The sequence below is a fragment of the Vibrio profundi genome, from assembly GCF_005281835.1.
GTDB lineage: Bacteria > Pseudomonadota > Gammaproteobacteria > Enterobacterales > Vibrionaceae > Vibrio > Vibrio profundi.
This window is the reverse complement of the sequence record NZ_RZIS01000010.1, coordinates 1-115,343: the sequence shown is the minus strand read 5'-3', so window position 1 is coordinate 115,343 and position 115,343 is coordinate 1. Positions and strand designations below refer to the sequence as shown.

At 42.7% G+C, this 115,343-nt stretch carries 99 protein-coding genes, 2 tRNA genes, 1 rRNA gene, 1 other RNA gene and 1 pseudogene; 35 read left to right on the top strand and 69 right to left on the bottom strand.

Annotation, left to right across the window (positions count from 1 at the left end; translation table 11 throughout):
• Positions 1-86 precede the first annotated feature (86 nt).
• The 6 genes from ELZ11_RS20100 to ELZ11_RS20075 all read right to left on the bottom strand — a co-directional run bounded on the left by ELZ11_RS20100 (position 87) and on the right by ELZ11_RS20075 (position 6,689).
• Positions 87-1,643, bottom strand: coding sequence for an AbgT family transporter (locus tag ELZ11_RS20100; RefSeq protein WP_137359170.1), 1,557 nt, complete (start codon positions 1,641-1,643; stop codon positions 87-89).
• 334 nt (positions 1,644-1,977) lie between these two features.
• Positions 1,978-3,540, bottom strand: a complete 1,563-nt coding sequence (locus tag ELZ11_RS20095) for an AbgT family transporter (protein WP_137359169.1) — start codon at positions 3,538-3,540, stop codon at positions 1,978-1,980.
• Positions 3,541-3,814: 274 nt separating this feature from the next.
• A complete protein-coding gene (locus tag ELZ11_RS20090; RefSeq protein WP_137359168.1) occupies positions 3,815-4,264 on the bottom strand; it encodes a prepilin-type N-terminal cleavage/methylation domain-containing protein in 450 nt (149 codons plus the stop codon).
• Positions 4,254-5,585 (bottom strand): hypothetical protein, encoded by a 1,332-nt coding sequence (locus tag ELZ11_RS20085; RefSeq protein ID WP_137359167.1) that lies wholly within the window; start codon positions 5,583-5,585, stop codon positions 4,254-4,256. Before ELZ11_RS20085 ends, ELZ11_RS20090 begins: the two co-directional genes overlap by 11 nt.
• The gene (locus ELZ11_RS20080; protein WP_137359166.1) at positions 5,585-6,211 is read right to left on the bottom strand and encodes a PilW family protein; all 627 of its coding nucleotides are present in this window, start codon (positions 6,209-6,211) and stop codon (positions 5,585-5,587) included. Before ELZ11_RS20080 ends, ELZ11_RS20085 begins: the two co-directional genes overlap by 1 nt.
• Positions 6,192-6,689, bottom strand: coding sequence for a GspH/FimT family pseudopilin (locus ELZ11_RS20075; RefSeq protein ID WP_137359165.1), 498 nt, complete (start codon positions 6,687-6,689; stop codon positions 6,192-6,194). The genes ELZ11_RS20080 and ELZ11_RS20075 overlap by 20 nt, the downstream gene beginning before the upstream one ends.
• 102 nt (positions 6,690-6,791) lie before the next feature.
• Between ELZ11_RS20075 and ELZ11_RS20070 the strand changes: the two genes are divergently transcribed.
• Positions 6,792-7,223 carry a type IV pilin protein gene (locus ELZ11_RS20070; protein ID WP_137359164.1) on the top strand — a complete coding sequence of 144 codons (432 nt, stop codon included), beginning with the start codon at positions 6,792-6,794 and terminating at the stop codon, positions 7,221-7,223.
• Positions 7,224-7,302: 79 nt separating this feature from the next.
• On the opposite strand, the gene dnaJ is transcribed toward ELZ11_RS20070, so the two are convergent.
• The 4 genes from dnaJ to grpE all read right to left on the bottom strand — a co-directional run bounded on the left by dnaJ (position 7,303) and on the right by grpE (position 13,018).
• Positions 7,303-8,448: a molecular chaperone DnaJ gene (gene dnaJ / locus ELZ11_RS20065; protein ID WP_137359163.1), complete on the bottom strand. Its 1,146-nt coding sequence runs from the start codon at positions 8,446-8,448 to the stop codon at positions 7,303-7,305.
• A 216-nt stretch (positions 8,449-8,664) separates the two neighbouring features.
• Entirely contained in the window at positions 8,665-10,581 is a 1,917-nt protein-coding gene (gene dnaK, locus ELZ11_RS20060; RefSeq protein WP_137359162.1) for a molecular chaperone DnaK, read from the bottom strand.
• 253 nt (positions 10,582-10,834) lie between these two features.
• Positions 10,835-12,109, bottom strand: coding sequence for a dicarboxylate/amino acid:cation symporter (locus ELZ11_RS20055; protein WP_137359161.1), 1,275 nt, complete (start codon positions 12,107-12,109; stop codon positions 10,835-10,837).
• Positions 12,110-12,433: 324 nt separating this feature from the next.
• A complete protein-coding gene (gene grpE / locus ELZ11_RS20050) occupies positions 12,434-13,018 on the bottom strand; it encodes a nucleotide exchange factor GrpE (protein ID WP_137359160.1) in 585 nt (194 codons plus the stop codon).
• A gap of 144 nt (positions 13,019-13,162) precedes the next feature.
• Here grpE and nadK point away from each other — a divergent pair, with 144 nt between their 5' ends.
• From nadK to bamE, 3 genes are all read left to right on the top strand, one after another.
• A complete protein-coding gene (gene nadK / locus ELZ11_RS20045) occupies positions 13,163-14,047 on the top strand; it encodes an NAD(+) kinase (protein ID WP_137359159.1) in 885 nt (294 codons plus the stop codon).
• A 212-nt stretch (positions 14,048-14,259) separates the two neighbouring features.
• Complete coding sequence (gene recN, locus ELZ11_RS20040) at positions 14,260-15,924, top strand: DNA repair protein RecN (protein WP_137359158.1); 1,665 nt, start codon at positions 14,260-14,262, stop codon at positions 15,922-15,924.
• Between the two features lie 164 nt (positions 15,925-16,088).
• On the top strand, positions 16,089-16,448 hold the full coding sequence (bamE, locus tag ELZ11_RS20035; protein WP_137359157.1) for an outer membrane protein assembly factor BamE: 360 nt from the start codon (positions 16,089-16,091) through the stop codon (positions 16,446-16,448).
• 67 nt (positions 16,449-16,515) lie between these two features.
• Here bamE and ELZ11_RS20030 read toward each other — a convergent pair whose 3' ends face one another.
• Entirely contained in the window at positions 16,516-16,830 is a 315-nt protein-coding gene (locus ELZ11_RS20030) for an RnfH family protein (protein ID WP_137359156.1), read from the bottom strand.
• Positions 16,831-16,833: 3 nt separating this feature from the next.
• Positions 16,834-17,262 carry an SRPBCC family protein gene (locus ELZ11_RS20025; RefSeq protein WP_137359155.1) on the bottom strand — a complete coding sequence of 143 codons (429 nt, stop codon included), beginning with the start codon at positions 17,260-17,262 and terminating at the stop codon, positions 16,834-16,836.
• 118 nt (positions 17,263-17,380) lie between these two features.
• Here ELZ11_RS20025 and smpB point away from each other — a divergent pair, with 118 nt between their 5' ends.
• The 4 genes from smpB to ELZ11_RS20005 all read left to right on the top strand — a co-directional run bounded on the left by smpB (position 17,381) and on the right by ELZ11_RS20005 (position 20,291).
• Positions 17,381-17,866: an SsrA-binding protein SmpB gene (smpB, locus tag ELZ11_RS20020; protein ID WP_137359154.1), complete on the top strand. Its 486-nt coding sequence runs from the start codon at positions 17,381-17,383 to the stop codon at positions 17,864-17,866.
• A gap of 66 nt (positions 17,867-17,932) precedes the next feature.
• Positions 17,933-18,299: a transfer-messenger RNA gene (ssrA, locus tag ELZ11_RS20015) on the top strand.
• A gap of 182 nt (positions 18,300-18,481) precedes the next feature.
• The gene (locus ELZ11_RS20010; RefSeq protein WP_167494729.1) at positions 18,482-19,801 is read left to right on the top strand and encodes a tyrosine-type recombinase/integrase; all 1,320 of its coding nucleotides are present in this window, start codon (positions 18,482-18,484) and stop codon (positions 19,799-19,801) included.
• A gap of 229 nt (positions 19,802-20,030) precedes the next feature.
• A complete protein-coding gene (locus tag ELZ11_RS20005; protein WP_137359152.1) occupies positions 20,031-20,291 on the top strand; it encodes a helix-turn-helix transcriptional regulator in 261 nt (86 codons plus the stop codon).
• A gap of 266 nt (positions 20,292-20,557) precedes the next feature.
• Here ELZ11_RS20005 and ELZ11_RS20000 read toward each other — a convergent pair whose 3' ends face one another.
• Entirely contained in the window at positions 20,558-21,814 is a 1,257-nt protein-coding gene (locus tag ELZ11_RS20000; protein ID WP_137359151.1) for a replication endonuclease, read from the bottom strand.
• Positions 21,815-21,988: 174 nt separating this feature from the next.
• Here ELZ11_RS20000 and ELZ11_RS19995 point away from each other — a divergent pair, with 174 nt between their 5' ends.
• From ELZ11_RS19995 to ELZ11_RS19985, 3 genes are all read left to right on the top strand, one after another.
• Positions 21,989-23,110: a plasmid recombination protein gene (locus tag ELZ11_RS19995; protein ID WP_137359150.1), complete on the top strand. Its 1,122-nt coding sequence runs from the start codon at positions 21,989-21,991 to the stop codon at positions 23,108-23,110.
• Entirely contained in the window at positions 23,100-23,369 is a 270-nt protein-coding gene (locus ELZ11_RS19990; RefSeq protein ID WP_137359149.1) for a hypothetical protein, read from the top strand. The genes ELZ11_RS19995 and ELZ11_RS19990 overlap by 11 nt, the downstream gene beginning before the upstream one ends.
• A gap of 160 nt (positions 23,370-23,529) precedes the next feature.
• Positions 23,530-24,087, top strand: a complete 558-nt coding sequence (locus ELZ11_RS19985) for a recombinase family protein (RefSeq protein WP_137359148.1) — start codon at positions 23,530-23,532, stop codon at positions 24,085-24,087.
• A gap of 118 nt (positions 24,088-24,205) precedes the next feature.
• Here the strand turns inward: ELZ11_RS19985 and ELZ11_RS19980 are convergent, their stop codons facing one another.
• From ELZ11_RS19980 to ELZ11_RS19965, 4 genes are read right to left on the bottom strand one after another with little or no spacing between them, the layout of a single operon-like run.
• Positions 24,206-24,664, bottom strand: coding sequence for a phosphatase domain-containing protein (locus ELZ11_RS19980; RefSeq protein WP_137359147.1), 459 nt, complete (start codon positions 24,662-24,664; stop codon positions 24,206-24,208).
• 12 nt (positions 24,665-24,676) lie between these two features.
• Complete coding sequence (locus ELZ11_RS19975) at positions 24,677-25,615, bottom strand: response regulator (protein WP_137359146.1); 939 nt, start codon at positions 25,613-25,615, stop codon at positions 24,677-24,679.
• Positions 25,616-28,030, bottom strand: a complete 2,415-nt coding sequence (locus tag ELZ11_RS19970; RefSeq protein WP_137359145.1) for an ATP-binding protein — start codon at positions 28,028-28,030, stop codon at positions 25,616-25,618.
• A 1-nt stretch (position 28,031) separates the two neighbouring features.
• Positions 28,032-29,264: a DNA cytosine methyltransferase gene (locus ELZ11_RS19965; protein ID WP_374939844.1), complete on the bottom strand. Its 1,233-nt coding sequence runs from the start codon at positions 29,262-29,264 to the stop codon at positions 28,032-28,034.
• A gap of 497 nt (positions 29,265-29,761) precedes the next feature.
• On the opposite strand from ELZ11_RS19965, the gene ELZ11_RS19960 reads away from it, so the two are divergent.
• The 3 genes from ELZ11_RS19960 (at position 29,762) to ELZ11_RS19950 (ending at position 33,638) form a co-directional block, all read left to right on the top strand.
• Positions 29,762-31,267 (top strand): site-specific integrase, encoded by a 1,506-nt coding sequence (locus tag ELZ11_RS19960; RefSeq protein ID WP_137359143.1) that lies wholly within the window; start codon positions 29,762-29,764, stop codon positions 31,265-31,267.
• Between the two features lie 150 nt (positions 31,268-31,417).
• Positions 31,418-32,254, top strand: coding sequence for a ParB N-terminal domain-containing protein (locus ELZ11_RS19955; RefSeq protein WP_137359142.1), 837 nt, complete (start codon positions 31,418-31,420; stop codon positions 32,252-32,254).
• Between the two features lie 163 nt (positions 32,255-32,417).
• Complete coding sequence (locus tag ELZ11_RS19950; RefSeq protein ID WP_137359141.1) at positions 32,418-33,638, top strand: hypothetical protein; 1,221 nt, start codon at positions 32,418-32,420, stop codon at positions 33,636-33,638.
• A gap of 246 nt (positions 33,639-33,884) precedes the next feature.
• Here ELZ11_RS19950 and ELZ11_RS19945 read toward each other — a convergent pair whose 3' ends face one another.
• The 4 genes and pseudogenes from ELZ11_RS19945 to ELZ11_RS24125 form a co-directional block, all read right to left on the bottom strand.
• Positions 33,885-34,742 (bottom strand): exonuclease domain-containing protein, encoded by an 858-nt coding sequence (locus ELZ11_RS19945; protein WP_137359140.1) that lies wholly within the window; start codon positions 34,740-34,742, stop codon positions 33,885-33,887.
• A gap of 655 nt (positions 34,743-35,397) precedes the next feature.
• Positions 35,398-37,278 carry an ATP-dependent zinc protease family protein gene (locus tag ELZ11_RS19940; RefSeq protein ID WP_137359139.1) on the bottom strand — a complete coding sequence of 627 codons (1,881 nt, stop codon included), beginning with the start codon at positions 37,276-37,278 and terminating at the stop codon, positions 35,398-35,400.
• A gap of 292 nt (positions 37,279-37,570) precedes the next feature.
• Positions 37,571-38,380 (bottom strand): M15 family metallopeptidase, encoded by an 810-nt coding sequence (locus ELZ11_RS19935; RefSeq protein WP_137359138.1) that lies wholly within the window; start codon positions 38,378-38,380, stop codon positions 37,571-37,573.
• A gap of 19 nt (positions 38,381-38,399) precedes the next feature.
• A pseudogene (locus tag ELZ11_RS24125) lies at positions 38,400-38,483 on the bottom strand (class I SAM-dependent methyltransferase); the annotation flags it as partial.
• Positions 38,484-38,752: 269 nt separating this feature from the next.
• Here ELZ11_RS24125 and ELZ11_RS19930 point away from each other — a divergent pair.
• Together ELZ11_RS19930 and ELZ11_RS19925 are read left to right on the top strand one after the other, a co-directional pair.
• Positions 38,753-39,697 (top strand): hypothetical protein, encoded by a 945-nt coding sequence (locus tag ELZ11_RS19930; RefSeq protein WP_137359137.1) that lies wholly within the window; start codon positions 38,753-38,755, stop codon positions 39,695-39,697.
• Between the two features lie 191 nt (positions 39,698-39,888).
• Positions 39,889-40,656, top strand: coding sequence for a 1-acylglycerol-3-phosphate O-acyltransferase (locus ELZ11_RS19925; RefSeq protein ID WP_137359136.1), 768 nt, complete (start codon positions 39,889-39,891; stop codon positions 40,654-40,656).
• A gap of 128 nt (positions 40,657-40,784) precedes the next feature.
• On the opposite strand, the gene ELZ11_RS23860 is transcribed toward ELZ11_RS19925, so the two are convergent.
• From ELZ11_RS23860 to ELZ11_RS19915, 3 genes are all read right to left on the bottom strand, one after another.
• Positions 40,785-40,928, bottom strand: coding sequence for a hypothetical protein (locus ELZ11_RS23860; protein ID WP_167494728.1), 144 nt, complete (start codon positions 40,926-40,928; stop codon positions 40,785-40,787).
• A 180-nt stretch (positions 40,929-41,108) separates the two neighbouring features.
• Positions 41,109-42,080 carry an ion channel gene (locus tag ELZ11_RS19920; protein WP_137359135.1) on the bottom strand — a complete coding sequence of 324 codons (972 nt, stop codon included), beginning with the start codon at positions 42,078-42,080 and terminating at the stop codon, positions 41,109-41,111.
• Between the two features lie 72 nt (positions 42,081-42,152).
• Positions 42,153-43,073, bottom strand: a complete 921-nt coding sequence (locus tag ELZ11_RS19915; protein ID WP_137359134.1) for a LysR substrate-binding domain-containing protein — start codon at positions 43,071-43,073, stop codon at positions 42,153-42,155.
• 101 nt (positions 43,074-43,174) lie between these two features.
• Here ELZ11_RS19915 and ELZ11_RS19910 point away from each other — a divergent pair, with 101 nt between their 5' ends.
• Positions 43,175-44,431 (top strand): D-amino acid dehydrogenase, encoded by a 1,257-nt coding sequence (locus ELZ11_RS19910; protein WP_137359133.1) that lies wholly within the window; start codon positions 43,175-43,177, stop codon positions 44,429-44,431.
• A gap of 293 nt (positions 44,432-44,724) precedes the next feature.
• Positions 44,725-46,272 (top strand): alanine/glycine:cation symporter family protein, encoded by a 1,548-nt coding sequence (locus ELZ11_RS19905; protein WP_137359132.1) that lies wholly within the window; start codon positions 44,725-44,727, stop codon positions 46,270-46,272.
• Positions 46,273-46,368: 96 nt separating this feature from the next.
• Here ELZ11_RS19905 and ELZ11_RS19900 read toward each other — a convergent pair whose 3' ends face one another.
• Both ELZ11_RS19900 and ELZ11_RS19895 read right to left on the bottom strand, forming a co-directional pair.
• Complete coding sequence (locus ELZ11_RS19900; protein ID WP_137359131.1) at positions 46,369-46,965, bottom strand: acetate uptake transporter; 597 nt, start codon at positions 46,963-46,965, stop codon at positions 46,369-46,371.
• A 185-nt stretch (positions 46,966-47,150) separates the two neighbouring features.
• Entirely contained in the window at positions 47,151-48,680 is a 1,530-nt protein-coding gene (locus ELZ11_RS19895; protein WP_137359130.1) for a Na+/H+ antiporter NhaC family protein, read from the bottom strand.
• A 215-nt stretch (positions 48,681-48,895) separates the two neighbouring features.
• Here ELZ11_RS19895 and ELZ11_RS19890 point away from each other — a divergent pair, with 215 nt between their 5' ends.
• Positions 48,896-50,440, top strand: a complete 1,545-nt coding sequence (locus ELZ11_RS19890; protein ID WP_137359129.1) for a DUF3369 domain-containing protein — start codon at positions 48,896-48,898, stop codon at positions 50,438-50,440.
• Positions 50,441-50,570: 130 nt separating this feature from the next.
• On the opposite strand, the gene ELZ11_RS19885 is transcribed toward ELZ11_RS19890, so the two are convergent.
• Entirely contained in the window at positions 50,571-52,505 is a 1,935-nt protein-coding gene (locus ELZ11_RS19885; protein WP_137359128.1) for a PAS domain-containing sensor histidine kinase, read from the bottom strand.
• A gap of 101 nt (positions 52,506-52,606) precedes the next feature.
• Between ELZ11_RS19885 and ELZ11_RS19880 the strand changes: the two genes are divergently transcribed.
• On the top strand, positions 52,607-53,587 hold the full coding sequence (locus ELZ11_RS19880) for an ABC transporter substrate-binding protein (RefSeq protein WP_137359127.1): 981 nt from the start codon (positions 52,607-52,609) through the stop codon (positions 53,585-53,587).
• 61 nt (positions 53,588-53,648) lie between these two features.
• On the opposite strand, the gene ELZ11_RS19875 is transcribed toward ELZ11_RS19880, so the two are convergent.
• From ELZ11_RS19875 to guaB, 3 genes are all read right to left on the bottom strand, one after another.
• Entirely contained in the window at positions 53,649-55,373 is a 1,725-nt protein-coding gene (locus ELZ11_RS19875) for a chitinase (protein ID WP_137359126.1), read from the bottom strand.
• A 245-nt stretch (positions 55,374-55,618) separates the two neighbouring features.
• Positions 55,619-57,172, bottom strand: a complete 1,554-nt coding sequence (gene guaA / locus ELZ11_RS19870; RefSeq protein ID WP_128161861.1) for a glutamine-hydrolyzing GMP synthase — start codon at positions 57,170-57,172, stop codon at positions 55,619-55,621.
• A 202-nt stretch (positions 57,173-57,374) separates the two neighbouring features.
• Complete coding sequence (guaB, locus tag ELZ11_RS19865) at positions 57,375-58,838, bottom strand: IMP dehydrogenase (protein WP_061033280.1); 1,464 nt, start codon at positions 58,836-58,838, stop codon at positions 57,375-57,377.
• Positions 58,839-59,080: 242 nt separating this feature from the next.
• Here guaB and xseA point away from each other — a divergent pair, with 242 nt between their 5' ends.
• The gene (gene xseA, locus ELZ11_RS19860) at positions 59,081-60,421 is read left to right on the top strand and encodes an exodeoxyribonuclease VII large subunit (protein WP_137359125.1); all 1,341 of its coding nucleotides are present in this window, start codon (positions 59,081-59,083) and stop codon (positions 60,419-60,421) included.
• 90 nt (positions 60,422-60,511) lie between these two features.
• Here xseA and ELZ11_RS19855 read toward each other — a convergent pair whose 3' ends face one another.
• The 20 genes from ELZ11_RS19855 to trmJ form a co-directional block, all read right to left on the bottom strand.
• Complete coding sequence (locus ELZ11_RS19855; RefSeq protein WP_137359124.1) at positions 60,512-60,739, bottom strand: zinc ribbon domain-containing protein; 228 nt, start codon at positions 60,737-60,739, stop codon at positions 60,512-60,514.
• A gap of 395 nt (positions 60,740-61,134) precedes the next feature.
• A complete protein-coding gene (locus tag ELZ11_RS19850; protein WP_137359123.1) occupies positions 61,135-62,010 on the bottom strand; it encodes an alanine--tRNA ligase in 876 nt (291 codons plus the stop codon).
• A 99-nt stretch (positions 62,011-62,109) separates the two neighbouring features.
• Positions 62,110-63,591 (bottom strand): ribosome biogenesis GTPase Der, encoded by a 1,482-nt coding sequence (gene der / locus ELZ11_RS19845; protein ID WP_137359122.1) that lies wholly within the window; start codon positions 63,589-63,591, stop codon positions 62,110-62,112.
• Between the two features lie 158 nt (positions 63,592-63,749).
• On the bottom strand, positions 63,750-64,916 hold the full coding sequence (gene bamB, locus ELZ11_RS19840) for an outer membrane protein assembly factor BamB (protein ID WP_137359231.1): 1,167 nt from the start codon (positions 64,914-64,916) through the stop codon (positions 63,750-63,752).
• A 22-nt stretch (positions 64,917-64,938) separates the two neighbouring features.
• Positions 64,939-65,553: a YfgM family protein gene (locus tag ELZ11_RS19835; RefSeq protein ID WP_137359121.1), complete on the bottom strand. Its 615-nt coding sequence runs from the start codon at positions 65,551-65,553 to the stop codon at positions 64,939-64,941.
• Positions 65,554-65,623: 70 nt separating this feature from the next.
• Positions 65,624-66,892 (bottom strand): histidine--tRNA ligase, encoded by a 1,269-nt coding sequence (hisS, locus tag ELZ11_RS19830; protein WP_137359120.1) that lies wholly within the window; start codon positions 66,890-66,892, stop codon positions 65,624-65,626.
• Between the two features lie 68 nt (positions 66,893-66,960).
• Positions 66,961-68,082 carry a flavodoxin-dependent (E)-4-hydroxy-3-methylbut-2-enyl-diphosphate synthase gene (gene ispG, locus ELZ11_RS19825; RefSeq protein WP_137359119.1) on the bottom strand — a complete coding sequence of 374 codons (1,122 nt, stop codon included), beginning with the start codon at positions 68,080-68,082 and terminating at the stop codon, positions 66,961-66,963.
• A 7-nt stretch (positions 68,083-68,089) separates the two neighbouring features.
• The gene (gene rodZ / locus ELZ11_RS19820) at positions 68,090-69,031 is read right to left on the bottom strand and encodes a cytoskeleton protein RodZ (protein WP_137359118.1); all 942 of its coding nucleotides are present in this window, start codon (positions 69,029-69,031) and stop codon (positions 68,090-68,092) included.
• Positions 69,032-69,444: 413 nt separating this feature from the next.
• A complete protein-coding gene (rlmN, locus tag ELZ11_RS19815) occupies positions 69,445-70,563 on the bottom strand; it encodes a dual-specificity RNA methyltransferase RlmN (protein WP_137359117.1) in 1,119 nt (372 codons plus the stop codon).
• Positions 70,564-70,786: 223 nt separating this feature from the next.
• Entirely contained in the window at positions 70,787-71,218 is a 432-nt protein-coding gene (gene ndk, locus ELZ11_RS19810; RefSeq protein WP_137359116.1) for a nucleoside-diphosphate kinase, read from the bottom strand.
• A 62-nt stretch (positions 71,219-71,280) separates the two neighbouring features.
• Complete coding sequence (gene pepB, locus ELZ11_RS19805; protein WP_137359115.1) at positions 71,281-72,576, bottom strand: aminopeptidase PepB; 1,296 nt, start codon at positions 72,574-72,576, stop codon at positions 71,281-71,283.
• Positions 72,577-72,777: 201 nt separating this feature from the next.
• Positions 72,778-72,978: a Fe-S cluster assembly protein IscX gene (gene iscX, locus ELZ11_RS19800; RefSeq protein ID WP_137359114.1), complete on the bottom strand. Its 201-nt coding sequence runs from the start codon at positions 72,976-72,978 to the stop codon at positions 72,778-72,780.
• 21 nt (positions 72,979-72,999) lie between these two features.
• Positions 73,000-73,338 (bottom strand): ISC system 2Fe-2S type ferredoxin, encoded by a 339-nt coding sequence (gene fdx, locus ELZ11_RS19795; protein ID WP_137359113.1) that lies wholly within the window; start codon positions 73,336-73,338, stop codon positions 73,000-73,002.
• Between the two features lie 19 nt (positions 73,339-73,357).
• Positions 73,358-75,208: a Fe-S protein assembly chaperone HscA gene (hscA, locus tag ELZ11_RS19790; RefSeq protein WP_137359112.1), complete on the bottom strand. Its 1,851-nt coding sequence runs from the start codon at positions 75,206-75,208 to the stop codon at positions 73,358-73,360.
• 23 nt (positions 75,209-75,231) lie between these two features.
• Positions 75,232-75,747: a co-chaperone HscB gene (hscB, locus tag ELZ11_RS19785; RefSeq protein ID WP_137359111.1), complete on the bottom strand. Its 516-nt coding sequence runs from the start codon at positions 75,745-75,747 to the stop codon at positions 75,232-75,234.
• Between the two features lie 70 nt (positions 75,748-75,817).
• A complete protein-coding gene (gene iscA / locus ELZ11_RS19780; RefSeq protein WP_137359110.1) occupies positions 75,818-76,141 on the bottom strand; it encodes an iron-sulfur cluster assembly protein IscA in 324 nt (107 codons plus the stop codon).
• A gap of 87 nt (positions 76,142-76,228) precedes the next feature.
• Complete coding sequence (gene iscU / locus ELZ11_RS19775) at positions 76,229-76,606, bottom strand: Fe-S cluster assembly scaffold IscU (RefSeq protein WP_004740340.1); 378 nt, start codon at positions 76,604-76,606, stop codon at positions 76,229-76,231.
• Positions 76,607-76,639: 33 nt separating this feature from the next.
• Positions 76,640-77,854 carry an IscS subfamily cysteine desulfurase gene (locus ELZ11_RS19770; RefSeq protein WP_137359109.1) on the bottom strand — a complete coding sequence of 405 codons (1,215 nt, stop codon included), beginning with the start codon at positions 77,852-77,854 and terminating at the stop codon, positions 76,640-76,642.
• 28 nt (positions 77,855-77,882) lie between these two features.
• Positions 77,883-78,404, bottom strand: coding sequence for a Fe-S cluster assembly transcriptional regulator IscR (iscR, locus tag ELZ11_RS19765; RefSeq protein WP_137359108.1), 522 nt, complete (start codon positions 78,402-78,404; stop codon positions 77,883-77,885).
• 116 nt (positions 78,405-78,520) lie between these two features.
• On the bottom strand, positions 78,521-79,249 hold the full coding sequence (gene trmJ / locus ELZ11_RS19760) for a tRNA (cytosine(32)/uridine(32)-2'-O)-methyltransferase TrmJ (protein ID WP_137359107.1): 729 nt from the start codon (positions 79,247-79,249) through the stop codon (positions 78,521-78,523).
• 181 nt (positions 79,250-79,430) lie between these two features.
• Here trmJ and suhB point away from each other — a divergent pair, with 181 nt between their 5' ends.
• The gene (gene suhB / locus ELZ11_RS19755; protein WP_137359106.1) at positions 79,431-80,234 is read left to right on the top strand and encodes an inositol-1-monophosphatase; all 804 of its coding nucleotides are present in this window, start codon (positions 79,431-79,433) and stop codon (positions 80,232-80,234) included.
• A gap of 183 nt (positions 80,235-80,417) precedes the next feature.
• On the opposite strand, the gene secF is transcribed toward suhB, so the two are convergent.
• The 5 genes from secF to queA all read right to left on the bottom strand — a co-directional run bounded on the left by secF (position 80,418) and on the right by queA (position 86,075).
• Entirely contained in the window at positions 80,418-81,365 is a 948-nt protein-coding gene (secF, locus tag ELZ11_RS19750; RefSeq protein WP_137359105.1) for a protein translocase subunit SecF, read from the bottom strand.
• Positions 81,366-81,379: 14 nt separating this feature from the next.
• Positions 81,380-83,236 carry a protein translocase subunit SecD gene (gene secD, locus ELZ11_RS19745; RefSeq protein WP_137359104.1) on the bottom strand — a complete coding sequence of 619 codons (1,857 nt, stop codon included), beginning with the start codon at positions 83,234-83,236 and terminating at the stop codon, positions 81,380-81,382.
• A gap of 20 nt (positions 83,237-83,256) precedes the next feature.
• Positions 83,257-83,586, bottom strand: coding sequence for a preprotein translocase subunit YajC (gene yajC / locus ELZ11_RS19740; protein WP_137359103.1), 330 nt, complete (start codon positions 83,584-83,586; stop codon positions 83,257-83,259).
• Positions 83,587-83,701: 115 nt separating this feature from the next.
• Positions 83,702-84,832: a tRNA guanosine(34) transglycosylase Tgt gene (gene tgt / locus ELZ11_RS19735; RefSeq protein ID WP_137359102.1), complete on the bottom strand. Its 1,131-nt coding sequence runs from the start codon at positions 84,830-84,832 to the stop codon at positions 83,702-83,704.
• A 190-nt stretch (positions 84,833-85,022) separates the two neighbouring features.
• Positions 85,023-86,075 (bottom strand): tRNA preQ1(34) S-adenosylmethionine ribosyltransferase-isomerase QueA, encoded by a 1,053-nt coding sequence (queA, locus tag ELZ11_RS19730; RefSeq protein WP_137359101.1) that lies wholly within the window; start codon positions 86,073-86,075, stop codon positions 85,023-85,025.
• A gap of 259 nt (positions 86,076-86,334) precedes the next feature.
• Between queA and ELZ11_RS19725 the strand changes: the two genes are divergently transcribed.
• On the top strand, positions 86,335-86,778 hold the full coding sequence (locus ELZ11_RS19725) for a CBS domain-containing protein (protein WP_137359100.1): 444 nt from the start codon (positions 86,335-86,337) through the stop codon (positions 86,776-86,778).
• Between the two features lie 187 nt (positions 86,779-86,965).
• On the opposite strand, the gene aceA is transcribed toward ELZ11_RS19725, so the two are convergent.
• The 3 genes from aceA to ELZ11_RS19710 all read right to left on the bottom strand — a co-directional run bounded on the left by aceA (position 86,966) and on the right by ELZ11_RS19710 (position 91,566).
• Positions 86,966-88,279: an isocitrate lyase gene (gene aceA, locus ELZ11_RS19720; RefSeq protein ID WP_137359099.1), complete on the bottom strand. Its 1,314-nt coding sequence runs from the start codon at positions 88,277-88,279 to the stop codon at positions 86,966-86,968.
• Positions 88,280-88,438: 159 nt separating this feature from the next.
• A complete protein-coding gene (aceB, locus tag ELZ11_RS19715; protein ID WP_137359098.1) occupies positions 88,439-90,088 on the bottom strand; it encodes a malate synthase A in 1,650 nt (549 codons plus the stop codon).
• A 572-nt stretch (positions 90,089-90,660) separates the two neighbouring features.
• Positions 90,661-91,566 (bottom strand): hydrogen peroxide-inducible genes activator, encoded by a 906-nt coding sequence (locus ELZ11_RS19710; RefSeq protein WP_137359097.1) that lies wholly within the window; start codon positions 91,564-91,566, stop codon positions 90,661-90,663.
• Between the two features lie 186 nt (positions 91,567-91,752).
• On the opposite strand from ELZ11_RS19710, the gene ELZ11_RS19705 reads away from it, so the two are divergent.
• From ELZ11_RS19705 to ELZ11_RS19680, 6 genes are all read left to right on the top strand, one after another.
• Positions 91,753-92,361 (top strand): peroxiredoxin C, encoded by a 609-nt coding sequence (locus tag ELZ11_RS19705; RefSeq protein WP_017053745.1) that lies wholly within the window; start codon positions 91,753-91,755, stop codon positions 92,359-92,361.
• 334 nt (positions 92,362-92,695) lie between these two features.
• Positions 92,696-93,454 (top strand): copper homeostasis protein CutC, encoded by a 759-nt coding sequence (locus ELZ11_RS19700; RefSeq protein ID WP_137359230.1) that lies wholly within the window; start codon positions 92,696-92,698, stop codon positions 93,452-93,454.
• Positions 93,455-93,554: 100 nt separating this feature from the next.
• Positions 93,555-94,484, top strand: coding sequence for a LysR family transcriptional regulator (locus ELZ11_RS19695; RefSeq protein ID WP_137359096.1), 930 nt, complete (start codon positions 93,555-93,557; stop codon positions 94,482-94,484).
• Between the two features lie 142 nt (positions 94,485-94,626).
• Entirely contained in the window at positions 94,627-95,469 is an 843-nt protein-coding gene (locus ELZ11_RS19690) for a YadA C-terminal domain-containing protein (protein WP_137359095.1), read from the top strand.
• A 98-nt stretch (positions 95,470-95,567) separates the two neighbouring features.
• The gene (locus tag ELZ11_RS19685) at positions 95,568-96,125 is read left to right on the top strand and encodes a porin family protein (protein ID WP_137359094.1); all 558 of its coding nucleotides are present in this window, start codon (positions 95,568-95,570) and stop codon (positions 96,123-96,125) included.
• 216 nt (positions 96,126-96,341) lie between these two features.
• Positions 96,342-96,833, top strand: a complete 492-nt coding sequence (locus tag ELZ11_RS19680; protein ID WP_137359093.1) for a hypothetical protein — start codon at positions 96,342-96,344, stop codon at positions 96,831-96,833.
• 26 nt (positions 96,834-96,859) lie between these two features.
• On the opposite strand, the gene phoU is transcribed toward ELZ11_RS19680, so the two are convergent.
• Genes phoU through ELZ11_RS19660 form a run of 4 tightly spaced genes read right to left on the bottom strand, consistent with a single transcriptional unit; the run spans position 96,860 to position 102,347 of the window.
• Positions 96,860-97,558, bottom strand: a complete 699-nt coding sequence (gene phoU / locus ELZ11_RS19675; protein WP_137359092.1) for a phosphate signaling complex protein PhoU — start codon at positions 97,556-97,558, stop codon at positions 96,860-96,862.
• 27 nt (positions 97,559-97,585) lie between these two features.
• Positions 97,586-98,404, bottom strand: a complete 819-nt coding sequence (pstB, locus tag ELZ11_RS19670) for a phosphate ABC transporter ATP-binding protein PstB (RefSeq protein ID WP_137359091.1) — start codon at positions 98,402-98,404, stop codon at positions 97,586-97,588.
• Positions 98,405-98,406: 2 nt separating this feature from the next.
• Entirely contained in the window at positions 98,407-100,092 is a 1,686-nt protein-coding gene (gene pstA, locus ELZ11_RS19665) for a phosphate ABC transporter permease PstA (RefSeq protein ID WP_137359090.1), read from the bottom strand.
• Between the two features lie 41 nt (positions 100,093-100,133).
• Positions 100,134-102,347, bottom strand: coding sequence for an ABC transporter permease subunit (locus ELZ11_RS19660; RefSeq protein ID WP_137359089.1), 2,214 nt, complete (start codon positions 102,345-102,347; stop codon positions 100,134-100,136).
• Between the two features lie 204 nt (positions 102,348-102,551).
• Here ELZ11_RS19660 and ppk1 point away from each other — a divergent pair, with 204 nt between their 5' ends.
• Together ppk1 and ppx are read left to right on the top strand one after the other, a co-directional pair.
• On the top strand, positions 102,552-104,660 hold the full coding sequence (gene ppk1 / locus ELZ11_RS19655) for a polyphosphate kinase 1 (RefSeq protein WP_137359088.1): 2,109 nt from the start codon (positions 102,552-102,554) through the stop codon (positions 104,658-104,660).
• The gene (ppx, locus tag ELZ11_RS19650) at positions 104,638-106,179 is read left to right on the top strand and encodes an exopolyphosphatase (RefSeq protein ID WP_137359087.1); all 1,542 of its coding nucleotides are present in this window, start codon (positions 104,638-104,640) and stop codon (positions 106,177-106,179) included. Before ppk1 ends, ppx begins: the two co-directional genes overlap by 23 nt.
• 56 nt (positions 106,180-106,235) lie before the next feature.
• Here ppx and ELZ11_RS19645 read toward each other — a convergent pair whose 3' ends face one another.
• Genes ELZ11_RS19645 through phoB form a run of 3 tightly spaced genes read right to left on the bottom strand, consistent with a single transcriptional unit; the run spans position 106,236 to position 109,204 of the window.
• Positions 106,236-107,186 carry a PstS family phosphate ABC transporter substrate-binding protein gene (locus ELZ11_RS19645; protein WP_137359086.1) on the bottom strand — a complete coding sequence of 317 codons (951 nt, stop codon included), beginning with the start codon at positions 107,184-107,186 and terminating at the stop codon, positions 106,236-106,238.
• Positions 107,183-108,478, bottom strand: a complete 1,296-nt coding sequence (gene phoR / locus ELZ11_RS19640) for a phosphate regulon sensor histidine kinase PhoR (protein ID WP_137359085.1) — start codon at positions 108,476-108,478, stop codon at positions 107,183-107,185. Before phoR ends, ELZ11_RS19645 begins: the two co-directional genes overlap by 4 nt.
• Positions 108,479-108,514: 36 nt before the next feature.
• A complete protein-coding gene (gene phoB, locus ELZ11_RS19635) occupies positions 108,515-109,204 on the bottom strand; it encodes a phosphate regulon transcriptional regulator PhoB (protein ID WP_137359084.1) in 690 nt (229 codons plus the stop codon).
• 191 nt (positions 109,205-109,395) lie between these two features.
• Here phoB and rdgC point away from each other — a divergent pair, with 191 nt between their 5' ends.
• The 3 genes from rdgC to ELZ11_RS19620 all read left to right on the top strand — a co-directional run bounded on the left by rdgC (position 109,396) and on the right by ELZ11_RS19620 (position 112,175).
• A complete protein-coding gene (gene rdgC, locus ELZ11_RS19630) occupies positions 109,396-110,310 on the top strand; it encodes a recombination-associated protein RdgC (protein WP_137359083.1) in 915 nt (304 codons plus the stop codon).
• Between the two features lie 204 nt (positions 110,311-110,514).
• Entirely contained in the window at positions 110,515-111,918 is a 1,404-nt protein-coding gene (trhP, locus tag ELZ11_RS19625) for a prephenate-dependent tRNA uridine(34) hydroxylase TrhP (protein ID WP_137359082.1), read from the top strand.
• 2 nt (positions 111,919-111,920) lie between these two features.
• Complete coding sequence (locus ELZ11_RS19620; RefSeq protein ID WP_137359081.1) at positions 111,921-112,175, top strand: YfhL family 4Fe-4S dicluster ferredoxin; 255 nt, start codon at positions 111,921-111,923, stop codon at positions 112,173-112,175.
• Between the two features lie 14 nt (positions 112,176-112,189).
• Here the strand turns inward: ELZ11_RS19620 and mepA are convergent, their stop codons facing one another.
• A complete protein-coding gene (gene mepA / locus ELZ11_RS19615) occupies positions 112,190-113,020 on the bottom strand; it encodes a penicillin-insensitive murein endopeptidase (RefSeq protein WP_137359080.1) in 831 nt (276 codons plus the stop codon).
• 193 nt (positions 113,021-113,213) lie between these two features.
• Between mepA and ELZ11_RS19610 the strand changes: the two genes are divergently transcribed.
• Entirely contained in the window at positions 113,214-114,485 is a 1,272-nt protein-coding gene (locus ELZ11_RS19610; protein ID WP_137359079.1) for an erythromycin esterase family protein, read from the top strand.
• A gap of 518 nt (positions 114,486-115,003) precedes the next feature.
• Here the strand turns inward: ELZ11_RS19610 and ELZ11_RS19605 are convergent.
• The 3 genes from ELZ11_RS19605 to rrf form a co-directional block, all read right to left on the bottom strand.
• Positions 115,004-115,080: transfer RNA gene (locus tag ELZ11_RS19605), tRNA-Trp, on the bottom strand.
• A gap of 34 nt (positions 115,081-115,114) precedes the next feature.
• Positions 115,115-115,191: transfer RNA gene (locus ELZ11_RS19600), tRNA-Asp, on the bottom strand.
• Between the two features lie 45 nt (positions 115,192-115,236).
• Positions 115,237-115,343: ribosomal RNA gene (gene rrf, locus ELZ11_RS19595) — 5S ribosomal RNA — on the bottom strand; the annotation flags it as partial.

Here is a 115,343-nt window from a genome sequence, read left to right as displayed (position 1 = left end):
ATGAAGACGAATTATAGCCTCATCTCGCCTATAACAAAACGCCCAGCAATATAGCTGGGCGTTATTCACTCGTTAGTGCACTAAGATTAGAAACCTAGTGGTAGCCCAAAAGTGAAGAAACCAATCAGTACTGCCGACCACAATGTCAAAAATGCCACTGAGTATGGAACCATAATGGCAATCACATCACCGAAAGTCAGCTCCGGTTTGTACTTACGCATAAACGCTAGAACAACACCCGCATAGCTCATCATCGGCGTAATAATGTTCGTTGAAGAGTCTGCAACGCGATAAGCCGCCGTTACCAAGTCTGGAGTCATGTTCGGGTTTACTTGGTACAACATAGGAACAAAGATAGGCCCAAGCAGCATCCACTTAGACGTCAGTCCACCTACGAATAAGTTAATCACAGCAGTTGTTAAGATAAAGCCTAGTAACATCAGAGCCGGGAATTGCTGTAAACCTAGAGACTGTAAGAAAGTCGCCCCAAGGTAAGTGACGTATGTACCTAGACCAGAGTAGCTAAGTAGCGCTAAGAAGTTGTAACAGAAGAAGGTCAGTACCAATACGTAACCCATGGTGTTCATCTGCTTCACCATGGCGCTCACAACATCTTGTAGCTTTTTGAACTTACCCGTTGCCACACCAAAGCACAGCCCAACCATCGCAAAAACTAAAGAGATAAGCAGGATGATGTTATCAAGATAAGGCGTTACTTCTTTGCCAGCTTCATTAGTGTACGGCGCTAGTGGGCCAACCGCTAAACCATATATACCAGCCAAAGTTACAAGCAAACCAAGCCCAGCCCAACGAAGTCCTTTTTGCTCTTTTTGGGTCAGTTCAAATTCGTCAAAATTCACTTCTTCAGGTAACTGATAAGACATTTTTTCTAAGCGAGGAGTAATAAAGCGCGTGGTTACCCAAGCTCCCACAATCGCCAATAGGAATGTCGATACCAAAACAAAGAAGTAGTGCATGGTTGCTGGATTAAGCGCTTCACCATTACGTCCAACGAATGGCACATTTTGCGACTCTGCAAAAATCTTAGCGTTAACGCCTAACACCACATCAACCGGTGTCGCTGGTAGCAAGTTAGCACTAAAGCCCGCGGAAACACCGGCAAATGCCGCTGCCATACCAATCAGAGGGTTTTTTCCAAGGCCCGCATACAAAAGACCAGCCAATGGGATTAGAACTAAGTAGCCTGCATCAGCAGCAATCGAACTCATGATACCCAGAAACACGACTAGCAGAGGTAGCAGGCGATCACTAATTTTAAGGCCAACCTTTTTGATGACAGCCGTCAGTAGACCTGAGTTCTCCGCAATCCCCACCCCAAGCATCACAATCAAAATGACACCAAGTACACCGTGACCAAACGCTAACCAGTTTTGCAATAACGCATTCTCAAACATCCAACGGAAGTTCTCGGTGGCTAACATGTTTTTAATAGAGAACTCTACCGCTTCTCCACCCTTACCCATCGTTTCGAAGCTCACGCCATCCATTAGGCTAGTCAGCACTAAAGACATCGCAAACAAGAACATGAAAATGATCACCGGATCAGGGATTTTTTTACCTGCTCGTTCAATGAATCCGATTACGCCAGAAGGCTTATCCTCTGCCGCTGCAAGCTCACTCATAAATTACATCCTAAACTTTAACTAAGTCACACTTATAAAATGGGCCGGAACAATAACAAACAGAAAATATGCTGTAAAACCTACATATCACTCAGCTGAAACATATAAATCTACCCAATCGAGGTTTATTGGTCGATAACTTCAAAAGCACATACCACCACACATCGTTAATGTTTATCATAGTTATATTTATAGAATTTAAAACCATTAATGCTTATTTAACACAATTAAACGAACCATAAACAACCCATTAGCCAGCATTATCTTTCACTCAAAAAACAAAAAGCCTCGCTAATAAGCGAGGCTTTTTCTAGAAGTATAAAACGTCCGTAGATTACATAGTGTAAGTGTACGGAGCGTTGATACCTAGTGGAATACCTAGTGCCCAGTAAGCCAGTAGGAACACTGTCCAACCAATTAGCATTGCGATTGAGAATGGCATCATTAGTGACGCTAACGTACCAATGCCTGTCGACTTAACGTAACGCTGACAGTAAACCACGACTAGTGGGAAGAACACCATGAGTGGAGAAATGATATTCGATACTGAATCACCAACACGGTAAGCCGCTTGAGAAAGCTCAGGTGAAATACCTACCGCCATCAACATTGGAACGAGGATAGGACCAATCAATGCCCATTTCGCAGATGCAGAACCAACCAATAGGTTAACGAATGCAGTAAGTAGAATCATACCAACGATGGTCGCTTGACCCGGAAGGTTCATCGCTTTCAAACCTTCAGCACCGTATAGCGCAAGCATAGTACCAATGTTTGATTGACCGAATGCTGACAAGAACTGTGCACAGAAGAACGACATTACAATGTAAGCGCCCATTGTGGACATTGTCTCAGACATTGATTTAATTACATCGTTGCTGTTTTGGAACTTGCCAGAAACACGACCGTAAACAATGCCAGGGATGATGAACAATACAAAAATCAGAGGAACAATAGATTGCATCAGTGGCGCTGAGAATGCAGTGATCTCACCTTCAGGAGAACGAAGTGCAGAGTCTTCAGGCATCACAGCAAAAATAAGCGCAGCGATACCAGCAACCATAGCCCAACCAGCGTAACGGAATGCTTTCGATTCAATAGCAGTGAATGAACCTAGATCCGGAGCTTCTTCAGCATCTTCATCGATAGGCGTATTTGCTAGACGCGGCTCGATGATTTTCTCAGTTACGTACCAACCAATTGCTACAACAACAACTGAAGATAGACCCGTAAATAGAAGGTTAGCTAGAGGGTTTACAACATATTCAGGATCAAGAACGTTTGCTGCTGTTTGCGTGAAACCAGCTAACAGAGGATCGATACCAGAAGGGATGAAGTTTGCAGAGAAACCACCAGATACACCAGCAAATGCTGCTGCGATACCCGCTAGAGGGTGACGACCCGCCGCGTGGAAAATAATACCGCCCAGTGGGATAACCAGTACGTAACCAGCATCAGCTGCCGTGTGCGACACGATAGCCACCAAGATTAACATTGGTGTAAGAAGCTTAGCTGGCGTGAAGTTAAGCATTTTCTTAAGGCCTGTTTGAATAAAGCCTGAAGAATCTGCAACACCAACACCTAGCATCGCCACAAGTACAATACCTAGTGGTGCAAAGCCAGTGAAAGTGGTTACCATGTTCGCTAGGAAACTTGCTAGCGCTTCACCAGTTAGAAGGTTGTTTACTTGTAGAGCATCACCCGTTCGAGGGTTGATTAGATCGAATGAAACATTCGACAAAAGTGCAGATGATACCCATACAATAACTAACGCCCAGAAGAACAAAATCGCCGGATCTGGGATCTTGTTACCTGCACGCTCAATGAAGTTTAGAAAGCGATCCATACCACTGGTTTTGCCAGTATCTGGGGCTTGTTTTACAGCTTGGTTACTCATCGTAACTCCATATGTGATGTTGTTTATTTAGGTCTAATAAAAGTAATGACCATGACCTATTGGTACAGCACATATTCTATTAAAAGAACCAATAAAAAGCACAAGATCCCACCAACTTTTCCATAAATGGAGACATATTTTGCAAAAAAGCCATAGTTGCACAACAACCTAAAAACAATAAAAACACCATTTCATATACAGTTATTTAACCAGCACGCAAACAATGTCTGAGGGATGCAAACTATCATCACATTGAGATTATTATCAGTATGAATCAATCAAACTCACTGTATTTGGACAACATGGTTTCGAGGGTTAAACTCTGAGTGATGTTCAATCGATCTGTCCAAGTGACCGTCACGTTTACACTCTTTAATGCGCCAGATAACACCCCGCTAACATCAACAACCGAACAAGAGTAGTCATAACCAGAACCCGCTAGCCCACTAAGCGAGTTAGTATGACTTACATTCAAGCAATGCTCCGCCAAACCCAACTCACTAAAAGCAATCAAGCCTACAGCGCCACTTACATTCTCTGCACGTGTCCTGTAATACTCCATTTGCCGCTCTGCAAAATGCAACGCTTCAATACTTTGAATGGCGTAGTCGGCTTTTTGTTCAACATAGACTTGCAACTTCACTAAACCAAGAGCGGACACTCCAATTAACAAAAATGAAATAAGCACCTCTATTAAGCTGAATCCTTTTTGTTTACAGATCATTCCAAGAACCTTTTTGCCACGCATATGTTGGAGGTGGATCGATTGGGTTAGCTGCAGAACGAAAATCTAAATCCATATCCCCAACAATCGTGGAAACACCTGATGGAGCATCAAAGATAAGGCCTCCGGCAGGTAGCCCTGACGCGAATTGAATACCAACGCTTTTATTCGGCACACTAGAATCGTGAATAGGCTTAATGAAAGGAGCAAACACATTAGGAGTCGCCAGCCCTTCCCAAAAGTCATCGATGCGATTCTTCACATCGGTATTTTGATAATCAACTAAGTGGTAAATAACGCCGTTGTAGGCCATTGCGCCATTGAGTGCGAACACACCATCTTGAACAACAAGTAGCTGAGACATATTACTGATGGCTGCCACTGCGCTGTTAATATGGCAGTTGCCTTTTATCCAAAGTCCTTTCGTTTGGCCGGCGGTAAAGTGATTAGTAATCTCAGTGCCACAATTTGTCGCATTAGAGAGCACAACACGAGTGAACCTATCGGTGTCTTGAGATAAATCTTCGATGTTTTGTGCTGTTTTAGGTAAACCGAAGAAAGTGGGAAACGGGTTCAAATTTGGATCAGGATTAAAATCCTTTTCAAACGGAGCTGGATTTGTGCCATGAAGATCAGGGGCATACATTGAATACACACTTCCCGTCGCTTTCGGTATTATCGTTTTATAGTCTTCATGGCATACGCCATTGAATCCGCTAAATGGTCCATCCGCACTTGGATCTAGCACCTCTAACCCTTGTGCTTGTCCAGAGTCTCCATGAGTAGCGTCATATCGATAGGTGAACTCATCGGCAAACGCAACACTGACACATTCGTATTCATTGCCCGATAAAGGCGCAGCTTTCGCGGTAGGTTTAATACTAACAGTGCCGACCAGTTCTATTGGCCCTGTTGATTGAATCGCACCAGCCCCTGTTAAAGACAGTTCAAGAACCGTTTTATGCAAAGCATAATTATTAACGGAGGCACTCACGGTATAAGCATTGGCCGAACTTGTATCGACTATATCTAGGTTGGGTGATGTGGAATAAGGTGAACAGAAAGTGAGATAGTCAGCCGCATTCGTCGCTGACGTTTTAAGGTCAGAGATGGTTTTGCCCGTCGTGCGTAAATAGGAATAGGTACATTCAATCCCCGCTTCGGCTTTCCAATGTGCTTTTCTTCCGCTTACTTCGTTCTGAGCGACTTTGATTTGATGAAAAACAGTACGATAGTGGCCTAACGTTATGATCAGGACTCCAACAAGAAGAACGGATGTCATTAACAACGTGATGAAGCCACGCTCAACTTCAGCTCGCATTACTGCCAATTCCTCTGCTTAACTTTAATGGTAACTGTCTGAGATAAGTTCGCAGAAGGGATAGATGCTTGAATCGAAATATCTGTAACAGTTGAACTTATCCCTCCGAAAGATAGCTGAGAGGACTGTGTCAAAAACTCATCTACTTGGATAATCTTCTCATCCAACAAAGAATGGCAAGTAGTAACATCACTGAGCGTAAGCAAGCTAGCAGCTGAAACCGTTCCTTTCTCGCAAATTTGGAGTCGCGAGCCATTTTTTCGATAAACGATATTTCGAAAGTCTTTATTATTGTTTGAGCCTTCCAAGTAATAAACAAAGCCTATTGCAGAGCTCCCACTAAGCTGAATCGTGTCCACCGAGCCCGACAGTTTGAGGGACTGTCCATTTAAGCCATCGTAACCCGCTCGTTGAATGTCCTCTTTCATCACTTGCATAGTGCTGGTTAAATTCTGCAATAGCAGCAGTTCTAAACCTTTGTCTTTCGCTACGTTTTGTCCGGTAACAAAAATACTCCCTATTGTTCCAATCGCGAAAATACCGAGTGCCGAAGAAACCAACAACTCAACTAATGTCGCCCCGCGTTGGCTCGACAATGCACTCACGTTAGCATTTTGGGTAGTCATACACTTCACTACTTGAACCACAAAGCTTGATCCGTCCGGGAGGGTTAGATAGCACCAACTTTAAGGCGTTGTTTGAAATAGAGTCAGAAGTCAGCGTAATGTTTCCTGCACTTGGTCGCCCACGTATGCCCTCAAATTTTATCTTTTGAGAAGAATAACTATGGCTAATATTAATATCGCTAAACGGTGTACCATCAAGCTGAAATAACACTTCATTAGCTGAGTTAATCATATCCAAATACCATGTGCCCGCGGCCTGTGGATCATCTTTACTAAAAGAAAACTTCACCCACAAATCTTCATTTCGATTCACCGCTTCTGATTTAGCCTGCACCAGAAAACCATTTAATTCAGACGCCAGCCGCTGAACCTTCACTGTTTTAATAACCGAACTAAAGCTTGGGGCTGCAGAAGCAAGCAAGATCATCATGAGCGAAATAGTGATTAACAGCTCTAAAAGAGTAAACCCGCGAGTCATTTCCCAAAATCCTATGTAATTGAAATTACGATTGAAATAAGCCTTGAAGTGATGCTAGCAGCTATAAAAAATAGGTAGAACAAATTGGAAGGACTACTAGAAATGATTCGAAAAAATGGCTGCAACACCAACAAAGGGGAAGTGAAAGGAATGACATTGCTCGAATTATTGATAGTCGTAGCGATTCTCGCCACCTTGGCAGCCATTGCCTATCCGAATTACACCGACCATATGCTCAAGTCTCAGCGTACGGTAGCACTTGCTGATTTAGCAAAAATTCAACTACAAGTAGAAAGCAATTATCGAACGAACTATATTTCTGCCGCTGAAGGGATCATTTCAGGCAGTACCTGCGCATTTTGTGAGATTGATACGTCTCGATTTACACTGACTATCTCTACTGCGTTAACCGCCTATACCGTGATTGCAGATCCGCTTGGGCCCCAAGAACAAGATCCATGCTTAGAGGTTGGTACAGATAAGATCACCTTATCCCACACAGGGGTACAAACACCAAGTGATTGTTGGAAATAACATAACAGTCGAATTTACGCTCTTTAAAAACAAAAAAGCCCGCATAATGCGGGCTTTTGAAACTGAACTAAACCAATAATTACTTGGTTAGATCATCAAAGAAGTTTTTCACGCCATTGAAAAAGCCTTCAGACTTCGGCTTATGCTTGTTCGCCGCTTCACCACCACACGTCTCTTCAAACTCTTTTAAAAGTTCTTTCTGACGTGAGCTTAGCTTCACAGGAGTTTCAATAACTAACTTAACGATCAAGTCACCGACACCGCCGCCACGAACGCCTTTCACGCCTTTGCCACGCATACGGAACATACGGCCTGTTTGTGTCTCTTCTGGCACTTTAAGGTTAACGCGACCATCTAAGGTAGGTACTTCAACCTCACCACCTAATGCAGCCATCGCAAAACTTACCGGTACTTCACAGTACAAGTTGTTACCATCGCGTTCAAAGATGTGGTGCTCTTTTACATGAACCTGAACGTATAGGTCACCCGCTGGTGCGCCCATTTCTCCCGCTTCGCCTTCGCCAGACAAACGAATGCGATCGCCAGTATCCACACCTGATGGGATTTTAACGTTAAGTGTTTTCGTTTTCTGTTTACGACCTTGACCGTGACAAGAATTACATGGGTCTTTAATGATCTTGCCTTTGCCGCTACATGTAGGACATGTTTGCTGTACAGCGAAGAAGCCTTGACGCATTTGAACCTGGCCATGACCATGACAAGTGCCACAAGTTGTCGCAGAAGAACCTTTTTTCGCGCCACTACCGTCACACGTATCACATTCAACTAATGTCGGTACTTCAATTTCTTTAGAACAACCACGAACAGCTTCTTCAAGAGATAGCTCCATGTTGTAACGTAAATCTGCGCCACGTTGAGCACGTTGTTGACCACCGCCACGACGGCCGCCACCAAAGATATCGCCAAACACGTCACCAAAGATGTCACCGAAATCGCCTTGACCACCGCCGAAGCCGCCGCCACCGCCCATTCCACCTTGTTCAAAGGCTGCATGGCCGTATTGGTCGTAAGCTGCTTTCTTCTGAGAGTCAGTTAAAATTTCGTACGCTAATTTTACTTCTTTAAACTTTTCTGCAGCGCTCTCATCACCCTGGTTACGATCTGGGTGGAATTTCATTGCTAAGCGCTTGTACGCTTTCTTAATATCGCGCTCTGATGCATCGCGGCTAACGCCTAATACTTCGTAAAAATCACGTTTTGACATGTTCTAAGTCACCAAATAATTGCCACTACCGAATCATCTATTTCAGTAGTCTGTGTATCAATCTAGATAAAAGTTCTGTCGGCTCCGACACCGAATAAAGCTATTATCTAGATCGACAGCCTAATTACAAATTTACGGGCGTGAGAGTTACCTCTGACGCCCGCAATCTATTTCATGAAGAAAGGAAGCTTTATGCAAGCTTCCTAGCAAGGAGAATTACTTCTTCTCGTCTTTAACTTCTTCGAATTCAGCGTCAACAACATCGTCGTCTTGCTTAGGTTGCTCGCCCGCTTCCGCGCCAGCTGCTTGCTGTGCTTGAGCTTGCTGTTGAGCAATTTCCATTAGCTTTTGAGCAGCTTGCATAAGTTCTTGAACTTTTGCATCGATAGCTTCTTTGTCATCACCAGATTTAACTTCTTCTAGTGCTGCGATAGCCGCTTCGATCTTCTCTTTCTCGTCTGCAGGTAGAGCTTCACCAGCTTCTTCTACTTGCTTCTTAGTGCCGTGGATCATTTGGTCAGCTTGGTTACGTGCAGTTACTAACTCTTCGAACTTCTTGTCCGCTTCTTTGTTAGCTTCTGCTTCTTGTACCATTGCTTCGATCTCTTCCTCAGACAGACCGCCTGATGCTTGGATAGTGATCTTCTGCTCTTTACCCGTCGCTTTATCTTTCGCAGATACGTTTAGGATACCGTCAGCATCTAGGTCGAAAGTTACTTCGATTTGTGGCATGCCACGTGGTGCTGGTTGGATACCTTCTAGGTTGAACTGACCAAGAGACTTGTTGTAAGTCGCTTGCTTACGCTCACCTTGTAGTACGTGGATAGTTACCGCGCTTTGGTTGTCTTCAGCTGTAGAGAACACTTGATCCGCTTTTGTAGGGATAGTTGTGTTTTTCTCGATTAGCTTAGTCATTACGCCACCCATCGTTTCGATACCGAAAGATAGAGGAGTAACGTCTAGAAGTAGTACGTCTTTAACGTCACCAGCTAGTACACCACCTTGAACTGCAGCACCCATTGCTACTGCTTCGTCAGGGTTTACGTCTTTACGAGCTTCTTTACCGAAGAACTCAGCAACTTTAGCTTGAACCATAGGCATACGAGTTTGACCACCAACTAGGATAACGTCAGTGATTTCGCCTACAGATAAATCAGCATCCGCTAGAGCAACTTTTAGAGGCTCAAGAGAACGTTGTACTAGGTCTTCAACTAGAGACTCAAGCTTCGCACGAGTCACTTTGATGTTCATGTGCTTAGGACCAGTCGCATCAGCAGTAACGTAAGGTAGGTTTACGTCAGTTTGAGTAGTAGAAGAAAGCTCGATTTTCGCTTTTTCCGCTGCTTCTTTAACACGCTGCATTGCTAGTGGATCAGTTTTAAGATCGATGCCTTGCTCTTTCTTGAACTCATCTACTAGGTAGTTGATCATACGGTTATCGAAATCTTCACCACCTAGGTGAGTGTCACCGTTAGTAGAAAGAACTTCGAAAGTCTTCTCGCCTTCAACTTCGTCAATCTCGATGATAGAGATATCGAAAGTACCACCACCAAGGTCGTAAACAGCGATAGTGCGGTCGCCGCCTTTTTTGTCTAGACCGTAAGCTAGTGCAGCTGCAGTTGGTTCGTTGATGATACGTTTAACATCAAGACCAGCAATACGACCAGCATCTTTAGTTGCTTGACGTTGAGCATCGTTGAAGTAAGCAGGAACAGTAACAACTGCGCCAGTTACTTCTTCGCCTAAGAAGTCTTCAGCTGTTTTCTTCATTTTCTTAAGAACTTCAGCAGATACTTGAGGAGCAGCCATTTTTTGGCCTTGCGCTTCTACCCATGCATCACCGTTGTCAGCCTTAACAATGTTGAAAGGCATGATTTCGATATCACGCTGAACTTCTTCATCTTCAAAACGACGACCGATTAGACGCTTGATAGCGAATAGTGTGTTTTGAGGGTTAGTTACCGCTTGACGTTTCGCAGGTTGACCAACTAGCGTTTCGCCGTCTGTATATGCGATTACAGATGCTGTTGTACGTTCGCCTTCAGCATTTTCAATTACGCGTGGTGCGTCGCCGTCAAGAACAGCAACACAAGAGTTAGTAGTACCTAAATCAATACCAATGATTCGACCCATCAGGCTATCTCCGAATAAATTCTATTTAGTTTTTGCTATACCCACTATGTGGGGGTGGTAATCAGGGATTCAACCCTAATACACAAAATTAAAATGCAATGTTTTGCTTTCGTATGCCCAATAGATAAGGGCGTGCGAAGCCATTTCAAGGGCACTTTTTGAATTTTTTTAAATTATTTCTAAATGCCTCAATGCACATAAAAACGAAAAACGGAGCCGAGTGGCTCCGTTTCATATTAAGTAGGTTACTTAATTAAGCATTAGCTTGAACTGGTTCAGCTGATTCTTCTTTATCTACACCGATTTCGTTCTCAGATTTCGCAACGATAGTGTTTACCGCAGTATCACCAACAACGTTAGAAGAAGTACAGAACATATCATTAATACGGTCAACAGCAGCGATGATAGCTAGACCTTCTGGTGGTAAACCTAGTTGGTGTAATAGAACACCTACCATTACAACACCACCACCAGGAACACCACCAGCACCGATAGACAGTAGCAAGATAGTTAGACCTAGAGTGAAGATATCAGCAGTGTTGATTGGCTGACCAAATGCGTTTGCTACGAACATAGTTGCCAATGCGATGTAAATAGATACACCAGACATGTTCATTGTTGCGCCAAGTGGAACACCGAAGCCCGCTACTGACTTAGAAACGCTTAGTTTCTCAGTCAAAGTACGCATTGTTACAGGAATTGTTGCGTTCGAGCTTGCAGTCGATAGAGAGAAAAGGATCTGCTCACGAGTTGCACGTAGGAACTGCTTAGGAGAAATACCTGTAAATGCACCTACCATCATTGGATAGAAGAAGAAAATCCAGAATACTAGCATTGCGACTACTAGCGCTACGTAACCCGCAACAGACATTAGCGTGTTTGCATCTAGCGTTGCACCAAGCTGAATCATCAACGCGAATACACCGAATGGCGCTAGGCTCATCACAAGGCCGATAAGCTTCATCATGATTTCGTTAGCCATTTTGAAAGTCTTGATAGCTGGGCCACCACGAGAATCAAGAGCTTGGATAGCAAGACCAGTCAAAATTGCCATGAAGATGATTTGTAGCATGTCGCCGCTTGCAAACGCTTGAACAGGGTTGCTTGGAACGATGTTCACTACTAGAGAGAAGATGTCTGGCGTTTCAGTTGTCGTTAACTGAACCGTTTCAGAAATCGTACCCGCAAGGTCTGCGCCAGCACCTGGCTGGAAGATAAGACCAACAGTTAATGCAGCAGAGATCGCGATGATGGTGTTAATAATGTAAAGAGCAAAAGTTTTACCACCTAGACGACCGAATGAGCGAATGTCTTTCAGCTCAACAATTCCACATACGATAGAAACGTAAACCAGTGGAACAACCAGTAGTTTGATTAATGAAACAAACATACCGCCGACACCTTCTGCTAGACCTAGCAGATAAGTATCAAATACTGCAATACCGTTAAAAAGATACTGAATAGCAGTACCAATAAGTAGGCCGGCGAACAAGCCTACAAAAATCTTACTTGAGAGCGATTTATCCATCGTTCTTCTCCAGTTTGTTGTGTTTATAAATTGTACTTTTGTAGTTATATATGCGAGCAATATCGCGATATTGCAGAGGATTTTACACACAGAAGTAACAATTAAAAGCATTTTTTTACAAAAAAATTACAGATGTGACATCAGAGCATTAACTTAAAAACAACTAGTTTCATAACATTTAACACTAAATGACTGAAATATAGATAATAAACAGAATGATGCTTGATAACTGGTGAAGTGGTTATTTTTTGGGGAGCGGCGTTCAATCGGCATAAAAAAAGAGAGGCTAGAGCCTCTCTTTAAGAATTTTAGTTAGGTAGTGATTTATTTTGCAACCATTACCATCGCAGGGCGAACTACACGGCCGTTTAGCTCATAGCCTTTTTGCATCACGAACATAACTGTGTTTGATTCGTGATCAGGGCTTTCTTGGATAGACATTGCTTGGTGGAATTCAGGGTTGAACGCTTCACCTTCAGGGTTGATCTCTTTAAGACCGAACTTAGCTACTGTGTCTACGAACGTTTTATGCGTTAGCTCAACACCTTCAAGTAGAGGCTTCACCGCTTCGCTTTCAGTATCAGCAGCTTGAATTGCACGCTCTAGGTTATCAATAACTGGAAGAAGCTCTTCAGCAAATTTGTTCAATGCGTATTTACGAGCTTTATCTACTTCTTGCTCGCTACGACGACGCATGTTTTCTACTTCAGCTTTAGCACGAAGAACAGAGTCTTGCTGCTCTTTTACTTTTGATTCGCTAGATAACAAAGCCGCTTCCAATTGAGCGATCTTTGCTTCTTGTTCATCAACCGCTTCTTCTTCATTCAGTTCCGCATCTTCAACTTTCTCAGCTTCCGCAATGATCTGATCTAGCTCTTCTTCAGTGACTTTGTTTTCTTCGTTGTTCATGATCTCTCCAGAATTCAGTTTTCGATACAAGTGACAGGCTCATTTCAGCCCGAAATTGATATAAAACACTCGCATAGACATTCAACTTGCCTTTATTATGGGGATGAAGAATTCTGATTCAAGCCTAATTCGGTTGGAAAACCTATGAAAAAGCCATTTGAAGTCATTGCCATTATTGGTAAACCTCGAGATCAACAAGCTATTCAGACTCATAGAGAGCTCTATCAATGGCTAACATCTGAAGGTTATCAAGTATTTATTGATGATAGGCTCGCCAATATTTTGGACGAAATTCCTAAGCAGCACTTTTCGAGTTTGGTGGAGCTGGGTAAGCTCGCAGATCTTGCAATTGTGGTCGGTGGCGATGGGAACATGCTAGGCGCAGCTCGAATTCTGTCACGATTCGATATTTCGGTGATCGGTGTAAACAGAGGCAATTTGGGCTTCCTTACTGACCTCAACCCTGAGAACTTCCAATCAGCGCTGACCGATGTATTAAACGGTGAGTACATGGAAGAAGAGCGCTTCCTATTAGAGGCTGAGATTCACCGTCACGGACAAATCAAAAGTCATAACGCTGCACTAAACGAAGCAGTGCTTCACCCTGGTCAAGTTGCCCATATGATTGAGTTCGAAGTGTATATTGATGAAAGCTTTGCTTTCTCACAACGCTCTGACGGGTTAATTATCTCTACACCGACAGGCTCTACAGCCTATTCACTCTCTGGTGGCGGCCCTATCCTCTCATCGAGCTTAAATGCAATCTCTCTGGTGCCAATGTTCCCGCATACATTATCAAGTAGACCACTCGTCGTAGATGGGAAACGCCGGATAAAGCTCGTGGTCTCGCCTGATAATCGAGGCACTCAAGAAGTCAGTTGCGATGGTCAAATCTCATTACCAGTCTCACCTGGAGATGAAATTCATATTTACCAAAGCCCTAATGTTTTAAAGCTAATCCACCCGAAAGACTACAGCTATTACCATGTTCTGCGTAATAAGCTAGGTTGGTCAAGCAAACTATTTTAGCCCACACATAAACTTAAATAGCCAAACAAGCCAATTACTTACGTAGTTGGCTTGTTTGTTTTTGTTGTTCATATTCTCTTTTCTCGCATCAGTATTGATATTCAACAAATAGAACTTTCTTCACAAAATTTACCACCACCAACTTTACTGTATAAAGAAACAGTATATACTGTTTTCTTATACAGTAATGTTCAGTTATACAGGTAAATAAAATGCTGGCTCATTTAAGTGTTAATAATTTCGCTATTGTTAAGTCTTTACAGCTAGAACTTGCAAAAGGCATGACAACAATCACTGGTGAAACTGGTGCGGGTAAATCCATTGCTATTGACGCGTTAGGCTTATGTCTTGGAGGCAGAGCAGACGCAGGTATGGTTAGGCAAGGGGAAGAAAAAACCGAAGTCAGTGCAGCTTTTTTACTGGATAACAACCTTCATGCTACTCGCTGGCTTGAAGATAATGAACTACTTGATGGTGGCGAATGCATCTTACGCCGCACCATTTCCAAAGAAGGTCGATCAAGAGCCTTTATTAATGGCAGCCCAGTTCCTCTTTCTCAACTCAAATCTTTAGGACAGCTATTGATCAATATCCATGGCCAGCATGCACATCATCAATTGATGAAAAGTGAATACCAAATGGCAATGCTCGATCAGTATGCGGGACACCTGAACTTACTCAAATCGACAAGAAACGCATACCAAACATGGCGCCAAGCGGATAACCACCTCAAACAGCTCAAAGAGAATAGCCAGCAGAACCAAGCCCAAAAACAACTTCTTGAGTATCAGATCAAAGAGCTCAATGAATTATCACTTGGAGAGGAAGAGTATGAAGAGCTCGAACAAGAACACAAACGATTGTCCAATAGTGGTGAACTTGCCTCAACCTGCCAGCAAGCTATCGAGCTTATTTACGAAGGTGAAGAAGTTAATGCGCTTAGTATTTTGCAATCGGCCAATCACTCCTTAATCGAGTTAGCAGAGCTAGACGAACGCCTAGCTGAGTTACCGAACATGCTTTCTGAAGCCATCATTCAGATCGAAGAAACCAATAGTGAACTCAGAACTTACTTAGACGGTATCGATGTCGATCCAGCAAGAATGGCTTATGTAGAAGAGCGTTTTTCAAAAGTCATGTCGATGTCTCGTAAACACCATGTATTACCAGACGAGCTTTACCAACATCACCAAGAGCTTCTTCAGCAAATTGAAGCTCTGGACTGCTCTGATGAAAAGCTGGATGAGCTGGCTCAAGAAGTAGAGACTCAATACCAAAACTTCGTTGCTAAAGCCGATAAGTTGCACAAATCACGCAGCCGCTATGCCAAAGAGCTCAATAAACTGATCACTCAAAGCATGCATGAATTGAGCATGGAAAAGGCGCAATTTTCCATTGAAGTCACTAATGCCAATGGGCACCCTTCCCCACTAGGAATGGACAGCGTGACTTTCGTCGTTTCGACGAACCCAGGGCAACCAATGCAACCTATTTCCAAAGTGGCGTCAGGTGGTGAGCTTTCACGTATCTCATTAGCTATCCAAGTTATCACCGCTCAAAAAGTGGATACTCCAAGCCTGATTTTCGATGAAGTTGATGTCGGTATCAGTGGCCCTACCGCTGCAGTAGTCGGAAAAATGTTACGCAAGTTGGGGGAGTCGACTCAAGTCATGTGTGTGACCCACTTACCTCAAGTCGCTGGTTGTGGCCATCAGCAATTGTTCGTTGCAAAAAGCACTAAGTCAGGAAAAACTGAAACCCAAATGCGTAACTTAGACGAACAGCAACGAATCTCTGAGCTAGCAAGATTACTTGGTGGCAGCCAGATCACCGAATCAACGCTCGCGAACGCAAAAGAATTGCTGATTGCCGCTTAAAGAAAAAAGCATAAAGTCATAAACCGAGAATCTTTTGGTTAATTTTGCAACTTAATTCAAAATTGGTAGTCTGAAATAGTTCAAAGTGCAAGGAGCTTTTTACTTCTTGCCTGAGCTTGTTTATTATCAAGCAGAATTTAAGCGAATTACTAAGATCTGAGACTATGCAAATTAAGAAGTGGTTAGTTGCAGTCCCACTTGCACTAACAATGTTGACCGGTTGCTCTTTATTAGAAAAGATAGTTTATCGAATCGATATCAACCAAGGTAACTATGTTGAACAAGAAGCCGTCGACCAACTTAAGTTTGGTATGACCAAAGCTCAGGTTCGTTACGTGATGGGCTCCCCGATGCTGATCGAAAATGGCTACCCAGATACGTGGTACTACATTTATCACCATACAAAAGGCCATGAAGATTCAATTCAGAAGAACCTAGTCGTTAATTTTGACGCTACAGGCACATTGGTTACGATTGCTGGTGACTTTGATGCAAGCGATGAGTTTTTCGAAAGCTTACGCTAAGCCGGCACCAATTTAAGACAAACAAAAAGGCTCGCAACTGCGAGCCTTTTTATTATCATCTATTCACTTAAGCTTTTTTCTTAGCTTCCGCTTTAGCTTGTTCAGCACGTTTACGACGAATTTCTTTTGGATCCGCCAATAACGGACGATAAATTTCGATTCTGTCTTTATCTCGGACTGTAGCGTCTAGCTTCACATTGCGGCTAAAGACACCGACTTTATTTTTCGCTAAATCAATTTCAGGGTAGAGCTCTAAGATCCCAGACTGATTAATGATAGCCTCTACTTGCGTATTCTTATTAACCACAAGCGTAAACACGCGTTGTTCTTGAGGTAAGGCATACACCACTTCTACGTGGATCATATCGGATTCAATACTCATGGCTTAATAAACCTGCTTCGCTCTTTGAGTAAAAGCATTCACCATATTACCGGTGAGTTCGTTAAAGATCTTACCAAACGCCATTTCAATCATGCGGCTAGAGAATTCAAATTCTAGTTTTAATTCCACCTTACATGCCTGTTCATCAAGAGGAGTAAAGTGCCAACCGCCTTGCAGCTTTTTAAATGGCCCATCCACCAGCTCCATCATAATCTTTGCGCCTTGGGTAAGATTATTTGAGGTCGTAAATGTTTTACTTATGCCTGCTTTTGAAACATCAACCGAAGCCACCATTGAAGTGTCGGTTGATTCGATAACACGTGAACCTGAACAACCAGGTAAAAATTCTGGGTAGCGAGCAACATCATTGACCAAATCAAACATTTGATCAGCACTAAATGATACCAATGCTGAACGAGTAACCTTTGGCATATAGACTCCTGTGAAAGACAGCGTTACATTAAAGCAGTCAACAATTCTAATTCTATTGAGCTAAAGCGCAAACAAAAGGATTCCCCAATAGCGGCGCAATCCGTATAATGAGGCCATTATGGCAAAGAATAAATCAAAATCCAAAGCTGGTAGCAATACCATTGCGCAGAATAAGAAAGCTCGCCACGAATATTTTATCGATGATGAAATTGAAGCAGGGCTTGAGCTTCAAGGCTGGGAAGTAAAATCCTTACGTGAAGGCAAAACAAATATCGCTGAAAGCTACGTTTACGTCCGTGACGGTGAAGCATTCATCAGTGGTATGACGATTACTCCGCTAACTCAAGCGTGTACTCACACCGTTGCTAACCCGACACGTATCCGCAAACTTCTCTTAAAACGAAAAGAACTCGATAACCTCATCGGCCGTATTAACCGTGAAGGTATGACGCTTGTAGCAACCACAATGTACTGGTCTCGCTCATGGGCAAAAATTAAGATCGGTGTCGCTAAGGGTAAGAAATTGCACGATAAACGTACTGATATGAAAGAAAAAGATTGGGCTCGCGATAAAGCACGAATTATGAAGAGTAATTTGCGTTAATATTGAGCACTTAAACGCACAATGCTAGACAGGGTAAGCTTTTCTGGTACTATGCGAAGAACACTTGGGGCTGATTTAGGATTCGACAGGAATTTTGAAGTCTGAGGTGCATGCCGTGGGGCGGTTGGCCACGTAAAAAGCCGCAAAAAAATAGTCGCAAACGACGAAAACTACGCACTAGCAGCTTAATAACCTGCTCAGAGCTCTCTTGCCCTAGCTTCCGCTCGTAAGACGGGGACCAACAAGAGATCAAACCCAAACAAGCTAGCGTGGCTTCTCCCACCTGAGAGGAAAAGCGCGAATTATAATTCAGGTTAGCCTTTAACTAGCGTGTCGGTTCGCAGGTTGCTGGTGAATTTAAAGATCGACTAAGCATGTAGTACCAATGATGGATAGTTTCTGGACGCGGGTTCAACTCCCGCCAGCTCCACCAAACGTTTGGAAAGGGACACCTCAGGGTGTCCCTTTTTTGTATCTAAAGCATTGTTTTACATACTGTTACAATCCTAATTCGACTCATCCAATCCCACCCTGTCCCACTCCCTTTGTTCCCCGTTGCGTTCCCCTCTGCTCATTGCTAGTTTCATGGGGAACAATAAAACCAAGGAGCAAAAAATGAGTGGAATTCATCGCTTAAATCAGAAAAAAATCACATCAGCGAAATTACCAAATGGTAAAAAAGAGCAACTTTTGGCTGATGGTGGAAACCTGTATCTAAGATTAAGACTAGATGGTTCAAAAAGTTGGGTCTTTAAGTACACTTCCCCAAACTCTAGCAAGCGTCCAAAACTTGCCTTAGGTAAATTTCCAGCAATCTCACTTGCTGAAGCGAGAAGCCAAGCAGAACAATACAGAGCACTTTTAGCAAAAAATATCGACCCAAAAGACAGGCTTTCAAAATCTTTAGAAGTACAGCCGACGTTTCGTACTATTGCTGAGCAATGGTTAAATAGAGAAATAACACAAAAAGCTCTACAAACTGAAAAAGATCTCAAAAAGGCAAAAACTGAAGCTAGAAAAAAAGGCTACGAGCTTGATGAAGAGGACATTCAAGTAATCAGAAATAGACCAAAGACTACTCGTGAAGCAAAACTACGCTTAGATAAGTACCTCTATCCAGAGCTTTCCGACATTGCTATTACCGAAATCACAGCAAAGCAAGTTATCAAAATTCTAAGACCAATTGAAAAAAAAGGCGCATATGAAACTGTCAAACGTGTACTTAGCATTGCGAAAAGAGTCTTGGATTTCGCAATTGATAATGACTACATGAAAGATAACCCTTTAACACGAACAGGTAGAACATTCATTCAACCAGTTCCGACAAGTATGCCGACAGTTCAGCCTTCAGAACTAAACCGTGTAATGGCTAAAATGGGTGACGCTAACATGAAGCTAATAACTCGTTGCGCATTTGAGATGCAACTTCATTGCTTAAGCCGCCCTAAAGAAGTAGCCGAAATGATGTGGCGTGAAATCGACTTTAAGGATAGTGTTTGGATTGTTGACGCCTATAAAATGAAGAATAGAAAAGAGCATATAGTTCCACTGTCTCACTATTCGCTTTCAATACTAAAGTTTCTAAAACCGATTACAGGTAGTGGGAAGTACGTATTTCCCGCAGATACAGACCGCTCAAAAACAAGCCATATATGCTCACAATCCGTTAACTATGTACTATCTAGGTCAGGGCTAAAAGGAACGCTCGTGAGTCACGGGCTTAGATCAATTGGAAGTACTCAATTAAATGAGCAAAAATTCAACGCTGATGCTATTGAAATCTGTTTATCACACCTAGATGATGACAGAGTTAGAAGAGCATACAACAAAGCTGTACATTACGAAGAGCGATGTAAGATAATGGAGTACTGGAGTGACTTCATCGTTGAATCTACAAGATCAAGCTACAGTATCGCTACACGATTCAAAAAATGAACAAACGAAGACATGAAAAAATTGACATTCCACATAGCAAGCAATACTGTGAATATATTACTAACATAGCAACAACGAATAATATTTTATCAGCTTTACAATAATAATAAATTGATAATATACGTGTCTCTAATAATAATAAATGAAATTAATAATAATAATACCGTGCAATCTAGACACTGATCGCTGAGTATTGATTTTGTTTGTTGTCTTTTTATAAGAGACTAAAATGAAAAACATAAAAATAGAAAAGAAAACTGACGTACTAAAGAGAGTTTCAATTTCAAAAAGTACGTTACACCGAAAGATAAACTCAGGCGAATTCCCTCCTCCGATCAGCCTTGGCGCAAACAGCGTAGGCTTTCTATCGCATGAAATCGATGCTTATATCATCGACCTATCAATGAACAAAGATGCTAAAGAATCCGTAACGAAAATTATGCAGTATAGAGAGAAACTTTCGGGTGAGCATTGTATCTTATCCACCTAGCCCAATTTGATAATTATAACTCTTACATATATGGAATAATGCTTTCGAGCATTATTTCACTTAAAGAAAGTTATATATAAATGAATTTAAAGAAAAACAACAATCACGTATAAGCTCTTTAAAAATCAATAAATGAAAAATATAAATTAAATTATCCAATTTACCCAAATCAATAAAAATGTATAATGTACGGTCGAATTTCAAACAAAACCAATAAAACAACGCAAAAAGACCACAAGAAGTGGCATTTATTAAATTCCCATTACTTACGTGGGTCGTGAATACGAAAAATACTCACTTCCACATATCGTAGGGATAGCATCAACATCAATCAGCAAATACATTTTGAAACTTAGATTCGGTACGAATCTACCTATATCTAATTTTTCATAAAATTCAGAATCAGGATAAACTCTCTCTTTGTACCTTTTCTTGTACTCTGAGAATTTTCCTTTGATTCCTGATACCGAAAATGCACGAATTCTATTGTATTTACGCCAATATATCACTCTCTTGCATTTTTCTGGATTTGGCGTTGACTCAAGCAAAAAGCAGTCTTTAACTAAATAGTTGATTACGTATGATAGGTTATGTTCTATTTTTCGTTCCAGTTTACTCGCACTAAAACGTTTGAATTTAAAATTTGAAAATTCATTTTTAAAGTACTTTCTATACGAGTCAATGTACAAGCTCGTCAGAGATTTATGGCAAAAAACAGCAATATGATAATGAGGACACCCAGATTTTGTAGGTTCAACACTTTTTACATTGAAAGCCTTATCAATATTGAAGCTCATATTGCGTCTATAAAGATAGTTTCTATGCAGTTTAAACTGATGACTGAATTTATCATGTACATCTCTTACACTACTACCGTTCCAAGTATGATGCATCACGCCATCATAGGTGTTGCTGTGGTGCTCTACAGAAGCTACAACAGTGATAAAGACAACATCATAGTCACGCTCTATAGAAATATCTTCAAGAGCTTTCAGCTGCTGATAAAAGGCGTTATTTTTAGCTTTCTCTTGCTTGCTCAAGAAAGAATCTACACTCATTGACTCGGGAAGCATGTTAGAGAGGAACTTTCTATTGGAGTCTTCTTGTTCTTGAACTCGATTAACTGCTCTATGGGACAAATAAGGCGCATACTTACCACCAACCAGACGGTTTTTCATATCATATAGCTGCTCAACTTCTTGCACATAATGAAGAAATTTATTCGATAAATATTTTCTTGAGCATAGCTTTTTAAAAGCTGCCAATTTGATTTTTTCAGAACGAAACAAATCACTCAAACACAATTGATTGAGTAATTTCTCAGGTAGTATTACAGTGAGATCTTCAATTAATAAATTTACATTAACACTATTTGATAATATTCTGCTTTCAAATATATCATTTCTCTCTAAAATCCTTTTGACTACAGAATAGAAATACGTATAACCAAATTTTTTTATTGAAGAATTAGAAGAACGTACAAATCTCACAGCTCTTAATTTGTTATCAATTATATTTTTCATTTTATTTTTAATATATCACTACAGAAAAACAAATATCAAGAAATATATTGACTTTAATTTCAATCTGATGATAAATTAAATATATACACTTAGTGACCGACTAAGCATATCAATTTTGGTTCCCAAAATTTAATATGCATCGGATTTAAATAAATTTAAATGGTAAGAAAGAATATGTATCAGTTCATTCATTATGAACCATACAGCCTTCTTCCTAGTCAAAACAGAAAGTCTTATATTTCTATTGCTAAAGAGTTTATGCGACAAGAACACGCATGTTCTCATGTCACAACACCTAAAATACCAACAATTATTTTTGGTGTAGATGCAATAAAGGCAAATGTAATAATAGAAAATAGAGTACATAAGGCGAGAGATAAACTTGGAAGGAAATTGAGGAAAGACGCTATAGTCGCTCTTGCTGGAGTTTGCTCCTTACCCCCAGATATATACACATCTGATTTGAATAACAAAACAAATGTATTATCAGTATGGGTAGAAAGAAATATAGAGTATTTGCTTGCGAAGTATGGGGAAAATTTACTTTCGGTGGTCTTGCACCTTGATGAAGGTGAGCCTATCCATCCTCACTTACACTTTGTTATTACCATTCCTGACACCACAGAGTATGGAAAAGCAAACTTGATGTATGTGCATGAGCCTTTTTTAGCAAGGCAAACTACTTCAGGGGGAAAGAAAGCAAAATTTGATGCGTACAAAAAAGCTTATAGAAAGCTTCAGGATGAATACCATAAAGAAGTTTCAGAAAAATTTGGGTTACTTAGATTAGGTGCAAAACGTCAACGACTAACAAGATCTGAGTATAACGCAAGAAAAGCAGAAGCAACTCGTGTTAGAGATTCATTGAATGATTTTGAACAACAAAAGTCAGCTATTGAAGGTACTAAACAAGATTTAGCAACAGAGCAAGCAGCTATCAATAAAGTCAAAAAGCATTTGAGTGTTAAAATTAAACAATTATTAAAACGAGAAGCCATCGCTGAAAGCGCTATAAAGGCGAGATTCGGAAATAAAGCAACTATAAAGTTCTACTCTGAGAAGATAGCTAGATTAAAAGAAAAAAATAGAATCATAAAATCTACTGTCCTTGGGCAAGAAAAGAACAAATCCGAACTTAGAAATGCGAACATTCTCAATCAAAGAAAGCTACTTGAACAAGATAATGAAATAAAACTTTTGAAAAATGAAATTAGTAGCAAAGATAAACTTATAGATAGAATCAGAAAAAGCAAAATAATAACTAAAAATAAAAGAGAATATAATTATGAAGTCTAATAATAGAGAAGAAAACTTGAAAAAAATTATGGCACTGACTCTAAAACTTAAGAGGGAGTACTATGCAAAGCATAGAACAAGTGACCCATACCTAGAGCATATAGCTTTCATGATAAAAGCATTTGATAAAGAAGTGCTTTCCGAAGATAACGAAGCAAAGTTTGTATCTCATATGAACAATACTATTTATGAATTCTTCCGCTCTACAGAAAAGAAGAATAAGAAAACTGATAAGAACGATCATACTAATGAGCATTAGTAATTATTGAAATCACTAAGCTGTGCTTAGTGTTATTTAAGCACAGCCTAGTAATACCACTTTTGAATCATATCTACATAGTCTTATAAAGAACACTAAAAGGCTCAAACGATACCAGTATTGGAAGGATTAGATTCAAAGCATACTAAAGGAAATAAAGATGCAATTTATCTATTCACGAGTATCGACTGTTGAGCAAAATGTTCAGCAGCAGACTGTTTTTTTGAAAAGCTCTTATTGCTATGATGCAATCTATGAGGACAAATTCTCAGGAAAAGACTTAGAACGCCCTGAGTTTTCAAAGATGCTAAGTAAGTTAAGAAGAGGAGACTCCGTTGTCTTCTACGATATCAGCAGATTAGGAAGAAACACTCAAGATGTCTTGGCATTTTGTGACAAGATGAATCAACAAAAAATTAAACTTATAATCCATACACTAGGCGGTATCGACGTAACATCTAGTACAGGGAAGCTTGTGCTAACAACACTAGCCGCTGTAGCTGAGATGCAGAGAACTGAGATGCTAGAAAAACAGCGGATAGGAATCGAACGAGCAAAAAAAGAAGGACTGTATAAGGGAAAACAAATATCTGACTCATCGTGGCAGGAGTACAAAAAAGTACAATCATTAATAGAGTTAGGCATGAGCCAAACTAAAGCTATCAGTCTTGTAGGTATGAATCAATCAAAATTCTATAGATTAAAAAGCCATACTTAACCTTACGTTATGACTAAGTATGGCTTTTTAGTAGAGAGGCGTAGACAGACTCCAAGTACACTATGACATCCATCGAGAAACCAAGCACGCTTGTTTTTCATCTATTAGCCGTAAATGATTAAAAATCACCTTCTGCGACCTGGAAGCAAACTAACCCAGTTTCACGCCACATACTGACTACTTTATTTCTATCGTCAAAAACACATAATATGTCTTGCTTATAGTTCGGATATAAATCAAGTAACCAAAACCGTTTTAAAACCTCATCTGGAGTAAATGTATCCATCTCTCTCATAGTTAGATGATCATATTGAACATTATTAGCTGTAAGCCAATCAACGGTTTTATTTCTAGCAATATCACCTCTTGCCGAAAATATGTGTATATTAAACCCTTGTTTTTTTAAAGCATTTACAGATTCAATCACGGGTTGATTGGGTTCATCCTTATCGCACGCTAGAAAGTAAGAACTCCAATCAACTTTATCGACTTTATTTTTGTCAATGTAATGTGCTCTATGCTTGTTTAAAGCTAAAGTTCCGTCTAAATCAACAATTACTGTCTTTTGACTGCTCACTTACTACTCCGCTTAAGATATTGATTCTGAAAGATTTTCCTTGTGGCGTTTAGATTCAGATTTAATACGCAAGCAATTCTCTGGCGTATGAATATCTGAAAGCTCAACTTCTGTCTGATGAGCATAACGATTTCTAAAGCAGTTAAGACTAAGGTTTCCATCTTTTACATTATAAAAATCTGAAAGAATGTTACCATGCTGTTTTTTGTTATCAATATTATCAAGAACCTTTCTTAACAGCTCAGATCTAAAGTGACTATCTGTAATTCTTGGATTTTCAACTATATAATTAATCATATCAGGGTAATTCATTACACTTACATCCTGAACTACTCTTCCTGCTGATCTTTCTCTCCTCGATAGTTTTTCATTAATAAAAGTAGATAGCTTATTATGCTTACTTTCATCAACATCCAATGACAACTTTTTTAATACCTCAAATACTAATACGTCAATATCACTGACCTTCTCCATTAGCATTCCTCTAACAGCACTTATTTTACCTTCTCGCTTCAATTGAGAGTCAATCAGATTGGTCATTTTTCTAGTGATATAATCTCGATGGCAGAAAAACACACCATCGAGATACTCATCAAATGCCACACCTTTATTCTCATTATTAATAAGATCTGTTAAGTCTATGTTTTCCTCATTAGAATAGAAAACAATCGGTGTATGATAATCATTTAGGACTTTTCTTACATGCGCAATGACTTCAACACCATCTAGTTCAGGCATATTATAATCAACCAGAATAAAATCCAATTCATACTGCTCAAAGCTAGAAATAAATTTAGGCTCTTCGGTTATTTTAGTTCCAGCCTCTGGATTAAAATCAATAACATTTAGAGATATCTCTTCTTTTTTCAGGTGTGTTGTTAGATTTCTAACATCTCCTCTTACGAGTCTGAAGTTGTCATCGATCCACAAAATATTATATTCTGTTTTCATTTAGTTAAACCTCAATGTAATTCTAGAACCATTTGAATCATTATTACTAATCTCTAGTTTTGATTTTATTTTCTTTGCAATTATTGCACAATGATACAAACCTAACCCTGACCCTTCCACAGTAGTAGTTATACCTTTTTTCATATAATCTTGAGGCTCCAATCGTTCAAAATCGAATCCTACACCATCATCGATAAAGCTTAGTAATTTATTATTACACATAACAACAAACTCTTTTGCTCCCGCTTTTCTTGCATTATCTATCAAATTAACAAATAACACACTCGCTTCTGCGGGATTAAATACAGCTTCATGCGTAAAGCCACCTTCATTAATAAACTTAATATTAATACCCCAGCGACCATCTTTTGAAGCAACCTTATTAATATAGTCTTCCATATAGGCAAACAGGTCTTGTTTCACAGATGAAACCTTAATATTGAAAGCAGCTTTGGAGGCAATACTAGCTGTTTCCTTTATTGTTGATATATCGACAACCGCATGTTCCAAAACCTCAATCAAATCTTCTTTTGTAACAAATGAGGGGTCTTCATAATAAGCTTTCAGTACAGATCTAGCATCCTTTTCAATTCCGCCTGAGATTTGCTGAATAACGTGAGTAATTAAGCCATCAAGTGTTTTAGCAGGATCGACCATACCCTCCAGTAAACTACTACGCTTATTCTCTAGACTTAATTTATCTTTTGCAATAATTACTTCTTTTGTTACTTCATCAACTAGTCTTTCTGCCTGCTGTGTTTCTAACTTAGCAATATCTCTTTGATGCTGAAGATGTTTTATTACTTCTTTAACTTTAGGTTTTTCTTTATTAGGAAGATCTGCCACCGTTTCTTCAGAAAGTAATTCTATAAAGTTATCAATATAGGAGTTAAACTTATTATCGTTAACCTTTTTTATATCCTTAATTAATTCATCATTGATATAAAAATTATCTTTTTCTATTTTATAACTATTGGGAGCTATTTTATTTATTGCCTGTTCTATTTTCTTACTTGACAACTCTTTTATTACAAATCGTTCAGGCTCTCTATCCGTGTCAATATATGAGACTGTTTTTTTCTCACCTAACCTATCAACAAGTCTATTCCAATCTAGGCCATCAACCACAAAGCTCTCTAACTGCCTAACTATTGATGAAACGTAACCATATTCCTTTATTCCATTCTTTAGTGTTGTCTTTTCTTCGTGATCATAAGCAACTAGATCTAAGAAAGCCGCATCAAAAGCTAACCCTTCACGACTAGTAATTACATTGAACCGATCTTCACTATCAGTAACATTTATTTTACCAAACAAATCACGAGTACCTAAATGCCTTGATACACCTTGTGACTTTCTCTGATCTAAGTTCAACCAATCATTTTTTTCATTACCATAAGGTGAAATCCTAAACCCATTATAATATAAAAATATTGAACCATATGCGTTAGGGTTAAAACCAATTTTCTTAGTAAAAAATCCTTTCGATATAGTATCTAAATAATGTATTTCAACATCTACCTTAACTAATTCTACATATGGATTTTCAACTTCATAACTATAAATCAACTGACCTTGATAATATAACGATGTCTCGAGTAATCCATTTTCAATTTTTGATTTTATATATGTCGTCTTAAACTCTAATTTATCTAATATTCCATTATTAACTTTCTTTTTAACCCCTAAAGAATCGAATTTTTCATTTGATGACGTGAATATCTCAAAACCATGCTCTAAAGATGGTGAAAACTTTTCTAACTCACTAATTAAGTTATTAAGTTTCTTTTCATTCCATTCACTTCTAAGTTCTTTTATTTTTAATATAGTTCCTGTTTTTATACCAGCATCAACAGCATGTTCTAAGAACTCATCTTCATTTATTTTATTTATAACCAAAGGAACACTAGATATTTCATCATTTTTACCCTTATTTTCAAATCTAGTCCAATCAATGATTAAACTATAATAAGTGTCTTCTGATGACTTTGTATACAGCTCAAGCCTCTTTCCTAATCTGTCGCAACTAAATCTACCAACACCTTTATTTCCTGCATATGCTTTTTTAAATTTATTTTTCTTTTCTGAATAAGCAATATTTAACCACTTATCTTTTATGTCATCCAAAGACATTCCTTTTCCTGAGTCTTTGATAATAATTTCAGATAAAGGCGAGTCTATATTATTTGTGGTTATTTCTACTGGTAGACTAGAGTCGTTATTATCTTTTGGTTTAGGTTTGATATTATTAAATTCAATATGTACAGATGGTGATCCTGCATCTTTTGAGTTCTTCACTAATTCAATAATTGCCACATTATCATTATATATTAATCCACGGCCAACTATATCCTTTACACCAGCGTTCGCCTTGAAATGAGACTTTATAACATTTGGGTTTTCTTTTTCGCTCATTTTATATCCTTTTGATCAACAGTCCTAAAGCCTCAGCTAGCAAAGGAGGCACTGCATTTCCTATTTGTGTATATCTTGGACACTCTTGGGTTCGTCGCTCTCCACCTGTTGTATATTTTCCAAGTATATCAAAGTGATCTGGGAACGATTGTATTCTAGCCATTTCTCTAACTGTCAATATTCTTGGTTCTGAATAATGCAGTAAATCATCAGGTAATGTTGTTAATGTTTTTGATGGTTCATTTGCATTTAAAACGGTAATAGCCTGTTTTTTTGTACCTATTTCACTACGCATAGAGTCATTCAAGCTAACCCCTGGAGTACAAATTTCTTGAATCCGCTGAAATTTTTCAATGGTTGATGGTTTATGTCTAGCTACACGCAAACTGTTGGGTTTTTTCTGCCCCATAGTTTTCCTTATCAACCTTAAGTACTTTGATTGCTTCTGAGGTACTTTATAGTCTATTTGCTTAAAACCATTAACTTCACTTCCAGAGTGATGCCTTAGATTATTCTTCGATATTAGTAAATCGCCTATAGCATCCTTTACTTTGACAGGCTTCAATGGCAATTTCTTGTTAAGCAAAAACTCTCGTCTACTTCCAGTGAGAACTTCAAAAGGATTTTCAAAATTATCTGTTACGAAATCTGCTTTTACTCCAATCATGATGAACCGTGTTCGCTTTTGAGGAACACCATAATCAGCACTGCACACATAGTCATAGAAAACTTTATAACCTAACTTTTCTAATTTTGCTTTGACTACCATAGAGTATGGGACTTTGGATTTCTGTCCCTTTGCGTTCTTAAATGATGAATTAAAGCCTCTCACATTTTCAAGAAGTAGATATCGTGGTGAGACTAGTTCTACCATTTTTATATATTCTTCAGACAGTTTATTTCTAGGATCTTTGGCATTCCTTTGACCAGCTAGAGAAAAACCTTGGCAAGGAGGACCTCCTGCAATGAGATCTACAGACCCTTTTAATGATACTAATTGTTTAGGGAAATTGGATAATAGATTTTGAATGGTCGTGGCTTTTTGAGGTAGCCACTCAGGCCAGTTAAAATGCGAATGTTTCCCATCAATTAAGTTGTGTTTGAATGTTGAAAATGCCATTTCATCTTTCTCAACCGCAAACAGGCCCTTCCAACCAGCGCTCCCTAGCCCCAGAGAAAATCCACCGCATCCAGAAAAAAGATCGATATATGTCATCTTTTCTTTATTGTTCAAAACCTTACACATCGATCATTTTCTCTTATTTTTTAGTAACATAGGCTTCTATGTATTATACCTAAGAACGGCTAAAACGCCAGGTATATGCACTTCAGTTGAGTATTTTATCTTCTAATCACAAATAGTCTATTCTAAACAGTTAGATTTGCGGTGTTATGAGCACTGTGTGCTGATAAGAACATTGGAAATAGGAACGAATCATCCATTAGTAAAAGGCAGGTGAAAGATACCTTTTCGTTAATCTCACCAAGCTTTTTGATTCGAACTACGTCACATTTTTATCAATTATAATCAATAACTTACTGTTCCCCGTTCAGTTCCCCCACAACCTAACCTTTTTTAATTAAACCAAAAAAATCAAAAAGTTAAATGACAAATTCAACTCCCGCCAGCTCCACCAAACGTTTGGAAAAGGCTTGTAGCTCAATGAGTTACAAGCCTTTTTTGTATCTAAAAGGCGTTGTTCCACATTTTGATACACAAAGTGCTACACAATGACCAACTCCACCTACGTTACTCAGCGCCGCAATTCCTACTATTTTCGCTACCGAACTCCTTCGGATCTAAAGCACTTACTTGTTCGAAACGAGTTTCTTGTGTCTCTCAAGACGAAAAAATACTCAACTGCTATCTTAATGGCAGAAAAACTATTCGAATCTATCAGTGAACTATTGAGAAACATTCGTCAGGCTTTAATTAGTAATAGAGAGGAACTATTAACTGAAGCACTCAATAAGCGAATAATCATCATGAACCCTGATAACGGTCAGCACATCCCCTTAGAGCTCATCAAGCAAACTATCACGCTACCTAATGGCGTAACCACTACAATTGAAGTTGACCATAACGGTGACATTCAAGCCGAAGTGGAATCAATGATTAGAGTTATTGAGGCCACCAGCAAAGCTCAAATTTCATCTCAGAGTGTTCCCACAAATGAAAACATACCTCTACAAAAGGTTATTGATGAATATTTGCAGTCAAAGAGAGATGAAGGTTCACTGCAACAAAAAGGACTCGAAGACTTAGAACGCCGTCTAACATTACTAGCTCGGTATTTCGGAGAATCATTTGATGTTGCCAAGCTCGATCTTAAATCCGCTGAAGGCTTTCGAAACCTGCTAATGAAACTACCTATCAACATGAACAATCGAAGCGAGTGTAAAGGAAAGTCACTACAAGAAATTGCAACCCTTGACCTACCTAAACAAAGCCCTAGAACCGTCAAAGGCATTATTGAAAAGTGCAGCACTTTCTTCAATTGGGCTGTCAAAAGTGACTACGCCTCCAAAAACTACTTCTATAAGATGAAGGTTGTAACAAGTAGCAAGCGAAAGGATTCTGAGGGACGTGAACGTTGGTCAAATGCAGATTTAGCCACCCTGTTTTCTAGCGAGATATTCACTCATTTTGAAAGACTTAACGGGACACGACACGACTATTATTATTGGCTTCCACTGTTAGGCCTTTACACTGGAGCACGCCTTAACGAGCTGGCACAACTGCAACCGCAGAACGTAGCTCGAATAGAGTCTCGCTGGTGTATTGAAATTACAGACGAGGCTGATGGTCAAAAGATCAAAAATGCCAATTCAGCTCGCTATATCCCTATACATCAAGACCTCATAGACTTTGGTTTTATTGAGTATGCGACTAATACTCGTAAAGATGCTCGTTGGCTATTTGACGGCTTACTAACTAAAGATGGAAGAGTCCCAAGAGATGGAATGGGCTTCAATGCGAGTAAATGGTTTTCAAGATTAAGAGGCAAGCTAAGTATTACTTCACCTGATTTCCATAGCTTTCGCCATACGGTTGCCGATGAGCTGAAACAAAACCGAATTCAAGAACTGCAAGCTAGTGCTCTATTAGGCCACAAAGATCAAACGATTACATACGCTAGATATGGTAAAGATTTGAACATCACCCTACTAGCTGAAACAGTCGATGCATTGTCATTCAGAGACGTTTTGTCTGAGGTAACTAAATTCAAAGTATAATCGAAACAAATAATTTTAGTGATTATGCAACGCCGTCAAAAATATATGTTATAAGCCAATTAGCCCCTCTTAGAGAGAGGTAATCATCACCAAAAACCCGCTGTGGACTCACGTCTATAGCGGGTTTTTTATTACTCGAAGGGAAATGCTTTGGATATAAAAATAACAGAAATTCACGTTGGTAAACGCCTACGCCCAGTCAATCCTGACACCGTGTCAATATTAGTTAGTTCAATCAAAGACAACGGGTTGCTTGAAGCAATCAAAGTACGCTCCACTGACAACGGATATATGCTGGTGGATGGTAATCATCGACTGCAAGCTCATCAAGCCCTAGAGCATGAGTACATCAAAGTACAAATCATCGACTTTCAAGGCACTCCTGAAGAAGTTGAACAAAACAGCCGCCTAGCCGAACTGGATACCAACCTTGCTACCGAAACACTTAGCGAGCCTCAGCGCCATGCTCATATATATGAACGCCTAAACCTTATGGTCGCTAGAAAACTAGCCAAGTTAAGTGCACTAGATGACAACTTCGAAAAAGAACGCAAAAGTCACATGAATGAAGCAAAAGCTCTACTCGTTAGCTGTAAGTGGGCAAAAGATACTACATACATCAACAGTGCTGTCAGTGCTTGTAAAGCGCTCAGTGAATATAACTTAAACACAGCTGCTCAAGGGTTAGATTCTCGTGTATATCGAAGAGTCGTGTCTGCTGCAAAGAAAGCAACAAGACTGGCCAAGAATAAACAACGCAATTCTGAAGAAGATGTGGAACTGACAAGGCTAAAAAGTGATTTGGCAAAACACAACAAATTAGCAGAGGTCTTCAACATCAAGCCCGTGTCAGTCGTTAAGCCCACTAAGTCGAAGTTTGAAAGCATTCTCACTTCAATCGCCAACCTTACAGAAGAAGAAAAAAAGCAGCTTTTCGAGCAACTAGAGCGCTCCCTCAACACCTCTAGCAGTGTTACTAGACGTTAGTCATACCTCCAAAAAGTCCACACCTATTATGGTGTATCAGTCCATGGGGCAAGGTGTTCTGTTGTCAATAAAAGCAATAGTTAGCCTTGCACTAACAAACTTTCTATAAAACAACGAGCAGCGATAGCAAAGCGCTCGCGAGTGTGATTATAAGGATAATAAAATGTCACCACTTCAGATACTTACTGAGTTAATTTCTAGCTCAGGCATCACAGACTTCTCGTCAAACAAAGCAACCGAAAACAAAGCATTCACAAATAAATTTAAGCCAGAAATAGATAAGTTGATTGCTAGCTGCTTACTCGGTCATAGACCTCATAAATTGAATAGCTCGTATTTTGATTTAGGTAAAGCGTCAGAGAGAAGAAAAACCTTCAAGCAATTTGGCAAGAATGACTGCTTTGATTACTTCAATTCTAAAATCGGAATTTTCATCGAAGCCATGGGGCATAAACAAAATAGCCATAACAAGGCTTGGGCTTTAAATGGAGAGTTCAAGCGAGCAATTGATACGTTACTTCCAATAGCAGGAAGTATGAAACTCAGTAACTTCCATCAAATGGCAGTAACTAAGCCTAAACATGACACCGTGTCGTACATTACTCCTGACTATTCAGCTATGCAGGCGTACTTCCAAAGCTCAATGAACACCACCGCTGATAGACTAGTGATGTGGGCATATATGGTGAGCTTTCAGCTTCATGGAGGACAAATCCCTCAATATTATCGAAAAGGTAAAAACAACGGCCTTTACTATCCTGTGGGGGCGTTAAGCATCACTAACAAAAAACGAGAACTGCGTAACACGATTATGAGCAAGTACATTCAATATGATTTAGGCGCTGCGGCATTCTCTATTCTGTACAACTTGAGCAATAATAAACTCAACTACCCTACGCTCAAGCTGTTTATCGACGATCCCAAAGGTTTCCGCCAAACTGTAGCAGCAAAATCAAACCTTACTTATCAAGAGGTGAAACTATGCTTCATTTCAGTCGCATTCGGTGGTGTTCTTTCGGCATATGGCAAAATTGCACAAGAAGTGGATACCACAAAACTTAAACGCTTTGTGGCTGAAGCTGATTATAAGTCATTCAAAAAAGAACTGACTAAGCTACGCCGTGAAATTTGTGACCAAAAACCTTTCATTACTGAGCAAGTGAAGAAAGAGCACCCTAGAAGATATCGTACGAAGGCTAGTGCTCGGATCTATCAATCACATTTAAATGACATTGTCGATTCCATTGCAGAGCTATCAGCTACCCCTAACGATAGTTTATACGTCTATGATGCAATCTTTCTAAAAGACGACTTAAAGGAATCGGACATTGAGTCCAATATTACCAATCAAACAGGGTTCGTCATCAAAGTATCGAAAGAATAAGCGGGGGGATAACCTTTTAGACGTAGGTATATAAATTTGGGGTACAAAGGGCAGTGACGAGACCAGTAAAGATGTTTCTCATGCCCCCCTACCTACTCTTCAATACATCTACGTACCATGGGGGGCTTTGTGACTATCATAACCACGCTACAAAGACCTCCTTGTTCCTTCATTCAAATGAACTGAGAGGAAAAATATAAAAAACCCCACGAGTTTTTTGGCAGCATCCATTCAAGAGGAAACCCATTAATCAACAAGTAATCTCATAAAGTCCTTTTCTAACAAAATCTTAATTTGTTGACCTTCCGAAATTAGCTTTTCTGCCTTTAAGTGCTTGGAGCTTTTCTTCTTCCCTTCAGCTAGCCTATTAAGATCTTGATCACCAACAACAAGCATCGTTGTTTTCTTTGTGACACTATCTTTTACACTGCAACCTAATCGTGCGGCGTATTCGGCTGCCTCTTTTCTTGGAAACTGTAACGTACCCGTAAAAGCTAATAGCTCTCCAAATAATTCACCATCAGGATCACCGCTTTTACTAATATCTACTTTGTAGGTCGATTTAGGTTTTTTTTGTACAAAGGTGAAAGCCTCTAAGACATTTAAACCTTGTTTTTCACTAGCGGCTAAAAAAATTTGACCACATGCCTTAGCATCTTCCAACGCATCATGGTGATTAAATTCAAAACCTAATAAGTTTGATGCCACATTTTTTAGACCATAGCCTCGTTTCGATACTTCTTCCCAGGTGCGCCTAGCTAAACGAGCGGTATCCAACCACTTTGTTTCGGTTTGTTCTAACCCATAAGCATCTAGCGCACGATTTATCGAGACTCGGTCAAAGTGAGTGTGATGAACAACAACTTGACCATCGATATATTCTTTCAGTCGATCATATATTATCGGTAATGTTGGGGCGTCTTGGACATCATCTTCAGTAATGCCATGAACATCGATATTTGCAAAAAAGAAATAGTCTTCAGGGTTGATCAATGTGACCCACTCATCGACTACTTTACCATCTCTGTACTTAACTAGACCAATTTGGCAAATTGACGACATATCTGGATTTGCAGTTTCAACATCTAGTGCTATGAATTCCATCTTTGATACCATACTAACAGATTAAAAACATAGTATACTGTAAGGTAATTAAGTATTTAACCCCTACCCTAAAGAGTGTGATTGCAATGGATCCCAAATTTCAAGAATTTTCAGTTCAAAATGAACCTGGCTCTATACCATTAATGCAAAAATATATCGATAATAAGTGCACTTGGTTCAATGATGAAAGCTCAATTGCCGAGGTCGCTAATTACTTAGTTGGCATGCTTCATGGAGAGAATATCGTCTACAACCTTGATGGTTCGATCAAATATTATGATTGGTATGAATTTGGTAAATTAGTCGTTAGGAAGACATACTAACTCATTTAAGGGAAGACTTGAGTTAGTAATACACTGTGTTACTCAACCCGCGTCCAATAAAAAAGTGTATACACAAAAAGCATTGTTTTTTGATACACGAACAATATAATAAGGGATAAAGAGCCTTTAAGTTCAAACACTTAACATTGTAGCTGCGTAAATCCCGCCAGCTCCACCAAACGTTTGGAAAGGGCCAACTCGAAAGAGTTGGCCCTTTTTGTTTGTCTTAAGCTCATCGACAATAAAGACACCTACAAGTAAAAAGCCACACACTTTTGCAAATGTATGGCTTTTAACAACTCTATATCTGTGATTATCGCTAAACTACCTAATTACTCTGGCTTCCCTAATACATAATCTTCATCGCTGCTGACTACCGCGCCATGCTTTAGGAAATTCTTACCTAAAATCATGCTGTACTCAAAGCGAGAACGATCCTGAAGGTTAACTCTTACTCTCTTTTCTAGATCGCCCAGCTTCACAGTCATTTCTACCACGGGACGAATATTCACCTTCTCACCCTTTTTGGCTTTAATGCGCATCACATCAATCACTGGCTTAGTGAACTCTTGCTTATCTCCTTGATTGTTTTGATAAGTAAAAGTCACCATGTCCTGGCCGTCTTTCTTAAATCGTTTGATGTTCACTGCGTTCATTGAGCTTACATCCGCTCCTGTATCTAACTTGGCTGGGAATGTCATGCCATTCACTTCAACCACTTCAATGTGTCCAACTTTAAACAAAGGCTCTGCTTTTAGTAGGTAGTCAGAACGCGTGTTAACGTAAACGCCTTCTTTCGCCATCTTTTTACCTAAGATGAAATACGCCTCTTTTTCATTTACATCTAAAACATCGAGTGCAAAGTCTTGATGACGAGTTCTTCCTGAAGCAGAAAACTCGCCGCTGATCACCGGGCGAACCTCTTCCCCAACTTTCAGCTTTTTAATGACTTTCTTCGTTACCTGCTGCTGCTCACCATGTTCGTCGACTAAGAAGAAAGTGACGCTCGTATTCTTTCCTTTTCCCGTCATTTCATAGCTTTCGACTTTTAGTACTGGTGTGTTAACAGTGAATGAAGCGACAGCCTTAAGAGGAAAACTATCTAACGTAATGTCTTCTTCTGGTGAAATGATCAACGGTTCACTCGATTCAGCAATATCACTGAAGCTTTCAGAGCCTTCAGAAAGAATATTTTCAGCATTAGTGTCGATCATAAAAAGTTCACTCGTGGTGTTGGTGCCAAGCCTTAACTGTGAACTACTGTCAGAGCGATCTCGTAAATATACTAAAACGTCACGTGTGGTCTTTTCATCAAGTTGAACGGGAACAGACACCAACGGTCTCTTCTTGCCACTTACACTCAACATGCGAACTAATGGCAGGGTTACTTCCTTCTGCTTGCCATCATGACTGAACATGTCAAATGTCACTTCGTTGCGCTCTTTATCAACATCAATGTTCTTTGCATGCAACATGCTATAACGGTTCTTTAGTGAGAAAGTAGCGTTCATTGGCAGGCCGGAAATCGACACCACTTCTTTTCTACCGACAACTTTTGCATTTTCTTGCTCTTGCAGGTAGTCGTAACCCGCGAACACCAATGCGTTATCAGCTAAAAACGTTTTACCAATCAAAACGGGAGCAGAAAAGTGACTTCTATCGGTAAGGTTAACGTCGGTTTTTAGTGCTTTTCCAGCAATGGTGATGGACATTTTAACGGTCGGGCGCAGTAAAGGCGTGCTACTTGTACGGCTACGGATCATGCTGACACGCTCTAATGGCTCTTCAATTATCAACATATCACCAGTGCGAGGGTTCTGAACTTTGAACGATACGACAGCCTCAAATTCGGCAAAGGTACTGCCATCCCAATCGTCGTAACCCACCTTTTTGTTATTTAACACTTCTTGAGTTAGCGCCGCCATCAGCTCTTTATCTTTAAGGTGTTGGTAGCTAGGGTGTACGCTTGTCACATGGATATCTTCAGCGTGCATTGAAGTGGTTTCCGCACCTGTATCAATTTTGCCAATGAAAGGGATATCCTCTAAGCCTTTCACTTCCGATAGGTAAATATTTTCTGTACGGCCCAATACCGTTTTACCATCGAGTTCATAGGTTGGATTTTGCGTTGTCGGTGGAGTATCTGTTGCCAATGAATATTGTGAAAAAAGTAGAGTGCTTAATAGAGTTAGAGCCAAGGGTATTTTTTTCATTAGTTGGTCCGTTGTTAACTGTTCACTACTAATACCTGCGTTAAAGTAAAGAGTTCCCGCATCATCGATGGTTCTCACATAACGTTAACGCTGCTACTTTTTCAATGACAATACGATGACTTTGCGAGGAATTACCCGATCAAAAACTAACAAACGAGCACTGTTGACTCTTTACGGAAGGCGGCTCTGTGGAATGGAGCTAAAGAAAGTCAAAACTAATCGTACTAGCCGACTCTCTCTGAAAGTTAGTCGTCCATTACCTTAAATATGAGCAGCCCCAATAAGCGTAGTACTAAAACGAGCTAACGGTTTGTTTCGCGCATATTGCTCGCGCTTTTTCTGCGCCCTCACCTTTATTTCTATTAAAACATTGGCGATAAGATTCGACGTATCGCTCAAATAACACTTTGGCTTCTGGTTTGGGTTTAGAGAGCAGTTGATTAACGAACTTTCTCGAACCGACCTCGAAATGCTGAGTATCGATTGGAGAATTCCAGTCCCCTCCCCAGATCATGAAGCCATGATGTGCAAACAGCTCGACCACATCTTCCGCCATGCCTCGGCGTTCAATGTCATTACGAGCACGAAAGCGTGTTCTATTCACGTAACTGGTTGCCGACTGCGATGGCTTTACCGTGATGGTTCCGTTGCTATCAAACGCTAAGAAAGGGTTTTGAACTGGGTTGATGTCGATTGCCACACCGTATGCATGCTTCGACCAACCTCCTCCGCCAGTGATAGGCCGAGCATTAAACGCACTGCTGTTATTGGCTTCCATCGAGGCATTGTCATCGCCGTTGAACTCACGCATTAGACGTGCAGAGTGCAGTGGGAAATTACGCTGTTTGAGTTCTAAAAAGATTTGTTCAACAGAAGGGGCGATAACATCAAGCACAATCATGTTCCCCTGCTGTGTTTCGCCTTTAAAGTTAACGAAATAAAAGTCCACTTTGGATAGGCGATCACAGCCAACAGGTGCTCCACTATTCAATACCTTGTTCTTTTTCATCATGTCGCATTGCCACTCAGAGACAGGCGCAACTTGGCCGTAACTCGCCGCACTGATCAAGGTTACCAGCAAACCAACAATTAAACGTTTCATATCAAGGGCCCTAGGGTTAATGAACAGCTTCGAAAGCAACAGAATGGTACTGCTGGCAAAGTAGGTGAGCATTTTTATCGTAAAAAGGAATCGATGAAGACATATGCGCTATTGGAGTAAGGAGTCTAGCTCCATAGTAATAGTGACCTAACAAGATTGCTAGCGGCACATATCGGTTCAGCCACTCCCATCAACATTGACCATTAGTCGCTGTTTTATATAAACATATCTCCACCAACCCATTCAGATAACAAGCGCCTAAAATCAAACTCGGTGGAAAAGTGAAACAAACCAGGTGCAAGACGACAACCGAACAGAGATAATTGTTTTACCGTAATGCTCCCAACCTCAACACTCAGCGATAGACGTTCAATGACTCAATACTCCTACATAGACATCCCATTCAACCTACGCCACACCTGTTGGTTTTGTGGTGAGCCTTCGAATCACAGCGTTGAGTTTCCTAAAACCGCTTCACTTTTTTCCAAGGTTGGTCATGCGCCGATAGCACTACCAGCGTGTAAAGAGTGCGCGAGTGTGAAATATGCCAAAGACCTGACTTCGATTTGGGCGGTTCGCGACCAGATAAAGCATGCGCTCATTGATAAGTATGCCAAGCACCTAGGTATTGGTGAGAACTGGACAGAGCAAGAGCTGATAGACAGTGAATTTACGGGCTCGACACTTGGTGGCTTTGGACGCAGCGCTTGGAAGATGTATCAAATAGCCAAGCAACGAGTCGAGTATCAAGGTTGGCCTTTGTCGCTTGATAACATCGCGATTGAGGCCTACGACGAAACCAGTGGCTTTGAATTTGAAGGTACTCGTTATGCTTCAATCCATTCTTGTATCGACTATTTCACCAAGGCAGCCGGGGTAGACAAAGAACTGCTGTCTGAGCTGGTCAATATTGTTTCATCAGAAAGATTTAGCTACGCACTGAAAATTGCAAAGCTGAACAAGAATGTCTCGAATTCCAAGCGTTTGGCTATCATCGATGAGGTGCTGCTGCAAGAATCTGAACAGCAAGAGATTCTACTGGAACAGGCCAATGCAATGTTTAACCCAAATATTGAAGAAGTGTCGGTTGCAGGCTCAACGGCTCCGGGGTTTGCGATTCAATGGGCACTGGCAAACAAAGTGGAAGATTTAGCTCAGCTATGCGCGCTTGAAGATGACTATTTTGACTATTTCGAACACCTTGGCGGCCCTGCGGCTTTCATGTCTTATAACGGCCTTCAGCTCTATTTGGAAGCTCGCCAAAATCCTGAATGGGTAGAAACATCAGACCCAAATAAGCAATATTGGCCCTCATAACCCCGTACTGGTGAACACGTGTAAGCTCGGTAAGCGTGTCTGTGAGTGATTGTTAGTCATTGTTTTATATACAGATCTAAAAATAGGTCTCACATACAGTTAATTGTTGCATTTCGGTTAAATAGAGTGAAAACTTCAATTATCTAAAACTATTTAATCACTGCATCCTTGTAGTGAGTAAGGAGTCAATTGTGCTTGCTGTTCTTCGTATTATCTTGGCTACGGTGTTTATTATTTTCACCACGTTATTTGCTTTTATTTACTGCTTGTTTAGCCCCAAGAACCCTAAGCATGTGTACTTTTTTTGTCGTTGGTTCAACCAATTACAGAAGATCCTTGGTGTAAAACTGGTGCAACGTGGCCTAGAGAATGCCCCAACACCAGAAAAGAGCGTGTATATCTCTAACCACCAAAGTGTGTTGGATTTTGTCACCGACCCAGGAATGTTAAGGCCGCGTACCGTTTCTTTAGGAAAGCGTGATTTATTGATAGTGCCTTTCTTTGGTCTGCTGTATTGGATCACGGGGAACATTCTGATCAACCGTGAAGACAAATCGAAAGCGCGCGATACCATCAAACAAGTGGCAGAAGCGATTCATCAGCGAGATCTTTCTGTATGGGTTTACCCAGAGGGAACACGTAGTAAAGGCCGCGGGCTATTGCCGTTCAAAACGGGCGCTTTTCGAATGGCGATTGAGGCGGGTGTGCCTATCACCCCGATGTGCACGAGCACCACTCACAACAAAATCGACTTTAACCGCTTAAACAACGGCATTGTGATTACCGAGATGCTTGAACCAATTGATGTGTCAGGTTACAAGCTGAGTGACGCAAGAGAACTGGCGAATCACTGCCATGCGTTAATGGCTGAGAAGATTGCAGAATTAGACCGTCAAGTAGAAGAAATTGAGCGGGGAATTCAACCTAAAAGTAACAAGCCAACGGTAATAGAAAGATAAACAAACCGTGCTGCACTAAAGACAGAGGGTTGGAAAAAACAGGAAGGACATCGGCTAAAAACAAACGCCCCATAATGATGGGGCGATTTCAGTATCAATAGAAACGGTCTTTTAAATAGCGTGGGGTGCTATTTACTTAATGCATACGCTGTTAATAAACCGACAGTGAGCGGCATTAACCATAGTAAGCGCTGAAACCAAAACTGAGTAAGGTTCACTTTCTTACGCTTTTTCGATTTCTGATGACTGGTTTTGTAGTGAGAATGTTTCACAGAATGCTCTATAACAAATCAATATAGATACCTGTATTTTCCCATGTTTTATAATCAATTACACGACTATTGACCACCTGAATACCCTGATAGGACAATATTACGACGAGTAATTACCCTTTCATCAAAATCCGGTGAACCGTTCATCACTATCTGTCACGCTAAGCCGTTTTCTTTTCACTAACGCGTCATTTTTTTCACAAAGACCACCACAAACAGTGCCATTGTAAAACTTCCCATAAAAGCCTCAAAGGCAGCGATAAACCGCGCGGCTCCTACCGGCGATATATCGCCATAACCAAGCGTTGTAAACGTCACGATACTGAAGTACAGAGCATTAAAAAACTCTAACGCTAGATACTTTAGACCGTGCCCTTGAACAGAGTGTGCCACCACCGTATCTAAGAGGAAGTAAGCAACCGCACAAGTAAAAATTAAGATGATGGAAAACAAAACAACTCTTAATGGTGACTCTCCGTACCCGCAAAAGAAATCAACCATTTTCGATATGAACCGCTGCAAACTCCATCGTGGCATTTGATAGCGCCGAAAGCGCATTTCCTTCTTAAAAAAATTACCCGCGGTTTCGAACAGCCCTTGCTTCTCACATTGCTTTCGAATGTTTCGGCAGACTTCTTCTGCTTCTTGATACAAGGAAATAGCTCGTTTCGATTCCCCTCTTTTAAGCGCTTTTTTTGCATCCGTTTCTTGTTTTAGATATTGCCCCCAATTCACATTATCGAGACGCGCTCTACCTAAATCAGAACCAAGTAAATTGCAGTCATCCAAATGGGCACAATGCAAATTGGCGTGAAACATTTTTGCCTTCATTAGCGAAGACCCACGCAGATCTAACCCAAAAAAATGAGCATCAGTTAGATCTGCACGATAAAAATCGGCACCACGGCATAAATAGCCGTCTTTACAGCCTCGATTTACTAAATCAATATCAGTTAAATCGGTTTTGGCGAGTTGGAAACCATCCAATGGTTTACCGTCTAAAGCCCAACGTTCTACTTGTTGTTTTACGTCGTCGCCACTTTTATCTACTTTGGGATCGTGCCAATAACATAAGCCCGAATCGCCACATTCTTCTTCACAATGCCAACCGTCTGGATTCTCGTAGCCACATATTTTTTTATCGGTCGTCATGACTCACCCCCCTACAGTTAATGATAAGTGTAGGAGGCAAGAGGAGACATTTCTCGTGGTAGAAGGAATTTTTTAAATGTGAATAGATTGAGCGACTTGCTGCTTCATCCACTCAGCAAAGCATGCGGAAGCATGAGAATCGGTATGAGAGAGCAAATAGTAACCGGCATTAGCGCAAATCGGTGAAAATGGTGCAACCAGTCGCCCTGAACTAAGTTCATCTTGAATTAACGCCTTTCGCGCCAACGCGATTCCAACCCCAGCTTCTGCCGCCGACATTGCCATATCTGTTCGGTTGAAAAAATGACCTTTATCGGTATCGATTGTTAACTGTTGTGAACGCGCCCAAAACGCCCATTCATGATCACGAGCTGCGTCATGCCATGGTTGCGCGTCATGCAAAAGAGTCACCTCTTCCCAAGATGAGGTTGCTTGGGCGCCTTGCGCTAACCAAGAATGCGCGTGTAAATATTGAGGACTCATTACGGGTATTAAGCTTTCTTCCAACAGCAGCAAAGCCTGTTTATTGCGGTAGGGGATCGTTCCATAATCAATCGCTAAGTCGTAATCTTGCTGGGCATGATCAACCAACGCACCTTCCGCGTAGGTTTGCACCTGAATGTCTGGGTATAAACGATGAAAATCTTCTAACCGCGGAACCAACCACTTAAACGCAAACGAAGGTGTGAGCTTCAATCTCACTTCAGAATGCGATTTAGACTTCAATTGTAAGGAACCTAACGCTGTATCGATATCTTCAAAACTCGATGAAGCCACACGATGCAGTAATTGTCCCGCTTCCGTCAGCCTAACCCCCCGAGAATGCCTATCCACCAGCTTCATACCAATGTTGTCTTCAAGCTGCAACAACTGCTGACTGATCGCCCCGGTGGTCAAGCACTTAGCTTTCGCCGCCGCCGTTAAGCTACCAACTTTCCCCACTTCAACGAAAGTCAAAAGCGCCGATGCCATATTACTTTTCAGATGCTTCATCCCTAGCCTTTAGAAAAACTAAACACAGTTATTAATTCTTATCGATTGTTAGCATTTTGTAAATCAAAGAGACTAGTCTCAGTCAAAAATTGAGGTGTGCTATGAAAGTGATCGTACTAGGTGGAGGCGTGATTGGGTTAACCAGCGCTTGGTATTTAAATCAACGCGGCCATGACGTAACGGTTATCGATAGGCAATCGCAATGTGGTAAAGAAACCAGCTTTGCCAATGCAGGACAAATATCTTATGGCTATTCATCGCCTTGGGCGGCACCAGGTATTCCATTAAAAGCTATTCAATGGTTAATGCAGGAGCATGCGCCACTCAAAGTAAAACCAAGTTTGTCACCCGAAATGATCGCTTGGGCCAGCAAAATGCTCGCCAATTGCAGCCACCAGAATTACAAGATAAACAAAGCTCGCATGCTTAGACTGGCTAACTATAGCCAAACTTGCCTCACTCAGTTGAGAAATGAAACCGATATTCAATATCAAGGTCGCCAGCTTGGAACACTACAAGTATTTAGAAATGCTAAACAGCTGGAATCCATAAAAAAAGACATCGCGCTACTTCAACAAAGTAATACCGACTATTCGCTGCTCGACGTCGGCGGTTGTATCAGTAGAGAACCCGCTCTGGAACGGGTGAAAGACAAACTCGTTGGCGGCCTACATTTGCCCAATGATGAGACAGGCGACTGCTACCTATTTTGCCAACAACTGACGGAGCTTGCGAAAGCTGCGGGCGTCAAATTTATGTTCGCTACCGACGTTCAAGCTCTGGAATTGAGCCATGGGAAAATTCAATCTGTCAAAACCAGTACTGGGCAGCTAACAGCGGATCATTACGTAGTTGCATGCGGCAGCTATTCAACAAAGTTATTAGCGCCACTGGGTATTCACTTGCCTACGTATCCAGTCAAAGGCTATTCACTGACGTTACCAATCAGTAACCAAGAGCTTGCTCCACGCTCCACCGTAATGGACGAAACCTACAAAGTGGCCATTACACGCTTTGATGATCGCTTGCGGATTGCGGGCACTGCCGAATTAGCGGGCTTTAATTTAGCCATTCCAGAAAAGAGAACCGCGACTATCGATTTAGTCGTCAACGACTTGTTCCCGGAAGTGGGTGACTTTTCGCAAGCGGATTACTGGACCGGGTTAAGGCCAATGACACCAGACGGTACGCCAATCATTGGAAAAACCGCCATCAAGAACCTATTTACAAATACGGGTCACGGAACCTTAGGTTGGACCATGGCTTGCGGATCAGGAAAGTTACTGGCGGATATCGTTAGTACAGTCCCACCAGAAGTCGAACATGAAGATTTAGGTATTCAACGCTATGCCCGTTAAGTACCACTATAGGATAAGACGCTATTTTATACTGGCAAGGCAAAATTAAATACATTGCATATACATGCAAGTTAACCGAACTAAATGCTGCCAGAACATATATCACATGAATATATACAGGGATAAGATCTTTTTAGCTTAGTAGATACTAGTCATTAACATTACGTTAGCATTTCGTGCTCACCATCACGCATTAGGCTAAAAGCAGATAAATAAATTAACAATTCAATTACAAAAAGATTAATATATCGAACGAAAAACAATCATAACAGTCAATAACAGGGAAAATACTCATGCAGTCATTCGTTGATTTTTTGAATGGAATAATCTGGAGTCCAGTGCTGATTTACTTGTGTCTAGGCGCAGGTTTGTTCTACTCCATAATGACCCGATTTGTTCAAATCCGTCACTTCTTTGAAATGTGGCGCTTGCTTCTATCTGGTAAAAGTTCAACTAAAGGTATCTCATCTTTCCAAGCGTTAGCCGTTTCGCTTTCGGGTCGTGTAGGTACTGGTAACATTGCTGGTGTTGCTGCCGCAATCGGTTTTGGTGGCCCAGGTGCCGTATTCTGGATGTGGGTAGTAGCCTTCTTTGGTGCTGCAACCGCATACGCAGAATCTACACTTGCACAAATCTATAAAGAAGAAGACGAAGGTCAATTCCGTGGCGGCCCGGCTTACTACATTGAAAAAGCAATGGGTCAAAAATGGTATGCATGGATCTTTGCAATCGCAACCATTTTCGCATGTGGTATTTTACTTCCTGGCGTGCAATCAAACAGCATCGGTAACGCAGTAGAAGCGGCATTCGGTTCTGGCGCAATGATTGAAACAGCTATCGGTACATTCAGTTTTGCTAAAATTTTCACTGGTACTGTTATCGCAATCATTCTAGGTTTCATCATCTTTGGTGGTGTTAAACGTATTGCAAACTTCACACAAGTCGTTGTTCCTTTCATGGCACTGGCTTACATCATTGTTGCTTTCATCATCATCTTGCTAAACATCAGCCAAGTGCCTGTTGTTTTCTCTATGATTATTGGTGACGCATTCACACCTATGGCTGGCTTTGGTGCTGCTATCGGTTGGGGTGTTAAACGTGGTGTTTACTCAAACGAAGCGGGTCAAGGTACTGGTCCTCACGCTGCAGCTGCGGCAAGTGTTGATCACCCAGCTCAACAAGGTTTGGTACAGTCATTCTCTATCTACATCGATACACTTCTAGTATGTTCTGCGACTGCATTCATGATCATCATCACTGGTGCTTACAACGTGCATGGCGGTTCTGAAGGTGTATTCCTTGTTCAAAACCTAGCGGCAAACATTGGTGCAAATGGCCCAGTGTTCACGCAAATGGCAATTGAAAGTGCAATGCCTGGCATCGGTAAACCGTTCATCGCATTCGCGCTATTCTTCTTCGCATTCACAACGATTCTTGCTTACTACTACATCGCAGAAACAAACATTGCTTACCTGCGTCGTACTATCAAGATCCCTGGCATGATGTTCGCTCTAAAAGCTGTACTTATCACTGCTGTATTCTACGGCACGGTAAAAACTGCGAACCTTGCATGGGCAATGGGTGATGTTGGTGTTGGTCTAATGGCATGGTTGAACATTGTTGGTATCATCATCATCTTCTTCATGGCTAAGCCTGCAATCAAAGCTCTGCATGATTACGAAGAACAACAACGCGCTGGTGTAACTGAATACACATTTAACCCTGTAAAACTAGGCATCACTGGTGCTACTTACTGGGAAGAAAAATACAAGCGTAAAACAGGCAAATCTCCTGAAGAGGAAGTAAGCCAAGCGAAACCTGTTGAGCAGCCATCTGCTTAACAAGTCTGAAAATAAAAAAGGGTTAGCCTAATAGGCTAACCCTTTTTTTATGTTCCCAAAAAAATACCTTACTGACTAGATAAGGTGAGCAGTGACTTATGCTGCGATTTCTTGAGTCATCGCTTGCTCTGCTGGTTTTTTCTCACCAATAGGCAAAACAGTACGACCGTATTCATTATTGATCACTTGTGCCATTGCGAAGTAAATCGCTGACGCACCACAGAAGATACCTTCAAAGCCTGCGATCATGCCAATAAACTCACTACCAGTGAAATCACGAGCGGCTAGCAAGAAGAACAGAATAGTCAGAGAGCCAAATACAACTTGCTTCGCTACTGGGTAGCACAGGGAACCAATGAACATGAAGCCTGTGAATACACCCCATAGTAATAGGTACCAACCCATGAAACTTGCAGGGCTTGCTGGTAAGCCCATGTATGGCATAACAATTAAACCAACCAAAGTTAGCCAAAATAAACCGTAAGAAGTAAAAGCTGTAGTACCGAAAGTATCGCCACGTTTAAAGCACATCATGCCCACTAATACTTGGCTCAAACCACCGTAAAAGATACCCATGGCTAGAATCATTGAATCGATTGGAAAGAAACCAGCGTTATGGATATTTAGAAGAATGGTAGTCATACCGAAGCCCATTAGGCCAAGCGGCGCAGGGTTCGCGAGTTTAGTCGACATTGCGTGTGTACCTTACTAAGTGTTTAGGTTATTAAAAATAACTGATAAAAATTGTAAGAAAATTTTAATCTATAAGGCACTGTAAAAGGAAAGCAAGAAATCGAAAACTAAGGTTGTACAAATGATCACATATAAAAAAGAGGCCGTGTTTGGCCTCTTTTTTATTGATTCAGAGAATGGGAACGCTACAGACTGGCGCTACTCTGTTGATATTCACCAGCCTTAGCTTTATCCCAGCTAGATAGAGCGATGATTGTCACCGCCTGAATAAATAGCGCAAACAAGACGACCAATGCACTTGCGGTAATTCCAGCAATCACAAAACAAACCAACGCTATGGCACCATTCATCAAAGCATACGGTAGTTGAGTCTTAAAGTGCTCATACTGGTCACACCCTGCACCAGTTGAAGAAAGAATCGTAGTTTCTGAAATCGGTGAACAGTGATCTCCAAACAAACCTCCAGATAAAACTGCGCCAATCGCCACAAGCAATGGAGCATCAATCGCAACGGCCGTCGGAATCACAAGTGGCATCATGATCGCGAAAGTCCCCCACGATGACCCCGTCGCAAATGAAATAATCGCTGATAGCAGGAACGCTACCGCAGGTACTAACCAGTAAGGGAAGCCACTTTGCGCTTGCTCTGCAATGTATGCGGCCGCACCAAGCTCTTTACCTACCGTACTCAAGGCCCATGCTAGTACTAAGATGATCGCAACTGGCATCATATTTCCCATACCCTTTAGGTATACAGAAATGCCATCAGACAATTTCCTTACGCCATAAAAAGCCATTAATGACACTAAAGTAATAGCCGCAAAGAAATAAGCCGAAGACAACGCAGCTCTAAATGAAGAGCCCGCCACTTTTTGGAACGGGAACCCTTGTGGAACCAACATAGTGCATAGTACGACTACCATGACTAATAACGGTGCCCAAACAAAAGAGGACTTTGCATTTTTATGCGAAAAAGGTTTTAGTGAATCGCTAACCGCACCAGAAATCACACCCGCTTTAGCATCGCGCTCCGCTTTTGCCATCGGCCCAAAATCTAAGTTTTTCAGCGACACTAAAGGGACGATAAAAATCGCTAGGAACGCATACAGCTGAAATGGAATCGCGCCGATAAATGCATCCCAGTCTGACATTTCAACTCTGAGAGCAGTAAATTCCTTTTGAATTAATCCCATGATGTACACCCCCCAGCCAATGAACGGGATCAGGATGGCAACAGGTGAAGATGTCGAGTCGATAATAAAGGCCAGTTTTTGTCTGGATATTTTCAACTTATCAAACAAAGGACGAAAAACAGGGCCGACAATTAATGGCGTACCAAGGTCGGAAAAGAAAATAATAATCCCACCAAACCAAGACGATAATTGAGCTTGGCATTTGTTTTTCACCCATAGTGTTACCTTCTGAGCAAAAGCGACACCGCCTCCAGACTTCTCCATCAAAGCAACAAAACTGCCGATAAAGATCAACAGCATAAGCACACCTGCGTTGTAGCTATCGGTCAGCTGCGGAACTAAGTAGCTTTTTACCATGGTACCAAACGTATCAAGTGGGTTTAGCTCACCAAATAGGCCGGTTAACATCGCGACCCCACTTAAGACCCCGGCAAACAATCCAATGACAACATTTCGAGTCGTCAGCGATAGCGCTAATGTAATCACGATGGGTATTAAAGAGGTAATATCGGTCTGTTCCATAGGTACACCACAATCCTAAAATAAAAAATATAAGTAATAACTTTTTGTGAATATATATTCACCCAACAACGATGTACAGAACTTTATTCTCTATATAAAGAAAATTTACCGCAAGATTGCTTTTTCGTTCCAAAGAACACTTTGATTTCATACCGATCACTATGAAATATGCTAAACCTATTAGATAAGCAGTAAACTTTAAGCCGAGATTGCATATGGATTTATTTGCCGATCATAGAGAAGCCTCTCAATCACCAATTCCACCAGCGCAAACATCACAAGATCTTGCGCCTTGGAAAGTGCTGCTGATCGATGATGACGAACAGATGCATCAAGTGACCAAATTAGTGCTGTCGAACTTTAAGTTTCAAGGAAAGAAGCTCGAACTGATTTCCGCGTATTCTGGTATCGAAGCAAAAGAAGTATTGGCTCAACATGATGATATTGCCTTAGCGTTAGTTGATGTAGTCATGGAGCATGAACACGCAGGGCTCGAAGTCGTAAAATACATCCGCGAGGAATTAAAGAACTCAAAGATACGACTGGTGCTGAGGACCGGACAAGCGGGGCAAGCACCGGAAGACTTTGTTATTCAAGAATATGAAATCGACGACTATAAAGAAAAAACCGAACTCACCACCCAAAAATTAAAAACCTTACTCTACTCCATGCTCCGCGCCTACCGTGACCTCACCACGATAGAAGTGCAGAAAGAAGGACTGAGTAAAGTCATTAAAGCGTCCGCTAACGTTCAAAATACAACGACGTTAAAAGACTATGCATCATCGGTACTCAATCAACTCACCTCGCTCATTCAGCTGGATGCTTCCGCGTTCTATTGCTTGGTTAAACCGAGGCCTGATGGTGAGATTTCAAGAGCACTGACCTTAGCCGCCACTGGTGATTATGTCGATGCTTATTCCGAGTGCCTGTTCGATGTCCTTCCTCAAGAAGTCTCAGATCGCTGTCAGTACGCTCTCAGCCAACAAAAGAGCCAAAGCTATGAAGATGCCTATGTCTTCCACATGACAGACGATTCTGGCGTTGACAGCCTGCTGTATATCAATATTTTGAGTAAATTGAGTGAACTCGATAAACAATTGCTCGAAATCTATATGCACAATATTGGCCTTACGTTTGAAAACCTCAACCTATTAGTCGATTTGCGCGAGACCTCAAAAGAGTTGGTTTATAACTTAGCCAACGCGGTAGAAGCTCGGAGTAAAGAAACGGGCGCGCACGTTCAGCGGGTATCTTTATTCAGTGAGAAGTTGGCACAGCTCTACGGCCTTCCAAATCACGAAGTTCAAATGATCAAACACGCTTCACCTTTACATGATGTCGGTAAAGTAGCGATCCCAGACAGCATTTTGCATAAACCAGCCAAGTTAGATGCTGATGAATGGGCGATCATGCAAAAGCATGTTGAATATGGTGTCGATATTCTCAGCCAATCAAAACGTAAGCTGATCTTGGTCGCGAAAGACATAGCGCAGTATCATCATGAAAAGTGGGATGGCTCTGGCTACCCAGCACAGCTCAGTGAAATGGACATTCCGATCTCCGGCCGAATCACAGCCTTAGCCGACGTGTTCGACGCCTTGGGCTCTAAACGCAGTTACAAACAACCTTGGTCTGATGAAGATATTCGTAATGAAATCATCAATCAAAAAGGTAAACACTTTGAACCTAAGCTCGTTGATCTCTTAGTCGAGCATTGGGATGAGTTCTTACAAATTCGTGCCGACCATCCAGATTAACCCCCGCTCATTGTTAATAGCGAACGCTGTTCATTGCGAGCATCATTCATTACGCGCGCTTTAATCTAAAAGCCCCGCTCTTTTCAAAGCGGGGCTTTTGCTACCTATTGATTTAATTGTCTTCCTGTCGCTACTCACTCAGTTCCTGTGGCAATTTTTGAGGAATGGTGAAAGTGAAGGTTACGCCTTCGCCTAACTCCGACTCAAAGCTCAACTGACCAGCCAGCTTTTGGTGTATCAAATTAAAAACCAAATTAAGCCCTAATCCTGAACCACCGTGACCACGCTTACTGGTGAAAAATGGTTCAAAAATCTTTTGATGGAGCGCCTTATCGACACCACAACCATTGTCTCGGTACACAAAAACAATATCCTCTCCTTCCGCTTTAAAGCTTAGCGAAATCTCCGCTTGTGATTGCTCACTAAACGCATGATTCACACTGTTCAAAATAAGGTTAGAGACCACTTGAGTCAGCACTCCAGGCAAACTATTCATGGTAATTCCCGCATCACCATGCAAAATCGGTGTTACGGGCACTTTACGCGTTTCAGGGTGAATACTGGCAATCAATGCATCTAAGGTTTGGCTCACATTAAATTGGCTGCGGCTCTCTGACACTTGGTCGACAGCGGTTTGCTTGAAATCGCGTATCAGCTTCGCGCCACGGTTAAGGTTATCCTCTAACAGCGCACTTGCTTCACTCATCTGCTCCATCAACTGAGCAAATTGCTGGCTGGTAAGCGTTTGAGAGTTAAAGGCAGTATTCAGTTCGTTGCAGGCTTCTTTAATCAAAGAGGATGCAGTAACCGCGATACCTAATGGCGTGTTTACTTCATGAGCCACACCAGCCACCAGCCCACCTAACGCTGCCAGTTTTTCTGATTCTATTAATTGCCCCTGCGCTTCTTCTAAACGCTGCATACTTTGCTCTAAATCACGCGTACGCTCAGTCACTTTCTTCTCTAGGTTCTGGTTGAGATCTTCCAAACCAAACTGCGCTTGTTTCAGAGCCGTTACGTCAATGGAACTACCACGAAACCCTTGGAATTTATCCCCATCAAAAACACTCATCCCTTGGAAGAACATATAATTCCGCTGTCCGTCCGTTTCGATATTAACTTCACACATCGAGAAGTCTTCCTGTTTACTGAACTTAGACAGTAAATCATAAGAATTCCCTAGCCCCTCAATGTCTTTGATGAACGGGTGTTGATGAATATCAATGTTCAATGTCTTTTCCATCGCTTCAGACACAAAGACTAAACGCCCAATCTCATCGGTTTCCCATAACCAATCTGAAGACACGTTAGCAAAATCGACGAAACGTTCTTGCTCAAAACGAATGTTGTTGTAAAGCAAACGAATGTTCGAAGTGATCTTATTCGTTTCATCGGCTAACCAATTGAGTTCATCGTCCCTTTCCATCACCCATGGGTGATAAGGCAACTCTAAAGGTTGGCTCGGATGACGAGGATTAAATTTACGCAAGTACGTCGCCACCGAGAAAATTCGCCGATTCACACTCTTGTGGAAGACCATCAAAATCAAGTAACACACTATTGTTGTCTTGATGGCGTTAATGGCTAACGTGATTAAGAATTGGCGCAGTAAATAGCTATAAATTTCTTCACCATTAGACTCCATATACAAAGAACCAAGCACTTCCATTTCGTCATCTATTTGAGAATGGTACTGCAGAGCGAACTCCGCATTAATAGGATAATTATCGACTTTCTCACCAGCTGAAAAGGTGTAGCTCCCAGAGCGAATTTCCAAATAGTTCACCTTAGGCAAATTGACCAAGCCTTCGAGTTTTTGCTGCAACAGCACTAAGTCGTAGCTCCATAAAGACGCAGCCAGCAACTCAGCATGAACAGATTCAATCTCCTGCTGCCTTTGCTCTACGCTGTCAAATTCTCGATTGTAGTCCCAGTACAGTTGGAAGGTTGTGCCGAGCAAAGTCACCATGCCACTTAGCATCACCATGATCAAAATGATTCTACGGCCAATGCGGCTATAGATAGGATTGCTATCGCTGTCTTCAAACTTTTTTGTCCGACTCATTTCATTCTGCTCCTCGTGCCAACTGATGGCATACTTTTCAGTATAGAAGCGAATAGCTTAGCTACACTTAAAGCATGGTTTCTCTAATGAAATAAATTGCTATGAAAACCTATTTTTTGTTGGCTTTGATACTCATCTGTACCCCGTCTTTTGCAAACAAAGTCTTAATCATTGAAAGCTATCACTCGGAGTATCCGTGGGACAAAGACTATGTCACCGGGATAAAAGAAACCTTAGCGCCCTCGTACCAAGTTGACACTTTCCAGATGAATACTAAACGCCTTCCAGAGAAAGAATTTGCTGCCATGGCTGAGAAAGCCTACCTGAAATACTTAAAGATAAAGCCTGACGTGGTTGTTCTCGGCGATGACAACGCGCTGAAATACATGCTACCTAAACTATACAACGAACCGATCAGCATTGTGTTTTTGGGGATTAATTCCAACCCAAGAAAACTCCTGTCGCGAAATCAAGGTAAGGCCAAAATTACTGGAGTTTTAGAACAGCCTCTATTGATCAAAAGCATCAACGAAATCGGGCAACTCTTGCCGGAAAAAAACGCCAAATTACTTGTACTGTTCGATTCTGGCATCACCTCTAAAATCGCGAAGAAATTCATCTCTAAACAATACCAAGCGGTAAGAAGAACGCTGTCTATTCAAGTGGATATCGAAAATGTAGAAAGCCTGAGCGACTGGCAGTCCCACGTGAACGACAGCAGTAATAGTGGCTATTCCGCGATCGTGGTTGGGCTGTACCACACGATCGTTGATGAAAATAATCAAAATGTTGATTCTGCGTCGATAATGGCCTGGACCAACCAACATTCTCCTGTCCCATTGTTCGGTTTCTGGGACTTTTCAGTTGGAAAAGGTAAAGCATTGGGAGGCGTAGTGCTCTTTGGTAAAAGTCAGGGGGTTGAAGCCGGAAAAATGGTTAATAAGATCCTCCAAGGGCAAGATACCGACCAGATTCCGATCCACATAGGTAAGCAAGGAAAAGCAATTTATAGCGAGTTTGAAATGGAGCGCTGGGGGCTGCACCCGCCTTCACATTGGCAAGCTTTAGTTGAGGATAAATAACAAATAAGGGAGTGCGTGCTAGCACTCCCTTGGTTAAGTTAGTCTCATCATTCTTTAAATATTACTGACAACTGATTTCATCCCAGAACCAATTCGATTGAACTGGCGACTCCCAAACTCCTGGGCCATTTTTCGCAATAAAACATTTGCCGTTGTACGTCACTTTATCACCGTCGCTCACTTGGCTCACACCAGGTTCCCACGTAGTAAATACCGATGGGTCAACAACGACTGGTGGTTCTGTCACAGGAGGATCAGTAACGACTGGCGGCTCAGGTTCAGTGACCGGTGGTTCGACTGGTGCAGGGTCAGTTACCACTGGCGGCGTAGGCTCACCAGACACTAGCTTCCAAGGACCGCCGTTAGCCGGGTCATCACCTTGAGTCCACCACTTCGCTTCATAAGTAGCACCATTAGATGTAACTTGGTCGCCAGTGTTATAAACCTTATTTACATCCCAACCATTACCACCAGGATTCGTACCCGGGTCTACTGGATCCAGTTTATCGACAACCTTAACTTCTGGCCAACTTGCGTGCGAACCATAGAAGTTCGTTACACATTTCTCGTAATCACCAGGTACTAGTGCCGAATACGCAGTTTGGAACCCAACCAGTTCACATTCGAATGAGTAACCTTCAGGGCGGTCTGCATAATACTTCCAGTTACCATCCCAGTTGGTGTAAAGCACATCAGTTGCGCCGTTAAGGTTTAGACTGCCGTAAGGCGTTTGCTGCCAACAGGTATTCTTCTCGTCCGCTTCTACTGGGATCTGATAATGAGCAGCTAGCCCTTCCCAATAACGAATGCGGTTAACAGGCTGACCTTTCGTCTTGTTCTGTTCACCACACTCAATACCGCCATTAATTACATTAATCGTGGTACCGAACCCGTAACCAATACCGGCATCAATTTCACGTTGTGATGGGCTCCATGTACGGTCAATAACATGTAGCATTGCCGGTTTAGGTGCCTGTGGAGTCAAGAAGAACCAAATTGCCGAAGCCAAGTTCAGCCAAGAATCGGCCACTAAACCAGGATTGTTCAATAGTACTGTAGCATCGCCATCAAACATTACCTCAGAGAAAGCACCATAGTTAAAGTGGTAAGAAAGCTGTTTAGCACCACGACCGAAGTAACCTTGCCCCGCAGCACATGGCCAGCGTGCATTTTGCCAATCGTTCTGACCACAGCCAGTAGTGTAACCTTCTTGCCCTTCTGACCACCCCATTTCACGAACATGCACCAATGCTTGCTGCCACTCTTCTAAAGCCAGCGGATTATCGGAAGTATTATCTATCGCAATATGACCGCCCGTTTCTTGCGAGAAATGAGCGAAAGCCGTGATGATGGATTTCTTACAGATGGCATCAGAATCACGTCCATCGGTATATTCGCCACAGAACGCAGGGAACTTACCAATCGCGCGTAGGAAACGCGTGTAGGTGTATTCTGGTGCCGCCATTTGCGTTAGGAAGTCCCATTCAGACTGAGGAAACACACGCTCGACACGTTTTACGTTGTCTGGGTTTGAAGCTGATCCAGGAACAATCGCTTCTACGATAGTATTGGAACGAGTCTGCAAAGCTTGAGACCAAATCGCATACATAGGATCGGACGTCTTCGCTTGTTCTGCTGCTTGTAAATCGGCTCTTGAAACAAGATAACCAGTTGGGTTTTGAGGATCAGGCTGGATATTCATTGCTGCATTAGCGCTCAAGGAAACTAAACCGCTGGTCGCGATTGCGCATCCTAGTGCTGCAGTTAAATATTTAGTTTTAAACATATAGGGTTCTCTTATTTATCCATAATAAGTCCATAAGAGAGTAGATAGGTCTGAATAATGAAGACAGAGCAACAGATACTAATTATAAATAAATGCGACTGACTTGGTTTAATTTATAAATTCTATTTCATTGTTATACAAAAGAAACAAACACTTGATCCAAATAACAAAAAAGCCCCAAACAGAGTTTGAGGCTTTCAATCTATGAGTATGTTATTAGCACATATTCATATGATCAGCGGTTATTATTCCCACTCGATAGTTGCTGGTGGCTTACCAGAAATATCGTAAACAACACGTGAAATACCATCTACTTCATTAATGATACGGTTAGATACCTTACCTAGGAAGTCGTATGGTAGGTGTGCCCAGTGAGCAGTCATGAAGTCGATCGTTTCTACTGCACGTAGAGATACAACCCAATCGTACTTACGGCCATCGCCCATTACGCCAACTGAACGTACTGGTAGGAATACCGTGAATGCTTGAGATACTTTGTGGTAAAGGTCTGCAGCGTGAAGCTCTTCAATGAAGATAGCATCTGCGCGACGTAGCAAGTCACAGTACTCTTTCTTGATTTCACCAAGAACACGAACACCTAGACCTGGACCCGGGAATGGGTGGCGGTAAAGCATGTTGTATGGAAGACCTAGCTCTAGACCGATCTTACGTACTTCATCTTTAAACAGCTCACGTAGAGGCTCAACAAGGCCCATTTCCATATCATCAGGAAGACCACCAACGTTATGGTGAGATTTGATTACGTGCGCTTTACCAGTCTTAGATGCAGCAGACTCGATTACGTCTGGGTAGATAGTACCTTGAGCAAGCCACTTAGCATTTGTCAGTTTCTTAGACTCTTCATCGAAGATATCTACGAATACGTGACCGATGATCTTACGCTTAGCTTCTGGTTCAGCTTCGCCTTTAAGCGCTTCTAGGAAACGATCTTCAGCGTCTACTTTGATGATGTTTAGACCAAACTTGTTGCCGAACATATCCATAACTTGCTCAGCTTCGTTCAGACGAAGTAGGCCGTTATCAACAAATACACATGTTAGTTTGTCACCGATAGCGCGGTGAGCAAGCATTGCAACTACTGATGAATCAACACCACCAGAAAGACCAAGGATAACTTCGTCGTCACCTACTTGCTCTTTAATACGTGCAACTGCATCTTCAATGATTGAAGCTGAAGTCCACAGACCTTCACAACCACAAACGTTAAGAACGAAGTTCTCAAGCATTTTCAGGCCGTTCTTCGTGTGTGTTACTTCTGGGTGGAATTGAACACCGAAGTATTTCTTCTCTTCGTTTGCCATTGCTGCGTATGGGCAAGTGTCTGTTTCAGCGATCTTTGTGAAATCAGATGGGATCTCAACCACTTTGTCACCGTGGCTCATCCAAACATCTTGAGTTGACTCAAGGTCAGCGAACAGTGCTGATTCACCAGTCACTTGTACCGCTGCGTAGCCGAACTCACGCTCAGTAGACGTTGCTACTTTACCGCCAAGTTGCTCAGCCATAGTTTGCATGCCGTAGCAGATACCAAATACAGGTACACCTGAATCAAACACGTACTGAGGTGCGCGTGGAGAGTTCTCTTCCGTTACACTTTCAGGGCCACCAGATAGGATGATACCGTCTGGATTGAATTCACGAATATCCGCTTCGTCTACGTCCCAGCTCCAAAGTTCACAGTAAACACCGATCTCACGAATACGACGAGCAACTAGCTGTGTGTATTGAGAACCGAAGTCTAGAATTAGAATACGTTGGTCATGAATATTTTTAGTCATTTTAAGCAGTCTTATTGGCTATGTGATCAAACGGAGGCGAGTTTACTCACCTCTGATTAACTCTTCAAGAAATAAAGCAAACGTTTTCGTTGGTTATCTGTAAGTCGATGTTTTGTGAGAATCACTCTCTAAACAAAACAGGCTTTAGATAAAATAATGTGCCGACTTAATCAGCACATTATTCAAACGTTTGGACGTATTATTAACCTAAACGGTAGTTAGGTGCTTCTTTAGTGATTTGAACATCGTGTACGTGAGATTCTTTCATGCCCGCACCAGAGATACGAACAAACTCAGCTTTAGTACGCATGTCTTCAATCGTCGCAGAACCTGTTAGGCCCATGCTTGAGCGTAGACCACCCATTTGTTGGTGAACGATCTCTTTTAGGCGACCTTTGTATGCGATACGACCTTCAATACCTTCTGGAACAAGCTTGTCTGCAGCGTTGTCAGATTGGAAGTAACGGTCAGAAGAACCTTGAGACATCGCGCCAAGAGAACCCATACCACGGTAAGACTTGTAAGAACGACCGTTGTAAAGGATAACCTCACCTGGTGCTTCTTCAGTACCCGCGAACATTGAACCAACCATCACACAAGATGCGCCAGCAACGATAGCTTTACAGATATCACCAGAGAAACGGATACCGCCATCTGCGATTACTGGAATACCGTATTCGTTTGCAACTTCCGCTGCGTCTGCAATTGCTGTTACTTGAGGAACACCAACACCAGTAACGATACGAGTTGTACAGATAGAACCAGGGCCGATACCAACTTTAACTGCACTTACACCCGCTTCGATAAGAGCACGAGCGCCAGCGCCAGTTGCTACGTTACCACCGATGATTTGTAGATCTGGGTATGCAGCGCGAGTTTCACGGATACGGTTAAGTACGCCTTCAGAGTGACCGTGTGAAGAGTCGATAAGTAGAACGTCTACGCCAGCTTCAACAAGAGCAGCAACACGCTCTTCGTTACCAGCACCAGCACCAACAGCTGCACCTACACGTAGGCTGCCGCGCTCATCTTTACAAGCGTTTGGTTTACGTTCTGCTTTGTGGAAGTCTTTTGCAGTGATCATTCCAGTTAGTTGGAAGTCATCATTTACAACAAGTACTTTTTCAACACGTGCTTCGTGCATTTTCTCTTGAACTTCTTCGCGAGTTGCACCTTCTTTAACAGAAGCTAGACGCGATTTAGGCGTCATTACTACGTCAACTTTCTTAGAAAGGTCTGTTACAAAGCGAACGTCACGGCCAGTAATGATACCAACCAGTTCGTTTGTTTCAGTCACTACAGGGAAGCCAGCAAAACCGTGCTTCTCAGTCAGGGCAACAACGTCAGCAATCGTTGCGTCAGGGCTTACAGTTACAGGGTGAGAAACCACGCCTGCTTCGTAAATTTTAACCTGGCGAACCATTTCAGCTTGTTGCTCGATAGACATGTTCTTGTGGATAAAGCCAATGCCACCTTCTTGCGCGAGTGCGATAGCCAGACGAGCTTCCGTCACGGTATCCATCGACGCAGAAATCATAGGGATGTTCAGTGAAATGTTTTTAGTCAACTGAGTGCGAAGATCAGCTGTGTTTGGGAGAACAGTGGAGTGAGCTGGCACGAGTAGTACGTCATCGAATGTCAGCGCTTCTTTGGCAATTCTTAGCATTTGCAATATCTCACAATTGAGGAGTAGAAAGAAAAATCCGACTTCATCGTTTCGCATAATGAAGTGCTTTGGATTAGATATTGCGGAGGGATTATACGCACGGGGAAATCGCTTGGCTACACATTTTTGTATTTTTAATTTGCATTTACCCCCTTGATATGTATTATATTGCCGCTATCTTCCATACTCACGCCCTGTGAGATTCCAAGAAAGACCTTCCTTCAAGGAAAGATAGTGCTTCTATGACTAATCCAAATATCTTTACTGTTTCTCGCCTCAACTCAGAGGTTCGTCTCCTATTAGAAAACGAAATGGGAATAGTCTGGCTCGTTGGTGAAATCTCAAACTTCTCTGCACCTGTCTCTGGTCACTGGTACCTCACCCTTAAAGATTCTCGCGCTCAAGTTAAGTGTGCCATGTTTCGTGGTAACAACCGCCGAGTCACCTTTAAGCCTCAAAACGGTAATCAAGTATTAGTTAAAGCTCGCCTATCTCTCTATGAACCACGTGGTGACTATCAACTGATCATCGAAAGCATGCAGCCAGAAGGTGACGGTAAGCTTCAGCAAGAGTTTGAAAAGCTAAAGATGAACCTTGCTGCTGAAGGTCTATTTGCTCAATCGACTAAACAAGCTCTTCCTGAACACCCAAAACGTGTTGGTGTTGTCACCTCTAAAACTGGCGCTGCACTGTTTGATATTCTTGATGTGCTGAAAAGGCGTGACCCTTCATTGCCTGTTGTGGTTTACCCAACCATGGTTCAAGGCGAAGAAGCGGCGATTCAGATTGCTCAGGCGATTGGACGTGCCAATGAGCGCAATGAGTGTGATGTGTTAATCGTGGGCCGTGGTGGCGGTTCATTAGAAGACCTATGGTGCTTCAACAACGAGATCGTTGCTCGCACTATTGCTGCAAGCCAGATCCCGATCATCAGCGCCGTCGGCCACGAAGTGGATGTCACTATCGCCGATTTCGTTGCCGATATGCGTGCCCCTACTCCATCAGCAGCCGCTGAATTGGTTAGCCGTGACAACAGTCATAAAGAGCAAGCTTTCGCCTCTAAACGTGCTCGCTTAGTGAGTGCGATTCGCCATGTTTTAATTAAGCAAGCGCAATCGACTCAAGCATTGAAACACCGCTTAGAAAGACAGCATCCTAGCTACCAACTGCAAAAGCAGAGTCAGCAGCTGGATGATCTAGACATGCGTCTGCGTCGCGGTATGGCTCAATACCTAAAGCAGCATGCACAGCGTGTCGAACGTAAGCAGCATCAACTTCAGTTGAACTCGCCAGTTAAGCGTTTGGGTGAACAAAAATTGCATCTGCAGCGTTCAGAGCAAAAGCTATTAGATGCGATGGATAAAACACTCCTTACCACTCGCCACCAGCTTGCGATGGCTGCCGAGAAATTAGAGACCGTTAGTCCACTGGCAACCCTAAAACGTGGTTACAGCATTACTCATTCAGCATCGAGCAAGACTGTATCATCAATTAACGATGTCGAAGTCGGTGAAGTGATCACCACTCAAGTTGAAGATGGCGTGATTGAGTCGCAAGTGACGGCAAGAGTAACTAAGAGCTAGTTTAGAACTAATTCGAACGTTAAACACTAGAAAGCCCTATCGATAATCGACAGGGCTTTTTTGTATCTAATAAGAAAACTCAGTAAAAAGTTAGTCCGCAGCTTGGAACTCGAACTTTACTCGCGACTTAGACTTAAGCTCGTTGCACTCACCATTACAAAAATAGCTCGCAGAACCACACGCCTGTAGTTTCTCCAATTCAGCATCACAGTCAGGACAAAATGCCTGTTTTCGATAATGTTGGTCGCAGGAAATGCAAAAATACTTTCCATCCCATGATAGCGTTTGGCTGCATTTAGGACATTGGTTTTCTGTCATATAAGTCCTCCTAGAGCACCATTACACCACTTTAACTTCATTCGGCATTAAGACCTTGATCCTTGCCAAATCTATGCGCAATACTGTCATATAAGTCCTCCTAGAGCACCATTACACCACTTTAACTTCATTCGGCATTAAGACCTTGATCCTTGCCAAATCTATGCGCAATACTTTCAAATTAAGGGCTAACCAGAGCTAACCACTCAAAAAGATCATAAGTTGATCTTTTGCTTTATCTTCTTTGATCAGCGATCTACCCTTAAAAGAATATTTATATCACCACACCCCGAAAGCATAAGTTACATATGCTGCATTTGGATTTTTATCAAAACAAAATGTCGCATAATGGTTACCAAAACAATAAAACAGGATTTTGTAACAATTAGAGTAATTTACGATTTTCCATCTACATGCGTCTGCATTTGAATGTTTTGCGCATCTAATTGAGTCAAACAAACCCTTATTCTACCTAGCTCTGCAGTGGATTTAACGTGTGTACCACCACAAGGAATCGATACGGATCCTGCTTCTCGTATTTCACATTCCCAGTAACGAGAGTCAGTTAGCGACTCACCTTCCAGACGCATATTCACGTCGATTGTATCGTCAAACCACATTTCCAGCTGATGATTCACTTTTCGCTCTATTTCAACTAAATCAGCCAATACATCCGCTACGTTAAGGCCACGCTTTTTCAACGTTTTTCCTAGCCTATAAGTATCGGTACACAAGTCTGGCGTAACGAAGCTGGTTTCTTGCGCGTAACTGTTGAAGTCATAATGCCCTAATGAGTCTTTACGATCTGCATCTTTACGCCAATATTGCTCAGCCAGTACTTTGTTTAGAGCCAAAAATGCGAAATGGCCGGCACTATGCCCTCGGCTCAAACTCTCTTGATAATCTTGGTCAACAACCCACTTGATCGAAGTATCGGCAGTAACCGTTAAATCTGCGGACAAGCAATGCACCACCACGAATACCCACCCTTCAGCATCACGCTTAACAGGGATTGATTCCCCGACATAAAGCTCACCACTTTCCAGCTCAACCGCACCTACTAAACAATCGATAACTGGGTACTGTTGACCACTTACTTCTCCGTGGCCTCTATCGGCCGGGTGATCTGGCCATATATGGCTAACAGGGTGAAATGGCGTATTTTCAGTTACGACATAAGTCACGCCTTCCTGGCGCTTTAGCAGTTGTATATGGCTTTCTGATGACCAAGTCTGGTGACAAAATTGTGTTTTAGTTGCTGATACTTTCATTGCTGCCCGTTGTCTTTATTTTTAATTATCAGTTGGTACAAATTTTACTTAAAAAAATACCCAAGTCGAAGCTTGGGTATTTTCAAATGTTGTTAAAGGTTACTTACGACCTTTCATCATACTCATCATGCGCTTACGTTTACGCTCTTGAGAGATAGTCAGTTTGTTAGTCTTACCTTCAAACGGGTTCTCACTGTTTTGGAACTGAATACGGATCGGTGTACCCATAATTTCCAATGAACGACGGTAGTAGTTCATCAAGTAGCGCTTGTATGAATCTGGTAACTCACGTACTTGGTTACCGTGTACAACGACGATAGGTGGATTATAGCCACCAGCGTGCGCATACTTCAGCTTCACGCGTCGGCCGCGAACCATAGGTGGTTGGTGATCGTCTGTTGCCATTTTCATAATTCGAGTCAGAACAGATGTACCAACACGAGTCGTCGCAGATTTATATGCTTCTTCTACCGACTCAAACAAGTGACCAACACCAGTACCGTGAAGGGCAGAAATGAAGTGGATACGTGCAAAGTCCACGAAGCCTAAACGACGATCTAGCTCTTTCTTCACGCGCTCTTTCACATCGTTATCTAATCCATCCCACTTGTTAACCGCAATAACGATTGAACGACCTGCGTTCAATGCAAAGCCAAGTAAGCTTAGGTCTTGATCAGAAATGTTTTCACGAGCATCGATCACTAATAGCACGACGTTAGCATCTTCAACCGCTTTTAACGTTTTAACTACCGAGAACTTCTCAACAGTTTCATTAATGTTTTTGCGACGACGAACACCCGCAGTATCAATCAGTACGTATTCACGCTCGTCACGCTGCATTGGGATATAAATAGAGTCACGAGTCGTACCAGGCATATCGTAAACCACTACACGTTCTTCACCTAAAATTCGGTTAGTCAGTGTTGATTTGCCCACGTTTGGACGACCAATGATTGCCAGCTTAATCGGCTGATCTTGAAGGCGCTTGAATTCTGCTTCCGCTTCTTCTTCTGTGAAATCCAGCTGCTCTGCTTCTTCATCTTCAAACTCAGTTAGGTCGTTGATTTCACCAGACTCAGCTTTTAGGGCTTCTGCAAAAGGGTTCAAAGCCAAATCAATTAGCGCAGTTACACCACGGCCATGAGCAGCAGCAATTTGGTACATATCGTCTACGCCTAAACGCCAGAAATCAGCACTCGCAGCATCAGCGTCAATACCATCAACCTTGTTTACCACAAGCATCGAAGGCTTTTCGATTTTACGTAGGTGCGCGGCGATCGCTTCATCAGAAGGTGTTAAACCTGCACGACCATCTACCATGAACAGGACAACATCAGCTTCATCGATCGCAGCTAATGACTGTTCAGCCATCTTTGTTTCAACACCTTCTTCAGTACCGTCGATACCACCAGTGTCAATCACAATAAATTCGTGTTCACCAAGCTGAGCTTGGCCATATTTACGGTCACGCGTTAAGCCTGGGAAATCCGCAACCAATGCATCACGAGTTCGAGTCAATCGGTTAAACAACGTAGATTTACCTACGTTCGGACGCCCTACTAGAGCAACAACAGGTACCATAACAACCTCTACAATTTCTTTTCTTAATGTAGTTATAGGTAAACACTTGCCAGCAAGCTTAAATTTTTACCTATAACCACATGGATTAATCAATTTATCTCAATAAAACGGCTCCTGGCTGTTACCAACCAGGAGCCGATTGTGAATTATATCACGCTTTATTGGCTAATCGTCAGTTTCTTTACATCGCCATTACGAGTAACGATTAAGTAACCATCAGATAATGCAACTGGACCAACAGCGAAACCGCTATCATTAACAAGCTGCTGAGCAACAAATTCACCCGTAGAACGATCTAACCAGTGTAGATAGCCTTCGGTATCGCCTACTACAACATAACCATCAATAATTGAAGGTGCAGTAAGTAAACGATGCTCAAGCTTGTCAGTGCTCCAAAGTTCTGTACCGCTGCGTGCATCAACAGCGACTAAATGATCTTTGTCTGTCACAACAAATAAACGGCTACCATCACTGGCCATATCTATCGCCGAAGAGTAATTACGCTTCCACGTTGGCTTACCTGAACGTAGATCAATACCAATCAGCTGACCGTTAATACCGATAGTGTAAAGTGTGCCACCCAAAATTACAGGTGAAGCATCGACATCGACTAGGCGATCAATTTCTGTCGCGCCCTTTGGAGTACCAACGGGTTGCTGCCAAATAAGCTGTCCACGTTCAACAATTGCTGCAGCTAGACGACCATTAGCCGTTCCCCAAAATACACCACCAGAAACGGTGACTGGAGCGCTATCGCCACGCAGTGTCAGGCTAGGAACCTCAGTGCTTATTGTCCACTTCTGTTCTCCACTAGTCTGATCAAGCGCAATTAACATTCCGCGGCTAGTGTTGATAATAACTAAGTTGTTGTCCGTTGCCGGTGCCGCAAGCACTTCACCATTTACAACGACACGCCATAGCTCTTCACCAGTTGACTCATCCAGCGCAATCACTTCACCATTTTCGTTACCAACGAAAATTTTTCCGTATGCCGCTGTTAGTCCGCCAGAGAGCCGTGCATACACTTCACGTTCTAAGTCATTACTCCAAAGCTCTTTACCTGTTTCAGGATCAAGCGCTTTTACCATACCGTCACGACTAGCGATGAAGACTTTGTCGTACGCGTATTCCGGAGTCAACTTAGAGAAGTAATGCCCTACCCCATTTCCGATTGAGGTCGACCATTCAGATTTTGGAGTGAATTCACTAGATACGGTTGGCACTGGCGCCATAATGATGGTGTCTTCTTCACTGGCACAACCAGCAAGTACACCAACGGCTGCCGCGCAAACCATCGCTTTTTTAACTAACGATTTATGGAACATGCTCTTCATTTAGAGTTAGCCCTTATTTCGCTAGATCGTCTAGTTTAATTTGTAACGCTTGGCTAGCATCGCTTGCTTGCTGAGCTTCAGTGTAAGCACTGTAAGCTGCGTCTTGATCACCTTGACGAAGCAAAATGTCACCACGTAGCTCGGCTGCGCGACCTTTCCAAGACTCATCTGTAATGGTTGCAAGCTCAGCGAGCGCTGCATCAAATTGAGTTTGTTCTGCTTGAATTCGAGCAACACGGTAGGAAACAAGTGGAGCCAATGCCGCATCCTTGGTATTCGCCTTTGCCCACTGAAGCTGTTCAAGTGCAGCTTCTAGCTCACCGGCTTCAACTTGAACTTTAGCTAATTGCATAGCAGCCAGTACTGAGTACTCAGCCTTGCTATTGCCATCAATAAAGGTTTGCACTGCTGCCTGCGCATCCACGCCTTGAGCCGCTAAACTTTCCATCGCTGAAGTGTATTGTTCAGATGCAGCTTCACGAGCTTCAATCGCTGAATCTTGGTAGTAACGCCAGCCAAATAAGCCACCTAAACCAACCACAGCACCAAAGATCACGGCTTTACCATTCTCTTTCCACCAATCTTTAATGGCTTCAACTTGTTGTTCTTCAGTATCGTAAAGTTCCACTTCCTGTCCTCTTCAATTCTTTGCAAAGCGATAGAACCTTCTACCGCTTTAAATTTCTATTGGCTTATCGTTAGATTAGCGCAGCGACTTTCTCTGCAACTTCCGCTTGAGACACGGTTTCTTGCACACCACCAACCAAATCTTTTAGTACAACGGTGTTGTCAGCGACTTCGTTTTCACCAAGTACTAGTGCTATCACCGCACCTACTTTGTCGGCACGTTTGAATTGCTTCTTGAAGTTGCCGCCACCGAAGTGGTTCATTACACGAACGCCTTTAACGTTATCGCGTAATTGATTCGCCAGCTTCATACCAGCGATCATAGTACCTTCACCAGCAGCAACCATATACACGTCTACGCTGCGACGAACTTCTGTTAGCTCTAACGTTTCCATCATCAGTACTAGACGCTCTAGGCCCATTGCAAAGCCAACTGCCGATGTTGCTTTACCACCAAGTTGCTCAACAAGACCATCATAGCGGCCACCGCCACACACTGTACCTTGTGCTCCAAGGCTGTCAGTGATCCACTCAAATACTGTGCGGTTGTAGTAATCTAAACCACGAACTAAGCGCTCATTAACTTGGTATTCGATGCCAACGGCGTCAAGAAGTTCACACAAACCTGCAAAATGTTGCTGTGACTCTTCACCAAGATATTCAGATAGACGAGGTGCATCACCTAAAATAGCTTGAACGTCTGGGTTCTTAGTATCTAGTACACGAAGCGGGTTAGTGTGCATGCGACGTTTACAATCTTCGTCTAGCACATCAATGTGCTGTTCTAGGAAAGCAACAAGTGCGGTACGGTAGTTTGCGCGATCTTCAGTAGAACCGATTGAGTTCAGCTCTAGACGAACGTGCTTGTCGATGCCTAGCTCACGCCATAGACGCGCAGTCATCATGATAAGTTCTGCGTCAACGTCTGGACCGTCTAGGCCAAACACTTCCACACCACATTGGTGGAATTGACGGTAGCGACCTTTTTGAGGACGTTCGTGACGGAACATTGGTCCCATGTACCATAGGCGCTGCTCATCACGATTGATAAGGCTGTTTTGAATACATGAACGTACACAACCTGCAGTACCTTCCGGACGTAACGTTAGACTATCGCCATTACGATCATCAAAAGTGTACATTTCTTTTGAAACTACATCAGTTTCTTCACCTACTGCACGGCTGAATAGGTTGGTTTCTTCAACGATCGGCATACGAACTTCGTTATAACCGTATGCACTGATAACGTTTTTAACTGCGCCTTCCACTTTTTGCCAAAGTGGAGATTGAGTTGGAAGGCAATCGTTCATGCCTCGAATTGCTTGGATATTTTTTGCCACGATAATAATTCCGTAAGATCTCAGCGACTGACATGCTCTAGATTGTAGAGGTGATCGCTGAGATTCAATTAATCTTCTAAGTTTTGTACATCAATGCGATTCGCTTCATCCAGCACAGAGGCTTTAGCTCGAATCTTAGCTTCAAGTTGGTTTACGAGGTCATCGTTATCAAAACGCTCTTTTTGACGTTTGCCATCTTCGTAAAACGCACTCTTACGGTTACTACCCGCTAGACCTAAGTGGGAAACTTCAGCTTCACCAGGGCCATTCACAACACAGCCAATAATAGAAACATCCATTGGAGTAATGACGTCTTCTAAACGCTCTTCAAGCGCGTTTACGGTGTTAATAACATCGAACTCTTGGCGAGAACAGCTCGGGCAAGCGATGAAGTTGATACCACGCGAGCGAATACGCAAAGATTTCAGGATATCGAAACCAACTTTGATCTCTTCAACAGGATCTGCCGCTAAAGAAATACGTAATGTGTCACCGATACCTTCAGCCAACAGCATACCAAGGCCAACAGAGGACTTAACCGCTCCAGCACGTGCGCCACCTGCTTCTGTAATGCCTAAATGTAAAGGTTGGTCAATCTGCTTAGCTAGCAAACGATATGAACCTACCGCTAGGAATACATCTGAAGCTTTCACGCTGACTTTAAATTGGTCAAAGTTCAAACGATCAAGGATATCAACATGACGCATTGCAGATTCAACTAATGCTTCTGCCGTAGGCTCGGTATATTTAACTTGGATGTCTTTCTCAAGAGAACCACCGTTAACACCAATACGAATTGGGATATTCTTGTCACGAGCACAATCAACGACACTGCGAATTCGGCTTTCATTACCGATATTACCAGGGTTAATTCTCAAACAATCCACACCATACTCAGCCACTTTTAGCGCGATACGGTAATCGAAATGGATATCCGCAACGAGCGGTACCGAAACCTGTTGTTTGATTTGCTTAAACGCTTCTGCTGCATCCATAGTAGGAACAGATACACGCACAATATCAGCACCAACATTTTCGAGTGCTTTAATTTGAGCAACAGTCGCCGCAACGTCTGTTGTTCGTGTGTTGGTCATGGATTGCACAGCGATAGGTGCACCATCACCGATCGGCACATCGCCCACATAAATGCGGGTCGATTTGCGACGAATAATTGGAGATTCGTGTTGCATATTAGCTCTAAGGTAAGGTGATTCTTGCTACTTTGCCTGAAGTATACCCAGAAAGGTCGACAGGTTCACTTGCAAATGTCATTGATACGCCTTCTGGAGCGCCTAACACCACTTTATACGGTGCCGTTCCAGATAATTTTAGGCTTTGACCGGCTTTTTTAATGCCAGTAGATAATGTTTTACCTGTCGCATCTTTTACTTGAATCCAGCAATCAGCAGAAAACTGCATCGCTAGTTCATTCGCGATAGTCGAAGTTTCCACTTCTTCTACGGCAACAGGTTCTTCAACAATTTCTGGTGTGTCTACTGTCACCGTTTCAGTAACGACAGCTGCTACCTCTGGTTGTGGTTCTTCCACAACTTCAACAGGAACTTCTTCAACAGGCTCTATAGATACGATATCGACCGTTTCTTCACTAGGAATAACTGGGGCCACTACTTCTTCGATGATTGAAGTATCAACTTCTGGTTCATTCGCTATCACCTCAGTTTCTGTAGACGATGCGGCCAGTGATTGTGACAGAGTATCTTGCTGCTGATTTTGCCACCACCATAGTGACGATATGCCGACGATAACCGCGAAAATCCCCCATGTGATCCCCATAATGCGGCTATTGTGTTTCTCTGTTTTGGTTTTGCGAGAGAAGCTTTGCATTTCTTGTTCTTGATGTTGAGCATCGCCAGCGTGATCTAATGCATCTAGAACAATCTTCTCATCCAAATTCACCGATTTTGCGTACGAACGTAAGTAACCACGGGTGAAGGTTGCCACTTGCTCAACTTCAAATTGATTGTCTTCGATTTGTTCGATAACAGAGACACGTAACTTCAAGCGATCTGCAATTTGTTTTTGAGTCAGGCCAAGCGATTCACGTTTCTGCTTTAAAATAGTGCCTGCTTCAGGCTGCGTAAATTCTTGAGGTGTTGGGTTATCTTGTTCAGTGTTCATAGGGTTCGAACTTCTTTGTGTTACTGCGCTTACTCGACAATTTCTTTTTGTTTTCTTTATTTTTCGTTCAATCAAAGCGCAATAGGTGTGAAATTACTTTCAATTACTCGTGCCAATAGCGTTTTCTGAAGTGAAGCTAAGATTCGAAGAACCTCAGCACCCAGCGGGTAGCCAACCTGAATAGACAATACGTGCACATTAAGTAATTAACTAAGTCTTAGCTTACAACTAAGGTAGTCTCATCATAAGCCAATGGCTATGCAAGACAAAAACTCTTTCAACAAAATTTACAGTTAGCTCAAGCTTTTGTCCAAAAATTGACGAAATAAGTGGGTATTCGTGAGGGAAGTGTTCAAAAAAGCCCAAAAGCAAACAAGCCAGAAGATTATCTTCCGGCTTGTTAAATGATTCACTTAAACAGTTTTTACTGGGATGGCTTCCCCTGAAGCATTCTGTTTAGTTCGTTTCGTTCTATCGATAACGTCACCGACCAACTGTCCACATGCTGCGTCAATATCGTCACCACGTGTTTTACGTACCGTGACGGTATAGTCATATTGCATAAGCGTTTTTTGGAAACGGTCAATACGAGAGTTACTTGGTTTCTTGTATGGTGAACCTGGGTACGGGTTAAATGGAATTAAGTTAATTTTACAAGGCGTATCTTTCATTAACTCAGCCAGTTCACGCGCATGGTCCATGTCATCATTGACGTGATCCAGCAGAACGTACTCTACCGTTACTTTACCGCGGTTAGCATTTGAAGAAGCAATATAACGACGAACTGATGCAAGGAAATCTTCGATATCCCAGCGATCGTTAATTGGCATGATTTCACTACGAAGCTTGTCATTTGGAGCATGCAGTGAAATCGCAAGCGCTACGTCAATGTTGTCCGTCATTTGGTCAAGACCAGAAACAACACCTGAAGTTGAAACCGTTACACGGCGCTTAGACAAGGCGAAACCTAAATCATCTAACATGATCTCTAATGAAGGCATTAGGTTCTTCATGTTTAGTAAAGGCTCACCCATACCCATCATTACTACGTTAGTAATTGGACGACGGCCTGTTTCTTTCTCTAAACCGATTTCGCGAGATGCACGCCAGATTTGGCCAACAATCTCAGATACTTTTAAGTTACGGTTAAAACCTTGTTGAGCAGTAGAACAGAACTTACATTCTAATGCACAGCCAACTTGAGACGACACACAAAGTGTTGCGCGATCACCATCTGGAATATAAACCGTTTCTACGTCTTGGTCTCCAACACGCATTGCCCATTTGATCGTACCGTCTGATGAGTGCTGTGCTTCAGAAACAACTGGAGCTTTAATTTCACACTTATGCATCAACTTTTCACGCAGCTTTTTATTGATGTTATTCATCTGCTCAAAGTCATCAGCACCAAAATGGTAGATCCACTTCATGACTTGATCTGCACGGAACGCTTTTTCACCTAGCTCTTCTGTGAAAAATTTACGAAGACCTTTACGATCAAAATCGAGTAGATTGACTTTAGTTGTGGTCATGATGCCTCTCAATGACGGAACGATAAATAAGGGCGCGAATTGTACAGCCTTTACGCGCCTTCAACAAGACCTGTAAGGCCCTGCTTTTGTTAAGGCATTCAATTTAAAGTGAATAAAATTCATACAACTTTTGCAAGTTTCATTCAAAGCGATTTGCGTTTCCATATCACAAAAAAATAAGGCCTCAAATTGAGGCCTTATCAAACAGTCTATGTCAGTTTGTTTACTCAGGACGTGGGCAAATTTCTGATTCAGGGAAGAAGAATTCGATTTCACGAGCTGCCGATTCAGGGCTATCGCTACCGTGTACCGAGTTGTAACGCATGCTGATCGCATAGTCAGCACGGATAGTGCCACATGCCGCTTCTTCTGGGTTCGTTTTACCCATCAGTTCACGGTAACGAGCAATCGCGTTTTCACCTTCAAGAACTTGGACCATGATTGGGCCAGAAGTCATGAACTCTTTTAAAGGACCAAAGAACTCTTTACCTTCGTGCTCTGCGTAAAAGCCACTTGCTTGCTCTTCAGTCAGTTGCACCATTTTTGCAGCAATGATTTGTAGGCCAGCTTTTTCAATACGGTGATAGATTTCACCAACAAGATTACGTTTTACAGCATCAGGTTTAACAATCGAAAACGTTCTTTCTAGAGCCATAATGTTTCCTTTCACTTCATTATTGTCATTATCAAAAGCAGCCTTATAGGCTGCTTCGTTTATTATTTTGCTTGTTCAGTCAGTACGCGAGCCAGCGTTCTTACGCCCATACCTGTCGCGCCAGCAGACCACTTATCACTTGCTGATTTACGGTATGTACCCGCGCAATCAAAGTGCAACCAACCTTTCTTGTAATCATCAACAAAGTAAGACAAGAACGCTGCGGCAGTACTTGCACCAGGCGTGTAATCACCTGTGCTGATGTTAGATAAGTCAGCAAAGTTAGATGGCAACATACCGCGGTGGAAGTCAGCTAGAGGCAGAGGCCATAGACCTTCTTTTTCTTCGCTTGCAGCTTTCAGTGCTTGGCCTGACAATTCATCATCAAAGCTCATTAATGCGTGGTAGTCGTTACCTAGTGCGTTTTTCGCCGCGCCAGTTAAAGTCGCACAGTCTATGATAAGCTCAGGGTTGTGCTCACACGCATACATTAGACCATCTGCTAGTACCAAGCGACCTTCCGCATCGGTATTCATGATCTCAACCGTTTTACCGTTCTTATAAGTGATGATATCGCCCAGTTTTAGTGCTCGACCAGAGATCATGTTCTCTGCACAACAAAGGATCAATTTCACACGCTTGTTCAGGCCGCGTTCAATCGCAAGTCCTAGACCACCTGTAATTGTCGCTGCACCACCCATGTCAGCTTTCATTGCTGTCATAAACTGACCTGGTTTGATGCTGTAACCGCCTGAATCAAATGTGATGCCTTTGCCCACAAGACAAGCGTAAACTGGCGCGTTCTCATCGCCCGTTGGGTTAAAGTCTAATTGCAGCATGGCAGAGGTACGCTCTGAACCACGACCAACCGCGTAAATACCTTCCCAACCTTCGGTAAGAAGGTCTTTATCTTTCACGACTTTCGCTGTCACTGTGCCTTCAGGCGCAACCGACTTAATGAACTCAGCAGCCATGGTTGCCAATTGACGAGGGGCCACTTCTTCTGCAGTTTTGTTGATGATATCACGCGTCCAGTCAGTCGACTTAATACGTGCTTTTAGCTCTTGTTGAGCCTCATCTGCCAATGGAGCCCACTCCATTGAGTTTTTCTTTTTAGGGCCACGGTAACCTTGGTGGAAAGCCCAAATGCTTTCTAGGTCCCAGTTGTCGCCTTCTAGTGATACTGATGCAATGCCTTGGCCATCAAGCTTACGAGCAGCTCGTTGAACCGCGCCAAGATCGTGACCTTCACCTAAGTGAATCGTCGTGCCATTTTCTGCAAAAGATAAAATAGCTTTTTCTCCCCACTGAGGCTGGGCAGATTCTTGACTTAAAAATACAGACATCTGTGTAGACATGATTTCTCCTTGTCTTAGAACAACCGCATATAGAGGGTAATTGCGCGTTGTTTAGATTATTTTTTATTAGCTGGATGATGTTAGCATTATGTAGAGATAAAATGTCACTTTGATAAAAAAACGGACCAAATGGTCCGCTTTTTTTAGTAAGAATTGTTAACTTGGCTGTGTTTTGAAACCAAGTGGATTGAAACCCACAAGTTAATCCATTTCATCCATCCAACACAGGATCACCGCTTCTAAGATTTTCTCATTCGAGTGCTTTGGATCATCGTCGAAATCTTCGAGTTCTAAAATCCATTGATGCAAATCTGTAAAGCGAACTGTTTTCGGATCTGTATCAGGATACAAATCACACAGTTCAATTGCGATGTCACGCGAGTCAATCCATTTCAAGCTCATCATTCTTTCCTTAGTCAGTTTTTAGTGATCTTCTGACGCAAGGTTTAAGGTGTACTTTGGAATTTCTACCACTAAATCTTCGCCAGCCACTTTTGCTTGGCAACCTAAACGAGATTCCATCTCTAGGCCCCATGCTTTATCAAGCATATCATCTTCAAGATCATCGCTTTCTTCAAGCGAGTCAAAACCTTCACGAATAACAACATGACACGTAGTACATGCACATGACTTCTCACACGCGTGCTCGATACCAATACCGTTCTTCAGTGCAACATCAAGAACAGTTTCACCCGTTTTTGCTTCTAAAACTGCGCCTTCAGGGCATAGGTCTTCATGAGGTAAAACAATAATCTTAGGCATGTTTTCTATTCTCTAACTATTAAATATTATCGACAGACTGACCAGACAAAGCTGCTCGAATCGATTTGTCCATACGACGAGAAGCAAAATCTTGGCTTGCTTTGTCGGTATCTTTAATTCCGAGTTCAATCGCATCCGCGCTATCGCCATTACGAAGCTCGATTAAAGATTCAATTGCTTTCAATAATTGCTGCTTTTCATCTTCTGAAAGTAGCTCATCACCATCGGCTTGCATTGCTGCAATAAGGCCTTCGATAACGCGATCGGCTTCTACACGTTGCTCAGCTAACGCACGCGCTTGCATATCTTCTTTGGCAAACGTCATTGAATCTTTTAGCATGTTCGCGACTTCGTCATCGCTTAGGCCGTAAGAAGGCTTCACTTGGATTTCAGCTTGGACACCTGTGCTCTTCTCCATTGCTGTCACTGATAGCAAACCATCAGCATCAACTTGGTAAGTCACGCGAATATGCGCTGCTCCTGCAGCCATCGGTGGAATACCTTTTAGAGCAAAACGAGCCAATGAGCGACAGTCATCAACCATCTCACGTTCACCTTGAACGGTATGAACTGTCATTGCAGTTTGTCCGTCTTTGAACGTGGTAAATTCTTGTGCGCGAGCGACTGGGATCGTGGTGTTACGTGGGATGATCTTTTCTACCAAGCCACCCATGGTTTCAATACCAAGAGACAGTGGAATAACATCCAATAGCAGCATTTCCGAGTCTGGTTTGTTGCCTACTAAGATGTCTGCTTGAATCGACGCACCAATCGCAACCACTTCATCAGGGTTAATGCTAGTCAGCGGCATGCGACCTAAGAAGTCACCAACCATTTCACGAACTAACGGTGTACGTGTTGAACCACCAACCATTACCACTTCTAGAACTTCATCAGCGTCTACATCCGCATCTTTTAATGCACGACGACAAGAAAGCAGTGTCTTCTTAACTAGAGGCTTAATGATGTCATTAAATTCTTCACGGCTTAATGAACCATTCCAACCCAGTACTGATACGTCAGTCGTATCAGCATCAGACAATGCAATTTTTGCATCCGTTGCTGCATCAAGTAACGCACGGTTTTGCTCAGCGGTAAGTTCAGATAAACCAATTTGTTGTTGGAAATGATCCGCAATCAAATGATCGAAATCGTCACCACCTAATGCAGAATCACCGCCAGTCGCAAGAACTTCAAATACACCTTTAGAAAGGCGAAGAATTGAAATGTCGAATGTACCGCCACCTAAATCGTAAACAGCAATAACACCTTCTTGACCAGAATCTAGCCCATAAGCGATTGCTGCCGCGGTTGGTTCATTCAACAAACGTAATACATGCATACCCGCTAACTGAGCCGCATCTTTGGTGCCAGCACGCTGCGCATCATCAAAATATGCAGGAACGGTAATCACCACACCTGAAAGTTCACCACCTAACGTGGCTTCAGCACGTTCTGCCAATGACTTCAAAATGTCAGCAGATACCTGAATAGGGTTTTTAGCGCCCTGCTCAGTTTGTAAAACAGGAAGACCATTATCACTAGATTCAAATTGATATGGTAGAGATGGGTAACGCTGCTGAATATCAGTTAATGAACGACCAATTAGACGCTTTACTGAAATGATGGTGTTTTTCGGATCACTTTGCGCGTTTACGCGAGCTTCATGACCAGTGGTATGTGAATCAGCAGTGTAATGAACGACCGATGGCAGAATACTGCGACCTTGTTCATCAACCAACGTAGTCGCTTCACCGCTTCGAACTGAAGCAACTAGCGAGTTGGTTGTACCTAAATCAATACCCACAGCTAGCTTGTGCTCATGAGGAGCGGCGCTTTGCCCTGGTTCTGCAATTTGAAGTAATGCCATGGATGGGTCCTTGTTATCTCAAATTAGCCGAGTAATCTGTCTTCAACTAATTCGATTTCATTCTTTAATTTAGCAATAAACTTGAGCTTTCTTACTCGGTCTGCCGCGTCTAACCACGCTTGTTCTGCAAGTTCTTGTTCAACAGCCGTTAATTGTTGTTTGTACATTTTGCTAACCTTACCTTCAAATGCAAATAAGGCATCTTCAGGTTCTGAGTTAGAGGCTATATCTTCAAGTTCTTCACGCAGTTCCATTTGCTCCATTAGGAACATAGGATCTTGCATGGTTTGCTGTTCGCTACGAATATCTACGTCATGCTGCAGCAAAATGTACTCTGCGCGTTGAATCGGGTTCTTTAATACCTGATAAGCATCGTTAATCTGCGCGGCCTTTTGCACTGCTAATAAACGATCGCGCTCAGAAGCCGTAGCAAAATTATCTGGGTGGAATTGACGCTGTAGATCTCTAAATTGAGAAGAAAGAAGGCTACCATCCAGCTGAAACTGAAGTGGTAGCCCAAATAATTCAAAGTGATTCATGTGAAAACCAATCCTAAATTTTAGGCTCTCTACAGAGCCTAAGTGCAATCGACTAACTTAATTATCTAAGTTACACGTTGAAGCTTTCACCACAACCACACTCACCTTTTGCGTTAGGGTTGTTGAATTCAAAACCTTCATTTAGGCCTTCTTTCACATAATCAAGCTCAGTACCGTCTAAGTAAACTAGGCTCTTTGGATCAATGATGACCTTAACACCCGAGTGCTCAAAAACTTGGTCTTCTTCGTTTAATTCATCAACGAACTCAAGTACATATGCCATACCTGAACAGCCAGTTGTTTTCACTGCTAAGCGTAACCCGATACCTTTACCACGGTTATCTAAGAATGATTGAACTCGGCTTGCTGCCGTATCTGTCATGGTGATGGCCATACTACAACCTTGTTTTTATATATTTAGTAGAACTCAGGAGGGAGCACTGCAATGCTCCCTAATATTTCTAATCACTTGAACAAGCGATTAGCGCTTCTTCTTGTAATCAGCAACTGCTGCTTTGATTGCATCTTCCGCTAGGATAGAACAGTGAACTTTCACTGGTGGTAGTTCTAGCTCTTCTGCAATTTCAGAGTTTTTGATTGCTGCCGCTTCATCGATGCTCTTACCTTTCACCCACTCAGTAACCAGTGAGCTAGACGCGATTGCACTACCGCAACCGTATGTCTTGAATTTTGCATCTTCGATAATACCTTCTGGTGTTACCTTGATTTGCAGTTTCATTACATCACCACAAGCTGGAGCGCCAACCATGCCGCTACCTACACTTGGGTCTTCTTTATCAAACGAACCTACGTTACGTGGGTTTTCGTAATGATCAATTACTTTTTCGCTATAAGCCATGATAGTTACCTCGAATCCTCTATATCCTTGAGATTAATGATGAGCCCACTCAACGGTGTCCAGATCAATCCCTTCTTTATACATATCCCATAGAGGAGACATGTCGCGTAATTTGTTTACTGCTACACGAATCTGTTTGATTGCGTAGTCCACTTCTTCTTCCGTTGTGAAACGGCCGAATGAGAATCGTACTGAGCTGTGTGCTAGTTCGTCGTTTAGACCAAGAGCACGTAGCACGTATGAAGGTTCTAAGCTCGCTGAAGTACATGCAGAGCCAGAAGATACCGCTAAGTCTTTCAGAGACATCAGCAGAGATTCACCTTCAACAAACGCAAAGCTCACGTTTAAGTTATGCGGTACACGCTGATCTAAGTCGCCGTTTACTGTCACAGCTTCTAAATCGATAACACCGTTAAGCAGTCGCTCACGTAGTGCTTTAGCGTGTTCAAAATCTTTTTGCATATCTTGCTTAGCGATTGCAAACGCTTCGCCCATACCCACGATTTGGTGAGTCGCAAGTGTACCAGAGCGGAAACCACGTTCATGGCCACCACCGTGCATTTGTGCTTCTAGGCGAATACGAGGCTTACGGCTTACGTATAACGCGCCGATACCTTTAGGGCCATATACTTTGTGAGCAGAAAGTGAGATCAAGTCTACTTTCATTTCTTTCACGTCTAGTGGGATTTTACCCGCAGACTGAGCCGCATCAACATGGAATACGATCTTACGTGCACGACACATTTCACCAATTGAAGTAATGTCTTGAATCACACCAATTTCGTTGTTCACGTGCATGATAGAAACAAGTACTGTGTCTTCGCGCATAGCGTCTTGCAGCTTGTTTAGATCGATAATACCGTTTGATTCAGGCTCTAAGTAAGTCACTTCGTAGCCTTCACGCTCTAGCTGACGGCAAGGGTCAAGAACCGCTTTATGCTCGGTTTTGCAGGTAATGATGTGCTTACCTTTTTTACCGTAGAAGTGTGCAGCGCCTTTAATCGCTAGGTTATCTGATTCTGTCGCACCAGATGTAAATACAATTTCACGTGGATCAGCATTTAGTAAATCAGCGATTTGCTCACGTGCATTATCTACTGACTCTTCTGCCTGCCAGCCGTAACGGTGTGAACGAGATGCTGGGTTACCGAAGTTGCCATCCATCGTCATGCACTGAACCATTTTTTCAGCAACACGAGGATCAACTGGGCAAGTAGCTGAATAGTCAAAGTAAATAGGCAGTTTCATTTTCTACTCCAATGTAAAAACTGACCGCTTAAGAGCGGGCATTAACACCGTGAGGTGCTGCACTAATCGTTGTAGTGCTCGTATTTTTCTGTGCAAAACCATGATTAACCGCCAGGTCAATGTCCTGACGGTCTGAAATTTCTAAAACCTGGTTATCTTTCATTAGCTCACCGAGCGTAATGTTATTTAAAAAGCCGCTGATGCGATCACTTAGGTCATGCCATAATGCATGAGTTAAGCAACGACTACCGCCTTGGCAGTTACCTTTACCGTGACACTTAGTTGCGTCTACGGATTCATCAACAGCTGATATTACTGTGCCGACTGCAATGTCACCAGCGTCTGCGCCTAAGCGGTAACCACCGCCAGGGCCACGAACACTTGCCACTAAACCCGCTTTGCGTAGCTTAGAAAACAACTGCTCTAAATATGATAACGAAATACCTTGGCGCTCTGAAATATCTGCCAAAGGTACTGGGGTCTTTTGCGAATGCAGTGCCACATCTAGCATGGCTGTCACCGCATATCTTCCTTTAGATGTAAGTTTCATACCACACCGTATCCACATTGTTTATGTGGTTGGAATCTTTTCATACCTGACCATTTTGGTCAAGTATTTATTTGACTAAAACAGTCAGGTATTTATCCCTTTTTAGAATAAGGTTTCTATTTTTGGTTATTTGCTTTTTCTATCGAGGTTAAGATACCGCGTAATGTGTTGATTTCTTGAAGCTCAGGACGTGCTCGGCTAAACAAACGGCGCAGTTTATTCATTACCTGACCAGGCTTATCCTGAGAGATAAACTGGGTATCGATGATCACTTTTTCAAGGTGCGTGTAGAACATTTCTAGTTCTTTATGACGAGGATACTCGTCCTGTTCTTGAGGTGAGTACTGACTTGCAACCTTATTTAAGTGTGCAACCCTCACTTCATAACTCAACGTTTGAACAGCCATCGCTAAATTCAGAGAGCTGTATTCAGGGTTCGCAGGAATACATACATGATAATGGCACTTTTGCAGCTCTTCATTGGTCAACCCAGTTCGTTCACGCCCAAAGACCAAGGCTACTGGGTGCTTTTCACCTTCAATAGCAAATTTCTCGCCGCATTCGCGAGGTTCTAGCATTGGCCACTCTAACGTTCTTGAACGAGCACTTGAACCAACAACTAGGCCACAATCTGCAATGCCGTCATCGAGTGTTTTAACGATTACTGCATTTTCTGCGATATCACCTGCACCTGCTGCCAAAGCCATAGTTTGTTCATCAACCTCACATTGAGGATCAACTAATACCAGTTGGCTTAGTCCCATTACTTTCATTGCACGGGCTGCAGACCCTATATTTCCAGAATGAGACGTTCCAACCAGAACGACTTTCACATTATCTAACATGCTTAATGACACCACTTATAAATTAACCGCGAGATATTACCACATCACTCAGTAAAATGGTCAGACCCTTGTAGGAATGTGAATTTAACAGTGCAAAAAATAACCACTTCCATTTCTTCGAAACTTTGATATACTCGCCGCCGCTTAAAATCGTTCTTTAACATCCTGTGGGAAATACCATATGCATCCAATGCTAAACATTGCTATACGCGCTGCGCGTAAAGCAGGCAACCATATTGCTAAATCGCTAGAAACTGTTGATAAAATCGAAACGACTCAAAAAGGTAACAATGACGTTGTTACTAACATTGCTCAAGAAGCTGAGTACATGATTATCGAAACAATCAAGAGTTCTTACCCAGAGCACAGCATTGTTGCAGAAGAAAGCGGTCTTACTGAAGGTAAAGACTCTGATGTTCAATGGATTGTTGACCCACTGGATGGCACGAACAACTTCGTAAAAGGCTTCCCACACTTCTCTGTATCTATTGCTGTTCGCATGAACGGTCGTACAGAAGTTGCTTGTGTATACGACCCAATGCTAAACGAGCTATTCACAGCTCAACGTGGTGCTGGCGCTCAACTTAACAACGCTCGTATGCGTGTTAACCAACTTAAAGATATCCAAGGCAGCGTTATCGCTACTGGTTTCCCATTCAACCAAAAGCAGCACTCTGAATCTTTCATGAAGATCATCTCTGGTCTATTCATCGATTGTTCTGATTTCCGCCGTACAGGTTCTCCTGCTCTAGACTTATGTTACCTAGCAGCTGGTCGTGTTGATGGTTACCTAGAACTTGGCCTTAAGCCTTGGGATATGGCAGCTGGCGACCTAATCGCTCGTGAAGCTGGTGCAATCCTAACGGATTTTGCTGGCGGTACTGAATACATGAAGTCTGGTAACATCGTAGCTTCAAGTGCACGTGGCGTTAAAGCAATCCTTAAGCATGTTCGCGAGAACAGCAACGAAGGCATGCTAAAGTAATCCTTAGCCCGTCACGCTGATTACTGAAAGCCCCGCTCTATGAGCGGGGCTTTTTTATGCCTAAGATAAAACTCCTGTAAACCCAATCAGCCCTTCTAAAAAGTACTACCGTAAATCCCAAGCACAAAAAAACCGCCAGTTTCCCAGCGGTTGTATTCGAATCTTTGAAAGCCAACTTAACTCTTATGGCATCTCGTCAAATTCTTCGCCTTCTTTCTCTATTTGAGGTGGCATTAGGTGCTCACGTGTAATACCCAACTTCATCGCTAGGGCTGAAGCCACGTAGATAGAAGAGTAAGTACCAACGGTAATACCAAGTAGAAGTGCTGTCGCGAAACCATGAATCATTGCGCCGCCTTGGGTAAACAAAGCAATCACAACGAATAATGTAGTACCAGAAGTGATCAAAGTACGGCTCAATGTTTGAGTAATTGAACTGTTCATTACTTCAGGCGCTTCACCTTTACGCATCTTGCGGAAGTTTTCACGGATCCGGTCAAATACCACTATGGTATCGTTGAGTGAGTAGCCGACTACCGTAAGCAATGCAGCAACGATAGTTAAGTCCACTTCAATTTGCATCAACGAGAACACGCCTAATGTGATAATCACATCGTGCGCAAGTGCTAATACCGCCCCCGCCGCTAAGCGCCATTCAAAACGTACCGATACGTAAATCAAGATACAGATCAGTGATACCAAAATCGCAAGGCCACCAGCTTCTGTCAGTTCATCACCAACGTTTGGACCCACGAATTCGATACGACGCATTTCTACTTGCTCGCCCGTACCTTGCTCAATTGCAGATAAGATTTGATTGCCTAACGTTTCGCCCGCCACACCGTCGCGAGGACGAAGACGAACCATTACATCACGAGCTGAACCAAAGTTTTGAACGGTTGCATCACCAAACCCTTTTGCTTCTAGAGCGCTTCGGATATTTTCTAGGTTAGCAGGTTGTTCAAAACCGACTTCAATCAAAGTACCGCCTGTAAAATCTAGCCCCCAGTTCAACGATTTAGTTGAAAGAGTAAAGATTGCCGTACCAATCATGAGGATAGATAAGACGAATGCGACTTTTGACCAACGCATAAAGTCGATCAATTTGTCCGCTTTCATTATTTGAAACATAATTAAATCCAGCCTTAGATCGACAATTTCTTAATACGCTTGCCGCCATACATTAGGTTCACGATACAGCGTGTACCTACAATCGCAGTAAACATAGAAGTGATGATACCGATAGATAATGTCACCGCGAAACCTTTAATCGCACCAGTACCTACAGCAAATAGGATGATAGCGGTTAAGAGCGTGGTGATGTTTGCATCGGCAATAGTACTAAACGCGTTCGCATAACCCTGATGGATAGCTTGCTGAGGATTACGTCCTTCACGAATTTCTTCACGTATACGTTCAAAAATCAGGACGTTCGCATCCACCGCCATACCCACGGTTAATACAATACCGGCAATACCTGGCAGCGTCATAGTCGCCCCTGGGATCATCGACATCACACCGATAATCAAAACAAGGTTTGCCATTAGTGCAACGTTAGCAATCAAGCCAAACTTACGGTAGTACATCAGAGTAAATAGCATTACTGCCGCCATACCCCAGATCATCGCCATGATACCCATGTCAATGTTCTGCTGACCCATAGATGGACCAATCGTACGTTCTTCAACAATAGAGATAGGCGCAATCAATGCACCAGCACGTAAAAGAAGTGCAAGGTTATGTGCTTCAGCTGCTGAGTCGATACCTGTGATTCGGAAATTACGACCAAGTGCAGACTGAATCGTCGCTTGGTTAATCACTTCTTCATGCTTAGTTAAGATAACGCGACCATCTGGCGTTTTACGACCGCTGTCTTTGTACTCGGCGAATACCGTAGCCATAAGCTTACCGATATTTTGACGAGAGAATGCAGACATCTTGCTACCACCTTCGCTGTCTAGCGAGATGTTAACTTGAGGACGACCATATTCATCAACACTTGAGCTTGCATCTGTAATGCTTGAACCACCAAGGATTACACGCTTTTTAAGCACAACTGGACGGCCATCGCGATCTTGTTTGATTTCACTGCCAGCAGGAGCACGACCACTTGCCGCTGCTGCTAAATCAGCTTTATCGTCAACTTCACGGAATTCTAGCGTTGCCGTTGCACCAAGAATTTCTTTCGCACGTGCAGTGTCTTGAACACCTGGAAGCTCAACCACGATACGGCTTGCACCTTGGCGTTGCACTAGTGGTTCCGCTACACCAAGCTCATTCACACGGTTACGTAGAATCGTGATGTTTTGCTCAACCGCGTAGTTACGAATTTCTTGTAAGCGAGTATCAGTAAAAGTAGCAATCAAAGAAAAACGACCGTTAGATTCAGAATCTACAAACGTCATATCTTGGTGCTTAGACTGAAGCAATGTTTTCGCTTCTGCTAACTGCTCTTCATTACGTAGCAATACTTCGACTGCATCTTTACCTGATGGGCGAATCGCGCGGTAGCGAATTTTTTCTTCACGTAGTTCACTACGGAACGCTTCTTCTTGCTGACCAACCAGCTTCTCCATCGCAGCATCCATATCCACTTCCATTAAGAAGTGAACACCACCACGTAGATCTAGGCCAAGTTTCATTGGTGCAGCACCAATAGATTCAAGCCAATCAGGAGTAGAAGCAGCAAGGTTTAGTGCAACAATTACATCGTTGCCTAGTGCGTCAGTGATGACATCGCGAGCGCTGATTTGAGTGTCAGTGTCGCTGAAACGAACAAGAATAGAACCGTTTTCGAGAGCAACGGATTTATGGGAAAGGCTCTCAGCATCAAGAGCTTTGGTGACAGCATCCAGCGTCGACATATCTACAGAGGCGCCACGCGCCCCTGTAACTTGAACTGCCGGATCTTCACCGTATATATTTGGAAGAGCGTAAAGCGCTGCGATGGCAATGGTAAACACCACCATCAAATACTTCCATAACGGATAACGGTTTAGCACAGCGAGGATCCTCTAGCTGTTTATAGAGATTTCAGAGTGCCTTTTGGTAGCACAGCTGTTACGAAGTCTTTTTTGATTACAACTTCATTGTTAGCGTTAAGCTCAATTGAAACGTAGTCGTTATCTTCAGCGATTTTAGTGATTTTACCCACTAGACCACCGCTTGTTAGTACTTCATCACCTTTACCCATAGAAGACATAAGGTTCTTATGCTCTTTTACGCGCTTAGCTTGTGGGCGGTAAATCATGAAGTAGAAGATCACAGCGAACATACCTAGCATGATTAGCATTTCGAAACCGCCGCCTGCTGGTGCACCTTCTGCTGCTGCGTGAGCTTGAGAAATAAACATTAAAACATCCTCTATTTATATTTTATTGATAATCCAACTAATTGGGCTGTACCCTTTCGTTTTCAAGCCCTAACTCCTTGAACAGAGATAGGGCTCGCAAAAAGATACTAAGAAACTATTTACCTAGTGGTGGCACTTCACGTCCCATTCGTGCGTAGAACTCCTCAACGAACTCTTCAAAACGATCTTCATCAATAGATTGACGGATGTCTGACATTACTCGTTGGTAGAAACGCAGGTTGTGAATGGTGTTCAGTCTTGCACCTAGGATTTCATTACAGCGATCCAAATGATGTAGGTAAGATTTGCTGTAATTCTTACAAGTGTAACAGTCACACTCTGAATCTAGAGGCGTTGTATCCGTTTTATGCTTCGCATTACGGATCTTGATCACACCTTCAGTTACAAACAGGTGGCCATTACGCGCATTTCGCGTTGGCATTACACAGTCAAACATGTCGATACCGCGACGAACACCTTCAACTAAGTCTTCAGGTTTGCCCACACCCATTAGGTAACGAGGCTTATCTTCTGGCAGTTGAGGACATGTGTGCTCAAGGATACGGTGCATATCTTCTTTTGGCTCACCTACTGCTAGGCCACCAACCGCGTATCCATCGAAGCCAATTTCAGTTAGGCCTTTAACAGATACATCACGTAGGTCTTCGTACACACCACCTTGAACGATACCGAATAGTGAATTCGGGTTTTCAAGTTTGTCGAAGTGGTTACGTGAACGCTCAGCCCAACGTAGAGACATCTCCATCGAGTCTTTCGCTTCTTTGTGTGTCGCAGGGTAAGGCGTACACTCGTCGAAAATCATAACGATGTCAGAACCTAGGTCTTTTTGGATTTCCATAGACTTTTCTGCGTCCATGAAGATCTTGTCACCGTTTACTGGGTTACGGAAATGTACACCCTCTTCAGTGATTTTACGCATCGCACCTAAGCTGAATACTTGGAAGCCGCCTGAATCAGTCAGGATAGGACCTTGCCAGTTCATGAAATCGTGCAAGTCACCGTGCATTTTCATGATTTCTTGACCAGGACGTAGCCATAGATGGAATGTGTTACCCAGTAGAATCTCAGCGCCTGTGTCTTTTACTTCTTCAGGCGTCATACCTTTAACAGTTCCGTAAGTACCTACAGGCATGAATGCAGGGGTTTCAACCGTACCGCGTTCAAACTGAAGTTGACCACGACGTGCGCCGCTGTTTGTTTTTTTAAGTTCGTATTTTAATTTCACGAAGCCTCCAATATGCCAGAGAAACAATCTGACTGTTAATTCAGAGCCTTAACAACCACTTAAGGCTCTCTGAGGAGCGGTCGCTTATTCCTTGCGAGAGGTAAGATAGCTTATCTATCTCGACTCCTAGCCTACTGCTAGCACTCGTAAATTCGGTATGTTTAGCTTTATCTAACGACGAGCCGTGAAGCTAGCTTGTTTTCTTATTGATGAACATCGCATCGCCGTAGCTAAAGAAGCGATATTCATTCTTCACTGCATGTTCATATGCACCCATTACGTTTTCGTAACCTGCAAAAGCGCTCACTAACATAATTAAGGTAGATTCAGGCAAGTGGAAATTAGTGATTAAGCAATCAACTAACTGATATTCGTAACCTGGGAAAATAAAGATTTCAGTATCACCAAAGAATGGGACTAACTCAGTACCATTTTTCAGTGCGTCTTGCGCTGCGCTTTCCAGAGAACGAACTGAAGTAGTACCAACAGCAATAATGCGTCCACCGCGAGCTTTAGTTGCGGCAATCGCATCTACTACTTCTTGCGGGACCTCTACATACTCAGCATGCATGTGATGATCGTTAATATTATCGACCTTCACTGGTTGGAACGTTCCTGCACCTACGTGCAAAGTAACGTACGCAAACTCCACGCCTTTCGCTTTGATTTGGTCTAACAAATTATCATCGAAGTGAAGACCAGCGGTTGGCGCTGCTACCGCACCCGGTTTTTCATTATAAACCGTTTGATAACGCTCTTTATCTGCATCTTCGTCAGGGCGATCAATGTACGGTGGTAGTGGCATGTGGCCCACATCGTTCAAGATGTTCAGTACACTTTCGTCGGAAGTAAAACGGATTTCAAATAACGCATCGTGACGCGCTACCATTTCCGCTTGGTATTCGTCATTTTCACCCAAGAAAAGCTTGGTTCCTGGCTTTGGTGATTTAGAACAACGCACATGTGCAAGAATGCTTTTTTCATCAAGCATCCTTTCAACAAGTACTTCTAACTTACCGCCAGATTCTTTACGACCAAACAAGCGCGCGGGGATCACTCGGGTATTATTGAATACCACTAAATCGCCTGGCTGAACCAAATCTAATACGTTCTTAAAAGAACCATCCGTTAACGCACCAGTATTGCCATCTAATTGAAGTAGTCGGCTAGCGGTACGTTCCTCTTGAGGGTAACGAGCAATAAGCTCATCAGGTAGTTCAAAGTGAAAATCTGAAACTTGCATTGTTCTGGTCTGTCTCGTTGGTAAAGAATATGACGCGAGTAAATTTTTCGCAGTGGGCTAGTATAGGCTTACACCACGCAATAGCAAGGTTTGATAGGTCGGATTATTGTAAAGAGGCGTAAAAATGCATCGATAAAAACCACCTTTATTAAGCAGGAAATAGTTTGCATAAAGCTGACCTAAAAATGAGTTAGCTCTCAGATATTTATTATGGAAAAAACTATAGTTGAAGTAACTCATAATGATAAAGGAGGTCGTGATGATCAAAGTTGAAGATATGATGACTCGTAACCCTCACACCTTGTTACGTTCACATACATTATCCGATGCAAAAAGCACTATGGACGCATTAGATATTCGCCATATTCCTGTTGTCGATGCAGAGCGTCAGCTACTTGGCGTCGTAACACAGCGTGACATATTGTCCGCTCAAGAGTCGAGCTTACAAAACATCCCTAGCGCTCAATCGTTTACGCTTTCGACACCACTCAAAGACGTGATGCACACAAACATCATGACGGTAGAACCCAGAGCAGGTCTTAAAGAAAGTGCCATCTATATGCAAAAGCACAAAGTGGGTTGTTTACCTGTTGTAGACAAAAACGAATTGGTTGGGATCATTACAGACAGCGACTTCGTGACTATCGCCATTAACCTACTTGAACTGCAAGAGGAAGTGGAACCCGAAGAAGTCGACGCTTAATGGTGTTCACTTTCTTTTAAACAAGAAAAAGTCACTTTAACGACAGCTACGAGCTTTAGTGATGGCAATAAACTTTAGTGATAGAAGCGAATCGTTACGCCTCGTATCATCTATCCAAAAAAAGAGCGGCACTTAGGCCGCTCAAAATGGATTGATTATAGTTATTGTTGGTTAAGAGAACTTTTCATTAAGAGAATTGATCTTCTTCTGTCGAGCCAGTTAACGCTGTTACTGATGAGTTACCACCTTGAATCGTGTTCGTCATTCGGTCGAAGTAACCTGTACCCACTTCTTGTTGGTGCGCTACGAATGTGTAACCTTTTTCTGCGGCTTCAAACTCAGGGCGTTGTACTTTTTCTACGTAGTGGCGCATACCTTCACCTTGCGCATAAGCATGAGCCAGTTCAAACATGTTGAACCACATGTTATGAATACCCGCTAGCGTGATGAATTGATACTTGTAGCCCATGTCTGCCAGCTCTTGTTGGAACTTAGCAATCGTCTCTGAATCTAGGTTTTTCTCCCAGTTAAACGATGGTGAGCAGTTGTAAGCCAGAAGTTGATCTGGGTACTCAGCGTGAATCGCTTCTGCAAACTTACGCGCTTCTTCTAAACAAGGCGTCGCTGTTTCACACCAGATTAAGTCTGCATATGGTGCGTAAGCTAGGCCACGAGAAATCGCTTGGTCGATACCCGCTTTCACGCGATAGAAACCTTCTGCTGTACGCTCACCTTGAATGAAGTCACGATCGTACGGGTCACAATCTGAAGTCAGTAGGTCAGCTGCATTTGCATCGGTACGAGCAATTACTAGAGTTGTTGTACCTGCTACGTCAGCAGCTAAGCGAGCCGCTACCAGTTTTTGTACGGCTTCTTGAGTAGGAACCAATACTTTACCGCCCATGTGGCCACATTTCTTCACGGAAGCCAGTTGGTCTTCGAAGTGAACACCTGCCGCGCCAGAGTCAATCATGTTTTTCATCAGCTCATAAGCATTCAAAACACCACCAAAGCCAGCTTCAGCATCCGCTACGATCGGTAAGAAGTAATCGATGCCGCCTTCGTCTTCTGGCGTTTTACCACCAGCCCACTGAATTTGGTCTGCGCGACGGAAAGAGTTATTAATGCGTTTAACCACTGACGGTACAGAATCTACTGGGTACAGGGATTGGTCAGGATACATAGTAGAAGCTGTATTGTTATCCGCCGCTACCTGCCAACCTGATAGGTAAATCGCTTCAATGCCAGCTTTAGCTTGCTGAACGGCTTGTCCGCCAGTCAACGCACCCAAACAGTTCACATAGCCTTTTTTAGATGAACCATTGACTAGCTCCCAAAGCTTGTCTGCGCCACGTTGTGCTAGAGTATTTGCAGGAACTACCGAACCACGTAGTTCAACCACTTCCTCTGCTGTGTAAGTACGTTTCACGTTTGTCCAACGTGGATTAGTTGCCCAGTCTTTTTCCAGAGCTTCGATTTGTTGGCGGCGAGTTAATGTCATGGTCTATCCCTCTCATTATTAGCGCATCTTGCGCTTTATTGTTCTTTCCTTGATCAGTACGACTGAACCTGATGTCGAAAGCGAATGTTCACGTTATTGGATGTAAAATTGTTATTAAAAATTATGATGTTGCTATTTATCTGATTACGCCTACTCGAATTAATCGAGGTAGTCATAACCTGGAATAGTTAAGAAATTCACGAGCTCATCACTGGTGGTCAAGCGAGCCATCAATTTAGAAGCTTCATCAAAGCGACCGCTATTAAATCGCTCTTCCCCTACTTCTTGCTTCACAACGAGTACTTCTTCGGCTAAGTACTCTTCAAACAGCGCTTTCGTCACGACTTGGCCGTTATCAAGTGTTTTGCCATGCTGAATCCATTGCCAGATAGAAGCTCTCGAAATCTCTGCCGTTGCTGCGTCTTCCATTAAGCCGTAGATAGGCACACAACCGTTACCAGAAATCCATGCTTCGATATATTGCAGTGCAACTCGAATGTTATGGCGCATGCCCTGTTCCGTAATGGCTCCATCACAAGGTTCCAATAGCTGTTGCGCAGTGATGACTTCATCTTTCTCTCTGCTGACATCCAACTGATTGGTTCTTTCACCTAATGTTTCATCAAAAACCGCTATTGCTGTATCGGCCAACCCAGGGTGTGCCACCCAAGTACCATCGTGTCCGTTATTTGCTTCCAGTGTTTTATCGTTATGAACTTTATCTAGTACTTGTTGATTCGCTTGTGCATCTTTTGCAGGGATAAAGGCGGCCATACCTCCCATTGCAAATGCTCCGCGACGGTGACACGTTCTGACTAGCAGTCTTGAGTACGCATTAAGGAAAGGCTTATCCATAGTCACCACTTGGCGATCAGGAAGCACGCGATCCGAATGTTTACGCAAGGTTTTGATATAGCTAAAAATGTAATCCCAACGTCCACAGTTAAGGCCGACAATATGCTCTTTCAGTGAAAATAGAATTTCGTCCATTTCAAATACCGCAGGCAAAGTCTCAATTAAAACCGTGGCTTTGATCGTTCCGGTATCTAGCCCGAAATAATCTTCTGTGAAATGGAATACCTCACTCCACCATTTCGCTTCGTGGTGAGATTGAAGCTTTGGTACGTAAAAGTACGGCCCACTTCCTTTCTTAAGAAGCGTTCGGTAGTTGTTGTAGAAGTAGAGTGCGAAATCAAATAACGCACCAGGGATTACGGCCCCGTTAAAAGTGACGTGTTTTTCACGTAAATGCAGACCACGAACTCGACAAATCAATACCGCAGGGTCTTCCGCTAGCTGGTAGTGCTTACCATTTGTAGGGTTGGTATAGCTAATCGTACCTTCATTGGCATCACGTAAATTAATTTGGCCATCAAGTACCTTGTCCCATGCTGGGGCCATTGAGTCTTCGAAATCGGCCATGAACACTTTTACATTTGCATTCAGTGCATTAATCACCATTTTTCGATCGGTAGGTCCGGTAATTTCTACTCGACGATCTTGTAGATCTTGGGGGATTCCTTGTATCTTCCAGCTGCCTTCACGGATATCTAACGTATCTTCTAAGAAGTCTGGCATTTGGCCAGCGTCAATCGCAGCTTGCTTTACTTCTCTTGCTATCAATAGTTCATCTACTTTTGACGCGAACTTTTCACATAACAGAGATAAAAAGGTTTGGGCTTCTTTAGGGAAAATAGCTTGATGTTCTGGTGAAAGGGTACCAGTCACCTCAAGCATGCCTTCGGCGGTCGGTGTAGCTCCGGTAGTGTTCGAACTTTTTGTTGTTGGTTTTGTTGACTGAGCAAGCATAATCCCTTTCCTTTTACGACATTTGTAAGTTTTAAACCACAAAGAATTCATACTTCCATTTTGAGTTCTTTGCCGTATTTGTCTGTCTACACCTATTAAACTGGCCTAGCTAAAAATCTTTTACAACCCCTAGATAACTAGACATAAGTCTTAACTGGCATGCATTTAACTTACAACAACATCAGGTAGAGTAAAAGTTCTAAAGTAAACAAAAAGTTAAATTCAAAGTTTTATTCGGTTACCTGTAACCTATTGAAAAACACCCCTAAAATGTAATTAATTACGTAATAAAATTACATTCAATTTTACACTTAAAATACGTTTCAAACGCACGTTCGAAACAATGGGTATGATATGAGTTTCTTAAAAAACAGCAGGTTAGATGCTATATATGGATAACTTTTAAACAGCAAGATAATTTACTACTGTAAAATAGCGATTGTGAAGTTATTGAATTTTATGAAAGCTTCATCAAAATTTACCTGTAAAATTTTACAAGTTAAATAACACTCTCAGAATAAAATGCTAAAAAGCTCACTAGAACTAGTGAGCTTTTTACGTAAGACCATCAGCTAAAGCAGTTCAGAGACAACTTCCGCTAATTGATGAAAAGTTTCTCTTCTTGAGGAGCTGGGCCTCCATACAAGTCCAATATCGCGATATGCCTGCTGGCCAGGAGGGTCAATCACAACCAAATTTTGATTTTCTAGAAGGCCATGATCGATCGCCATTTGCGGAATAAAAGTAGTGCCAAGGCCATTCGCTACCATTTGCACTAAGGTATGCAGACTCGTCGCAGTAAACGGATTAATCTTTTCGCGCTCTGTCAATTGGCATGCAGAAACCGCATGCTCCGTTAAACAATGTTCATTTTCTAATAAGAACACCGATTCATCGGGTAAATCATCGTATTTAATAGGCACTCGGATCCCGTCAACCTGATTTCGACTGATCACCATCCTAAATGGGTCTTGCCCGACAACTTTACTTTCCATGTTCGCAATATCGACTGGCAGCGCCAGAATTAACACATCCAGTTCACCATGGCGCAGTGCCGCGAGTAAATTTGTCGTCGTATCTTCTCTTAATAGAAGGTTAAGTTGTGGAAAGCGTTGATTGGCCTCTTGTACTAAATCACATAAAAGAAAAGGCGCAATTGTTGGAATACACCCCACTTTTAACTGCCCTTGCATGGTTTCCCCTTGGCAGATCCGTCCGAGCTCCACGAGATCCTGTCCTTTCGCTAACAATTCACGCCCCTGCTGAACCACTAGCTCTCCAGCTTGAGTAAAGACTAACGGGCTTTTTTTATCTTTCTTCTCATATAGTGGGCAACCAATCAGCTCTTCGAGGTTTTGAATACCTTTGCTTAATGTCGATTGGCTAACAAAACAGCGATCTGCCGCATCACTAAAATGACGGGTTTCATGTAAAGTTACTAGGTAATGGAGTTGTTTTAGACTTGGCCACTTATTCATGCAATTACTCTGTCATATGAATGAGATAGGTTAAATCGATGACAGATTAAGCTTATCGCTTTTTTCGATTAACTTAATCTATTTAATTCGCTTTTTTCTATAGTAACTTTTGTACTATAGTTTGTCGCGTAGAAACAAAAGCCCAAACAAAGATGTTTGGACAATAATTTTTTAGGAGATTCCAAAATGGTACTAGTAGGTCGTCAAGCCCCTGACTTTACTGCAGCAGCTGTTCTAGGTAACGGTGAAATCGTTGATAACTTCAACTTCGCAGAATTCACTAAAGGTAAGAAAGCGGTAGTTTTCTTCTACCCACTAGACTTCACATTCGTTTGTCCTTCTGAGCTAATCGCTTTTGACAACCGTCTAGAAGATTTCCAAGCTAAAGGCGTTGAAGTAATCGGTGTTTCTATCGATTCTCAATTCTCTCACAACGCATGGCGTAACACTGCTATCGAAGATGGCGGTATCGGTCAAGTTAAGTACCCACTAGTAGCTGACGTTAAGCACGAAATCTGTAAAGCATACGACGTTGAGCACCCAGAAGCTGGCGTTGCTTTCCGTGGTTCTTTCCTAATCGACGCTGACGGTCTTGTACGTCACCAAGTAGTTAACGATCTTCCACTAGGTCGTAACATCGACGAAATGCTACGCATGGTAGACGCACTAAACTTCCACGAGAAGAACGGTGAAGTTTGTCCTGCACAATGGGAAGAAGGTAAATCAGGTATGGACGCATCTCCAAAAGGTGTTGCAGCATTCCTATCTGAGCACGCTGACGACCTAAGCAAGTAATTACATTCTTAAGCCCGCGCTCAACTCGGGTGAATGGTTGGAAGCTCTCTTAGTAGCCAAAGGCACAAGAAGCGTAAAGCAATAGCACAACGTGCAACGCCAATCAGTTAAGAAGTAAAGTCATATTTAAAGCCCGAAGTTAACGCTTCGGGCTTTTTGTTTTGGTCTCCAGAGCCACTGCCACTATAATTGAGGCTGTTACCTTAAAATAGTTGACGTAAATGAGGCAGTAAAACGCTAAAACTTTACCTCTATTTCCTCGCCATTAGCCGCTGTTTTCTAATCACCTCGCTGCTATTATCAGGCTACTTTTCTAAATGAGTAAGCGAAGATGATGCCTGTAGAAATTGAAGTATGTATTGATAATTTAGAGTCTCTTCATAACGCTATTCAAGGCGGTGCCGATCGTATCGAGTTGTGTTCTTCCCTAGCCTTAGGAGGATTAACTCCGAGTTATGGTTTCATGAAACAAGCCGCGTTAATTTCTTCTATCCCGGTATATGCGATGATTCGCCCAAGACAAGGGGATTTTATATTTGATAGCGATGATATCGAGTGCATGCTGGAAGACATTCACTCAGCAGGAAAAGCGAAGTTACAAGGCGTCGTGCTCGGAGCTTTAACCCCTGATGGCGAGGTCGATGAAAATGTTATGCGAAAACTAGTCGAGGCAGCCAACCAACACGGCTTAGGCATTACCTTCCACCGGGCGATTGATCAATGTAACGATTACCAATCAGCCCTCGAGTCGATTATTTCACTTGGCTGCGAACGTGTACTTACATCAGGTTTAGCCCCTACAGCAGAGCAAGGTATCGCCACACTTAAATCCATAGTTAAACAGGCCAATCAGCGAATCGACATTATGGCGGGAGCTGGCGTAAACGCAGACAATGCACTGGCTATTCTGCGTGATAGCGGCGTTCATTCATTACACTTGTCCGGCAAAACAACAAGGCCTAGCAAAATGCTTATGAAAGCAGACGCAAAAATGGGTAATGACGATATCGATGATTATGTTGTCCCGATCACTGATACAAAAAAATTAAAGCAATTAAGGCTATTGCTGGTGAATAACGGCCTTAAACAGTGAGCGAACAAAAGAAGTGTTAGTAGCACTCTACTGAAAGAAGCTTAGCGATTAAGACATTATCGCGTATATTGGAATTCTACTCGCTCACAAATGGATAATTATGGCTAAGGATCTGTTTAGCAATCTTGACCTCAATTTATTGAGAACCTTTCTGGTTGTTTATCAAGAAAAAAACACGCGGAAAGCATCTGAGAGGCTGTTTGTCTCTCAGCCAGCCGTGAGCCAAGCCCTGCAAAAGCTCCGATACCATTTTGATGATGAACTCTTCGTTAAAGTGCATAAAGGGCTACAACCGACATCTTTTTGTGAGCAACTAGCGAATAATATTACGCCGCATTTCCACGGCTTAGAATCCGCACTTAATACATCGAATCAATTCGACCCGAAAGAAATCGATCATAAAATCACAATTGCTTTATCACCAGTTGTCCTAACATGTCTTTCAGGTAGCCTATTTAAACGGATCAAAGCTCAAGCTCCAAACGCTCAACTTGAGCTGCTTAGTTGGAAGCCATCCACACAAGAAGAGATTCAAAAAGGCGTCGTCGATTTGGGCGTAAGCTATGCAATACCAAATACTTCAAAAGAAGTGTACGCCAAAAAGCTCATCGACCTCACAGGGAGAATATTCGTCAGGCAAGGCCATCCAATCAAAAAGCAAGAGATTGAGCCCAAAGATATGGCTGGTTTCGAGATTGCCTCAATGATCTCTCCTGGTTGGAATGATAGCTATAGCTACGCTGCTAAAATGATGGAGCGTTATGCATTAGAGCATAAAGTTGGATTTCGCTCTGAGTTGATCATGGCCATCATTGACGTAGTTCTTCACACCGATATGTACATGCCCCATTCCAATATTTTTCCAGTCGAGAAGTACCCCGACTTAAGAGCAATCGACGTATTGATTGAAGGAAAACGCTACCAAATGCCAATCCATGCTCATATACACCTCAAAAACCGCAATGACCCTATGCTCACTTGGCTCTTCTCTGAAATCCAACAAGCTTTAACCGAACAAGTTAATAAGTAATACTTATCACTGATATAAAAACCACTACTTAGCCTAAAAATAAAACACTGTTTAATATTCTCTTCATCGACAGGGAGTCAGTACAAACAGTGCAACCTAAGTAAGGATGCTCAATATTTCTAATACTATTGAGAGTGTATCAATGAAAAAATCAATTATTGCAGTATCTCTTGCCACTGCGTTTTCACTGCCTGCATTTGCAGACATCAACATCCAAAATCCGATTGAAGGAACGCCTTCAAACCCGATTGAGCTGCCAAACCCAACTCAGCCAATTGAGCAAACGCCGACTCAACCTCAATTGCCAGTTCAGCCGATTTTACCTGAGCCAAGCAATCCAATTGAGCACACACCAACGCAGCCACAGTTGCCGGTACAACCGACGTTACCAGATCCTAGCCACCCAATTGAGTTGCCAAAGCCGACACAGCCAATTGAGCATACGCCGACTCAACCGCCAGTTGATAACACACCGGATCGCCCACATCCACCGATCCCAACTCAACCGCCGGTAGACAATACGCCTGATCGACCTCACCCGCCGATCCCAACACAACCACCAGTTGATAATACACCTGAACGTCCTCAACCACAGGTGCCTTCAAACCCAATTGAAGGGGATGATGTGGATGTGCCAGACATTTCTGGGCCATCAGAGTCACAGCGTATTTCTGCAGCAGAAATGAACCTAACGGCAATGGCCGAAGAATATAACGGAAGGTTCAACAACCATGAAGAACAGATGGATGGTATTCGTGCAAGTTTGCATGCTGTAACTAACGCACGCCCATTTGTTGCTGACGGTGAATTTGCTATCGGTGCTGGTGTAGGTTTCGCAGGCTCTAAAGAAGCACTAGCGTTAGGTGGTGCTTACGGAATCAATGAAAACCTAAGTGTTTCTGGAACGTTCCACTATGAGACATCAGGTAAATACTCTTCTTCAGATGTAGCTGGCGGCGTAGGTCTTCAGTACAGCTTTAAATAGAGCACTCTCTCCCTGCTAGGGACAGCGGGGAACTTCATTATAAGGACATGACAAACATTGTAGTGCAGGACGCACTATCCACTTATTCCGAGAGTTGCATGAAATTATTCACATCCATCGCCACTGTTATCGCTGTAACGGCGGCAACTAACGTACTAGCACAGCCACATTTTCAAGGTCACCGAGTAGGTGTAGGTGTCTCCACCGGTTACCAAGAACATTACCTATCAAGTTACCCATCTTCAGATATTGGTAGCGGTCTGAAACTTGAATACGGTTATGACATAAATCGAATTGTTGGCTTCAATCTTTCATTTGATAAGAACACTGACGAGATAAAATCCAATAACAACAAGTACGAATCAAACCTCAGCACATTAAAAGTAGATGCTGATATCGGTTACACATTTAAATTTCAAGAACTCAGCCTAAAACCTTACGGTGCCATCGGGCTTGCCCACATTAAAGATAAATGGACCGTGAGTAGCTCGGGAGGTTCTAGCTCCATCTCGGCCACCGACACTTCTATCCTGAGCGGTGTTGGCTTACGCGCCAATTTTAACTTTGGCCTTTATACCGATCTGCGATTCAACTTTATGATGATTGACGATTACGACCTTAATCAAACCTCCTTGACAGTAGGTTACAAGTTCTAAGTTACACGCAAGGTCACTAATTGAAAATACAACTATGACGCAGCCATTAATAAGCTCAAGTAATTAAGGCTATAACCAATAGCATTTAGCCTTACTTTCAATCAATTCATAAAATAGCGCTATCAACCTGACCACACGAATCTAATTCATTGAAAAGTCAGGTATATGGAAATACATTACGCCACGGTCGGCCATCAAATTAGTCTCGGTGGTAATATGAAAATCAAAACACTTCTTCTTAGCCTTGCTCTTTCTTCCACAGCGGTATCAGCCAGTGGTTTACACCTTTCTCCTGAATTGAAACTTGGGGACTTCCACGGATTTGGGTTCCAAATTGGAGCTTCAGATACTTTCGATTTAGATGCGCTGTATTTCAGCTACTCTGAAACTTGGTATAAAAGAAATAACTATGATGAAACGATCAATACCTACCGACTTGGTATGCAGCAATTACTCGGTACTGCTAAAAAGCACGGCTTCCAAGCGGAGATCGGCCTAGCGGCATATGATGGGGAAAGGACGACTAACTCGGCGATTGAGTCAAAAAGTGCAACGGGATTGAGCTTAGGCGGTGCGTATGTATATCAAGCGACAGAAAATATCGGCTTGAGAGCGGGACTGGACTTTAACTTCTTTGATCACAACAAGACGTTTGAGTTCTACGATACCACTGCAAACATTAATTTAGGTGTTAACTTTAGTTTCTAATCGTTTCGCTAACACCTATATCCAAGCTACTTCAGTACATCATCGATACTTTGTTCGCCCAAGTGGCGAACATCTTTGCCTTTCACAAAGTAGATGATGTACTCACAAATATTCTGGCAACGATCCCCGACTCGCTCTATTGCGCGAGCAGACCACATGACCTGAAGAATATTAGGAATATTTTTAGGGTCTTCCATCATATAAGTCATTAGCTGACGAATAACCGCTTCATATTCCGCGTCTAACTTGTCATCTAACTTATGCACTTCCGCTGCTGCATCCACATCCATCCTTGCAAAAGCATCAAGGACTTGGTGCAACATAGTGATCGCTTGACGGCACAGAGGTTCTAATGAGACGTGAAATTGTTGCTCATTCGATGAAGGCGATTCAATCGCTACCCGTGCAATCTTAGTCGCAACATCACCAATTCTTTCCAAATCCGTAATGGTTTTGATAATCGCCATGATCAAGCGAAGATCTTTCGCGGTAGGTTGCCTTTTTGCAATGATACGCGTGCAAGCCTCATCAATAGACACTTCCATCGCATTCACTTTGTGATCGTCGCGCACAACTTTTCGAGCAAGCTCTTCATCCGCTTTGTGCAGTGCTTGCATAGCGAAGGACAGTTGCTGCTCAACCAAGCCACCCATGGTTAATACGTGAGTTCGAATCGATTCTAACTCAACGTTAAATTGACCAGAGATGTGACGACCAAATTGCATAAAAGCTCCTTAAATGAGTAAATATTTCTATCCGTATCGACCAGTAATGTAGTCTTCCGTTTGTTTTTTCAATGGTGAAGTAAAGATTGAATCGGTATCTGAGTACTCGATCAATTTCCCCATATGAATAAAGGCAGTGTGATCACTTACCCTCGCCGCTTGCTGCATGTTATGGGTAACAATGACTACGGTATACTGAGTTTTTAACTCGTTAATCAGCTCTTCGATGGTCAATGTTGAAATTGGGTCTAGTGCCGACGTCGGTTCATCTAACAGTAAAACTTCAGGTTCAATCGCTACCGCTCTCGCAATCACCAATCGCTGCTGCTGACCACCAGAGAGCCCAAACGCATTTTCGTGTAGGCGATCTTTCACTTCATCCCACAATGCTGCCGCTCTTAAAGAACGCTCAACGGCGTCATCTAACGTCCGGCTATTACTAATGCCTTGCAGGCGCAGGCCATAAACAACATTTTCATAAATCGACTTAGGAAATGGATTTGGTCTTTGGAATACCATCCCCACACGACGTCTCAGCGTGGCGACATCAACCTTAGGGTGGTAAACATTTTTCCCATGAAGGCGAACCTTACCCGTGACTTTACAGCCTTCCACTAAATCGTTCATACGATTAATACAGCGCAACAACGTCGACTTACCACAACCCGACGGCCCAATAAACGCGGTCACTTGCCCTTTTGGAATTCGCATTGAAATATCGTCTAGCGCTTGCGTCTCTTTATAGAATAAGTTTAGCCCTTCTATAGCAATCGCTGTTTGCTCGTCACTCAAGTTATTTACATCGAGTGGCGCTTGGTATCCCAAAGTTTCATTAATCGAAAACATGCTTAATCTTGTCCTAGGGTTCGATATTTCTCGCGTAAATTATTGCGTATATTAATGGCCGTTAAATTTAGCCCAACAATCACAGTAACCAGCAAAAATGATGTGGCGTAAACCAATGGTCTCGCCGCTTCAATGTTCGACGTTTGAAAGCCCACATCGTAGATATGAAAACCTAAATGCATGAACTTTCTATCTAAGTGCACATAAGGGAATTGGCCATCTACCGGTAAACTAGAGGCCAACTTCACGACACCCACCAGCATTAATGGGGCCACTTCACCTGCCGCTCTCGCAATTGCCAAAATTAACCCGGTAATAATTGCAGGGCTGGCCATAGGTAATACAATGCGCCATAAGGTTTCAAATTGAGTAGCGCCTAACGCCAATGAACCATGACGGACCGAGCTAGGAATTCGGGTAAGCCCTTCTTCTGCGGTGACGATCACCACTGGCAAGGTTAGCACCGCTAAAGTGAGTGAGGACCAAAGCAGGCCTGGCGTACCAAATGTCGGCGCTGGTAACCGCTCAGCATAAAACAGTGAATCGATGGAGCCACCAATGGTATACACAAAGAAGCCTAATCCGAATACACCATACACGATAGAAGGAACACCAGCTAAGTTAATTACTGCAATGCGAATCACCCGCGTCAAAGCATTGTTCTTAGCGTATTCATGCAAATAAATAGCCGCCACCACCCCTAATGGCATGACGATGATGGACATCAAGATAACCAGCAATACCGTACCAAATATCGCAGGGAACACACCACCTTCAGAATTCGACTCTCGTGGATTCTCAGAGAGAAATTTCCAGACTTGCTTGCCCCAATGCACCGTTTTTTCGGCAAGGTTCATTTTGTTCGGGAACCAAAAATCCAAAATATGACTAAGTGGGATCTCGACTGTTTCTCCAGTCATATCTTGAACTAATAACGCTTCAACATTTAACTGTTGGCGTAATTTATCTAAGCGTTGTTCAGACTCTAAAAGCTGTGCGTCCAGTACCACTTTTCGGGATTGATACTCCGCTAAATACGCTTCGCTAAGATCATCATTAAGCTGCTTTTTACGCTTTTGCAAACGTAGCTGCTCTAGCTCCCAGCTCACATTGCGGATTTCTTGGTCAACAATCCGGCGAGTTTCTTCTCGTAACGTATCTGCGAAGGCAAGACCCCGTAATAATTCGGCTTCAATGTTCTTAGTACGAATGCCTTCAACGGTTTTAAAACCAACAGGTTTACCAAAAAAGTAACCACCACGGCTTCTTTCTATCACTGCCCATTCTTTGGGTGTCGCGACCTCTTTCAAATTAACTTCTAATATTGATACAAAGTCGGCAGGGTAAAGCTCTCGGTTCGCAATTTTGATACTAAGCCGCTTAACAAGGCCACTGTCCAATACATCGGTTGGGAGGACGTTTTTTGCATCTGTAATTTGTTCAACCGGAATATACTTTCGCTCATATAACTGACCGATTAGCATCTGCTGATTTGGCTGAGTATGCGGTAGCTCCGAAGTACTTGCTGGCTCATCTACCTGCCATTGGTACAAAGGCGCAGGCCAAAAATACGTGAGACCTTTCCAACCTATCAGTAGCATTAAACCCAAAACCGAAAGCATACTGATACTGACCGCACCTCCCGTCAGCCATACCCATGGTGAGCCTGATTTCAACCACTTAAACATAATAAGCTTCTCTCGCTAAGAAACTTGGGCTGATACTCTGATTACAAGGCACGGTATTTATCTCTCAATCTTTGTCTCACCCACTCCGCAATAGAGTTTACTGCAAACGTAAATATGAATAACAACAGCGCTGCTAGGAATAGCAATCTAAAGTGGGAACTGCCGACTTCGGACTCTGGCAACTCTACTGCGATGGTCGCCGACAAAGTGCGCATCCCTTCAAGAATATTCCAATCCATAATTGGCGTATTCCCCGTTGCCATCAATACAATCATGGTTTCACCCACCGCTCTACCTAACCCCATCATGATGGCTGAAAATATCCCTGGACTTGCGGTCAGCAATACCACATAAATCAAGGTTTGCCATGGCGTAGCGCCGAGGGCTAACGAGCCATCAGATAGGTGTTTAGGTACTGAAAAAATAGCGTCTTCAGCAATAGTAAAAATGGTCGGGATAACCGCAAAGCCCATCGCAAAGCCAACAACGAGCGCGTTTCGCTGATCAAAGTCGATACCATATTGGCTAAGTAGCATTTTCAGATCTCCACCAAACAAGGTGGATTCAATCTGATTACCAAAAGCGAAAACCAGTAATACGGTCAGAATCAAAACTGGAATTAAGATCAAGGCATGCCACCCATTTGGGAACCGACCTGCTATATCTTGCGGTAAACAATACCAAGCAAACCCCACCAGCAAGGTTGAGAGAGGCAATAGCACCATTAATGAGACTACCGCTGTCAAATGCGTTTCAACAATCGGCGCGAACCAAAGCCCTGCAATAAAACCGATGATAACTGTAGGCAAAGCTTCCATCAGCTCAATCGAAGGTTTCACCACTCGTCGCATCCGAGGTGACATGAAATAAGCGGTGTAAATCGCGCCTAACACGGCAATAGGAACCGCAAACAGCATAGCGAAGAACGCAGCTTTTAACGTACCAAAGGTAATTGGTACCAAACTAAACTTGCCTTCAAAGTCGTCGTTAGCCGAGGTTGACTGCCAGACATATTGTGGTTCCGGATAACTCTCGTACCACACTTTTTGCCACAAAGATGAAAAAGAAATCTCTGGGTATTCGTTGTCGACTTTCGCCACACTAATGACGCCATCAGTCAAGGTAGCGAGGTGCAGCTCATTGGCGGACATCGCCGCTAACTGAGGTGATTTTGTGAATGCTCGCTCAAACATCGACAGCTTTTCGCTGGTCGTATAATGGCTCTGTAGCGTGCCATTCTCGTAAAAACTGTAAAAGCCCTTTCGATAAGTATCCGGCAATAGAAATTGCACTTCAGAGGCCAATTTAAAATCACGGATATGAGTCAAGCGACGTTGCTTATCGCTCAATACATCAAACCATTGCGATACACGCCCATCAATATGGCTGACTAGAATCGAATAAGCACCGGACAACAAATCGATATGTTTCACCGCATGTTTAGGGTCACCTAAACTCAAATCGATCACTTCTCGAACTTTAAATTGCTGCTCTTGTAACGTAAGAACCGTGAGTTCAGAACCGTTGCGTAGATACAACGTTCGTCCATTAGGAATCAACAACAACTGGCTCTGCTTAGCAAACTCGCGAGATAAAACCTGAACGGCTCGCTCCTGCAATTCCCCGTCTAGCGTAGAGCTGTACCATTTTACAACGATGCTGCCGCTTTCTAATTGCCCCACCACGGTTAATTGGTTATTAGAAACAGCAAAGGTAAATTGCTCAATGCGCTCACCTTCTTGAGCAAACACAATCGGGCTTTGGGATTTTTGTATGTATCCAAGTTTCGGTGTGGAAGTTTGCCCTTGAATAGACAACTGAGAAGTGAACTCAGGTTGGAATAACTGAACCTTACCTTGAGCATTCGCAAATGCGAACCAATTATCGGAAGGTGGGCTTTTCGCAAACGCGATCGGTGAGTCAATAACGGACGTAGAAAAATAAGGCGTCTTTGATGAATTATCTAACGCCCAAAAGTCTATCTTGCCAGATGAGTCCACCAGCAAAGCGTTAGTCCCATATTCATCAACCGCAAGAGAGATAGGCTGTTCTACCGTAACTGGCTGTACTAATTGATCGGTTTCCAAACCCGTATCAGAAAATACTGGCAGGATAACCATAGCTAGGTAGACAAAGATCAAGACTAACGCCGCTAATACACTGACGGCACCGCAAGTCACCGCAAAACGGACAAGACGATCTTTCAACCACCTTTTTTTGTCTCGTTCCTTCAATGAAAATTCGGCTGCGGCCATGTGTCTCTCTACCTTTTTTGAGCTACTGTCATAGTATGTCGTTTACATGACAATTATATTACAAATCACATTAAACAACTGAAACTAATAGTAACTTTTGCATATCGACTCACTTGAAATAATATCGTAACAAAAACACCATAGTCTGCTCACTTTTCATGATTTGAGAGCTACCTGACTCTTGTTACCTTTTAGGAACGCACTATGAACTCTGAAAAACTCTACATTGAGAAAGAACTTAGCTGGCTATCTTTTAATGAACGAGTCTTACAAGAGTCCGCAGACAAAACAGTACCTCTCATCGAAAGAATTCGTTTTTTAGGCATATTTTCCAATAACTTAGACGAGTTCTACAAAGTCAGATTTTCGGATGTAAAACGACGAATTCTCATCAACCAAGAGCGCGGTGGCAACGACAACTCCAAGCATTTATTAACCAAAATGCAGACCAAAGCGCTCAAGCTCAATCAACAATTTGACGAGCTATATAATGATCTGATTCTGGAAATGGCTCGTCGTCGCATCTTTTTAGTAAACGAGACTCAGCTTAATGACGCTCAGCAAAAATGGGTTAAGAAGTTCTTCAAGAAAGAAGTCCTCGCGCATATCACTCCCCTTTTGATCACCGATGACATTGATGTCTTACAATTTCTCAAAGACGAGTACGCCTACTTAACCGTCGAACTGAAACAAGAAACGAGTTCAGAATACGCATTGCTAGAGATCCCTACCGATCATTTACCTCGTTTTGTCACCTTGCCAGAACAAAAAGGTAAACAGCGTAAAACCATCATTTTGCTCGATAACATCATTCGCTATTGCTTAGATGAATTGTTCCACGGCTTCTTCGAGTACGACTCACTGAATTGCTACGCGATGAAAATGACCCGCGACGCAGAGTACGATTTAAGCCATGAGGTTGAGCACAGCCTGCTTGAACAAATGTCAGAAGGATTGGGGCAAAGGCTAACTGCTCTTCCCGTGCGCTTCGTTTATGAAAGAGAAATGCCGGCAGCGATGTTGGAGTTCCTATGCGCTAAGCTCGGTATCTCCAACTACGACAGTTTAATTCCAGGCGGTCGTTACCATAACTTTAAAGATTTCATCGCCTTTCCAAATATGGGAAGGGAGTACTTAGAAAACAAACCTTTAGCGCCAATGAGCTGCGCGGACTTTGATCCTTACAGTAACCATTTTGATGCCATTAAAGCACAAGACATTTTACTGCATTACCCATACCACACGTTTGATCACATCACCGAGCTGGTTAGGCAAGCTTCATTCGATCCAAAAGTATTGAGCATCAAGATCAACATCTATCGAGTGGCAAAAAACTCCAAACTGCTTAATTCGATCATTGATGCGGTACATAACGGTAAGAAAGTCACAGTAGTCGTCGAGCTACAAGCTCGCTTTGACGAAGAAGCAAATATTGAATGGGCTAAACTCCTCACCGAAGCTGGCGTGCATGTGGTGTTTGGTGTGCCCGGTTTAAAAATCCACTCCAAGTTGCTACTCATTAGCCGCCGAGAGCAGGATGAAATCACTTATTATGCTCATATCGGTACCGGGAATTTCCACGAAAAGAACGCCCGTATCTACACAGATTTCTCACTGCTCACCGCCAATCACAGTATCGCCAACGAAGTACGTAACGTATTTGGGTATATTGAAAACCCATACCGTCCCGTTAGTTTTGATGAGCTCATCGTTTCACCCCGCAATTCTCGTAAGAAGATAAACCAGTTAATTGATAACGAAATAAACAATGCCAAGGCGGGTAAGAAAGGAAAAATCACCCTAAAGGTTAATAATCTCGTCGATAAAAAGCTGATCAGTAAACTGTATGAAGCAAGCAGTTCTGGCGTAAAAATCCGGATGATCATTCGCGGTATGTGCTCTTTAGTTCCTGGAATTGAAGGCGTCAGCGACAATATTAAGATCATCAGTATTATCGACCGCTTCTTAGAACATCCTCGAGTAATGATTTTACATAATGATGGCGATCCGTTGGTCTACCTATCTTCGGCTGACTGGATGACAAGAAACTTAGATCACCGTATTGAAGTCGCGACTCCCATTCTAGATGAAAGGTTAAAACAACGCTTAATCGATATTATTGAGATTCATTTTACTGATACCGTAAAAGCACGCCTCATTGATAAAGAGATGAGTAACACCTATGTTCCTAGAGGGAACAAAAAGAAACGACGCTCTCAAATTGCTATCTATGAATACTTGAAACAAGTCGAAAAACAAACTCGTAAAGATCGGGAGAAAGCCATCAATCATGAACCAAGCCAACCAAAATAATCCACTTGATAGCGACAAAATTAGAAATGTTGCCGCTATCGACCTTGGTTCAAACAGCTTTCATATGGTGGTCGCCAAAGTGGTAGGTCAAGAGCTACAACTAGTTAGCCGTCATAAACAAAGAGTGCGACTAGCTCTAGGCCTAGACTCCCAAAAGAACATCAGTAATAGTGCCATTGAACGAGGCTTAGAATGTCTGGCGATGTTTGCAGAGCGGTTATCTGGGTTTGATATTCAAAATGTCCGGATCGCTGCTACACATACTTTACGCCAAGCCAACAACGCCCATATTTTCATTCAACGTGCTCAAGAAGTACTACCGTTCCCGATTGAAATTATTCCCGGTGAAGAAGAGGCTCGGCTCATTTACTTAGGGGTTGCCCACACACAGACAGAATCGCCATCTAAACTGGTTATCGATATTGGTGGCGGCAGTACCGAGCTAATTATTGGCCACGGCTTAGAAGCCAAACTCGTCAACAGTAAACAAATGGGCTGTGTTAGCTTCAGTGATAAGTATTTTGCTGACGGAACAATCACTAAGCACAACTTCATGCGTGCTATGATCGCTACTGAGCAACGATTAGAACCACTCGCAAGTAAGTACCGAAAACGCGGCTGGGACCTGGCACTAGGCTCCTCAGGAACAATAAAGGCCATCAAAGAAGTATTAGTCGCAGCGGGACACAGTGACGGGATCATCAACGCTAAACGCCTAGCAAAACTAATCGAGCAACTGTGTGAATTCTCTCATGTCGATAATATAAAGCTGGCAGGGTTAAACGAGGAAAGAAAACCGGTTTTCGCCGCTGGTGTCGCTATCTTAGGTGCCATCATCAACGACCTAAAAATTACCGAATTACACTATTCGGATGGTGCGTTACGTGAAGGGCTTTTGTATGAAATGGAAGAGCGCTTTGAGCGCTGCGATATTCGAATGCGTACCACAGAAAACCTAGCGAACAAGCACCTTGTGGATCTAGAACATGCCAGCCGAGTAAAAAAACAAGCGCACAAACTGCTAAAACAAACACACAAACAATTGGGGATCGGCAGACAAAGTGAACTTTTCGATTTGCTCAAGTGGGCAGCACTGTTACATGAAGTAGGCCTCAGTATTTCATTTCAAGCGTTTCATCGTCACTCTGCTTATCTTCTTCGCCACACCAATATGCCAGGCTTCAACCGTGAGCAACAGCTAGTGCTCTCGGCACTCACGCGGTTTCAACGAAAAGCGCTTAAGCTACATGAAATGCCACCGCTTTCATTGTTTAAGAATAGTCATATCATCGGTTTGATTAGAATACTCAGGTTATCGATATTGATTAATGGACAACGAAATGACACGCCAATGTTAGATTTAGAGATCAACCTGATCGACCACGATCACTGGCAACTAGACTGTAGCAACAAAGATTGGCTCGAAGAAAACAAGTTGCTCGCCGCGGATTTAGCTCACGAGCAAGAGCTATGGGACAACGCTGGGTGGCAATTAAGCCTTGCCTCATCATCAAAGTAGCTCAGAGGGTTATCACCTCATGCCTAAAGGCTACGCCTAGAAAATATCGCCTTTAGCTATAGACCAACTTTGGCCAGCTCTTGCTTAGCAAAGCTACTAGGGATCGACAGGTAGCCATCTTTCTCGACGAGCTCTTGTCCTTGCTCAGAGAAAATAAAGGTTAAGAACTCTTTCTCGACAGGTGATAACGGTTTGTTCGGATGCTTATTCACATACACATAAAGGAATCGTGATAACGGATACTTACCGCTTAAGATGTTCTCACGTGTGGCATGCACATAATCGGTCCCGCTTTGCGCAATCGGGATCAATTTAACACCAGCTACACGATAGCCAATACCAGAATAACCAATTCCACTTATAGAAGACGCCACCGATTGCACGACTGATGCCGAGCCTGGCTGTTCATTGACGCGATTTTTGAAGTCACCACCACACAATGCATTTTGCTTAAAGTAACCATACGTTCCAGACACAGAATTACGGCCAAATAGCTGAAAGTGTCGATCCGCCCATGGTTGGCCAATATCTAAACCAGCCCACGTGGTAATGTTTTCATTTGCACCACAACGTAGTGTTTCCGAAAAGATGGCATCGATTTGCTGGAAGTTAAGCCCTTGGATCGGATTGTCTCTATGGACAAATAACCCTATCGCATCAATCGCTACCCTTAGTGCCGTTGGTTTATAACCATGTTCGCGCTCAAATGCCTCGATTTCGCGTAGCCTCATAGGGCGACTCATTGGCCCAAATTGCGCAGTGCCCTCCGTTAAAGCGGGAGGCGCGGTTGCTGAGCCCGATGCCTGTACTTGAGCGTTAATATTTGGGTAATAAGACTTAAACTCTTCGACCCATAAAGTTGTCATGCCGGCCAGTGTATCTGAGCCAACCGATAGCAAGTTTCCCGAAACGCCCGGGGTCTTTTGATATTCGTCGAGCACCTCGGCTTGTATTGGCAGTGCCAACACACAAGTACTGATAAACACGCTCACCCAACGGCTAATCATACGGTCAACCGATTCGGTAAAGTGAAGGAAAAGGTACTACCAACGCCGACTTCACTGTGTATCTCTAAATGAGAGTCATGGTGAGTCAACGCATGTTTCACAATCGCCAACCCTAGACCACTGCCGCCAGTGTCTCGTGAACGCGCTTTGTCAACGCGATAAAACCTCTCTGTTAAACGGTGCAAGTGTTGGGGCTCAATACCGTCACCAGTATCTGAAACTTCCAAACATGCTCCCTGACTGGTTTGATACCAGCGCACATTAACAGCAGCCCCTGCCGGAGTGTACTTCACCGCGTTATAAACTAAGTTAGAAATGGCACTGCGTAGCTGATCTTCATCGGCGAGAACACGTAAGCTGTTATCAATATTGAAATTCAGTTTGTGCCCTTGATCACCACTTAAGCTCGCGGCTTCTTTCTCTAACACCTCTAGCATCGCCGGCACATTCACAACTTCTTCCAATTCGTGCATCGGTGCCGCTTCAATCTTTGACAAGGTCAAAAGTTGATTCACCAAGCTATTCATGCGATTGAGTTGCTCTGTCATCACACCATGCGCTTTCGGCCACATCGGACCCACCACCATGTCAGGGTCTTCGGTCATTTCCAAATACCCTTGCAATACAGTCATTGGGGTGCGTAATTCATGAGAAACATTAGCAAAGAAGTTACGTCGCATGCCTTCCAACTGCTTAAGCTGAGTCACATCACGTACTACCATCAAGTGTTCGCCTTCAGTGTAAGGCACAATACGTAATTCAAGCATGCGCTCAACGTTGAGCGGCGACGGCATTTCAAGCGGCTCAGAGAAGTCTTGTCGGTTAAGGTACTTGATAAAATCAGGAGTTCGAATCAAATTCGAGATAGGTTGACCGGAATCATCTGGCCAGCGAAAACCCAAAAGGTGTTGCGCTAATTTATTACACCACACGATATTGCCTTCACCACGGAACACAACTACGGCATCAGGCAACGATTCAGCACCATTTCGGAAACGTCGAATCAAGTTCGTCAGCTCTTTGCGCTTTTTACGTTGGCGCTGCTGTAAACGGTAGATCCCGTTAAATAACGATTCCCAATTCCCAGTTCCGCTAGGCGGTGTCAGACGTTTTTCATCCCACAACCATGCAGACAAACGCATCTGGTTATGTAAATGCCATACAAGCTGTAAAGCCGTGGCCACTAACAGCAACCACGGCATATAACCAAAAATCCATCCTACAAACACCCAAGGTGCGTAAAAAAAAGCCAGCTCCCAAGCCAGCTTTTTCCAGGTTAACCTTTCAACCATTCAATACTCCGTTGTCGCCTACAACTCTGCTCTCAATTAGGCTTTGGTTGAGAAACGGTAGCCAGCACCTCGCACGGTTTGGATCAACTTGTCATGTCCAGCTGATTCCAACGCTTTACGTAAACGTCTGATGTGAACGTCTACTGTGCGATCTTCTACATAAACATTGGTTCCCCACACGTTATTTAATAGCTGTTCACGGCTATAAACACGCTCTTGGTGAGTCATAAAGAAATGCAGCATTTTAAATTCTGTCGGCCCCATATCGACTGGACCTTCGCTTGCGGTTACTCGGTGTGATACAGGATCAAGTTTCAACCCTTGTACATCAATCACGTCTTCCAAGGCCGTTGGGGTTACGCGGCGGATAACCGCTTTCAAACGAGCGACTAATTCTTTTGGTGAAAAAGGCTTAGTGATGTAGTCGTCGGCACCCACTTCTAGGCCTCGAACTTTGTCTTCTTCTTCACCACGCGCCGTTAGCATAACCACAGGGATATTTCGCGTTAACTCTTCACGCTTCATATGCTTGATAAAGTTAATGCCGCTACCACCAGGCAACATCCAATCTAGTAATACTAGATCTGGGAAAGGTTCGCATAGCTTAGTAACTGCCGTATCATAATCTTCGGCTTCGACTGCTTGATACCCTTTTTGCTCAAGAACAAAACACAGCATCTCACGGATCGGCGCTTCATCTTCAACAACCAGAATCCTTCTCGACATAATTGAATAACCTTTGTATTTAATCAACGCATTGCATTATCTGCATTAATTATGACACTTTTGTGACCTTTGAAAACAAATTTTCATATAACTGTCTCAAACGTTTCACTTTTAGTTTTTGAATATCATCTAAGACAAACGCCATGAAATCTCCTATCATGAGCGTCTTCTAAAAAGGTAAGAGAAATATTATGTGGTTTAAAAATTGCCTAGTTTATCGTTTTAACCGCGATATCGAATTCAACGCAGATCAACTAGAGAAACAACTCGAAGAGTTCCGTTTTACGCCTTGTGGCAGCCAAGACAAGCAAAAGTTTGGTTGGGTGCACGCTATGGGTAAACATGGCGATATGATGACGCACGTTTCTGAGAACCGCATTCTTATCTGTGCAAAGAAAGAAGAGAAAATGCTACCAGCTTCAGTCATCAAAGAATCTTTGAATGCTAAGGTTGAAGCTCTTGAAGCTGAGTCTGGTACACCACTGAAGAAAAAAGAAAAAGACAGTTTGAAAGAAGACATCATCATCGATCTTCTTCCACGTGCATTTAGCCGTAGCAATTTCACATACGCGCTTATTATGCCAAAAGAAGGCTTTATTGTGGTTGATGCAAGCAGCTATAAGAAAGCAGAAGATGTACTGGCACTTCTACGTAAAACCATGGGCAGCCTACCTGTTGTTCCTGCGATTCCAGAGCAAGCGATTGAAACAACACTAACTGAGTGGGTTAAGTCGGGTGATACACCTCAAGGTATTACTATGCTGGATGAAGCAGAGCTAAAATCTATTCAAGAAGATGGTGGTATTGTTCGCGTTAAGAAGCAAGAACTAGAAGCCGATGAGGTCAAAAACCACATCGAAGCCAATAAAGTCGTCACTAAGCTTCTGATTAACTGGCAAGATCGCATCGAATTCATTCTTGGTGAAGATGGCAGTATCAAGCGCTTAAAATACAGCGATGACCTAAAAGATGAAAATGACGACATTCCTCGTGAAGATCAAGCCGCACGCTTTGATGCCGACTTTTCACTACTTTGCGGTGAGTTCAGCGCATTCTTGCCCAACCTATTCGAATCATTAGGCGGATTAACTCAGCCTAACGCTTAAAGTTCGATTTCAAAGCTCAGGTACGCCCGTACCTGAGTTGATTTTCTGATATTTCCCACTCTTTATTTGTCCCTTCACTCTCTTCTTAATATCATTGCTATCTTTAGGGCTATCAACCAGGCTCATTTTAGCGTAAAATTTGCGCCCCTTTGATATCACTTGGTGATATCAACCTGACTTGAGATCAGATTAGAGAAAGAAGCAATGACGACACAAACACCATTTGTACCAGAACTATTATCACCGGCAGGAAGCCTTAAAAACATGCGTTACGCATTTGCCTACGGCGCAGATGCAGTATATGCAGGCCAGCCGCGTTACAGCCTTCGCGTTCGTAACAATGAGTTCAACCACGAAAACCTACAAATTGGTATCAACGAAGCTCATGCTCAAGGCAAAAAGCTTTACGTTGTTTGTAATATTCAGCCGCACAACTCTAAGTTAAAGACTTTCATTCGTGATCTTAAGCCTGTAGTCGACATGGGCCCTGATGCTCTAATCATGTCTGACCCTGGTCTTATCATGATGGTTCGTGAAGCATTCCCTGAAATGCCTATTCACCTTTCAGTTCAAGCAAACGCTGTAAACTGGGCAACTGTAAAATTCTGGGCAACACAAGGCGTTGAACGTGTGATCCTATCTCGTGAGCTATCACTTGAAGAGATCGAAGAAATCCGCGAACACTGCCCTGAAACAGAGCTAGAAATCTTCGTTCACGGTGCACTTTGCATGGCGTACTCTGGTCGTTGTCTACTTTCTGGTTACATGAACAAGCGCGACCCTAACCAAGGCACTTGCACTAACGCTTGTCGTTGGGAATACAAAACTGAAGCGGCAAAAGAAGACGAGAACGGTCAGATCGTTGAAGCAAATCCAACAGGCGTTGAGATTCAAGAAGTAGAAGTTCAAGACGAACGTCCAGACAACACGCTAGGTCTAGGTAAACCAACAGACGAAGTAGTTCTTCTTTCAGAGTCACACAAGCCTGAAGAGAAAATGGCCGCGTTTGAAGATGAGCATGGCACTTACATCATGAACTCAAAAGACCTTCGCGCAATCCAGCACGTTGAGCGTCTAACGAAGATGGGCGTTCACTCTTTGAAAATCGAAGGTCGTACTAAGTCTTTCTACTACTGTGCTCGTACTGCACAAGTTTACCGTAAGGCGATCGATGACGCTGTCGCAGGTAAGCCATTTGATGAAAGCCTAATGGGTACATTAGAGAGCCTAGCACACCGTGGTTACACTGAAGGCTTCCTACGCCGTCACACTCACGACGCGTACCAAAACTACGAATACGGTTACTCTATCTCTGATACTCAACAATTTGTTGGGGAATTCACAGGTAAACGCCGCGGTGATCTAGCAGAAGTAGAAGTTAAGAACAAATTCTTAGTGGGCGACAGCTTAGAAATGATGACACCAAAAGGTAACGTTGTTTTTAAACTGGAAGTGATGGAAAACCGTAAGTCTGAAGCTGTAGAAGACGCAAAGGGTAACGGTCACTTTGTATTTATCCCTGTACCTGCAGACCTAGACCTAGAGTACGGCCTGCTAATGCGTAACTTGAGCGAAGGCCAAGATACACGTAACGCTTCAGGTAAATAATAATGGCTCTGCTAATTCAAGCTAGCTGCATTAATTGTGACATGTGTGACCCTGAGTGTCCAAATGGTGCAATTACTATGGGGGACGAAATCTACGAAATCGACCCAGCGCTATGTACTGAATGTAAAGGGCATTACGATAAGCCAACGTGCCAATCTGTATGTCCGATTAGTAAGTGTATCATTACCGATCCTAAACACGTTGAAACAGATGAAGAGCTTCTAGAGAAGTTCGTCATCATTCAAGGTTTAGCCTAAATAAAAAAGCGCCATTACGGCGCTTTTTTATTGTCTAGCATTACTGCACATTCCGCAGGCATGACGGGCGGTTCACCTCGTTTCTTTGGCGAAGTTGGTTTAGTGATCCAACTCATCAGCTCGTCACCACAGCCGCTTCCTTGGGGAGGCTGCACTTGCTCAATACAACTAGAGTTTCCTTCCGGACATTTCAATCTAACATGCATATGAGAATGATGCCCCCACCATGGGCGCACTTTTCTCAACCAACTTTTATCGGCCGTTTCGCTCTCACATAGCTTCTGTTTGATCAGGGGATGTAAAAAAACTCTAGTGACTTTCTCATCAAACGCTGCACGTTTCACTAAAGAAAAGTGTTTATCTTTCCATTGCGTATCATCAATCTCCGCTTTTTTAGAATTCAGCACTGATACAGATTTAGCCTGGGCTAGCTCATTAACGTCAAGAAAGCGATCACTAAGCCGGAGCCATATATCGATATCCAATCCTGTTTGATGGCTCGAGTGCCCGTAAGTAAAACGCCCACCTTGCGGTAAAGAGATATCCGCAATGAGAAGAACAGCTCCTAAGTCTTGCTCTGCGAAGTTTCCTAACCTTTGAATAAAACTTATCGTATCAGGATGTCCAAAATAGCGACCTTTTTCAGAACGAACAACCTGATATCCACTACCTTGTAAAGGTAGCGGATAGGCGCCCTGTAGACATCCATTAGCATAACTACCAATAGCGTTGGGGGCTGACTTGCTCGGTTCTCTAATATCCTCCCAACGGTTCTCATTCGAATTGCCTTTAAATGGAATCAAAGCGATGAATACCGTAAATAACCAGTGCCATTTAACTTTCATTAATTCTCCCTGTTTAATCGTTACATGTAACAGGTTCGATTGTTTACTTGGTAACGTAAATAATATTCAACGTATACCCCACCGCAAAAATGCGTCGCTCTTAAATTGTTCGTCGCAATCTTAAGTACAAACAGAATACAAACCATAATCATGCCGTTGAGTATAGTTAGATTCTATAAATAGGACTAACCGCATGAAAAACATATCTTTACTCACCCTGATATTTTTAATGGGCTGTGGATCTGAACAAGAAGAATTGACCCTGCAGCATTCTCCCCTCGCGAGTACTGATTTCGAATACGGAAATGCCGATCTCACACATTTCATAGAGGTGACCAAGGACTATGATTTTGTTGGTGTTGGAGAAGCTACTCACCAAGGTTCGAAAGCCTATAGTTATAAGTCGAGAATGGTTAGAGCATTATATGAGGAAGGAGACTTAGACTTTGTCGCATTTGAAGCTGGCCTCTATGACGGCTTAGCCGCGTGGCAAAACTTTCTTACAGGCAAGCAAGACCTAATGGATGCAGCGACAGGCCCTGATGCCAATTACATGTATGGCCACAGGTTTAGTCAAGAAGTCGCCCAGCTCTTTAACTACGTAAATAGCCAACCAATCACTGGAACGTCTTTAAAAATAATTGGCTATGATTCAAGAATCAACAGCGACCCTGGGTGCAGTATCATGTTTGATGAATTAGAAAGTTACTTAGTAGCCAATAATTTAGACACTTCTAACTACAGTACAATTAAATCAATAGCACCTATCATGATGTGCCCCTGGTACTCAAACAGAAAGTACACATCGAATGATCACAAAAAGCTGACTGCACAATTAAGCAATCTCATACAAGCTTTATCCAATCAAAAGACCTTAGAAGCCGTTCCAACATATGATCCAAAGAGACCGCGAGAATTTAGAGATTTCGCTTCATTCTGGTTACAAGTCGCGAAAAGTTTGTATGCCCATAGCCATTTCCAAATTCACAATTTGGAGCATTCATATACAGACTATCAATCTGCTGAGAATATTCGCTGGTTGAAAGAGGAATGGTTTGACTTACAAGGGCAAACATTCATTTGGGCACACAACATTCATGCAATACCAGTTCAAGGATCGGTAATAGAAGCCATCAATCAAAAGTACCCTGAAGAAACCACATACAGCATCATGCAACTGACTTACTCAGGGCATGTTGCAGCAAATACACCTAATAGTTCACGCTGGGAGATAGATAAAGAAGATTACTATTCAGAAAGAGGGACGCTAAACCAGAATCTATTCTTGTCTGGCTATCCTGATACATTCATTGACTTTAACTCTCAACCATCAGCTCAACGTAGTGAAATAGATAGCCCTCAGTACATCCGATACGCTTTTGGTGCTTTACCATTAATCTCTCCATCTTCTATCGCTGACGGAGTCCTTTTCATTCCATTCGAAGAGCCAGCGACTGCGAGATAAATGAAATCATCAAGTATTAATCGCATTCTCACTAGGTCATAAAATTTAATGCCCCTTCCTCACAAATAGTAACGACTCTAACATTCAATTAGAGCCAATCATCAATTCACGTGTCACTGATACGTTTGAATTCCAACATTTTGTTTAGTAAGCCATAACCAAATGGACTCCAATAGAGCTTCCATTCTCTATTGGGGCCTTAACATAAGTAAACAACTTAGAGATAAACTCGAGAATACATAGGAAGACTAATGAATTTCGATAAAACTCAGGCCAAGATACCAAATATGGCAAGTTCAAAAAAGTAAAATGGATTGAGCAGGCAGGAGGATGGAAACTAAGCGTTTTCATATCATCTATTAACACTTCAGAAATGAAAAGGCTCCGGCACTTCTGCTAAAGACTTGAATATAGCAAGGTTGAGTGGTTTAACCAGGCTGGCGATCAAGCTCCCAACATGGCTTCGCATAAGCTACAAATGCAAAAAAGCCTCAGTCTTTCGACTGAGGCTTCGTATATGGCAGGGGTGGAGAGATTCGAACTCCCAACACGCGGATTTGGAATCCGCTGCTCTGCCAATTGGAGCTACACCCCTATCTCAGTTTTTAAGAGCTGAAACTCTGAATAAGTGGCGGAGTGGACGGGACTCGAACCCGCGACCCCCGGCGTGACAGGCCGGTATTCTAACCAACTGAACTACCACTCCGCAGTGGACTACTTGTCATCATAGGCAAGTCGTTCATAATTTAAAGCCTGGCGATGTCCTACTCTCACATGGGGAAGCCCCACACTACCATCGGCGCTATTGTGTTTCACTTCTGAGTTCGGCATGGAATCAGGTGGGTCCACAACGCTATG

What these genes read in the sequence shown, in the direction of transcription:
- ELZ11_RS19990 (WP_137359149.1), top strand. Translation starts at nt 23,100, where the DNA reads ATGAAGTCTAATAATAGAGAAGAAAACTTGAAAAAAATTATGGCACTG.
- ELZ11_RS19690 (WP_137359095.1), top strand. Translation starts at nt 94,627, where the DNA reads ATGAAAAAATCAATTATTGCAGTATCTCTTGCCACTGCGTTTTCACTG.
- ELZ11_RS20025 (WP_137359155.1), bottom strand. Translation starts at nt 17,262, where the DNA reads ATGCCAAAGGTTACTCGTTCAGCATTGGTATCATTTAGTGCTGATCAA.
- ELZ11_RS20010 (WP_167494729.1), top strand. Translation starts at nt 18,482, where the DNA reads ATGAGTGGAATTCATCGCTTAAATCAGAAAAAAATCACATCAGCGAAA.
- trhP (WP_137359082.1), top strand. Translation starts at nt 110,515, where the DNA reads ATGACGACACAAACACCATTTGTACCAGAACTATTATCACCGGCAGGA.
- rdgC (WP_137359083.1), top strand. Translation starts at nt 109,396, where the DNA reads ATGTGGTTTAAAAATTGCCTAGTTTATCGTTTTAACCGCGATATCGAA.
- trmJ (WP_137359107.1), bottom strand. Translation starts at nt 79,249, where the DNA reads ATGTTAGATAATGTGAAAGTCGTTCTGGTTGGAACGTCTCATTCTGGA.
- ELZ11_RS19885 (WP_137359128.1), bottom strand. Translation starts at nt 52,505, where the DNA reads ATGAGTCGGACAAAAAAGTTTGAAGACAGCGATAGCAATCCTATCTAT.
- ELZ11_RS19930 (WP_137359137.1), top strand. Translation starts at nt 38,753, where the DNA reads ATGACTCAATACTCCTACATAGACATCCCATTCAACCTACGCCACACC.
- ELZ11_RS20030 (WP_137359156.1), bottom strand. Translation starts at nt 16,830, where the DNA reads ATGAGTATTGAATCCGATATGATCCACGTAGAAGTGGTGTATGCCTTA.
- ELZ11_RS20095 (WP_137359169.1), bottom strand. Translation starts at nt 3,540, where the DNA reads ATGAGTAACCAAGCTGTAAAACAAGCCCCAGATACTGGCAAAACCAGT.
- ispG (WP_137359119.1), bottom strand. Translation starts at nt 68,082, where the DNA reads ATGCAACACGAATCTCCAATTATTCGTCGCAAATCGACCCGCATTTAT.
- ELZ11_RS19610 (WP_137359079.1), top strand. Translation starts at nt 113,214, where the DNA reads ATGAAAAACATATCTTTACTCACCCTGATATTTTTAATGGGCTGTGGA.
- iscX (WP_137359114.1), bottom strand. Translation starts at nt 72,978, where the DNA reads ATGAGCTTGAAATGGATTGACTCGCGTGACATCGCAATTGAACTGTGT.
- iscA (WP_137359110.1), bottom strand. Translation starts at nt 76,141, where the DNA reads ATGGCCATCACCATGACAGATACGGCAGCAAGCCGAGTTCAATCATTC.
- secF (WP_137359105.1), bottom strand. Translation starts at nt 81,365, where the DNA reads ATGTTTCAAATAATGAAAGCGGACAAATTGATCGACTTTATGCGTTGG.
- ELZ11_RS19975 (WP_137359146.1), bottom strand. Translation starts at nt 25,615, where the DNA reads ATGAAAACAGAATATAATATTTTGTGGATCGATGACAACTTCAGACTC.
- ELZ11_RS20075 (WP_137359165.1), bottom strand. Translation starts at nt 6,689, where the DNA reads ATGACTCGCGGGTTTACTCTTTTAGAGCTGTTAATCACTATTTCGCTC.
- iscU (WP_004740340.1), bottom strand. Translation starts at nt 76,606, where the DNA reads ATGGCTTATAGCGAAAAAGTAATTGATCATTACGAAAACCCACGTAAC.
- ELZ11_RS19960 (WP_137359143.1), top strand. Translation starts at nt 29,762, where the DNA reads ATGACCAACTCCACCTACGTTACTCAGCGCCGCAATTCCTACTATTTT.
- xseA (WP_137359125.1), top strand. Translation starts at nt 59,081, where the DNA reads ATGACTAATCCAAATATCTTTACTGTTTCTCGCCTCAACTCAGAGGTT.
- ELZ11_RS19700 (WP_137359230.1), top strand. Translation starts at nt 92,696, where the DNA reads ATGCCTGTAGAAATTGAAGTATGTATTGATAATTTAGAGTCTCTTCAT.
- ELZ11_RS19995 (WP_137359150.1), top strand. Translation starts at nt 21,989, where the DNA reads ATGTATCAGTTCATTCATTATGAACCATACAGCCTTCTTCCTAGTCAA.
- ELZ11_RS20085 (WP_137359167.1), bottom strand. Translation starts at nt 5,585, where the DNA reads ATGCGAGCTGAAGTTGAGCGTGGCTTCATCACGTTGTTAATGACATCC.
- guaA (WP_128161861.1), bottom strand. Translation starts at nt 57,172, where the DNA reads ATGACTAAAAATATTCATGACCAACGTATTCTAATTCTAGACTTCGGT.
- ELZ11_RS20070 (WP_137359164.1), top strand. Translation starts at nt 6,792, where the DNA reads ATGATTCGAAAAAATGGCTGCAACACCAACAAAGGGGAAGTGAAAGGA.
- suhB (WP_137359106.1), top strand. Translation starts at nt 79,431, where the DNA reads ATGCATCCAATGCTAAACATTGCTATACGCGCTGCGCGTAAAGCAGGC.
- ELZ11_RS19875 (WP_137359126.1), bottom strand. Translation starts at nt 55,373, where the DNA reads ATGTTTAAAACTAAATATTTAACTGCAGCACTAGGATGCGCAATCGCG.
- dnaK (WP_137359162.1), bottom strand. Translation starts at nt 10,581, where the DNA reads ATGGGTCGAATCATTGGTATTGATTTAGGTACTACTAACTCTTGTGTT.
- ELZ11_RS20080 (WP_137359166.1), bottom strand. Translation starts at nt 6,211, where the DNA reads ATGACTACCCAAAATGCTAACGTGAGTGCATTGTCGAGCCAACGCGGG.
- ELZ11_RS19680 (WP_137359093.1), top strand. Translation starts at nt 96,342, where the DNA reads ATGAAAATCAAAACACTTCTTCTTAGCCTTGCTCTTTCTTCCACAGCG.
- ELZ11_RS19950 (WP_137359141.1), top strand. Translation starts at nt 32,418, where the DNA reads ATGTCACCACTTCAGATACTTACTGAGTTAATTTCTAGCTCAGGCATC.
- ELZ11_RS19660 (WP_137359089.1), bottom strand. Translation starts at nt 102,347, where the DNA reads ATGGCCGCAGCCGAATTTTCATTGAAGGAACGAGACAAAAAAAGGTGG.
- yajC (WP_137359103.1), bottom strand. Translation starts at nt 83,586, where the DNA reads ATGTTTATTTCTCAAGCTCACGCAGCAGCAGAAGGTGCACCAGCAGGC.
- ELZ11_RS19900 (WP_137359131.1), bottom strand. Translation starts at nt 46,965, where the DNA reads ATGTCGACTAAACTCGCGAACCCTGCGCCGCTTGGCCTAATGGGCTTC.
- phoR (WP_137359085.1), bottom strand. Translation starts at nt 108,478, where the DNA reads ATGGTTGAAAGGTTAACCTGGAAAAAGCTGGCTTGGGAGCTGGCTTTT.
- ELZ11_RS19910 (WP_137359133.1), top strand. Translation starts at nt 43,175, where the DNA reads ATGAAAGTGATCGTACTAGGTGGAGGCGTGATTGGGTTAACCAGCGCT.
- ELZ11_RS19905 (WP_137359132.1), top strand. Translation starts at nt 44,725, where the DNA reads ATGCAGTCATTCGTTGATTTTTTGAATGGAATAATCTGGAGTCCAGTG.
- nadK (WP_137359159.1), top strand. Translation starts at nt 13,163, where the DNA reads ATGAAAAAGCCATTTGAAGTCATTGCCATTATTGGTAAACCTCGAGAT.
- iscR (WP_137359108.1), bottom strand. Translation starts at nt 78,404, where the DNA reads ATGAAACTTACATCTAAAGGAAGATATGCGGTGACAGCCATGCTAGAT.
- hscB (WP_137359111.1), bottom strand. Translation starts at nt 75,747, where the DNA reads ATGAATCACTTTGAATTATTTGGGCTACCACTTCAGTTTCAGCTGGAT.
- dnaJ (WP_137359163.1), bottom strand. Translation starts at nt 8,448, where the DNA reads ATGTCAAAACGTGATTTTTACGAAGTATTAGGCGTTAGCCGCGATGCA.
- pstA (WP_137359090.1), bottom strand. Translation starts at nt 100,092, where the DNA reads ATGTTTAAGTGGTTGAAATCAGGCTCACCATGGGTATGGCTGACGGGA.
- ELZ11_RS20090 (WP_137359168.1), bottom strand. Translation starts at nt 4,264, where the DNA reads ATGATCTGTAAACAAAAAGGATTCAGCTTAATAGAGGTGCTTATTTCA.
- ELZ11_RS19945 (WP_137359140.1), bottom strand. Translation starts at nt 34,742, where the DNA reads ATGGAATTCATAGCACTAGATGTTGAAACTGCAAATCCAGATATGTCG.
- ELZ11_RS19940 (WP_137359139.1), bottom strand. Translation starts at nt 37,278, where the DNA reads ATGAAAAAAATACCCTTGGCTCTAACTCTATTAAGCACTCTACTTTTT.
- phoB (WP_137359084.1), bottom strand. Translation starts at nt 109,204, where the DNA reads ATGTCGAGAAGGATTCTGGTTGTTGAAGATGAAGCGCCGATCCGTGAG.
- phoU (WP_137359092.1), bottom strand. Translation starts at nt 97,558, where the DNA reads ATGCAATTTGGTCGTCACATCTCTGGTCAATTTAACGTTGAGTTAGAA.
- pepB (WP_137359115.1), bottom strand. Translation starts at nt 72,576, where the DNA reads ATGTCTACACAGATGTCTGTATTTTTAAGTCAAGAATCTGCCCAGCCT.
- grpE (WP_137359160.1), bottom strand. Translation starts at nt 13,018, where the DNA reads ATGAACAACGAAGAAAACAAAGTCACTGAAGAAGAGCTAGATCAGATC.
- ELZ11_RS19705 (WP_017053745.1), top strand. Translation starts at nt 91,753, where the DNA reads ATGGTACTAGTAGGTCGTCAAGCCCCTGACTTTACTGCAGCAGCTGTT.
- smpB (WP_137359154.1), top strand. Translation starts at nt 17,381, where the DNA reads ATGGCAAAGAATAAATCAAAATCCAAAGCTGGTAGCAATACCATTGCG.
- ELZ11_RS19855 (WP_137359124.1), bottom strand. Translation starts at nt 60,739, where the DNA reads ATGACAGAAAACCAATGTCCTAAATGCAGCCAAACGCTATCATGGGAT.
- rodZ (WP_137359118.1), bottom strand. Translation starts at nt 69,031, where the DNA reads ATGAACACTGAACAAGATAACCCAACACCTCAAGAATTTACGCAGCCT.
- bamB (WP_137359231.1), bottom strand. Translation starts at nt 64,916, where the DNA reads ATGTTCCATAAATCGTTAGTTAAAAAAGCGATGGTTTGCGCGGCAGCC.
- mepA (WP_137359080.1), bottom strand. Translation starts at nt 113,020, where the DNA reads ATGAAAGTTAAATGGCACTGGTTATTTACGGTATTCATCGCTTTGATT.
- ELZ11_RS19850 (WP_137359123.1), bottom strand. Translation starts at nt 62,010, where the DNA reads ATGAAAGTATCAGCAACTAAAACACAATTTTGTCACCAGACTTGGTCA.
- ndk (WP_137359116.1), bottom strand. Translation starts at nt 71,218, where the DNA reads ATGGCTCTAGAAAGAACGTTTTCGATTGTTAAACCTGATGCTGTAAAA.
- aceA (WP_137359099.1), bottom strand. Translation starts at nt 88,279, where the DNA reads ATGACATTAACTCGCCGCCAACAAATCGAAGCTCTGGAAAAAGACTGG.
- ELZ11_RS19725 (WP_137359100.1), top strand. Translation starts at nt 86,335, where the DNA reads ATGATCAAAGTTGAAGATATGATGACTCGTAACCCTCACACCTTGTTA.
- ELZ11_RS19880 (WP_137359127.1), top strand. Translation starts at nt 52,607, where the DNA reads ATGAAAACCTATTTTTTGTTGGCTTTGATACTCATCTGTACCCCGTCT.
- ppk1 (WP_137359088.1), top strand. Translation starts at nt 102,552, where the DNA reads ATGAACTCTGAAAAACTCTACATTGAGAAAGAACTTAGCTGGCTATCT.
- ELZ11_RS20000 (WP_137359151.1), bottom strand. Translation starts at nt 21,814, where the DNA reads ATGAAAAATATAATTGATAACAAATTAAGAGCTGTGAGATTTGTACGT.
- ELZ11_RS19985 (WP_137359148.1), top strand. Translation starts at nt 23,530, where the DNA reads ATGCAATTTATCTATTCACGAGTATCGACTGTTGAGCAAAATGTTCAG.
- ELZ11_RS19620 (WP_137359081.1), top strand. Translation starts at nt 111,921, where the DNA reads ATGGCTCTGCTAATTCAAGCTAGCTGCATTAATTGTGACATGTGTGAC.
- ELZ11_RS20005 (WP_137359152.1), top strand. Translation starts at nt 20,031, where the DNA reads ATGAAAAACATAAAAATAGAAAAGAAAACTGACGTACTAAAGAGAGTT.
- guaB (WP_061033280.1), bottom strand. Translation starts at nt 58,838, where the DNA reads ATGCTAAGAATTGCCAAAGAAGCGCTGACATTCGATGACGTACTACTC.
- ELZ11_RS19710 (WP_137359097.1), bottom strand. Translation starts at nt 91,566, where the DNA reads ATGAATAAGTGGCCAAGTCTAAAACAACTCCATTACCTAGTAACTTTA.
- ELZ11_RS20100 (WP_137359170.1), bottom strand. Translation starts at nt 1,643, where the DNA reads ATGAGTGAGCTTGCAGCGGCAGAGGATAAGCCTTCTGGCGTAATCGGA.
- fdx (WP_137359113.1), bottom strand. Translation starts at nt 73,338, where the DNA reads ATGCCTAAGATTATTGTTTTACCTCATGAAGACCTATGCCCTGAAGGC.
- ppx (WP_137359087.1), top strand. Translation starts at nt 104,638, where the DNA reads ATGAACCAAGCCAACCAAAATAATCCACTTGATAGCGACAAAATTAGA.
- ELZ11_RS19895 (WP_137359130.1), bottom strand. Translation starts at nt 48,680, where the DNA reads ATGGAACAGACCGATATTACCTCTTTAATACCCATCGTGATTACATTA.
- ELZ11_RS19970 (WP_137359145.1), bottom strand. Translation starts at nt 28,030, where the DNA reads ATGAGCGAAAAAGAAAACCCAAATGTTATAAAGTCTCATTTCAAGGCG.
- recN (WP_137359158.1), top strand. Translation starts at nt 14,260, where the DNA reads ATGCTGGCTCATTTAAGTGTTAATAATTTCGCTATTGTTAAGTCTTTA.
- hscA (WP_137359112.1), bottom strand. Translation starts at nt 75,208, where the DNA reads ATGGCATTACTTCAAATTGCAGAACCAGGGCAAAGCGCCGCTCCTCAT.
- ELZ11_RS19920 (WP_137359135.1), bottom strand. Translation starts at nt 42,080, where the DNA reads ATGACGACCGATAAAAAAATATGTGGCTACGAGAATCCAGACGGTTGG.
- queA (WP_137359101.1), bottom strand. Translation starts at nt 86,075, where the DNA reads ATGCAAGTTTCAGATTTTCACTTTGAACTACCTGATGAGCTTATTGCT.
- aceB (WP_137359098.1), bottom strand. Translation starts at nt 90,088, where the DNA reads ATGCTTGCTCAGTCAACAAAACCAACAACAAAAAGTTCGAACACTACC.
- ELZ11_RS19695 (WP_137359096.1), top strand. Translation starts at nt 93,555, where the DNA reads ATGGCTAAGGATCTGTTTAGCAATCTTGACCTCAATTTATTGAGAACC.
- ELZ11_RS19770 (WP_137359109.1), bottom strand. Translation starts at nt 77,854, where the DNA reads ATGAAACTGCCTATTTACTTTGACTATTCAGCTACTTGCCCAGTTGAT.
- ELZ11_RS20055 (WP_137359161.1), bottom strand. Translation starts at nt 12,109, where the DNA reads ATGGATAAATCGCTCTCAAGTAAGATTTTTGTAGGCTTGTTCGCCGGC.
- bamE (WP_137359157.1), top strand. Translation starts at nt 16,089, where the DNA reads ATGCAAATTAAGAAGTGGTTAGTTGCAGTCCCACTTGCACTAACAATG.
- ELZ11_RS19645 (WP_137359086.1), bottom strand. Translation starts at nt 107,186, where the DNA reads ATGATTAGCCGTTGGGTGAGCGTGTTTATCAGTACTTGTGTGTTGGCA.
- ELZ11_RS19890 (WP_137359129.1), top strand. Translation starts at nt 48,896, where the DNA reads ATGGATTTATTTGCCGATCATAGAGAAGCCTCTCAATCACCAATTCCA.
- pstB (WP_137359091.1), bottom strand. Translation starts at nt 98,404, where the DNA reads ATGTTTTCGATTAATGAAACTTTGGGATACCAAGCGCCACTCGATGTA.
- rlmN (WP_137359117.1), bottom strand. Translation starts at nt 70,563, where the DNA reads ATGACCACAACTAAAGTCAATCTACTCGATTTTGATCGTAAAGGTCTT.
- ELZ11_RS19915 (WP_137359134.1), bottom strand. Translation starts at nt 43,073, where the DNA reads ATGAAGCATCTGAAAAGTAATATGGCATCGGCGCTTTTGACTTTCGTT.
- ELZ11_RS19685 (WP_137359094.1), top strand. Translation starts at nt 95,568, where the DNA reads ATGAAATTATTCACATCCATCGCCACTGTTATCGCTGTAACGGCGGCA.
- der (WP_137359122.1), bottom strand. Translation starts at nt 63,591, where the DNA reads ATGGTACCTGTTGTTGCTCTAGTAGGGCGTCCGAACGTAGGTAAATCT.
- ELZ11_RS19935 (WP_137359138.1), bottom strand. Translation starts at nt 38,380, where the DNA reads ATGAAACGTTTAATTGTTGGTTTGCTGGTAACCTTGATCAGTGCGGCG.